The following is a 112,877-nucleotide window of genomic DNA, read 5'->3' as shown; positions in this document are numbered from 1 at the left end:
CTGGGCCACGATGAGCCGTCTGCGGTCGGTCACGTCGCCCAGCGGCACCAGGAAGAAGAGTCCCAGCCCGTATCCGACTTGCGTGAGGGTCACCACGCTGCCGACAAGCGCCGGGCTCATGGCCAGGTCGTGGCCCATGGTCACCAACAGCGGCTGGGAGAAGTAGACGTTGGCCACCGCGGCCCCGCAGGCGACGGCGAACAGTATGACGACGCCACGGGACAGGACGAATGAGGAACGTCCCCCGCTCGGAGCCTCGGTCTGTTGTGTCACAGCCTCACCATTGCCAGGCATCAGCACTCCTCCGGATATCTGGTTTCAACTTGCTACCAGCACAGACGGTAGCTTTCTTGGTAGCATGTTGCAACCAATATGAGAGTGAGGGACGCCATGGTGACCAGGACGCGCTTCGACGACAGTGAATGTCCCGTCGCCCGGTCGGTGGACGCGATCGGCGACTGGTGGTCCCTGCTGATCGTGCGGGACGCCTTCGACGGAAGCCGGCGCTTCGGGGAGTTCCAACGCAGCCTCGGAGTGGCGAAGAACATCCTCACCACGCGTCTGCGCACCCTGGTCGCCGGCGGCGTCCTCGAATCCGTCCCTGCCTCCGACGGCAGCGCCTACCGCGAGTACGTACTGACCCCGAAGGGCCAGGCGCTCTTCCCCGTCATCGTGGCACTGCGACAGTGGGGCGAACAGCACTTCTTCGCCCCCGACGAACCACACTCACAGCTGGTCGACCGCCGCCAGGGACATCGCCTCCGCCCACTGGAAGTGCGCTCTGCGGACGGGCGGCGACTGAACCCCGACGACACCACCGTCCACAAGATCCCCACCCACTGATCCGAGCCGAACGCCCGAGGGCTTTGCACGGTGGCATCTGCCGGCACGGTGATACGCCCGTACTCGGCTGGAGTCCTGAGTGTCCCGTTCGACGGCACATCGCGCGGCGACGTCGTGCTCCAGCCGTCGCGCCGGCTGCTGGAGGTCGCCTGTGCCCGGGCGAATGAGATCGCTCTGCTCACGGTGTGGGGAGGGTGCCGCGCAGTGGGGTGTCTCCTGCTGTGCCTGTCACGGACGCCGGGGTGCGGGGAGTGAGGGTGTTCCAGGTGACGTCGATCGTGACGCCGGAGCCGGAGCCGGATCCGGAGCCGGAGCCGGATCCGGAGTCGGAGCCGGTGGTGGCGGCAGTGTCGGTGTCGGAGTCGCTGTCGGGCGTGATTCTCAGGTGTGCGGTGACGGTGCCGTTGGCGCGGTCCCATGTTGCGGTGCCGTTGACGGTGGCGTCGGTCACCCAGCGGATGTCGGTGAGGGTGAGGTGCGCTTGGGGAGCGCCGGTCACGGTCAAGGTGCCGCCGCGTAGTCCGGTGTCGCGGTCGTGGGTCAGGTAGCCGCTTCGGACGATCGCGTCGCCGACGGCCGATGCGCCGACGGAGGCCGCGCGCAGAGCGTCTGAGCGGGCCTGGTTGCCGGGCGCGGGGGTTGCGGGGGTGGTGTCGGCGAGGCGGGTGGGGTAGTCGGCGAGGGTGGGGATGGCGGGGGTGTGCCGGGTGCAAGAAACGTCCAGGTGCTTCAAGGCGGCCGGGTTGCGCAGGAATTGGCGGTAGAGGGACTGTCCGCACGCTTCCGGTCCCGGCCGGGTCCGTTCGGGCATGGCGGTGATGTGGGTGACGTTGGGCACGGTGATGAACCGGGCGGAGCGCCCGAGTTGGGCCGCGACGCGTCGGCCGCCGACGGTGGGGGTGAGGGAGTCGAGATCGCCGCCGAGGACGAGGGCCGGTAGGGTCGGGGGCACCAGGGGCGGGTGGGTCGTGATCGGGGTGTGCGTACGTTGGGGGGCCGGCCAGTTGAGGCAGCCGTCGTAGGCGTTGGTGTAGGCGTTGACGGTCGTCCACTCGGCAGCGGTGAACGGAGCGAAGGTGCCGGTGGGTTGGGCGGCGATCCGGCTCCGGAGTTGGCGGGCGCGCTCGGTGCTCGGGCTGGTCATGGTGAACAGCTGCGGATAGTCGGTGCAGGCCACGGCGAAGTACAGGGCGCTGGAGAAGTCCGGGGGCGGCGCGTTGGTGCCGTCGTGGGCGGTGGTCTGTTCGGCCAGGCGGAGCAGCGGGGCGCTGTCGCCCCCGGTGAGAAGTGCGTGGGCCGCGGCTTGCAGGCTCCGGTAGATCCCCGGGTCGGATCCCGCGTCGTTGACCAGGTCGACCAGGGTGGTCACGGTGACTGTTACGGCGGTGGGCTCTCCGTCGAGGCCGGTGGTGGTGCCGGTGAGCGGTGCGGTGCGCAGGCGGGCGGCCAGGGCGGAGACGAGGGTCCACGCGTCGGTGGAGGTGTGGGCGGCGCACTGCGGCGAACGTCGGCAAACAGCGGCGAAGGCGTCGCGGGCGGAGGTGACTCCGCTGGTGTACCAGGGGTCCAGGCCGAGGACTTCGTAGGTGGCGTCCAGGGTGAGAGAACGGAGCAGGGACGGGTGCCGTGCGGCGAAGACCTGGGCGAACCAACTGCCGTAGGAGTCGCCGTAGAGGTCGACGCCGGAAACGCCGAGTCGGGCGAGGACATCGGCGAGGTCCTGAGCGGAGTCGGCGGACCCGAAGAGTTCGGAGGCGTGGATCCAACTGCCGTCGGGGCGCTTCCAGGTGTGATCGAGCAGGTCGCCGCAGGCGCCGACGGTCCGCGCGAAGTCGGGCCCTGAGGGCTGGTCCGCGTAGTGCTCCAGGTCGGGGCAGGTGAGGGCCTGTGAGCGGCCCGTTCCGCGCAGGTCGAACAGCAGCAGGTTCCGGCTGCCCCGAAGCGGCCCGAGCATCTCCAGATAGGCACTGCGGGAGTGGCGCGTCGCCCAGCCGGGACCGCCGTCGACCACGACCGCGGTGCCCTGGGGCCGTCCGGTGGCCGGTACCCACTCGAAGCCGATGTCGATGGTCGGGCTGTCGGGGGCCCGGCGGTCCAGCGGGAGTGCGGCGGTTCCGCACCAGCCGCTCGGGGGTTGTTCGCACGGGGTGAGTTGAAGGGAGCCGAGGCGGAGTCCGGGGCTCGTTCCACCGGTGGTGGCATGAGACGGCGGGGCGAGCATCGCTCCGAGGAGGGCGAGGGCGGCCGCCAGGACGGCGACGGCAAGGAGACCGTGGTGGGGCGGTGTCCGGCGGATCACGGTGGAACGTTGGTAGGCAGGGCGGTTGGTGGCATCGGCGGCAACGGTCATGTGGATCCTCTGGGGCGGCCTCGGTACGGCTACGAGTCGGCGCTGCACGCAGTGCCGGCTGGTCGAGCGCATCCCCCGGCTCATCTATGCCCGACGCGGCGGCATCAACTCGCACTGGAGGAAGCCGGTGTGAGGAGCGACGGAATGTCGACCGTGTGCCCGCCGGGCTCGGGCGATCGTGCCCCGGCATTCGCGAAGTAGCCGTCCAGCGAGGCTCGTTGAGAGAATGCGTTGCGTGGGTACGCACCTGCTGCCCACGACTCCCCTCTGTCGAGTCCGGCAGCAGCGGCCGAACGCCGGGGCGGGGGAGCGGTCTTGAGCTGGAGCCCGGCCGCTTCTCGCGCGCCGGGTGGAGCGGGGTGGCCGATTGGTGCGTGCCTGCCGTGCCTGCGCGTCACGTTGGTGCCCTGGTCGGCCTTCCCCGTGGCGACAGGGAAGGCCGGCAGGTCCGACGGAGTTGATGGTCGAAGTGGCCGTGCGTGTGGCTTGTTGCTATTGGGGTGTGATGGTGGTGAGCCAGTTGTTGATGGTGGTGACGTCCGCCCACTGCGGGAACAGTTGCTCGATCAGCATGTGGTGTATGCGCGGGTCGGTGTCGAGACAGCCGTCGGAGAGGACGGTGAGGTTGAAGTCGAGGTCGTTGGCTTGGCACAGGGTGTAGAGCACTACCGCGCTGGTGGCGATGCCGGTGAGTACGAGGCTGTCGATTCCGCGTGCTCTGAGGACCATGTCGAGGTCGCTGCCGGAGAAGGCGCTTGCTCGTTTCTTGGTGACCACGATGTCGCCGGGCTGGGGTGCCACGTCGGGGTGGATCTCGGTGCCTGGGGCGCCTTCGACATAGAGGCCGGCCTGTGCGATGGCGGCGAGGGCTCTGTTGTGCGTGCCGACTTCAGGGAAGCCGGGGCGCAAGGCGATGACCACGTAGATCACGGGGATGTTCGCGGCCCGGGCTCCGTCGATTGCCGTGCGCAGGCGTGGCAGATAGCCGGAGCCGTCGTCGGCGATGTCGACGATGGCCTGTTGGACGTCCATCACGAGAAGGGCGGTGCTCATGTCGCCTCCAGGAACGAAGTTGATTGGGCGTGGGAACGGATGAGGTCTTCCGCGCTCGTTATTCAGCCTGCCTGCCTGCCTGCCTGCCTGCCCGGCCTCGGGCGCGGCAGCGGACGTGTGCAGCACCGTGGATCCGCATGGCCGGCCCGACGCGTGGCCGGCCCTCCGCGTGCCCCGTCCGAGCGCAGCGGCTCGATCCGCGCCCACGCGCATCAGTTGACGGCATGCCCAGACCATCGATCGACCGATCCCAGCGAAGCCGCCTACGGCGTTGGCAGGCTCCATTCCCCCGAATGGCCGGGCGGGAGCGCCAGGTCGCGTCGGACAGCCGCGTAATACCCCTCCCGCGCGGCGCGCTGCTGCACAAGCATGGCCGACCAGGTCTCGGGGTTGTGGGTCCCGTCTCGCAGGAACCGTTCCATGTCCATGACCGTGACGACCCATTCCCGTGCCTTCGTTACCACGTCGGGGCTGCCGAGCATGAGTAGCGCCTCTCCGGCGGGATCGCGGGCATCGGTCGCGTTGGTCAGATGAGGAGCGGCCTCCTCGGGCGACAAGGGGTGCGGATGAGGATCGTTGCCCAGGTGGGCCGCAACCCGATATGTCAGGGTGACGGTCTGTTTGAGCACCCTCGCGTATTCAGCGTAGACCGCCAGCCGGCGCTCCTCCCAACGAGCTGTCTGCTCACGCCGGAAGCGGGCTTGATCGCCACGAGTGACTGCCAAGTACGAGCCGATGGCACCGATGATGACCCCGACCAGTGCGGGAAGCTGTTGTATGAACGCGGACATGATCCCAAGCTACCGGCCCGTAGTCGCGACAGTGCACCGTCCCCGGGCGAGTGCCCGATCGCTGCCAGCCCCCGGCTCCCGCGGCCACCCCGCCCGCACCATAGGGCCGTTGCCACGCTCGACCAGCTCCGCAACCACCCGCTCACCGTCCCACGGCCCTACGACCCATGCCGTCCCGCACGGCGTCAGGTGACCCGCGTGGGACGGATCCATAAGTTACTGGTCGGTTGGAGTGCCAGAAAACCGCAGGTGGCACCCAGAAAGCCAGTGGAGACCGAGCAGCGCCGCACGGAGCAGTTGGTCCGTCATGACAGCGAGACCGGTGCACGGCCACACGTCACCGGGGTGGACCTGACCGCGGGGCGGGCCGTCATCAGGCGCCACCAGACCTCTCACGAGGGACGTCAACGGCCTTGTGAGGAACGGAGATCGAGGATCCCGTCGACCTCGGCCTGCGGTCGGCGGCGTCCCCGTCCGAGTGCAGGAGCGCACCCTCGACGACGCGCCGACCACCGCGGACGTCAGCCGTTGCTGAGTGCGTCGGTGAAGGCGAACGGCGATTGGGCGACGCCGCTGCACACCGGCGAGGAAGCCGGCCTCATGACGCGCGCGGGGTCCATGCCGCCATCGGCCAACGCCTGGGCCTTCGCAGCCGTGCTGCACGCCTGGTCGCGGCTGACGGACCAGTAGGACATCCGGCCGACCCCGTTGCTCGCCGCCCAGCTCGCCACCGAAGCGGCGTCGGCCAGGCTGAAGGTGGAGCCGTCGTCGTTCACGCCGATCATCGGGGTGATGCCGAGGTTGGCGTAGGTGTAGCCGGAGTCCACGGACTGCATCTGCGCCAGGGTGGCCTTGCCCGCGCTGATCGCGGCCGCGCCCATGTCGGTGCCGGTCCCCTGCCCGTAGTCCATCGTCATGATGTTGACGTTGTCCAGCTTCACACCGGCCGCCTTGGCGGCCTTGAGCACGTTGACCCCGTCGGCGGTCAGGCCGGTGGGCATCACCGGCAGCGTCACCGAGGCGGTCAGCCCGGAGTTGCTCGCCTTGAGGTCCTTGATCGCGGTCATCTGCCGGGCCACGCCCGCGGTGTCCGCGACGGCCGCGCCCTCGATGTCGAAGTCCAGGGAGTTGGTGCCGTAGGCGGTGAGTTCCTTCTGGTAGCCCGCGTCGATCTGGCTCTGGTCGGTGCAGGTGAAGGCCAGTGGTTCACCACTTGCTCCGCCGGAGGAGATGATCACGTCGGCACCCTCGGCCTTGGCCTTGGCGATCTCCGGGTCGACGTTCGAGTCGTTGCCGACGGGGAGCGTGTCGCCCCAGATGTTGTTGCAACCGGCGCCGATGGTGAAAGCGGCGGTGTAGGTCTTCACGCCATGGCTGGTGATGGCCGCATCGAGCTGGCCCTCGGCGGAGTTGCTCATGTCCACGAACGGGGCGAACTGTCCCGCGTCAAGGTGGGCCGCCGGGCGGATCGCCTGCACGTGTGTGGTGTCTGCGCTGGCGGCGGTGATTCCGAGGGTGGACAACGCTCCGGCGGCTGCCGCCGCCAGGGCTATGCGGGGGGATTTCCTCATCAGGTGTCCGGTCCTTCCGTGGGGGAGGAAGAAAAAGCATGACCGTTCACCGACACAAGCTGGACTAGACCAAGGCTGCCGTCAAGAGTCCTGTAGGCCGCAACCACCCCACCTTTACAACGGCTTGGGGCGTTCCTGAAGCCAAGGTTGCCGTTGGCACGGAGAGCGAGGTGTCCTCCGCGATCCGCACGGCGGAGGCCGGCACCGATGATCGTGACGGGAGGGTGCATCGGGTCCTTCGCCGGAGAACCGGGGGCCGAAGTCCGGCGCACCGCGACCGGCGATGGGGGCGCCCTCTGCGGATCCCCGCCCAACTCGACGAGTTCGCGGATCACGCCCGAGCCGGCCAGGTCGAGGGCTGCGCCGACGTGGCCGAGCGGGCGTACCGACGAGCCGACGCCCCCGGACGCACCACTGGCCAGCAGCGTCCGCCCGGACCGCACGCCGACCTGACGGATGATGCACAGCGCGGTCTCCACCACGGAGGGGGACCGGCCGCCCCTTCACACGTCAGGCCCACAGGCATGCGGGCCCAGTGCGACCCCGATGCCCATCCGGCCAGGCGGCCGGGCCGTCCGCGGCGCGGCCTTTCAACTGCCCTCGGCTGCCGCGTCAACCGTGACCCTGCTCGATGTCCAGATGGATCGGGCCCCGAAGAACGGGGCTGGGCCGGTACGGCGGCGGGTCGGCGACCAGCCTGGGGCGGTCGAGCCGGCGTACCAACTCGCTCAGCGCGATCTGGGTTTCCCGCCGGGCCAGCGGGCCGCCGAAACACAGGTGGATGCCGCTGCCGAACCCCAGGTGCTGGTTGTCATGCCGGTCCGGGTCGAAGCGGTCCGGATCGTGGAAGCGCTTCGGATCGCGGCTGCCCGAGGCCAGCATGAGCATGATCTGCGAGCCCTGGGGGATGACGGTGTCGGCGACGGTGACATCGCTGTACGCCACCCGCCAGGGAATGATGTGCACGGGGGGCTCGTAGCGCAGCAGTTCCTCGACCAGCGGCACGACGAGGTCCGGTTCGTCGCGCAGTCGCTGCAGCACCTGCGGGTGGCGCAGCAACGTCAGCATGCCGTTGGCGATGAGGTTGACGACGGTCTCATGGCCGGCGACGAGGAGCAGTCTGGCGGTGGCGACGATCTCGGCGTCGGCCATCCGACCGTCGGGCCCGTCGTCGTTGGCCAGCCGTGACAACAGGCCGTCTCCCGGCCGGCCGTGGCACTGTTCCACCAACTCAGCGAGGCACTGGCGCAAGTCCTTGCGGGCCTGTACGCCCTTGTCCAGTTTCTCCTTCGGGTCGGTCTCGGGGTTGTAGTCGATCGAGTTCATGATGTCGTTCACCCAGAGGTGGAACCTCGGCTCGTCCTCGCGTGGCACGCCGAGCAGGCGACAGGTCACGTTGACGGGGAGCGGGAAGGCGAAATCGTCGACGATGTCGATCTGCTCCCTGCCCGCCACATCGTCGATCAGGCTGCCGACGGCGGCGGTCAGGAAGCCTTCAAGCCCGGTCACCAGCCCAGGGGTGTGCGGGGGGCCGAAGTGACGCGTCGCCATACGCCGCAGGCGATCGTGCTCGGGCGCGTCCATGTGGATGAACGTCGACGTGGCCCCTTCCTCGGGTGGAGGCGGCGGACGCGACAGATTGCCCAGGTCGGAACTCAGATGCGGGTCGTTCAGTACGTCCGTGATCTCGCGATAGGTGCTGATGACGTAGCTGCCGTCCTCCTGCCGAGCCACCGGCGTCTTGCGCAACTCGGCATACAGCGGGTAGGGGTCGGCCCGGGCGGAGTAGTCGAAGATCCGTTGCAGCGTGCCGGGCGTCCCGGTCGTGGTCGTCCGGGCTTCCTCCGGCCGATGCCGGTGCACGGCCGTGACGCGGCGCTCACCCGGGTCATGGTCTGCGACGACCACCGTGGCGCCCTGCGCGAGCAGGGCGGGGCCGGGGAAGTCGACGGGCACCGGTTTCCTGTCTTCCGGCTGGTCCGGCGTCGGGCAGGGGGGCGGGAAAGGTGCGGCCGTCTCGATCAACCGTCGGTAGTGGTCAAGCCACTTACCGTTGTTGAAGCTCACGGCGGCCGTGACGCGGCCCCGATAGCCGTATGCGGTGACGAAACGGTGGTCGTCCGGCGATCCCTGGGTGACGACCACCTCGTCGGCGAAGGTCGGCACGCCGACGGACTTGATGTTGACGCCGAACTGGATCGACCAGAACAGCGGGATGGACAGGTGGGGCCGGCGATCCGCCCGGGCACTGACCATGTTGTGTGCCGCGACCTCTGCCTGCTCCACGGCGTTGGCCCAGTGCTCCAGCGAGATGAGCCGGTCTTCGTAGAGGGGGTTCGGGCAACGTGCCACGTCTCCCGCGGCGAAGACGTCGTCGGTGACGCGGCCGTTGAGGTCGAGGGCGCGGCAGTCCGTGTCACAGGTGATTCCCCATGCGCCCGCCGCCAGTCCCGACTCCCGCAGCCACTCGGTGTTGCGGATGCTTCCGAGTGCCACGACCGCCACATCGGCGTCGACCGTACTGCCGTCGTCGAAGTGAGCACGGCGAAACCGTCCCTGCGCGTCGCCCTCCAGCCGGGCGACCTCGACACCGCACCGCAGGTCGACACCGTGAGCGCGCTGCATGTCGGCCGCAACCTCGCCGATCATGGCGCCGAGCGCCCCGACCAGCGGGGCCGGCGCGAGTTCGGCGACGGTCACCGGGATGTCCCGCTCGCGGCAGACGGAGGCGATCTCGGAGCCGGTGAATCCCGCACCGATGACCAGCACACGGGAGGGCCCGGCGGCGAGGGCCCGCTGCAGGCTCTCGGCATGCTCGCGGGTACGTACGACGAACACCCCGTCCAGGGCCGCCTCGGACTCGACGAACCACGGCCGGGCCCGTACCCCGGTGGAGATCAGCACCCGGTCGAAGGGAACCTCGCGTCCGTCGGCGAGACGCACGTGGTGCGTCGCGAGGTCCAGCCCGCTGGCGGGCACGCCCAGCAGCCATTCCGCATCGATGTCACGACGGCGGGGCAAAGCGGTGCCCCCGGCCGGCACCCACCCGGTCAGTACCTGCTTGGACAGGGGAGGCCGGTCGTAGGGCTCGCCCAACTCGTCACCGATCATGGTCAACGATCCGGTGAAGCCCTCGTCCCGCAGAGCCTCCGCGGCCCGCAGCCCCGCCAGCGAAGCCCCGACGACCACGATGCGGCCATCGCGCTTGAACGCACGCAGGTCGTCGGCACTGGTCATGACGGGGACGCCTCCGCCGGTCCGTGCCGCGCCTCCAACTGGTCGACCAGGATCGCCTGGACCGGACAGGCCGCCGCGGCGCGTAGCACCTGGTCGCGCTGGGCGTCGTCGGGGTTCGGGGCGTACATGAGCGCTTCCTCACCGTGCATCCGGAACGCCTCCGGAGCCAGGAACGCGCACTGCGCATACCCCACACATCGGGAGAGATCAACGACGACTTTCACCCCGACCTCCACAGGGAGTGGGAGCTGCAGACCCTCAAGCCAGCGCCACTCCGGCGCGCAACGAGGGAGGATCCGGCCGCTGCCCACCCCCTGCGAAGTGCGAGGGGGTGCACCGCGCTCGCCGGGTCCCCATGGCAAGAATTGATGATCGCGGCTAAGGCGATCGGCGCCTGACCAGGGACGTATCCCTGGTTGCGGCTGCATTGTGGTTACGCGAGCGGCGCTCTTTCGGATCGCCGTTTCGACGGAAATCGTGGGGCACGGTGCGCCGGAAAACCGTCACAAAATCAGCGTAACAGCGGCACCGATACCGGCGAGTCCGATGGCCCGGGAGGCGAATGCCTGACGTCCAACGAACTCCTTGAAGCGGTGACGGTGACTGGCGGCAGCCTCATGCCCTTCGCGTGCCCACACGGCAGGACCCGGGCACGGGCGCTTGACCGGGCCATGGAGACCCCGTCGATCGCGTGGGCAGGCTCCGACGACGGGATCCCGACGGAGCGCGGTGGGCAACGCCTGCCTCGGCGTGCCTGTCGGCCTCGCGCACACAGCAGCGTTCAAATATGGGCATGGCATCGTCCTGGACCGGTAATCGGGTACGCCTGCGCGCTGTCGAGCCCGAAGACTGGACGGCATTCGTGCGTTTCGCCGACGATGACGAGCCGCGAGGGGGCCGGCTGGATCTGCCGCGGTCCGCCGAGAGCTACCGTGCCTGGGCGAAGGAGCAGGCCGTTGCCGAGGGCGATGACGACCGCTTCCGGTTGGCGGTCGAAGCGACGGTCACGGGAGAGCTGGTCGGTACAGTCGGCTCACATCGCACCGGCCGTCGCTCAGGCTGGTTCGAGTTCGACATCACCATCGGCGCCGGCCACCGGCGCAAGGGCTACGCGACGGAAGCCGTGGTGCTGCTGCTGCGCTTCATGTTCGCCGAGCGGCGCTACCACAAGTGCCTGGCGGCGGTCTTGGCCCACAACGAGGCATCGCTGGCGCTCTTTCGTGGGCTCGGCTTCACGGAGGAGGGGCGCTTGCGGCAACACGTTTTCTTCGCCGGCAGGCACCACGACCTCGTCATGATGGGCATGCTCGTCAACGAGTTCGACCGGCGACACACGATGAGCGGACCATGAGCCGGTGATCCGAGCGCGTGTGGAGCGGCACTCTGACTTGATCGACGTTCGTTGTTCGCGGGTGGACGCGCCCTGCGAGGCGGCCTCCAACCGACAGGAGGACTGTCCTCAGCCGCGCAAGGTGGCACGCAGGTGCAGGCCGGCGGTGGCGAGACCTTCGAAGGTGGTGACCCGGTAGCCGGGCTCCGCGCCGGGCGGCTCGCTCAAGTGGTAGCGGCGGGCGGTCTGCGCGGTCATGAGTGTGAGCATGGCCATGGCCAGGGCGGCTCCCTCGCAGCCGTGCGGCCCGGTACCGAAGCCGAGGAAGACCCCGGGTTTCGCCGGCGAGCCCGAATCGTCGAGCCAGCGTTCGGGCCGGAACCGGTCCGGCTCGGGGTGTTCCCGTGCGTCGCGGTGGGCGGTGTAGGGGCAGACGAGCACGGTGGACCCGGCGTCGATGGTGAAGTCGGCGAGCTGGGTCTGTCGCGGGGCGCGCCGGGTGAGCAGCCAGCTCGGGGGGTGCAGTCGGAGCACCTCGCGTACCAGCGCCTGGGTGTATTGCAGGTTGTCGAGGTGGGTGCTGGTCGTCGTGGCCGGGTCGGCGGGCAGCAGGGCGGCTTCGGCCGCGACGCGGTCCGCGGCCTGGGCGTATCGGGCCAGGTGGAGCAGGACCCATCCGGCTGCCCGGGAGGGCGTCTCGAAAGTCGCGACGGTGATTCCGGGGAGGGTGTCGAGGACGGCTTCTTCCGACAGTGGGCCGTAGCGGGCGGAGGGCCGGAGCATCTGTCCCAGCACGTCGTCACCGAGCCGGCCCGATGAACGGCGTCGGCGGACGATGGGACGCAGAGCGTTGGTGAAGGCGACTTGCCGCCGTGTGCGGAACCGCCGTGCCGGTGTGGGGACCCAGCGCGGCCACACCCAGCGCGAGGGGCGTACGAGGACCTCCCGGGCCACGAAGAGCTGCCAGGCGAAGGGCAGCAGGACGGGAGCGTCTTCGGAGAAGAGGTAGCGCACGCCGATCTCTGCCAGGACGGGCCGCACCAGGGGCAGAATCTCGACGTCCCGGTCCGTGGGCCACTGTTCGACAAAACGAGCGGTCCCGGGCGCGATCTCACCGATCCGGGCCGCAACCGCCTGCGGACGCAGTCCGCGCATACGGGCGGCGCGAGCGTGCGCACGCTCCTCGGGCGTCGGCGCTCCGCCGGCCCGCTGCAACGGGGGGAAGAGGGGCGAGGACGGCTTGGGAAAGTCCTGCGCGCGGTGCAGGACCGCTTCACACACCCCGGCCGTAGCGGCTACGTAGACACCCGGCTCCAGCTGCCAGACGTCCCCGCACTCGTCGGCGCCACGGCGCGCCAGTGCCAGCCGGTCGCGGCTCCAGGCCGCGAAGCTGCCTCCGGGCAACCGCGGCGGCTCGTTCACTGGGCCCATGGCATTGCCCCTGACTTCTCGTACCAGTCAGGCCGATATCGTCGGCAGCGCGGCCAGGAGCCGGCGGGAGCCTGTGGCGCCCGCCGACCGTGTGGTCACACCCTGTCGTCGCCGGTGTGCGTGCCCCAGTCGTGGGCACCGTACGCACCGTAGTTGCGGGTGAAGGACAACTTGGCGAGCAGCTTGGCGATCATGAGGCACTCCTCTCGCTTGCCTTCAGCGCCATGTGCCGGACGTGCAATTCTCGACCCATAGCACATATAGCCTATTTTAGGGTATTGGCCGCATGCACGGATATAAGGCACGTGCTTGCGGGCCGGGCCCGCAGCCGGCTCAAGACCGGCGGCACCAGCGCCCCGAAGGAACGGAACGGCTTTCGCGCGAACCGGTCACCTCGCACCTCGGGAAGGCGGCGGGTTGGCGAGCCGTGACCACTGCCGATAGGGGCCGACGACGGCACCGATCCGACGTCGTCCGCCTACAGGCCGGGCAGCCGGAAGTACCACAACGCCGCCGAGTACCAGGCCAGGGCGATCACCGTGACCAGCGTGCCACCGGCGAGCGGGAGCGCCCAGCCCGGCCAGCGGCGGTGGCGCACCACGACCACCTTGGCGACGAAGGCCCCGTAGAGAAAACAGCCGGCGAGCGAGTGCAGCGCCTGGCGCGGCCCGGTCAGGCTGACGCCGTAGGCGAGGATGCATTGCCGGGCGATCGGGATGGAGAACAGGAAAGCGAACACACCGATCAGGCGGTGCACGGTGCCCACTCGGTGCGGCGCGGCGCGCAGGCCGGGCAGCCGGCCGTACATCCACAGCGCGAGGACCAACTGGATCAGAGCCAGTCCCAACAGGGCGCTGCCCAGCTGGGACTTGAGCAGGATGACGGCGGGGCCGTGCGTCCCGAAGAAGCTGCGCCGATGCTGCGGGGTGTGTACCAGGCCGAACCAGAACAGGGCGGCGGTCACCGACAGGGGCAGCAGCAGCCACAACAGCCCCAGGAGCTGCCGGGATTCGGCGCGGAGGGTGAGGCGTGGCACGTGATCAGCCGCCCCCGCCGTCGGCCTTGTCGCTCTGAGGAGCGCCGGCCCGAGTGGACGCGGAGCGCGGCGAGCCGGTGATCAGAAAGCCGCCGAGCGCGGTCACGGCACCGACGGCCTCGGCGATCGCGCTGGCGGTCTTGTCCGGCCACCAGACCGGCTCGTACATGTTCGGCAGCGGACCGAGCGGGCCCACGTTCACATACCGATAGAGCAGCACGGCGCCCAGGGCGGAGACGGACACCAGGAAGGCCAACGCCCACACCGGCCGCCGGCGACCGAAGAGCAGGACCAGCAGCGCGACCAGGGACGCCACGGCGGCTTCGAGACGGAACAGCGTTCCCTGGGTGATCTGCTGCCCGACCCGGTCAAAGGCAGCGGCGAGGCCGGCGTGCACGTAGGCGTTCACGGCCAGTGCGGCGGCGGTTACGACTTGGAGGAACACGCGCACGACCGTGCGCCGGCTGATGGCGGTGCGGTGCGGGCGGCCGCTGGGTCCGGGAGCCATCGCTACTGACCCGTCGCAGTCGCGGTCGCGGCGGCGCTGCCGGGGGCCGGTGACGCCGGGCCGTTCCCGCCGACCTGGAGGTGGGTGTCCATGCCGAGTTCCCGGTGTTTGCCGATGGGGCACCACAGCTCGTAGCTGCCGGCCTTGAGGGTGACGGTGAGCCGAGCCTGGCCGCCGGGCGGGACGGTCGAGGTGTGCGCATCGGACACGCCGGGCCCCGCAACGGTCAGTGCGTGTGCGATGGCGCCGGCGTTGTCCACGACGAACGTGACGGTCCCCGCGGCCGCCTGGGCCGGCGAGAGGGCCAGTGAATACTCCTTCATCGTGACGGTGATCGTCCTGGCCGGCTTCGCGCTCGCGCTCGGACTCCCGGTCGGGGCCGGGGTCGAACCGTTGGAGCACGCAGTGGCGGCGGTCAGCGCGATGAGCGCCAGGAACTTCACTCCGTCACGGGCGGGGCGCGGAGATCCGAAGCAGTGCACGGCCATGTTTGGCGGGCCTCCCTTCCGCGACGAGACTGGCCCACGTTCCTGGCCGCGCCAACGCCGACACTCTCCGCGGGCGGGCCATCACCCGATCGGGCCGCCGCGGCCATCATCAGCGGTGAAAGGGCCGCAGCCCGAACCGCGGCCGGTGACCGACTGTCCCGCGCAGGCGAAAGTTCCTACGCACGTATGCCGGCCGGTCGACGTCCGCCGTCAGGTGCACGAGGCCCTTTGCGGATGCGGCCTAGTGCTCCGCCTTCGCCCACGGTTTGACTCCGAGCTTTCCGGTGGTTCCCAGGTCGAGGTCCGGGGTTACCGTGACCGGTGCGGCGCCGGTCTTCGCCCGGACCCGCACCGAGGGCACGTTCACCGGCGTACCGGACCCGGTGGTGTTGCGCCAGACCAGGCCGGCAGTCGCCGACTCGCCGGGTTTGAGCGTGACGGGCCGGGGCTGCTCGTCGGGCCCGGCGCTGGTGGTGATCTCGCCGCTGCCGTGGAGGATCTTGATGCCGTGGACGGGCCGGAGGTCGCCGTCCAGGAGTTCCAGCAGCGGGTAGCCCTCAAGGGTGTAGTCGCGTGTGCCGCAGTTGTCCAGGTGCAGGCCCACGACGCGCAGTCCCATGGCTGCGTCGCCCTGGTCGGCACTGACGCGGACTCCGGAGGCGGGGCATGTGCCCGGCTCGGCCGGCGCCTCACTCGCGGGGACCTTGGTCACTTTGAGGACCTTGGCCTGTGTCACTCGCGGCGCAGCGGACGGCAGTTCTCCGGCCCGGACGATGCCGCGCACGGTCTTGCCGGGGCCGACCTCGCGCACGATCACGGTCTGATGGGTCACCGCCCCACCATCACCACCCATGAAGGTGAACACGACCGAGTAGGTCAGCGTCTCGGCGCCTTCATTGGTCACTTCGTAGGAGGCAGAGACCCCTGAGCCAGTGGCGAGGCTGTCGGCGGAGACGGAAGTGCTGCGGGTGGGCGGGGCGGAGGGCGACGGGAGGGTCAGTGAGGTGATCCGCACGCCGTCCTTGCCCGGATCGTCGACCTGCGTGCGGGATGGCGGCGCGGCCGCGCGGGCGCCGGTGCTCCCGGCACCCGCACGCTCCGTCCCACAGGCCGTCAGGAGCAGGGCGGTCGCGGCGAGAGCCGAGATGAGGGAAACAGGTCGTCGCATTCGACCACCCCACCAAGGCATGGACTGCGCGCACGTGATGGAGGCCATAATTCCGGTCACAGGGGTGTCACAAAGCCGGGCTGCTGCGGCCATATGGGGTGAATGCGGCGATGCCGATGGCGCCGTCGTCGCCCAGAACCGAGCGCTCGGCGAGTTGCGTGACGATCTGCTCCGGGGTGTCCGACCGGCCTGGGCCGCGGTGTCCGCAGGCGCCGGCGCGCAGCCACGGAAGCCAGAATGAGCGCCCGCAGGCCGACGTCGGCGGGCCTGGCACCAAGTGCCGCGCCAGCTCAGCAAAACGCCCCGCCTTCGCGTTCACGAAGACGGGGAGTTGTGCACCGGAGAAGGTGTACGCATGGCCATCCTGGACGCATACGATGCGTTCGGCATCTTGACGTGCATGGCCTGTAGGCCGTTTGGTCGAGTGCCTGGATGGAGCGGGGCCGGCGAACCCATGCTTTTCCATCGGCTTCCCTGCTCACGCAGCGGGTGGGCTGCGCCGAGCCGGCCTCACGGGAGAACGCGCCCAGGCCACTCTCGCTTTGGACGATCGCGCGGTGGAGGAGGCCCGCCGTGCCTGGTGCGGCCGGGGCACCGCCAGGCGATAGTTGACCGTCACCAGTACCACACCGTCGCGGGCGAAGGCGGTGCCGTCGTAGCGCGTGGAGCGGGTGGAACCGCCAGGAATCCGCCGCCGTGCACGAAGACCTTGACCGGGTTGCCGCGGTCAGAAGGCTGTATGGGCGAACCAGCGGTCGAGTGCGGTGGCCTCTCCCGAGACCTCGAAGGCGGTCTCCTGGTAGGACCTGCGTCCGTAGAGCAGCAGCAGGAGGTCCGCTGCCTTCCCTCGTACAGCGGCCTGTGGTTCGGTCGGCGGGACATGGGTTCCTGTCTGCGGCAGCAGGCGGAAGCCGTCCGGATCCAGTCGCACCTGCCACTCCTTTTCCGCTTCACCGGTGGGACCGGTGCACCGGAAGGCGATGGTCTCGCCGTTGCCGCGCAGTTTCGCCACGGCCGGGGCGAAACTGCCCGCGTAGGGCAGATTGACCAGGAATTCGTCCACCCCGTCCGCCGCCAGCGCGGGGTCGATCTCCGACTCCCGACCGACGGCGTGTTCCGCGTCCACCCGGTGCACCAGCGTTTCGAACAGCATCCGGCGGGCCCAGAACCGCGCGTGCTGGTCCTCACCCCAGGCCCACATCGCCGCCTGGGGGTCGACGGCCCGCAGCACGCCAACCACTTCGGGTACGCCCGCGGCCAGCCAGTCGGGATATTCCTCCACGCGATGCGGCAGCCCCAGCTCCACGTCACGGCTGGACGGAGGTTCCTGCACCATCCGGGTCAGCAGTGCGCAGAACCAGCGTTGCACCGCTCCCACGTGCCGGGTGAGCTCGGCCAGTGTCCAGTCCGGGCAGGAAGGCACGGCGGTCGCGGGATCCGCGCCCCTGACCACCTGGACGAAATGCAGCGTTTCCCGCTCGATCGCCTGTTGGTAGATGCCGTACGGCAGAGGATGCCCCGCCCGGCCTGTCGTCTCCATCGCCTGCCACCTTCTCTGTCTTTCTGTCTTCTCTGTCCGCAGCACGGTCTCGTCGTCAACAGTGTGAAGGTTGGAGCGCGCTCGAAGGCAAATCCGACAGCGCAGGGCGCGTGCTCATCACCCAGGCTGCCGATGCGTGATGGAAAGCCACGCCTGCCTGGTGGCTGCCCGTGCGGCCGAGCGTGAGCTGATCGCGTCTTGAACCAACAGGGGACCGGCCGACTGTCAGCACAAGCAGCGAGCGCCGCGCCACTGCCGCCGGTGAGCGGTCCGCAGTCCGCAGCTTGGTGCCGACGTCGAAATCAGTGGGGCCAAGTGGCGCACGGCGACACATATAAGTCCGTTTCCGTCGTGGCCACTTGACGGCACGTCGCCGAATCGGCAGGGTGCGCCGGACTGAGGTGAGAGTGCTCTCATTCCGGGTACGACTGCACCGAACTCCTCACCCCCCACCACATCGAGGAGCAATACGACATGGGCCTGAAGAAGAAGACGGTGTTCTGCGCCGCGAGTGCTGTGATCGTCACTGCGTACGCCCTCGCCCTCCCCGCGGCCTCCGGAAGAGCAGTGACTGCTCCTGCGCGGCAGGTCGCTGCCTTCGAGCAAGTCTGGCGTGCGGATTTCGACGGTGCCGCCGGATCGTCTCCCTCCGTCGACGACTGGATCGTCGACACCGGTACCGGATACCCGGGAGGCCCGCCCCACTGGGGCACGGGTGAGCGTCAGACGTACACCGACCGTCCGGAGAACCTCCAGCTCGACGGCGCGGGCCATCTCAAGATCACCGCGCAACGGGACGGCGCCACCTGGACCTCGGGTCGGATCGAGACCCGGCGTACCGACTTCGCGGCCCCCGCCGGGGGCAAGCTCCGGATCGAGGCGAGCATCCGGGTGCCTGATGTCTCCGGTGGCTCCGCGCTCGGGTACTGGCCGGCCTTCTGGACGCTCGGCGCCGACTACCGAGGCAACTACCAGAACTGGCCGGGCATCGGTGAGTTCGACATCATGGAGAACGTCAACGGCCTCAACAAGGTCTGGGGAACGCTGCACTGCGGCGTCAACCCCGGTGGGCCGTGCAACGAGACCCAGGGCAAGAGCAGTTCCCGCGACTGCCCGGGCAGTGCCTGCCAGGCCGGTTTCCACACCTATGCACTGGAGCTCGACCGCACCGACCCGGCCAACGAAGCACTGCACTGGTACGTCGACGGGCAGCAGTTCCACACCGTCAACGCCTCCGAGACGGACGCCGACACCTGGGCGAAAGCCACCCACCACGGACACTTCCTGCTGCTGAACCTCGCCATGGGCGGGGCGTTCCCGGACGGCGTGGCAGGATCACCCACCCCCACCGACGCCACCAGTCCCGGCGGCTCGATGCTCGTCGACCACGTCGCCGTCTCCGTGCAGCCGCCTGCCGCCGGCAGCGGACCGGTTGTCCCCACCGCCAGGCATGTCCGGCAAGCAGCCACCCCGTAATCCCTCGTGGGAGATTGCCAACAGGGTTCCTGGGAGCACAGGTCCGGCCGGCGCTGCGGCAGTCGTTCGCAGACGGTGCACAGGGCGAGGTGTGCCAGGGGTGCGCACAGGCGGAAGTACTTGCCGTGGCCGAAGGCGAGGTGGGGGTTGGGAGCGCGGGGCGCCTGTCGAAGCGTTCCGGGTGTTCCGGGTCGGCGAATTTCTCCTTGCGCGTCAGCAGCGCACCCGACGTCCGGCGCCGCGCAGGTGCGATGGCGACCTGCCCGGCCAGCTTTCCACAGCGGGGCTGGTGCTTGTTCCCGTCGGCGGGACGCACCCTAGGAGAGAACGTTCACGTTCGGGTTGTCGAGGTTGTTCCGAGCCACCAGGCAGGCGACGTTCTGCAAAGGATCACTGGTGCCCACCATGGAACCTGGCTCGCTGGGCGCACCCGACGTGGTGCAGTCGCGGGACAGCGGCAGTTCACCCCCGCCACAGTGGTTGAGCGGAGTGTCCGCCGGAGCAGCCGCCACCAGTCCGTCCACGGTCCCGCTCCCGTGACTGGTGTCCGCGTTGGCACGTGAGGCTGCGTGATGGTTGGCGCAGTCGTTGTCGAACGATGGCGACAGGATGACGCCGACGCCGCCGGCGAAGGCGGGCGTGCCAGTTGCGAGGCTGGCGGCGAGTGCTGCTGTGGTGAGCCCAACGGCTGCGAAAGTCCTACGAGTGGTCACATCCGGTCAACGAGGCGCAGGCCGTTGCGGATCCGCTGCGTCGCCCGTATGGGCGCAGCCCGAGCACCAGGACCTGCGGATTCCAGTCGCCGGCGCCGTGGCAGCAATGACGGCTCTGCCCACCACGTTCGACGAACTGGACAGCTGTCAGAAGCAGAACATGGATGAATCAGAACATGAACGAAACATAAACAAGAATGGCGCGGGATGGCCGGTGGCAACTACGGGCTCTTCGCCACCGGCGTGGCAGGCGAACCCAGAGCCGCCAACGCCCCACGCCTGCCGTAACGACGAGATCCATGTCATCTCTCAATGGAACGTCGAGCGGAATGGGTAAATGTATTCGACTTTCCCGGTTCGAAGGCTGACAAGTGCACCTTCGGTCACCGCCGGGAGCGCGATTCCAGGAGTGAGCCGGCTGATGGGGCCCGCACTCCGGCGGATGAGCGCCGGTTCGTCGGACGTGTCTTCGCCGTCGTATGCCTCGTCGTGGTGCAGGCGGGTGTTGAGGTCGGTGATCCGCTCCAGGGCTCAGGCAGCCGTGGCACCCGCGGCATCCTCGGCATCTGGGTCGGCGATGAGTTGGGAGTGTCGTGAACGCAAGCTCTTCAACGAGTCCTGGGCGATCCGGGCGAGGGTGACTGGGCAGAGAAGGTTTTCCAGCGGCGGGTCCTCGTCCTGCCGGCGGGTGCGTTCGTAGCGGGCGCGTCCGCCGGGGGAGGAGAGCTGGATGCCGAGTTCGGCGAGATCCGGCGCCCAACGGGGTGGCTCGGTGTGCTGGGTGTGCCCACACGTCGCGTCCGCGTAGTGGGGCAGCGTTTTCTCCAGGGCGTTGATGAGTTCCTTGAGGACGGATGGTGCTTCGCACATGTCGGACGCGGCGTAGGCCGCTACGGCGTGGACGGCCAAGAGGCATTCGGGCCGGTCTTGCGACGTGGCGACGGCGAGGTCCAGCGCCGGGGCGTCATGGGCGCAGGGGTGGTGGTGCAGTGCGCTGTCGGCGGCGTGCAGTGCGGCGACGGCTTCGGGCTTGCCGGTGTCGTCGATCGCGTAGCCGAGGTAGGGAGCCATGAGCACCAGACCGAGCGTCCAGGCGTAGGCCGTCTGGCCGGCCGGGTCGGCGGCCAGGCGTGCGGCACAGTCAAGGACGCTCTGGTCGTACTCGTCGTTGGAGAGTGTGTCGTAGTCCTCGCGGATCGCTTCCCAAGTGTGGGCAAACTCATCCAAGTTGTTGATGCTCATGACGCAACCCTACGGACATTCGTCCGGGCCACCGGCCCGTACCGGCCGAGTGCCTGGTGCGGACCGGCTCGACCACGTCCGGGGCCACGGCCGTACCTCATACCTCAAGGCCGTCGACTGCACCCTTTGCCGGGCCCTGACCGGGATCCTTCCAGCTGCCAAACAGGCAGCTATTCACTGCCTATTCTTGCGCCAGAAGCTGCCTAGTATCGTGTAGTTTTGGGGTATGAGCGAGGGTCGGCTGGATGGTGTTGAGGCGTTGCTGGAAGAGGCTCGGCTGATGGCGTGGATGCCGTCTCCTGCTGAGCGGCTGCGCCTTCGTGAGGCGGCGGGGTTGTCGCGGGCTCAGGTGGCGGCCGCGGTCGGGGTGGGCCGGCAGACGGTTGCCAACTGGGAGTCGGGCGAGACGGATCCGCAGCCGCCGGGGCGGGGGAGGTACCTGAAGCTGCTGAAGGGCCTCGCCGAAATCCACCCCGCCCCTGCGCCCGCGGCCCCTGCCCCTGTCGCCGAGAGTGGTACACCGTACGCTCCCGCCGAACCGACCACCCCACAGGCACTTCCCTCTGCCGCAGAGCTGCCGGCGACCGCCTTCCGCCCGGACGGGCTGGTGGTCCAGGGCGCGCCGGAACCGTGTATCCGCTGTGGTGTGGTGACGCCGTTCAAGGCCACCGACGGCCGCTCTTTGCACCCCGGTGCGATGTGCCAACCTTCCCTCGTGACGCCGTCGGCTGCCATCGCCCCGCCAGTCACGCAAGCTCCGGCACCGGCCGCACCCGCACATCCCTCCCCGGTTCTCTCCCCGGTTCCTGCGCGGGTGCCGTCGCGGCCGCAGCGTCGGGCCCAGTCCTCCGCCCGTGCCCAGGCCGAGACCAACACCCTGATCACCGGCGCCGTGCACGAGGAGCTGGAGCGCGCCGAGGGCGATGCGGATGCCGCGTTGCAGGCGTTGGTCAAGCGTGCGATCCCGGACGTGATGCGGCTGTTCGAGGAGACCCGGGCGACCGCCCGCTACCAGTACACGGCGTATCCATCGTTGCCGGACATCTTGCACAAGCCCTCGAAGCGGGAGCCGGACCAGATCTGGGAGGCCCGCCCCAACTTCCACCATCCCCACTACTCCCTCAAGGCCCCCGGCGACATCCGCGTCACCGCCCTCGATGCGAACGCCGCCTACCTTTCCGCCTTGAAGTGCTGGCTGCCCATCGGGAAGTTGGAGCACCACCTCGGCGATGACGGCGTCGATGCGAAGCGTTCCGGTGTCCACCTGATCACCCCCGCACCGTGGCACCACCCGCACCTGCCCGACCCCCTCGGCGACCGCGAAGAACCCGGCGCGCTGTGGATCACCGATGCCACCTTGCGCCTGCTGCTGCGCCTGTCGGGCCCGAAGTACGGTCTGATCGACGCGCCGACGGTGCACGAGTCGTGGACGTCGGGCGCGACGGAGAACTTCCTCGACGCCCTGCGCAAGGTCCTGGCCGCAGCCCGCGACACGGCCCTGGCCCAGGACGACTCGATCACCGAGGGGTATGTGAAGGCGATGTACTCGAAGTTCATCTCGACGATGGGGGAGTCGATCCACAATCGCGAGATCCAGCGGCCGGACTGGATGCACATCATCCACAGTCAGGCGTACGCCAACCTGTGGGGCAAGGCGTACAAGGCCCACCAGGCCGGTCTGGAGGTCATCGCCATGATGGGTACCGACGAACTGCACGTGGCCGGCGATTGGCGGCAGGTCTTCGCCGAGGGCCGCGGCCTGGCCCAGATGAAGATCAAGCGCGGTGACGCCAAAGCCTCCGGCGAATACACCGTCGGCCAGGTGGCCCGGTAATGGCGCTCGACTCGCGGTGGCGCAGGATCGGCCACTACGGTGCCCGGGCCCTGCCCGGCTGGGTCTGCACCGCCGAAGGCATCGACCGGATGGTGACCGGCATCGAATCCCCGGTCACCTCCGAGCGTGGCCTGTCCGCCCGCCTGCGCTACCTGACCGCCTCCGACGCCGGCTACGAGGCGATGGACCGCGCCGGCATCCACGTCCGCCCCCGCACCCTCATGGCCTGGTTGGCCGAGGAACGCACGCCGAGCAAGGCCAACCTCGCGCGCCTGGACGTGGCGTACTGGGACCTGCGGCGCCGCAACGTCGTCGCCGACCTCAAACGGCGCCTCACCAACCGTGGCCGCGGCACCCGCGTCGAGATCGACCCCGCCGACCAGTCACAGGTCGACCCCCGCCACCGCCGGGACGTCGAGACCCGCTCGATCAACGTCCGCGGCCTGATCTGGGACCGGGCCGTCGATGCGTGGATCGCGCACGACGCCCGTGAACTCGAAGCGATCTGGGACGAGATCATCCAAGGCGGCCTCGGTACCGACTGGGACGCCTACACCTACGTCTCCTCCGTCGGCTGGGCCGCCTGACCACCGCTGCAAGGTCTCCTGTCGCTGTGTCGAACAGGAGCATCGTGGTACCCGGCGGCCCGGCGGTAGGCGATGGGCGGTGAGTGCGACCAGGCCCACGGCTGTCAGGGCACGGTGATGACGATCTTGCCGCGTGCGTGGCCGGTGGCGCTGACGTCGTGAGCTGTGGCGGCCTCCTTCAGCGGGAACACGGCGTGCAGCGGGACGGCCAGGCGGCCGTGGTCGGCGAGGTCGGCCGCCAGTGGCAGTCCTGCCCAGCCCGGCGACTCTCCTGCTTCGGAGCGGGAGTACCGCACCCCGTGTCGGTCGGCGTCGAAGTCTGCGATGGTCACCACGCGGTGTGGGTCGCCGGCGAGGGCCACCGGTTCGGCAAGAGAGCCCTTACCGGCCGCGTCCAGAACCACATCGATGCCATGCGGAGCCAGGGGGGCAAGGCGATCGGCCAACCCCGCCCCGTAGGTGACCGGTACGACGCCGAGCTGGTCGAGGAAGCCGTGGTTGCCTTCGCTCGCGGTGCCGATCACGGTGAGGCCACGGGCCTGGGCGAGTTGCGCGGTGAGGGTGCCGACGCCTCCTCGAAAGACCATGACCGAGGCTTGGGTGCCCATGCCTCCAGCACGGCGTACTGGGCCGCGGCGCCTCCCTGATCCACGAAGGGGACGAGGCCGAAGACTGCATCTCCCACGGCGGTGCCGGTCACCCCCTCTCCCACCTCGTCGACGATTCCCGCGGCATCCATGCCGGGGATATGGGGGAAGTCCACGGTGGCGATGTCCCGCAGCATCTCTGAACGCAGGTACCAGTCAGCTGGGGTGACGCCGCTGGCACGCACCGCGATGCGGACCTGACCTGGCCCCGCGTGCGGCTCTTCGACCTCCTCCATGCAGAGGACCTCGGAACCGCCGTAGCGGTGGTATTGCACGGCAAACACAGGCAACCATCTATAGATGGCAAGTCGTTCAGCGGGAGAGCTTGCAGTCGCTCACCTCTGCGGCACTGTCAGATTCCCGGTTGTTCTCGGTTGTTCTCGGTCGGTGAAGAAGTTGATCGTTTCTTGGGGGGTGGGGTCGTTGGCGACTGCGGCGGCGGCCGCGGCACCGCGGGGGAACAGCGCTCGCTCGTACGCGGTGAGGGCGGTTTCGATGTCGTCGGGGTGTGCGGCGAGGGTCTTGCCGAGTTCGGCGCCGTCCTGCATGGCGAGGTTGGCGCCTTCGCCGTTGGGGGTTGAGAGGTGGGCGGCGTCGCCGAGCAGGGTCACTCCCGGCACCCGGTCCCAGCGGTGCCCGACCGGCAGGGCATGGAGGGGGCGCAGGACCGGCGCGGTCCCGCCGGCGGTGATCAGGGCGGTGAGTTCCGGTGCCCAGCCGTCGTACTCCTGCGCGATGCGCGCGGCGGCTGCGCCGGCATCGGTGAAATCGATGGTGGCGAACCAGTCCTGCGGCTTGGCCAGTGTGATGTAGGCGTGGAGGGCCCCGCCCCTCTCCCGGTGCGCCACGAGCCACTTCCCGTTCCCGTCCGGGTCGAGCGCGACGAGCGTCCCGTCGCCGACCGCTTTCGCGGTGGCCGGGTGTCGGGTGTCGGCGTGGTGCAGGTAGGTCTCGACGAAGGACCGGCCGACGTATTCGGGTGTGGCGTCGGAGAGCAGCGGTCGCACCCGTGACCACGCGCCGTCCGCGCCGACCAGCAGGCTCGTCACGACGGCGGTGCCGCCCGCGAAGGTCACCTCGTGCCGGCCCTTGGCGAGGGCGCGGACGCCGGTGGCCTTGTGGCCCCATCGGACGGTGTCGGCGGGGCGTGCGTCCAGCAGGATCTGTCGCAGTTCGCCGCGCTGTACCTCGGGGCCGGTGCCCGTGCCGTCGTCGGCCTTGTCGAACAGGACGGTGCCGTGGCGGTCGAGGAGCCGTGTCGCTTGGCGTCCCTCCAGGATGAGGTTGCGGAACTCGTCCATCAGGTCCGCTGCCTTGAGGGCGGGTTGGCCGCTGTCGTGGTGGATGTCGAGCATCCCGCCCTGCGAACGCGCCGTCGGGGAGGGGTCCGCCTCGTAGACCGTGACCGGGATGCGGTGGAGGTGCAGGACGCGGGCCAGGACGAGGCCGCCGAGTCCGGCGCCGATGATCGTGACGGGAGTGTGCATGGGGCTCCTTGGGTGTCGGACACCTGCCGGGCGGGCCCAGGCGGATCCGCTCGAAGGAAGGCAGCCCGGCGGGCCGTGCCACCAGGCAGGGAACCGCTCAGACGACTACGACCCGGCGCCCGCGCGTGTGACCGGCCTGGCTGTCGATGTGTGCCGCCGCGGCCTCGGTGAGCGGGTACGTCTTCTCGACCGGGATGTGGAGTTGTCCTCGCGAGATGAGGTCGGTGGCCTCGGCGAGGGCTTCCGGCACGTTCCCGGTCACGCCGGAGTACCGGGCGCCGAGCTCCGGTGCGCCGAGATCGGCGATGGAGATCACCTTTTGCGGGTCCCCGGTCAGTTCCAGGAGTTCGCGGATCACGCCCGAGCCGGCCAGGTCGAGAGCCGCGTCGACGTGGCCGAGCCGGCGCACCCGCTCGACCCAGCCCTCGCCGTACGTCGCGGGGAGGGCGCCCAGGCTGCGCAGGTAGTCCTGGTTCGCGGCGCCGGCGGTGCCGATCACCGTGATGCCTCGGTCGCGGGCGATCTGCAGCACCGCCGAGCCGACTCCGCCGGACGCGCCGCTGACCAGCAGTGTCTGCCCGGGCCGCACGTCGACTTGGCGGATGATGCGCAGCGCGGTCTCCACCACGGAGGGGTACCCGGCCGCCTCCTCGAACGTCAGGCCCACAGGCATGCGGGCCCAGGCCGACAGCACGGCGAACTCGGCATAGGTGCCCGAGCCCCGCCCGAAGACGCGGTCGCCGACCGCGACCCCGTCGACGCCCTCGCCGACCTCGTCCACGACCCCGGAGGCGTCCTGCCCGACTCCGGCAGGCAACGCGATCGGGCGGACGTTTCGGAACTGGCCTTCACGGATCCTCCAGTCCACGGGGTTCACACCCGCCGCCCGCACGGCGACGCGTATCTGGCCGGGGCCCGCGTGGGGCTCCTCGGCGTCTATGAGTTGCAGAACGTCCGGACCGCCGAACTCGGCGAAGCTCACCCTCTTCATGCAGCGACCGTAACACTAACGGTTATTCTTTAGGAACTGTTATTCCTTTGGATTTGGTAGTGTCAGTGGCATGACCGTGCCGACCGGACGCCGTGAACGCAAGAAGGCCGCGACCCGCCAGAAGATCGCCGACACCGCCCTGCGGCTCTTCCTGGAACGCGGATACGACGCGGTGGGCATCCGCGATGTGGCCGCCGAGGCCGACGTGGCCGTCACCACGCTCTTCTCCCACTTCGCCTCCAAGGAGGCCCTGGTCTTCGAGCAGGACGACAACTTCGAACAACGCCTCACCCAGGCGGTCACCAACCGGGCACCGCACGAACCACTCATCCCCGCACTGCGCCACGAGATCCAGGCCATGGTCCGGCACTGCACGGCGGACGGCACCGCCCCGATCTACCGGATGATCGACGAGTCACGTGCCCTGCGGGAGTACGAGGAGTCGATGCGGCTGCGCCATGCGGAGTCGCTGGCCACGGCCCTCGTCGCCGATCCCGACCTGTCACAGAGCGCAACGGCCTGCCGGACGATCGCGAGGTTCGTGATCGTCGCCTTCTCGCTGGCCCGCGAGGCGCCCGACCCGCAGGCTGCCGTGGACGAGATCTTCCAGATGATCGAGGCGGCCTGGGAAGTCGCCTGACGAACTGTCAGCAGTCCCAGAGACGCGGTTGGTTGCGGCCGAGGGCGCCTGAAAAGCGTCGTCCACCGCGACGGCACACGAAGCCCGCGTCGCCGAGGCGGACCACGGCCAAGCAGGCGACGGCAAACCCCTCGAACTCGCTGTTGGCAGCGGAAGTGCCGCCGTGGACGCGTTGTCGGCCGGGGCTGCGCACCGACGACGTGGTACAGGTCCGGCTCCGGTGTTCCTCTTGGACGACCGCTTGCCGACAACGGATGGCCACCGCCCGATTCGGATAAGGCCGAGCGCCCACGCGCCCTACGGTTTCGAAGAAATCGGCGCACTGGAGGCGTACATGGACAACTATCGCGGTGCGCGGACGGCCGTGATCGTGGGGGCGGGCGTGGCTGGTCTGACAGCGGCCACGGCACTGGCACACGACGGATGGCAGGTGGAGATCGCCGAGGTCGGCCCGCTGGAGGCGACTTCTACAGGAGGGCTGTGCCTGACCGGTCCTTCGCTGCGCGCCCTGGACGAGCTGGGTCTTGCCGACGCATGTCTGGCCGAGGGCTACGGCATGAGCACGATCACGCACGTGGACGTGAACGGCGAGCCCGCGGGCGAGGTCCGGTTGCCGCGACTGATCGGCGCGCGGCGGCCGGCGATGGTCGGTATCGCGCGCCCCGTACTGCACCGCATCCTGTACACGGAAGCCGGGCGGTGCGGCGTGGTGGTGCGCCACGGGGTGACCGTTGCCGCGGTGGACCAGGAGGGGGAGCTGGTCCGCGTGCGGTTGTCGGACGGGACGGTTCGGCAGGTCGCGCTGCTGGTGGGCGCGGACGGGATCCGTTCGTCGGCGCGGGACCTGCTGGGGCTTGAGACGTCGCTCGACTTTCACGGGCAGATGGTCTGGCGGGCTCTGGTGCCCCGCCCGCTGTGGGCCACCGGGATCCATCAGTTCGCCGGGAAGGCCGACACGGCCGGCCTCGTGCCCCTTTCGGCCAGGCAGGCGTACGTGTTCCTGACGGAGAACGGAGTGGAGCGGAGCGTCCTGCCCGATGCCGAACTCGCACCGCGCCTGCAGCAACTGCTGGAGGCATTCCCCGGCCGGGTGGAGGAGATCCGCTCCCTGGTATCCGTGTCGGAACCGGTGGTGCGCCGTCCGGTGCTGACGGCGCACCTGGAGGGCGCCTGGAACCGGGGCAACGGCGTGGTGATCGGTGACGCCGCGCATGCGCCCGCACCGCAGATGGCCAGTGGCGCTGCCCTGGCCGTCGAGGACGGGCTCGTCTTGGCCCGGGAACTCGGGCGGCACGAGTCCGTCGACGCGGGGCTCCAGGCGTTCGTCGGCCGGCGCACGCAGCGGTGCCGAACGCTCGTGGAGACCTCGGTGGCGATCGCCGGCCTGGAGCAGGCGCAGCGCCACCACGAGGCGTATCGGCTGGTCGATTCCTGCCACCGGCTCATGGCCGAGCCCGCGTAACCATCCGGCGCGAAGGGCGTCCCGGGGGCCTGCCGTTCGCGCGACGGACAAGGAGAGCCATGTTCCCCGGCCGGCCACGTGGGCGAGGGGCCCGTGCTGCCCACCGTCCTGGACTGGCTGACCGAACGGCCGAACCGACCCGTGCGACTCAAGGAGTGCACCATGAGGAACCGCAGTCTGATCACCCACCTGCGGCACATCGATATCGCCATGCCGAACTTCGCCGAGCAGCGCCGGTTCTACACCGAGCTATGGGGGCTGACGGAGACCGCCGGTGACACCGGCGTCTCGTTCCTGGCGGCCAAAGGCTCCCCGGAACAGTACGTGGTACGGCTGCGCGAGGACGCCCACAAGCGCACCGACCTCATCGCCTTCGGTGCCGCCGGCGCCGACGACGTCGACACCCTGACCACGCAACTGACCTCGCAGGGCGTGCAGTTGGTTCACGAACCGAAAACGCTGGACACGCCCGGAGGCGGCTACGCGGTGCGCTTCTTCGACAACGAGGGCCGCGTGGTCGAGGTCTCCGCCGAGGTCTCCGCCCGCCGGCACCGCAAGGTCGAAGCCCGCGAGCCGGTCCCCGTGCGCCTCTCCCATGTACTGATGAACTCTCCCACACCAAAAGCCACGGTGGCCTGGTACATCACGCACCTGGGGTTCCGCCTCTCGGACACCATGACTCTGGGCGACCGCGGCGAGATCATGTGGTTTCTGCGGTGCAACACCTTTCACCACAGCTTCGGCATCGTGCGCGGGCCGCACGCGGCCTTCCACCACGCCTCCTTCGAGATGCGCGGAATCGACGAGTTCATGCGCGGCACGGGCCGGATGCAGCGCCTGGGCATCGAGCGGCTGTGGGGACCGGGGCGTCACCGCGCCGGTGACAACTCCTTCAGCTACTTCCTCGACCGGGCCGGCAACACCGTCGAATACACCACCGAGCTGGAGATCCTGGACGAGGACACCTGGCACCCTCACCTCTTCGACCTGCGCGATCCCACCAACGCGGACCAGTGGGGCACGGCCAACGAGATGGACGAGTTCATCGCCGCCAAGTCCCACAACGATGTCGACCCGGGGCTGTTCACGGCCCCACCGATGTGAGCGCAGAGCCCCGTGAAACCCCTGCGCACCCATCTCGTCGGCAGCCCGCAGCAGCAGGCCGCGGCGTACAGCTCGATGACGACCTCCGCGGTCATCCCGAGGGCTGTGCGCCCGCGACGGCGCCCGCCGACCGCCATGGCTGACAATGGACCCCAGGGAGGTAACCCCACCATCATGCCGACGCCGCTGCGCAACCACCTCATCACCAGGTCCCAGAACCCCGTTGACCTGCTCAACGCCGCCACCTGTCTGTTCGGCGGTTCGATCGCCGCATCGCCCCTGGACGAGCTGCGTGGCGGCCGTCACGAACTGCGCGGCGTGGCTGCACATGACTTCGCGGTCGGCTACTTCGTCTCGCCACTCGATGTGCGCGTCGCCCCGGCCGGGGGCGGTAACCACGGCTCCTACTTCGTCAACATCGGTGTCTCCGGCGCCATCTCGGCATTGCGTGGTGGATTGCGGGTGACCCTCGACCAGGCGACGGGGGGAGTCGCCAACCCCGGAGACACCCAGGAACTGCGGCCCCTGCCCGGCCGCAGGACGCGGTTCCTGGGCCTGCGGATCGACGCTGCCTTGGTTCATCAGGAATTCGCGGCACTGACTGGGCATCTGCCGGTGTCCGCTGTGCGCTTCGATTTCGCTCTCGATGTGGCCAACTCCAAGGGACAGGCGGTGCGGTTGCTGCTCTGTTCCCTCCTGGAGCTGTTGGACTCGCAGGACCCTCTGTTCCAGCGCGTAGAGTTGCAGCGCAGCCAGTTGCGCTGTCTGGTCACCGCCCTGCTGCTGGCTCAGCCGCACTCGCACACCGGCGAGTTGCGCGACGGTCCGCAACTGGGTCTTCCGCGCTCGTTGCGGGCAGCTCTCGCGTTCATCGAGGCGAATATCGCCGAGCGCATCAGCCTTGGCGACATCGCCGATGCTGCAGGTTGCAGCCCGCGGACCCTCAGTTCGGCATTCCGCAGTCGGCTCGGCCTTTCGCCCATGTCGTACGTCCGTAACCTGCGGTTGGACCGGATCCGTGAGGACATCCTCGCCTCCACTGACCCCGTCGGCACGATCGCTTACCGATGGGGCGTCTGGCACCTTGGCCGCTTCGCTGGCGAGTACCGCGCCCGCTTCGCGGAACTACCCTCCGACACCGCAGCCCGCAGATAACCGGAGAATTTCCCGGCACTGAGCCCGAACGAGTGGGAAGCTGCGCCGCTGGTCGGCAAACTCATCCTCACCGCGCTCAAGTCGGAGCCCGAACCCGAACCCGCACCCGTGGAGCGCCTTTGCCAGTCGCTGGCTGCGCTCGCGTATCGCAGGGTTCTGGAGCAGGGGGAATCTACAGCGCAGCTGCGCACCATGCTTGTGGGCTTCGCGTCGCAGACCCCCGATAACCAGCAGGCTGCCCGCCATATTGCAGTATTGCCCACGGAACAGCCGCGGCCGGTGCTGCGGGTGTGTCTTAGCCTCGATTCACCGATCAATGGCCGGTCCAGAGCCCGGACATGAGAACGCGGATGCTCTCTGACCTGGGATGATGGTTCTTCCTACAGTCCCAAGTCCACAGATCGAGAGAACATCCGCGAGATGCAATCTTCCCATGCCGCTTCGGCGGTCTGTGCCGTGTTCGACGATCGGAATCTGGTCGCGGACGCTGGTCTGGTCCCGGTGATGCGTCTTGCCGAGCGGGGACGGCTTTCACAGCTGGTCCGCGCCACGGTACGGATCGACGGCGCGGACAACAGCGGTGGGGCGAACCCGGTTGCGAAGGTGACCTCGCTGGTGGCGGCGATGTGCGCGGGAGCGGACAGCATCGAGGACGCGGACCGGCTGCGGCACGGCGCCATACCGGCGGCGTTCTCGGGGATCCGTGCTCCTTCGACACTGGGCACGTTCCTGCGCTCCTTCACCCACGGCCATGCTCTGCAACTCCACGCGGTGCACCGGAAGTTCCTGCGGAACCTGGCCTTGCACACCCCGCTGCTGCCCGGCGCCGACCAAGTCGCCTTCATCGACGTCGACTCCACCCATAAGCGCGTATTCGGCCCCGCCAAGCAGGGCGCCCAGGTCGGCCGGTTCAAAGGGATACGTACCCTGCACCCGTTGCTGGCCACGATCTGCACCCCGACAGCGCGGCCGGTGATCGCCGCGGTCCGACTGCGGCAGGGCAAGGCGGCCGACTCCCGCGGCGCCGAGCGGCTGGTCACCGAGGCCCTGGCCACCGCTGGCGAGGCCGGCTGCACCGGCATCCGCATCCTGCGGGCCGATTCGCAGTTCTACAACGCCGATGTGGTCGCTGCCTGCCGCCGGGCCGGCGCCCACTTCTCCCTGGCCTGCGGCATGAACCCGTCCATCAAACGGGCCGTCGCCACCATCCCCGACGATGCCTGGCAGCCGATCCGCTATCCCAGGGCCGTCGTCGATCCCGACACCGGCGAGCTGATCTCGGACGCGGAAGTCGCCGAGATCGGCGCCTACACCGCCTTCACCGGCCGGAAGAAAGCCGAGCACGTCACCGCCCGACTGATCGTGCGGCGCGTGCGTGACCTGGCCAAACCTGCCACCGTCGGCGAGCAGGGCGAGCTGTTCCCCACCTGGCGCTACCACCCGTTCTTCACCGACAGCCCCTTCGAAACCCTCCAGGCCGAACAGCAGCACCGCCACCACGCGGTCATCGAGCAGGTCATCGCCGACGGCAAGGCCGGCCCCTCGCGCACCTGCCCTCCGGACACTTCAACGCCAACGCCGCCTGGCTGACCCTGTGGGCCCTCACCCACAACCTGCTACGAAGCGCCGGAGCACTGGCCTCCGTCTTCCACAGCAAGGCCACCACCGCCACCCTCCGCGCACACCTGATTCACGTTCCCGCCCGCCTGGCACGGTCAGCCCGACGCCTGACGCTGCACCTGCCCGAACAGTGGCGCTGGCGCGACGCGTTCACCGAACTTTTCACTGCCGCCCATGCGCCCCCAACAGCGTGACCGACCCTGTTCATCCGCCCGCGAAGGCCCGACCGAAACCCATGTGGAAAAGCTGGGCAGACCAGCGGGTACCGCATGCCCTCCGACCAGCCACCTCCCCGAGAACACAGAAATGATCACGTCAGAACCGGGCCGGTGAATCGAGGCTTAGAGGTCCTAACAAAGGCGTTGGACGTGTCTGTAGGTGATGAGACATGTAGCGAGTCCGAGGAAGGCTTCATGGATGTCGTCCCGGCGCTCCCATCGGATGCGCAGGCGACGGAAGCCGTGCAGCCAGGCGATGGTTCGTTCGACGACATATCGGAAGACGCCCAGGCCGGAGCCGTGTGGCTCGCCTCGCCGCGCGATCACGGGACGGATGCCGCGCTGCCACAGCAGACGCCGGTACTTGTCGTGGTCGTAGCCACGGTCGGCGAGCAGTGCGTCGGGCCGGTGACGGGGCCGGCCGACAACCCCGGCGACAGGGGGGATCTTGTCGAGCAGAGGCAGGAGCTGGGTGACGTCGTTGCGGTTGCCGCCGGTCAGCGACACCGCGAGCGGGATGCCTTGGGCGTCGGTGACGACGTGGTGCTTGCTGCCCGGCCGTGCGCGATCGACCGGACTGGGACCGCTTTGGGCCCCTACGGGCCGCCCGCACATGGGAAGAGTCGATCACCGCCCGGGACCAGTCCAGCTTCTTCGCCGACCGCAGCTTCTTCAACAGCAGCACATGCAGCTGGTCCCACACCCCGGCGGCATTCCAGGCGGCCAGCCGCCGCCAGCAGGTCATACCCGAACCAAAGCCCAGCTCCTGCGGCAGGTACTCCCACTGGATGCCGGTGTGCAGCACGAACAGGATCCCGCACAACGCCTGCCGGTCCGGCACCCTCGGCCGCCCCTCAACCAGCTTCGGCCCCGGCTTGGGCAGCAACGGCTCGACCAACGCCCACAGTTCATCCGACACGATCCACGGCCGCGACTGACGTTTCCCCACGACCAGACCAACGAGCAAATAGGCCAGCAGTCACATGATCAACCACTTCTGTTAGGACCTCTTAGCCCTTCGGGTTCTTCGCTCGTGTGGGTCCTATTACGTCGAGTGCCTCGCTGGTGGGTGCCGGTGGTAGTGCGCTTTGGGTTGGGGGAGGGCTGTCGTGGGCTATGACTTTTTTTGGCGTGGCCAGATGGTGTAGGACCAGGACCAGAGGGTGTCGATGATCCAGATGGTGAGCCAGACGCGGCTGATCCAGAGCATGGGTCCGCGGTGTTCGTCGGGTACGGCACCGTTGGTGATTTTCCATACCAGCCAGTTGGCTTTGAGGGCCCACAGGACGACGTTGGCCACGAGGAACGCGGCGGTGTGGATCAACCAGTCGCGTCGTTCTTTGCGGGCGTGTTCTTGTGGTGTGAGGGTCGGCTTCTGTGACGCCGTTTCTGGTTCTTGCTTCCCCAGGTCCACCATGGGCTTGCGCTCCTGTTCCTCTTCTTTTTCTTTGCGATTGTTTTCGATGGTGAGGGCGTCGGTGGGTGGGTGTGCCGAGCTGCTGGTGTCCGGCAGGATTCCGGGTGCGCCGGGGGGTTGGGCTCCGGCGGGTTTTGGCTGTTTGGGCAGTGTCAGGGTGCGGATTGCGTAGGGCACTGTGATGGCTCCGAGTGTGGCGGCGCCGGCTGCTAGGGAGCAGGCGGCGAACCATCCCAGTTCTTGGTAGGCCACGCCCATCAGGCCGGGCCCGGCGACGACGCCGCAGAGTCGTGCGCTTTCGTAGAGTCCCATTCCGCGGCCGATGCGTTCGCGGTCGACGGCGGCGACGGTGGCTTGTTCCACGGGGAGTTGTGCGGCGAAGCAGGCGGCGGCCACGGCCCATAGAGCAGCGATCGTCACGGGGTTGGCCGTCAGGCCCAGTCCGAGGGCGAACAGTGCGCTGGCGGCGAAGGAGATGACCATGGTCGGGGTGCGGCCCAGTCGGTCTGTGACGCGATGAGCGTGTTGCGGCAGGAGGATGAAGACCACGAAACCGGGTGCGAAGACCATGGCGATTTCGCTGGGGGAGAGTCCTAGGTCGCCTTGTAGGCGGAGTAGGAGGAGCATCCATAGGCCGGCTTCTCCCGTGGACGTCACTGCCGAGACCACCATCAGGGGCAGCAACCGCATCCGTGCCGCGCCGGGCCGGCGCACACCACCGCCCCCGCCCTCGACCCCGTCGTTGGTGGTGCTGGCTGTGGCTCCGGTTGTGGTGTGTGGGTTGCCGGAGTTTGTCAGGAGCGCGAGCGCGGCTCCTGTGCAAGCTGCGCAGCCCAGCCAGAACAGGATGGGGTAGCCGCCGCGCTCCAGCAGGGAGAACGCCACCAGGTAGCCGACGAAGGCGCCTTGTCCTTCTGCTGAGAGGAGTTTGCCGTAGGCGCTGGTGTGGTTCTCGGTCCGTTGCCCGGTCCAGGAGCGTAGGCCGACCCAGAACAGCGCGCCGCCGGCTCCGCCTACGGCGGAGGCGGCGAAGGCCAGAGGCAGGGTGTGAGCCATGGCGTATCCCGCGAACGACACGGCGTACAGCAGTGCACCTGCCGCGGCTACCCGTCGCTGGTCGAAGCGGTCGGACAGTTCCCCCGCCAAGGGGCGTACGAGCAGGGACAGTACTGCTTCGACGGCGATCAGTGCGCCGACCGCCGATGCGCCTGCTTTGAGTGTGGAGCCGGCCCATAGCGGAAGCAGGAAGTCGAGTACTTCTGCGGGGGCGCTGGCGAACATGGCGGCCGATAACACCCGCCGTCCTGCTGGGTCGTTGAGCGAGTCCGTGGGGCCGCTCATGCCTGGATCGCCTTCTTCCGCGGGGTCGGCCGGCCTGGGAAGGGGGCGCGGGTGTTCCGGTGCGGTGTGTTGCCTTGCCTGGCGGAAGTGTTGGCGATGGGGCTCATGTTGCTTCCCTGCTGTAGCTCTGGCGTACCGTGCGTTGCGTGAATGTCGGGCTGGGGCAGGTGGACAGACAGGCCGTGGCTCAAGGTGCCGGGTTTGTCTCATGGCCGTCCGCCCGAGGCTGTAGACGCATTCCGTGCGTCACCAGTTGAGGGGCTTGTCGTAATGTCCGGCACTGTTCGGTGTCGGTCTGGTAGCCGGTGGCGAGGGGACGGGCCAGAGGGGTTGTGCGGCGGGAATCGAGTGCGGTGGGAGTCGGTGAACGCCGCGCGGCCGCTCGGTGGTGTGGCCGGTTTTCGTCATCGTAGAGCTGACCTTGCGAGGGGCATGAGAGGGCCGGTCAGTGCGGATGGTGGTCCGTGGGTGGGCTGGCTTGTGCGAGTGGTGGTTCGTGCGGGTCGGCCGCCGTCGGCGAAGCCCTGCGCGCGGCACGCCTGCCCGCGGTCCCGCACGACGCCCTGGTCGTGCTGGTCGGCCAGGCCCCCCTGCCGGCCGACGAGCCCGCCACCCCGCTCGACGCCGAGGAGCGCGAGTTCCTCGGCCCCGGCCCCCTCGGCGTACTGCGACCCGGCAAATCCGTCCACCTCACACACGCCTGCGCCTCGGCGCTGTTCGCGATCGCCTTCGCCCGGGAGGCACTGCGCGAGGGCGCCGCACCTGTGGCCGTCGTCGCGGGCGCCACCGCCTTGAACCACTACGAGTACGCCAGCATGGACGTGGTACGCGCCGTCGACCGCGCCGCCGCCCGCCCCTTCGACAAGGAGCGCGCGGGCATCTCGCTCGGCGAGGGCGGCGGCGCCGTGATACTGGAGTCCGCACAGCGCGCCCGCGCCCGAGGGCTCGCGGCAGACCTCGTCGTCGCCGGATGCGGCACCCGCGTCGCGGCGGCCAAGTCCGTCGCCTCGGACGAGACATCGGTCGCCGACTGCCTCCGCGAGGCCATGTCGGACGCCGGGGCGGACCACCTCGATCACGTGCACGCCCACGCCACCGGAACCCCCCAGGGAGACACCGCGGAACTGCGCGCCATCGAGGCGGTCGCGGCACAGGCGTCTTTGCGCGACGTGCCCGTCAGCTCCCACAAGGGCGCCATCGGACACCTGCTGCACATCTCCGGTGCCGTCGGCCTGGCGGCGGCGTCCCAGAGCCTGCGCACCGGCATCATCCCGCCCACCGCGGGCCTGGTCACCCCCGAAGCCACCCACCGGGTACGGCTGCCCCTGGTATCGGAACACGCCTCGCCCCTCACGGTGGTGGCGGTCAACAGCTTCGGCTTCGGGGGAAACAACGCCTCGGTCGTCCTGCGCACAGGCGCCAGCTCGCGCCCATAAAGCCAAGGCAGCCACGACAGGAGCCAGACGACGGCGACCAGGGCCTGGCAGGGGGGCCTACCCGGCCCGCATTGCGCAAGGGCCAAGCCCCCTCCACGAGATCCAGGCCACTGGCGACGTCCCGCCCCCGCCGGCAGCCGGTCAGCGCTCCCAGTACTTCGCCACCGCCTGTGCGTAGGCCACGCGATGGTCGAGCCCCTCGCCGCCGACACGGAACCGGCCACGGGCCGACTCGGTCAGAGCCGCCCGGCCCAGGGGCATGCCCGGCCGCTTCCAGGCGGTCCGCAGCGGGGCGGTGGCCGCGCCTGCGGGGGAGTCGGACAGCGCCAGGGCAACCAGGTACAGCAGGGTCAACGGCAACAGCACCAGACACAGGAGCAGCGAGGGTACTGTCCCCTCCCGCCCGCGCAGCACGGTGCCGTCGGGCAGGAGGATCTCGTATGCGGGACGCCACCGCTTCTTCCGCGGTGGCAGCCGCAGTTCGGCCAGCCGCTCGTGGTCCGGTGTGAGCACGGCGAGGCGACCGCCGTCCGTGCGGACGATCACCGCCAGCGGCGAGGCGCCGGCACGGTCGGCGGCGAGGGTGAAGCGCGGCTTGTATCCCTGGGGGAGGGGGCGGCCGTCCGGGGCGCCGCGAAGCACGTGGACGGCGGCTGAACCCCGGGGACGCAGTTCATAGCGCTTGGCGTCGGGGTGACGGGTGAAGACCAGTGTCATGGCGTCCTGCCTCGTTGCGTCGTTACCAGGTGCCATCGCCGATGGCAGAGTTCAACAGGCGAGAAGGTCATCCGCTGCATCCATGCTCCGGCCTACCCGAACACCGCACGCACATCGCCGGCCGCCGGCGTCTTCGGCGGCTCGTCCGCCTGCTCGGCGGGGCGGACGACCAAGGACTCCCCGATCTGCCGCAGGATGCCTGTGTACCGGGGCAGGTCGGCAAAACACGGTGTCGTCAGAGCGAGCACGATCAGCCAGCCTCGGACCGGAGCCGGGACGTACAACTCGACCTGGGCGAACTCCAGTGCCGGCAGGACGGCCTCGCCCTCCGTCTCGGTGGCGTGCAGAGAAAGCACTGCCGGGCCGCAGGGCAGATCCACCCGGGCGACGTTGCGGTGCTCCTCGAAGGAGAGTGTCTCCTGGAACGAGGCGGCGACGACTTCCGGGGCCTCCGGCTCCACGGCCTGCGCCCGTACGAGCAGATGAGCGGTGCTCGCGGCGCCGTCCTCCGTCTCGTAGAGGGCGACCGCTGCGTGCAGGACGTCGTCGGCGGTCAGGGCCGTGGTGAGGTCGGAGTAGACGATCGCGGTGGTCTCCCGCTGGAACTCCGTACCCCCCGGCCAGATTCTCTCCGCCAGCTCCCACAGGGCAGCGTCGAGGACGTCCGGGGGAAGGTGCAGCGGCAGATCGTGGAAACCTTCCGGAGTGTCCACGGTGATCGACACGCTTTGCGGGGACAGGGACATCACAGCCTCCCCGCAGCCGGCGCACCGGTATCGGTGAGCTGAGTGTGCGTATCGATGGCGATGCCTGGCAACTGCTGGGCCACCTGCGGGCCTTTGGACCACCAGGACAGCGGGTCGATGGAGCCGTCGGCCCGCATGGCACCGCGCAGCGACGTCTTGACCGCATCGGGCGTCAGGCCGCTGTCGAGGACCTTGGTCAGGCCCTTGCTGATCCCCGCCTCCTTGATGCTCGCGCCCGCAACGTCCTGGACGTGACTGTTCCAGGCCAGCTTCATGCGGTTGCCGAACCCCGTGGTGGAAAACGCCTTGCTGCCGCCCACGTATTCCTTCCCCATCCCGAAAAGGGACTTCCCCTCCAGGGCCTGACCGGTGAAACCGGCCTCACGCAGGGCACGGATCTTGTTCACCTTGTCGATCGAGGCGACGGTGCGGCCCTCCACCTGCACCAGCTTCATGGGCACTTTGGCCCCCTTCATCGCGACCGCGCCGAACTTCCCGAACGGGATCACCCCGATCCCGTCGCCCACCAGGTCCATGACCCCCACATCGGCTCCGCCGAGTTTCGCTGCCCCGTGCGTGGCGAGGGCACCGAGGGAAGCCCCTGCGCTGGCCAGGGCCAGGGCGCCGGAGAGAGGCGGGCACCACATGGTCAGGAGCGAGGCGACCCCCAGGATGCTGGAGGCGATCGAGAGCCAGTCGCCGATCTCCTTCAACAGGTCGGCGTGCTTGGCACACCACTCCTGAATGCTGTGTCCCATGCGGGTGAAGAAGTCGCCCAGGCTCTCCCAGAACCCTGGGTCCGGCGCGTTCTCCGTGGCGCGTCGGATGCGATCGGCGATGCCACGGGCCTCGTCCTGATGATGACCGAGGAGCTCCTCGGCCTTCTTGACGATGCCCTCCAGCTCCTCGGTGGCCGAATCCAGGCGGCTGCGCGCGGTGTCGAGGGCCGTGTCTGCCTTGTCCAGGCGGTCGCTGGCCGCGTCGATCCTCTTCTGCGCGGCGTCCAAGGCAGCCTGGTCGGTGTAGTAGGTGCCGGCAAGGCGCAGGTCCGGGTTGGCGGCAGCCTCGTTGTAAGCCTGCACCGCGCGCTCGTTCTCGGTCTTCCGCGTGGCCACCGTCTGCTTGGCCGAGGCGGCTTCCGACTCGTACTGGCGCCCCTTGCTCTGGTACGAGGAGAGCGCGGAATGCCACGAGCGCAGCTGCGTGACGGCATCACGCATGGCATCGCGACTGTCGCTCACGTACTTCGGCAGGTCGCCGACGTTCTCCGCAAACGCGCTCGCCGCCTCGCCCTGCCACTGACCATCGCCCTTGCCGATGCGGGACAGAACGGCATGGGCAGAGTCCAGAGAGCGCTTGGCGGCATCGAGCTTGCCGGTGACGGCATCGACGGAGCCCAGGTCGCCGGGCGCCGGATTGAAGCCGAGAGCAGGGAAGTCCCGCGTGGTCGTGAAATCACCCATCGGAGGTCAAGGAGAAGGACGGTTTGGCGGAGTGCGCGCTGCTCGGTGCCTACTTGGCGCCTACTTGGTGTTCTTCGCGAAGGCGTCGCGCAGCGTGTGTTCCAGCGACTCGTAGTTCTGCTTGACCTGCTTGAGCTTCTCTTCGATGGCCTGGGTGCCGTCCGCGATCTTCTTGATGGCGTTGTCCCAGCTGTCGTGGAACTCGTCGCAGGCGTTGTCCAGCGCCTCCGCTCCCATCGACTTCGGGCCGGTGTCCTTCAGCGCACCCAGTGCCTTGCGCATGTTGTCCTGGCTGTCGTGCAGATCCTTCAGCAGACGTCCGAGACCGTCTGCCTCGACCTTGAAATAGCCGCCCATGTGCCCCCCTGGTGATGTCTGCGCTTCGGCACGACCACCCTCGTACATTACCCTTCCTTGCCCGGTGCTTTACCATCGCCTGGGTGTTGACGGGACGAATCGCGGGCCACGTCCCACCCCACCCCCAACCTCACCAGCACACACGCGTGAGCCGCGGAACATGCGCCCCTGCCCCGAACCCTGCGGATCGGGAAGCCACACCGCACCCCACAGGTACCTCCAGCGCGCACGAGCCCGTCTGATCGGGCGCCAGACACAGAGGTCCAACAGACCGCGGACGACAGGCGCCTGACACCGGCACCCACCCGCACCGAACGCGCCGCACCGAGAGCGCCCAGGAACGGCTCGACGACGTCGCCCTGCCGACCCGGCCCGGTGCGCCCTGAAGATCCACGGCCTTCTACGCTGCCTCACACCGACCGCGGAGATCGAGACGTGTGCGACGGAGCACACGTTCCGGTTCCTTCGCACCCCACCAGACGACGGGAAGTGCAGGATGAACGACGTCCACGAAATCGCCGGGGTCCCCATGAGGTGGGTAGGACCACTGAGAATTTCGGGAAATGTCGCAACCACCGAGACCGAAGTCCCGCTCGCCACCTACGAGTCACCGCTGTGGCCCTCCGTGGGCCGCGGCGCCAAAATCTCCCGACAGACCGAGCGCGGCATCGTCGCCACCCTCGTCGACGAACGGATGACCCGCTCGGTGCTCCTCGAAGCCGAAGACGCGCCGACCGCATACGCGGCCACGCGCTGGCTCGACATGCACTTCGAGGACCTGGCCAAGGTCGTGCGCACCTGCAGCAGGTTCGCCGAACTGGTCGGCATCCGGCACGAGATCACGGCCAACTTGTTGTTCATCCGGTTCGAGTTCAGCACCGGCGACGCGTCCGGCCACAACATGGCGACGCTCGCGGCCGACGCGCTCTTGAGTCACCTCCTGCACAACATTGCCGGAGTCTCCTACGGATCGATTTCCGGTAACTACTGCACCGACAAGAAAGCGACCGCCATCAACGGAATCCTGGGCCGTGGAAAGAACGTAGTAACCGAACTGCTCGTGCCGCGCGCTGTGGTTACCGACATGCTGCACACAACGGCCGCCAAGATAGCCGAGCTGAACGTGCGCAAGAATCTGATCGGAACACTGCTCGCCGGCGGAATCCGCTCGGCGAACTCCCACTATGCGAACATGCTGCTCGCTTTCTACCTGGCGACCGGCCAGGACGCCGCCAATATCGTCGAAGGCTCACAGGGCGTGACCGTGGCCGAAGACCGAGAGGGCGACCTGTACTTCTCGTGCACATTGCCGAACCTGATCGTGGGCACCGTCGGCAACGGCAAGGGCCTGGATTTCGTCGAGGCCAACCTGACGCGGCTCGGCTGCCGGGCCGAGCGCGAACCGGGAGAGAACGCACGCCGACTCGCCGTCATCGCGGCCGCCACGGTGCTGTGCGGCGAACTCTCGACCCTGGCGGCGCTGACGAACCCGGGCGAGCTCATGCGCGCACACCTCCACCTGGAACGCGAGAACAACGTCAGCCACAGCGGAGCGGCGTGAGATCCGGTTGCGACGCCACCGGGATGTTCGGCTTCGCCTGTCATCCGCACACGGTCAACTCCGCGCCGCCCAAGGAGCCTTCGTCCAAGGAGCCTTCGGACCGGGCGCTTTCGCCCAAGGCGCTTATGACCAAGGTGCCTTCGACTCATCGAGCACGGTGACATCGCTCCGCATCCTGCGGTGACGTGAGACCGGATCCGCCGGTGACGCTTTCGTCGAACCTCCTTCGCGCCTGCCGCACGCGTATCGGAGTCGACGTCCCCTCCGCCGGCGACGCCCTCTCCCGGGCGGTCACGCGGGTGTGGTCGAGGCGAAGGTCCGGTCCGCCACGACCACACCCAGCGCCCTGCGCGCACTGCCCCCGATCGCGCTCGAAAGCCGCCATGGCCATACGCGTGCCCGCGCCACAGCGCCCCACGAAGCACATCATCAAGCACTTGATTACTCATATTCTTGAGTATCCTGAGCGGCGTCCCCCACGGACAAGCGGAAGCAGGCGCAACAAGAGGGAGGCGAGGCAATGGCCTTGCGTCACGCAGTCCTGGCGGCGTTGCTCGACGAAGAACTGAGCGGATACCAGCTGGCCAAGTCGTTCGACCTGGGTGTGGCGAACTTCTGGTACGCCCAACCACAGCAGCTGTACACCGAGTTGACCAGACTGGAGAAGGACGCCCTGATCACCGGTCGCGAGGTGGTCCAGGACACGCGCCCCAACAAACGCCTGTTCCGGGTCACCGACGCCGGCCTGGCGGAACTGGAGCGCTTCACGGCCACCGCCACCAAACCCTCCTTCATCCGCGACGACCTGGCCGTCAAGGTGCAGGCAGCCGACCATGTCGACACCGACACGCTGATCGCGCAGCTGACCGAGCGTGCCGCCTTCGCCCGGGCCAAGACCGACCTGTTCAGCCGACTGCTGCACACCATGCGCGGCGAGCGCACCGAAGCGGAGTTCCTGCGCCACGGCGCACGCATCGGCCCTTACTTGACCTGTCTGCGCGGCCTGGCTTTCGAACAGGGCAACCACGACTGGTGCGAACACACCATCGCGATCCTGCGGGACAGGCAGGCGACCCATGCCAGGCACTGACCCGCCGTACGCCCGCTACGTCGCCCTGGGCGACAGCCAGACCGAGGGCCTGGGCGACGGCGACGACACGGTCGGCCTGCGCGGCTGGGCCGACCGACTCGCCGAAGCGCTCGCACAGCACAACTGCGCCCTGCAGTACGCCAACCTGGCCGTACGCGGCCGACTCGCCGGACAGGTACGCGCCGAGCAGCTCGCCCCGGCCCTTGCCCTGCGCCCCGACCTGGCCACGGAGGTCGCCGGGGTCAACGACCTGCTGCGGCCACGGTTCGATGCCGACGAGGTCGCCGAACACCTGGAGGCGATGTTCGCCGCACTCACCGCCCAGGGCGCCCGCGTGGCCACCCTCACCTTCCCCGACGTCGCACGCATCACCCCGCTCGCCCGACCGCTCAGCTCCCGCGTCACGGCCCTCAACGAACGCATCCGCCAGGCGGCCCGTCGCCACGGGGTCACCGTCGCCGAGACCAGCCACCACCCCGTGGTCACCGACCCCCGCCTGTGGAGCCCGGACCGGCTCCACGCCAGTCCTGAAGGCCACCGGCGGATCGCCGCGGCCGTCGCCCATGCCCTGGCCCTGCCCAACAGCGACGACACCTGGACCCACCCCCTGCCACCTGCGAAGACGGCTGCTGCCGTCGGGTGGCGCGCGGCCGCGCAGGAACTGCGCTGGGCCACCTCCTTCCTCGGCCCCTGGCTGGGCAGACGCCTGCGCGGCCGATCCACCGGCGAGGGCCACACCGCCAAACGCCCGCACCTCCTTCCCGTCCAGACACCCACCAGCCCCCGCCACGGCGAAGAGCCCAGCTGAGCAGACTGCCTGGACCAGCCCGGCCGGCCGTCTGGAGGCGACAGGCGGCCTCGGCCTGGGCCGGGTCTATTCCGGGGGTTCACTCAGGCGTACGGCGAGGGCGGCGATGTCGTCGTCGAGGCGTCCTTTGCAGTAGTGGAGGAGGTCGCGGTGGAGAGCTGTGAGCAGCTCACGGGGCGGTGTCGGGGGCTGCCGGCGCATCCAGGCCGCCAGCGGGAAGAATTCGCCGTCGCGGGCGCGGGCTTCGGTGACTCCGTCGGTGTAGAGGAGCAGCAGGTCGCCGGGGGAGAAGTCGAAGGTGTCGATGGTGTAGTGATCGCCGATGAGTCCTGCGAGGTTGAGTAGGGGTGAGGGGGTGGTGGGTTCGAGGGTGCGTAGTTTCCCGTGGTTGAGGAGCAAGGGTGGGGGGTGTCCGCAGTTGAGGATCTCGATCCGTCCGCCCTCGTGTGGCATTTCGGCGAGGAGGGCGGTGGCGAAGCGCTCCATCGGCCCCTCGGGAGGGAAGGCGGCGTTGTAGCGGGTGCTGCTGGCGTCCAGCCGGCGCGCCACGTTGACCATGTCGGCCTCGCCGTAGGCTGCCTCTCGGAAGGAGTTGACGATCGCGGCGGCTGCTCCGACTGCGGGTAGGCCCTTGCCTCGTACGTCGCCGATGAGCAGCCTGACGCCGTATGGGGTGTCGATCACTTCGTAGAAGTCTCCGCCGATGCGGGCTTCTGCCGCGGCTGCCAGGTATAGGGAGTCGATTTCGACGCTTCCGAAGCGGCGTGGCATCGGGCTGAGTACTACCTGTTGTGCTGCGTCGGCGACCAGTCGTAGCTGGAAGAGGGTTCGCTCGCGTTGGAGTCGGATGTGGCTTCCGTATGCGGCGGCGACGGTGACGGCGATGATGCCTGCGGCTGTCCACCATGTTCCCAGGCCGGGGAAGACGATGCTCAGGCCGATCATCAAGAAGAGGCAGACGGTCCCCAGGAGGACGGTGGGGAGTACTGGCCACATGGCGGCGGCGAGGGCCGGTGCGGCGGGTAGGAGGCGGCTGAAGGCCATTTCGGGGGGAGTGGTGTATGCCAGGCTGGCGATGACGACGGTCAGGACGACCGGCGAGAGTCGCACAAGCCTCCACCGGCCGCCTCGAAGGAGCCGCCGCCGTCCAGACTCGATCACACGCCACAGAATATCTACACAAAGAGAACAAATCGCTCTGGTGGGTCGGAGTCGGCCACCTGTTATCGGCCGGCCTGGGTGAGATGCGGCACCACGATCCCGGCCTCGGCAGCGACTTCACCGGCCAGCGCGCCCGAACAGAGTCGGCCCGAGTGCACAGCGCACCGGCGCGGCGCGGGCGGGGCCGAGGGCGTTGAGCACCAGTTGGCGGACGTCCACCGTAGGAGTTGCCGAACGGCAGGGGTCCGCTCCTGGGCATGGACTGCCGCCCACGCCTACCCCGCCTCTCCTCCGATTGGCCGTTAGGGCCGCCTGCCACGAAGGACTTCGCCCAGTTGCCGACTGCCGCACCAAAGCGCTGACGGCTCATCGGCGCGGCGGTGCGGCGGTGCGGCGGTTCCGAACGGCCACCGACTGAGCCGCCGCGCCGGGGGCGGATCGCCACCTGTTGTCCCTGGCCGGGTGCCGGCCGTCGCGCGGGCCCGCGCGGCTCACCCAGGCCAAGGCGAACGCGGCGGGACCAGGTGCCGCCGCGCTCCCTTGGATCGGCCAGTTAGCTGGGTGTTAGTGGAGCGTCAGCCTGGTGATAGTGGCCCTGGCCAGAGTGGGTGTCGTACGCAGGAGAGACCGACACCGACTTCCCCGGGGGGAGTCCGAAATGAGCTCCAGCACCACTGCCACTGCCACTGCCCGCATCGTTCGTCGCCGTACCTTGCGTGTTGCGGGCGCGGCCTTGACCGTGGCTGCCGCGTTTTCCTTGACGGCCTGTTCCGGTTCGGACGGCGCCGCGTCCAAGCCGGGGGGCAGTCGGGCGGGGGTGTGGCTGCCGAGGCCAGTGGTGCGGGTTCTTCGGCCGGAGCGCAGGGTGCCGATGCTCCGGCGGGGAACGCGAAGTCGGGCTCTGGCGAGGGCACCTCCTCCCACGCCCGTTCCGGCGGCACTTCCTCCCACGCCGGTTCCGGTGGTACTGCCTCGTCCCGTGCTGGTTCCGGAGGCGGTTCGGGGAAGGGCAAGTTCTGCCGTACGAGCGACCTGGTGATGGAGGCCGTGGACAGCTCGCCCGACCAGAAGGTGGGCGAGGTGACCGTTCAGATGACGAACAAGGGTGGCGGGACCTGCTCGGCGACGGGCTTCGCGGGCGTCGACCTGAAGGACGCCGATGGCACCTCCGCTCCTGTCCACCGTGGTGGTGAGCAGCCGCGCATCACGGATCTGAAGCCTGGTGACACTGCCACTTTCAGCATCTCCTACGCGGTCGACTTCAGTGGTGACAGTCTTGCGTCGCCGACCAACATCATCGTGACGCCGCCGAACGAGACCCACAGCGTGTCCTTGAAGTGGCCCGCGGAGGCGCTGAAGCTGGCCGGCCCCTACGACGAGAAGATCAAGGTCCACCCGGTCGGCATCGCCAACTGACCACCGCGAAGACGCCTGACTGAGGGTTCGGTCCGCTGGTTCCCGTCCGCGGCTGGTCCGAGGCTGGCCTGCGGTCCGCCGCGGCCCAGCTGCGCAGTGGGGCTTCGTCCGTCCCGGTCTCTGCTTGAGCATGCGGAAGGCATGCTCGATGTCGAAGTCGTCGACCGTGGACGGCATCCCCTTGACCGGTCCGGATCTCACGGTACGAGGTTCAGTAGGAGGGCGATCGTGCCGAACGCCCCCAAGAGAAAGTTCGTGCCGGCGTGCATCCCGATCGACACCCGCAGATCCTTCTTCCGCCAGACGGACCAGGGCCCCGGGAGAAAGAAGATCACCCTGGACAGGAACCCCCACGGCGTCCACAGGTGGTAAAGCGAGAACAGCACCGTGCTGACCACCGGTGCCCACCGGCCCGTCCGGGACAGACGGGCCATCAGAAAGCCACGGAAGTAGAGCTCCTCGATGACCGGGAAGGCCAGCCCGGTCATCGGAATGCACGCCGCCAGCGCGACAACCATGACTGAGTGCGGGTATCCGGCGAGGACGTCGGTGGGTCCACCGCCCGCACCCTCGAACGGAACCCACCGAAACAGCAACCGGTAGAAGAAGTTGTCCATGGGCATGAGCACGGTCGACACCACCAGGAACCAAAGGATCAGGGGGATGACGAGGGCGACGAGATTCCGGCGCGGCAGTGGCTTGTCCAGGTAGTGCACCACGCCACGCAGCGAGAACCTGCCGTTGCGCCGGCGGCCCAGCCACAGCAGTAGGCCGAGCTCGAACGGCACGAGAGCCAGGAGCATGGCGACCGCCCAGCCCAGGAACGGCGGATAGCCGATGGACGTGACCAGCGGTTCGGCGATGAGCAGGTAGACGGCGACGATCAGGGCTCCGGGGGCAAGGTGCAGCGCGATGGACAGCGGCAGACGGTGGCGGTCGGCCAGCAACCGCTCGACGATTCGACTCGGTCGAGCACCTGCTGTAGTGGACATGGGCTTCCGTGTGGGTTCCATGCAGGGGACGATCGTCCGGTCCGCGGACATGGCGCTGACATGGCACTGACATGGCACTGGCGCGGCGCTGGAATGGTGCGAATGCGGCGCCGATGTGGCACGGGCCGGCGGGTCGCGTCAGGGTCTGCTCCGCCGTCAGGTCGGTCCGGGCCCGGTCCCAGGGGTGGCCCGCAGGTACCGGCACCGCCCGCAGTGGCACCCTCACGGCCGGTCGAACCCATGGCGCTCCGCGCGCCTGCGCCGACGCAAGCAACGGTGAGCGCGGCGGGGCGCGGCGCCCCCCCGGCATCCGATGTGCGACCTCTCCGTCCACCGCGCTGGCATCGTCATTGCGCGTGTACGGCGGTGTGCGGTGCGCCGAGCGCCGTTCGCTTTCCGTAGCGGAAAGCGGCGTCTTGCCATGTTGGAAACACACGGCTAGTGTTTCCAACATGGAAACCGACGAGGTCATCCGCCCCACCCCACAGCAGGCCCGCGCCACCCTGGCCGAACTCGAACGCGTCCAGGCATCCACCGCCGCCCTGTCCGCCACCCCCTGGCCACGCTGGTTCGCCACCGTTCTGACGCTCTACATCGCCGCCATCCCGCCGGTCTACGGAGGCATGACGACAAGCCCCCAGTGGCTGCTGCCGAAACCCGCCTGGAGCATCATCATGGTGCTCGCCACCGCGGGGTACCTGGCACTGTTCGCCTTCGCCACCGCCACCTGGCGCAAGAAGACCGGTGTCGCGCTGCGCCTGGACGTCCTGCCCAAACGCGCCACGCTGCCGCTCGCGATCGGGTTGCCCGCCCTGCTGATCGGAGCAGTGGCCGCCTTCCGCGGCACCGGACAGCCCGCATGGCTGTTCGCCGCCTCCGGCATCGGCGCCGCGGTCTCCATCGCCTTCCACCGCGCCTTTGTCCGCCTGCACCGGAAAACCGCATGAAGGCCGACGCGCGTAGCGGCACCGGCGAGCCCATGGACGGCTTCGACACCACCATCCACGCCCCGAACCGACTGCGCATCTGCGCTCTGCTCGACACCGCAGGCGAAGCCGAGTTCGCAGTGGTGCAAGAGCAACTCGATGTGTCCGCATCGGTGTTGAGCAAGCACGTCACCGTGCTGATGGAGGCCGGCTACGTCGAGCAGCGCAAGGCCGTGCGCAACACCCGTCAACGCGTGTGGCTGCGCCTGACCCCCGAGGGGCGACAGGCATACCAGGCGCACCTCGCCGCCTTGCGCGCCATCGTCGGGCCCTGACGGGAACCGCAGTGTGAGCAAGCCGGACGAAGCACGACGACGCCTGGGACGAGCACCATGATGCCGAGACCACCTCGATGATCAACGCGCCCGCGAGCCCCGGTCGCCGGCCCGCGAACCGGTAGGCATTGACACCCCGAGAGGGTGGCCGAGTGCGAACCGACAACACCTGCACACGAGTTTGGGCAGCACTCGAAGCTCTGCAGAAAACGAACAGTCCGTGACTTCGGGCAGCGCGGGCCCCTGCCGAGTGAGCTGGCAGGGGCCCGCGGTGTAGAGAACCGAGGAGAGCCGAGGAGAGAGCCGGGGCCTGTCCTCGGCGAGCGGCGTCCTGGCCGGCAGCAGCTACCGTCTGCTGCCGGCCTGACGGCCCGGCTCTACTTCAGATGCCGGCCGAAGAACCGGTCCCCGTCTTCCACCTCGAACCACGGGGTACCGGTGTGCCCGCCCAGATTGGCGTGCAGCGTCTTCTCCTTGGTGCCGAAGGCGTCGAACAGGTCCAGGGCCCGCTGTCGGGGGTTCCCTTCGTCGTCCCACTGCAGCAGGAACAGCAGCGGAATGGTGACCTGCCGGGCCTCCTCGCGCTGGGCGTGGGGCACGTAACCCCCGGCGAAGAAACCGGCGGCCGCGATGCGCGGCTCGAGCACCGCCAGCCGAATGCCGAGGGCGGTCCACCCCGAGTACCCGACCGGGCCGTCGATCCCGGGCAGCGCAAGGAGGGCCTCCAGGGCGGCCTGCCATTCCGGGACCGCCTTTGCGACCAGCGAGCCGACCAGCGACTCGAAGATCTCGTCGACCGGCTCGCCGGCCTGCATGGCCCGGCGGAGGTCGGCGCGAGCCTGCTCGTCGGCGGCGTAACGGGGCCGGTCACCGCACCCGGCGGCGTCGATGGTGGCCACCGTGTAGCCGTACGCCGCGGTGTGCCGGGCCCGGGCCACCAGCCGGGATTGCTTCCTGGGCAGGCCGTTGTTGTGGGCCATCAGGATCAGCGGGGCCGGTGCGGCGGATTCAGGCGTCCACAGGGTGCCGGGGATCTCGCCGAGGGTGAATTCGCGCTCGAGGACGCCGTCGTCGAGGCGCTGTTCAGAAGTGAAGTCAATGGCCATGGTCATGCCTTTCGGGAGTGCTGTTGAACGGCGCTCCCGGACGACCTATCGCCCGACCGTGACCCCGGAGGAGAGCACCCACGTCAATACGTTCACGGGTACCACCTCCTCGTTCTCTCGCACGGCCTCCGGAAACGTAGCAGCGGTCGCCGTGGTCCGCCAAACGGTTTTTGCGCGGGCCCCGTGGCCCGATGCCACGCAGCCGGAACACTACGCAGAGCATCCTGGAGCCTCATCACGGCCTCCAGAGGCGAAGCCCTGCGGCGCGGCGGGCGCGCTGGGGTGCTGGGGTGCTGTCGTGTCCCATGGACATCGAACACGATGCGCCGCCGGCACCTCCCCTCCCGCGTGCCGGTGCCGTCGGCTCGCGGACGCAGACAACCGACAGCACCATCCCACCCTCTCCTCCTGTGACCAACCACATGGGGGAGACCATGAACTGGACCAGACTGGTGGGACTTGCCGCGGCCGGTCTCGCGCTGTGCGGCTGCGCCCATACGGCAAACGCGAGCGGGCCGACGCAGAACCCGGGTGCGTCCACCCACAGCACGCACCAGACTGCGAACAAGCCCGCAGGCAACCGCGACAGCGCACCGACCCGCACACCCTTCACGCCCGCGTTGGAGCTGACAGGCAATCTCGACGCCCGCCCCGGGCAACTGGTCGGCATCCGGCTCGACTTCCTCACCCGCGCCCAGGGCCGTGACGCGGTGACGGCCCACTCGCCGGCGTTCAACGAGCCCGTACCGCTGCGATGGCAGGACGACGACTCCTACAGCGCCACGCATCCGCTGGCGATGACGGACAAGCCCGGCTGGTACCCGCTCAACGTCTCCGTCGCAGGCCACACCGTCGCCCACGACAGGATCCACGTCCTGCCTTCCAAGCGCCCTTCCTTCACCGTCACCTTCGCATCGGAGGTGGCGCGGCCCGGGGAACTGCTGTGGCTGAACTTCGACGACCTGTACCCCGGTGAGCGGGGCACCGACTTCACCGTGCGATCCACGGCCCTGCATCAGCCCGTTCGACTCGTCCACGACGAACGGTACGACTTCTCCAACCCCCGAGCATTCTCGGCCAGCACGGAGCTCGCACCCGTCCTCGCCGACGGCACGTACACCTTCACGCTGTACGGCCCGCACGGCCACCGCATCGCCCAGAAGCCTGTCACGATCCGCGCATCCCGCCCCGGCGACGCCGACTACCTCGGCAAGGCACACGGCCCCGACCTCTACGACCCGACCCTCGGCTACGCCGATGCCCCCCACCGGCACGACTTCACCGTCGGCCCCGCAGGGCGGGTCGCGGTCATGTGGCACGACGCGGTCCCGGACCCGGGCGAGGAGACGCGGCTGACCGCCATGTCCCCGGCGTTCACGCAGGTACTCCGCCTCCACCGCGACGACAGCAAGTCCGCCGACGGCGATGACCCGCGTTACCTCAACACGGCCACCATCCGAACCGGCCTCAAACCGGGCCGCTACCCCGTGACGATCGTCGCCCACCACCACCGCGTCATAAAGGTCGGCTACGTGACAGTGACGACGCGGCAGACGCACTGAGCTCGGTCTTCCTCCTCCGGCATCACATGCGCCTCGAACAGGTCAGCGGCCGATTCGCAATGACCTCGTGCCGGCCGGGAGACGCGCCCTGGCGAAATGGCGTCGGCGTGGGGCGGAGGGAACACCATGCCTGTGAGGATGGTTGCACCAGGGTATGAAGGCTATTGGCGTCTACGAGTTCGGCGGTCCGGAAGTCCTGCGTGTCCTGGAGTTGCCCGAACCACAGGTGGGCCCAGGCGAGGTCCGCATCCGGGTGCACGCGGCCGCCGTGAATCCGACCGACGTCCTGCTGCGGCGCGGCGGCCACGCCGTGCGCATGCCCGACCGGAAACCCCCGTTCGTGCCTGGCATGGATGCCGCCGGAGTCATCGACCAGCTCGGACCCGGGACCGACGCCCGCCTCGCCATGGGCCAACCGGTGGTCGCCATGGTGCTGTTCACCAGCGCGCACGGCGGAGCCTACGCCGAGCACGTCGTCGTGCCCGCCGCCTCGGTGGTGCCGGCCCCCGAGGGGGTGGACTTCCCCGCGGCATCCACCCTGCTCATGAACGCCATGACCGCGCGCCTTGCCTTGGACGCGCTGGCCGTGCCGCCTGGCGGGACCATCGCCGTGACCGGTGCGGCCGGTGCCGTCGGGGGGTACGCGGTCGAGCTGGCCAAGGCCGACCGACTGACCGTCATCGCGGACGCCGCCCCGCACGATGCCCACCGAGTACGAGGATTCGGCGCCGACCACGTCGTCGAACGCGGCCCCGAGGTCGCCGCCCGCATCCGAGCGCTGGCGCCCGAAGGCGTTGCCGGCCTCGTGGACGGTTCCATGCAGACCACCGAGATCATGCCCGCCGTCGCCGACGGCGGGAGCCTGGCCGAGCTGCGCGGCTGGCCCGGCCCGGCCGAACGCGGCATCCGCGTGTGCCCGGTGATGGTGACGGACGGCCTCACCGACACCGAGCGGCTGGACACGCTGCGCCGCCAGGCAGAGGAGGGCGTCCTGACGCTGCATGTCGCCGACGTGCTCCCCGCCGAACAGGCAGCCAAGGCCCACCGCCTCTTGGAGGCCGGCGGCCTACGCGGCCGATTGGTCCTGGACTTCTCCTGGTAGGCCGTGTCCGCAAAGCCCCGTGTGCCGGACGTCGCCCGGCACACACTCTCGCCGCACCGACCGACGACCCCATTACCCCATCAGTGCCTCAGTAGCTCAGTACCTCAGTACGGGGGCCGGCCCGGCACGCCGATCGCCCTGCCTTCCGCCGTGGGCCCGCCGCCCGCCGACAGACACCGTTCCGGCCGCCGCCCGGGTGGCGGGACGCGTCGGGCGGCGTGATTGGTGCGAGTCCGTGCTCCTGCCCTCGGGCCCCTGCGATCGCCCCTCCACCAGCCCACACCCCGGGCGCCGGTTCTGCCGTCCACCGTTGCCGAACCGCCGCAGCCGGCTCGCCGCGACGATCATCACCCGGCTCCGCGACCTTTCTCCAAGAGCCATCAGCAGCGGCCTAGCTGAAGACGGCCGCCAGTACGGCCAGCGCCACAAATGGTTCGAGCAGGGGGCAGTTGGGACGGGCTGTGCGCAGCCGCCCGAACCGCCGAGGAGAACCGTACGTTCCGAGCGGAGCCAGGATCGCTCGGCCATCATCTCGGCCGCATCGCCGCGGGCGAGGAACGTTACCCATGGTTCGTGGCCTTGCCGGCCGAGGCGTTCGATGCGCGCAGCCTCGCCGGACTGGACGGCATCCAGCGCATCGAGAACTGATGCCGGGCGCGCCCCGTAGGCGGCGCAAAGGGCGTTGAGGCGGCTTCGCAGGGTGTGCTCCCCGGCAACGGGTGCTCTTCGCTGCTGCTCGACGGGACGCAGCGGCACGGCGTACCAGGCCAGCTGCGCGAGGTCGTCGAGGGCATGGTCGGGCGCTGCGAAGTCCCAGTCGATGAAGCCGGCCAGTCGGTCGCCGTGCCAGATGGAGTTCCACGGGCCCAGGTCGCCGTGCCGAATGATCAGGCCGGGCCTCCACCCGCCCTCATGGCCCTGCCACCGTGCGTCGGCCGGCGGCTGGAAGTCCCGAACAGCGTCGTGGTAGTCGCGCAGCCAGGACCCCAGTTCGCTGATCCCGCCGGTCGACCGCAGAGGCGACGGCCAGGGGGAGAACGCCGGTTCGCCGTGCAGCAGCGACAGCACCTCATCGGTGCCGTTGGTGCCGAGGGCGCGCGGAGCCCGAGTGAAGCCCACCGATTCCAGGTGGGTCAACAAGGCGTGCACCGCAGGCGTCCACTCGCCGACCGGCCGGCGGATCGTCTCGCCGATCCGCCGCACCGTGGTCACGCTGCCCTTGTCAGTGGCACCGTCCTCGATCATCGAGCCAGCGTAGCCCGCGGTCCGGACGGTCGGGCTAATGGCTGGCTGGCGCGGGCTCGGGGACGTGCAGGTGGTGGCTCAGCGAGGAAGGCGTGACTGTCGTCCTCGGCCATGCACGCGGTCCGTCTTGCATGGGGTGCCGACCGTCGGGGGCTGGCCCAGGTGGCCGTGGCACAGGTGCTCTCGGCTGTTGGGTTCCGGCGGTCGGAGGGGACAGACGAACCGGCCGAGGACGTCGGCCGGCAGACTGCTCCGCTGTCATCTGTCGTGTGGCCGCCACACGGCTGCCGGTCCGGCTCGGCTGTGCCGCCGGGTGCCTGGTCGGTCGTCCGGTTCTTCTGCCTGGTGGGCAGCCTGCACTGGTGGTGCGCTGTCGGGCCGCTCGCCGCGGGCATGCCGCCCGTTGTGCCGTCCAACGGAGTGCCGCCGCTGCGCGGCCCCGGTCGGACGGTGCGCTGCCACGAGACTCTGCCCAGGCTGTCGGCCGGCCGCCCCGCTCACCGTCAGGGCGCCGCCCGGCCGCGGTCGTTGATCTGGGGTGATCGTCCTCAGGCGCTGGCGGAGCTGCGGTCGGTCTGCCGCCACATGGTCATCCTGTGAGCTGTGAGCTGTGAGCTGTGAGCTGTGAGCTGTGAGCTGTGAGCGGTGGCGAGGCGTGTTCCTGTCGTGGTGTCGACGGCAGCGGCATCCGGTCGGCCCCACGATGCCGGCGCTTCGTATGCTTGCAGTGCGGGGAACCGGAAGCTGACCACCTTCGGAGGCGAACGACCATGTCGGAACAGCGTGTTGTCCTGGTGACGGGCGGAGGAACAGGAATCGGGGCCGCAACCGCCCGGCTGCTGCGCACCGCCGGGCATCAGGTCGTGATCTCCGGGCGGCGGCCCGAGCCACTGCGCCGGGTGGCCGAGGAGACCGGAGCACTGGCCCACCCCTCCGACGCCGCCGACCCCCAGGCCGTGCGCGAGCTCGTCGAGACGACGGTTGCGGCCTACGGCAGACTCGACGGTGTGGTGCTCAACGCCGGAATCGGGCGGGGCGGCGCGGTCGGCGACACCGCGGTCGAGGACTGGGAAGCGCTGATACGGACCAATCTCACCGGCCCGTTCCTGCTGCTGCGTGCCGCGCTGCCGCATCTGCTGGAGACCCGCGGTGCGGTGGTCGCGGTCGCCTCGGTCGCCGCGCTCCGCAACAGCGTCGGCAACGCCGCCTATGCGACCTCCAAGGCGGGTCTGCTCCACCTGTGCCGCTCCTTCGCCGTCGACTACGGGCCGCAGGGGCTGCGGGCCAACACGGTGTGCCCGGGCTGGGTGCGTACCGAGATGGCCGACCAGCGGATGGCGCGGTTCGCGGCGGAGGCGGGGCTGGCGGGCGGTACCGAAGCGGCATACGAGGAGGCGAACCGGCTGACTCCCGCCCGGCGGCCGGGTGATCCGCAGGAGGTCGCCGAGGCGATCGACTGGCTGCTGTCGCCCGCCGCGTCCTACGTCAACGGGGCCGTTCTCACCGTCGACGGCGGGGTGACCCAGGTCGGCGTCGGCGGTGCCGCCTTCGACTACCGGATCGAGGCGCGCACCCCGCGCCCGTAGCGGACTCCCGACGGGAGGCCGAGCCAGGACGGCATCCAGCGCCAGCCATGCTCGTCGCCGGGGATTTCCATGCCCGCGGCGCGAGCAAGGCGGCGGCCGACCTCAGCCCACCCAGGCCCATCCCCACAGGGCGTACTGCCTCCGGCCGGTCGGTTGGAAGCAGACCGGGTGCCTGGCAGAGCCATCACACTCGCCGTCCGGCATCCGAGTGCACGAGCCGGCCCCGGACGCTGCGCCACGGGGAAAGGGGAGCGCCGGGGCCGGTGAGCTGCGCCCGGCCTAACGCCTCTCTGTGATGGCCTCCTCCACTTCCTCGCGGACCTCTCTCGCGGAATAGCGCGCGGCCGTCCCGTACGGGGCGAGCAGCCCGTCGGCGAGTGAGGGATCGTCCTCCAGCAGTTCGGCTACCAGCACGGTGCTTCCCGGCGGCACTTCCGCCGCCAGCATCTCCAGCGCCGCGTTGGCTGCGGTCGCCTCGCGCGCGTCATGGGCACCGCCGATCAGCCCGCCCGCGCCGAAGCCGATCATGACGCCGAGCGGGCCGCCGAGGATGCCCAGGAGCCCGCCGATCAGGCCGCCGACGGCGAAGGCCCGGGCGGTGCCGGTGCTGTCGACGGCGTCGGGGAAGTCGAGGACGCCGTCGGCGTCGCGCGCGACGACCGCCGCCTCGCGCAATTTCACCTCGCCGGTGGAGTGCGCCCGCCGCAGCGCGTCGAGCGCCTGGTGGCCGGCCTGCGGGTCGTCGACGTTCAGGAAAAGGATGTTGTCGTTCATGATGTCCACTGTTGGCGCTCCCGGCCCTTGGCGCACCCCAGCGGAGCCTGCCATGCCGAGTGGGCCGGTGCGTCGCGCCCTGTCAGCGGCGGACCAGCGAGGACGACTCCGGCGCCAACTCTGACCGACTGGACGCGGCCTTCCAGTGGCACCAGGGGAGTCGCGCCCCCGAGCGTTGCCCGCATGCGTGGCATGGCATGGCATCCATCTGACGTGGGACCAGCACGACGGGTGGCGCCTCACCCATGGGCTCGGCGGATGGCCCCCGGCCCGATCTGTATCGGCGGCGACCCATGGGCTACCCAGGCACCCAGGCCGCCGTAGAGCGCTGGGAGACGTCCCCAGCCTGCCCTCTTCGTCGTGTGCCTTCGAGGAACGGTCACCGCGACCGCTCCTCGAACTGACTGCGCAGGTTGGAAACAGGATGGGCCGTAGGCAAATTCTGAGAACGGCCGCGGGGCCGACAGCCCTGAAAATGTTGATGGGAAGTAGGAACAGGGCGACGCCCTGCCGCGCTCTGGGCTCCGGGTCCCTGGACCGCCGGGTTTCGCCCATGAGCGATGATCCCCTCATGGACAGAGCGGTTGATCTCGACGAGGCGGCTGCGGTTCTGGCTGGGCAGACATCCGCGGCGAAGGCGCACAGATGTATGTCGACCGCGACCTGCGAACGGCCGACGAGGATGCCGATGCAGTCGATGCTCTTCGGCCCCACTCCTTTCACCGTGCGCAGCGCGGCGCGATTGGCCTGGTGGTCGAGCCACGCATGCCGATCATCACGGGTGTCGACGCCGTTGGTAGCCAGCACGTTGGCGATGGCGTGGGCCGTTGCAACCTTCGGTGAGTTATGGAAGTTCATGGCCACGGCAAGGTTTTCTACGGCAAGCCGTTCCTGGAAACCGCGGACCGTTGCCGCATCGGGCCAGTCCGCTTGAAGCCGGAGCAGCCGTGCTCGGAGGGTCGCCTCCTACTTGCGGCGGGCGTGGAAGCTGGCGTCGCAGATGACAGCGCCCCAGCGGCTTCAAGACGGTGGGCCCTCACTGACGAGGGAGATCTTTCATGGCGTCCTCGCAGCCGCGTACCCAGGCATCGAGGTGTTCCCGCGCGACGCCCTGGGTGAACTTCTCCTGGCGGGAGGCGAGACGGCAGTCGATGCTGGCAGTCCAGCCAGAGCGAGTGAAGGCGGAGGCGGGTGGCGTCTGTTCTGTGCGGGTACCGTCCGTGGGCGTGGTGGGCGTGGTGGGCGTGGCGGGGAAAATGCGCGTGGTGTGTGCCTTGGCGGTGAGTCCTCGTCGCATGGTGGCGAGCCACTGGTATCCCTGCCGGTACTCCGCGGCCCCAACAGCGCCGGTGCCGAAGAACGTGTCTTCCAGGATCGTTACGGTGAGTGCCACGGCAGTGATCGCCGCGGCCGTGCAGATCAGTGCCGTGCGCATCCTGCGCGTCATGGTCGATCCCCCCTTGGCAGCCGGGAAACGATACCCCCGGCGCCGAGTTGTCTCTGGCTGATGGCCCGATGACCGCCACCGGCCCTCCCTCCTGAAACTCCAGCCCGGCCCTGCGGGCCGTGAACAGCCGAGGCCCTCTACACCTGCTCACTGACTGCGTATCGACCACGCGACCCATCGGACACCCATCGGACGCACCCTGTCCTCGCAGGGGGCCTCTCCGGCACCACCCGTTGGTAAGTACGCTTGGCACACGTGAAGCAATACAACCAGCGCGGCACCGATGCGCACACCTATACCGTCCTCGCCTTGACCCTGATCGGCACCGCCATCGGCGGCCTTACCTTCAGCGCCGTCTCAGAGTGGCAAGGAAAACTCCTCGCACTGATCATCTTGATCGGTTGGGGACTCGGCGTCCGATGGTGGAGCCGCACCCGGCCCCACCACACCAGCGACACCAACTAACCTCGCGACGCGGCGGGAACACGGGCGCGGGCGACGTCACTTCAGTGCCGAATCCGCCGCCACCCTCAGGATCGACCGTAGCTGCGCAATGATGTCCAGCCGGTTCTGCACGAACTGCGGATCCGTGATCTTTCCGGTCGCCGGATCGGTGTTGCCTGCGCCGAACTGGAGCACCGGTGTGTGCACGTGCCCGCCTGGCAGCGTGTCGTGCAGGCCCAGCCGGTCGCGCAGCAGGGTCGCGCGGTAGGCGATCTCATTGGAGAGGTAGTTGCCGCCGCCGCCCTCACGCGCCGTGGAGCCCGGCGTGGGGCCGTCGGGGCGTACGACGGGTTCGGTGCTCCCGGTCGGGATCTCGGTGACCTCGGTGTGGTCGTAGCCCGGGAACCGGCCGGTGCGCGCGGTCACCATCGCCTTGTAGGGGAGGGTAGTTGTCGTCCACTGCGGCTGTGTGGCCGGGGCGGCGACCGGGATGGTCCCAGTGCTGCTGATGTTGTCGTTGTCGGGGTACCCGCCGCGCCAGGCCCCGTTCGTCCGCTCGACGTCGAAGCGGCCCACCCGGCCCTGGCTCACCGTCGTGTACAGGTCGACCTTCGGCAGGTACGGCGCCAGCGTCCGCTCCACCGTTCCCTCCGCGAAGTCCTGCCAGCGCACCGGGAACGTGACGGCCTCGATGCGGGCCGGACCGGAGTCGGTCTGGATCACCGTTCCGTCGAGAGCGAGCGCGACGGCCCCGGACGGGTTGGAGATCCTGATGTCCCGGTCCAGCGTGAACGGGTCGAAGCCGGTGACGAGAATCCGCTTGATGCCCGTGGCGCGCGACGGGTAGCGGATGTCGCTCTGGCCCCGCGAGGTCCGCTCCAACTCTTCCAACAGGGTGGAACGTTGCGCGTCACTGAGCCCGAAACCCGGCTCCCATCTGCGCACGTCCCGCGTCATCCCGAGCCGCGCCCAGTACAGCGGCCGGTCGTCGTCCCGACCGAGGTCGCCGCCCGCGGGGCCCCGTCCCTGCGCCCGGCCGACGGCGCGCCGCCACAGTGCCGTACCGTCCCGCACGACGATGCCGCGGGCCTGCTTAAAGGAGTGCGTCCGGGCCAGGTCGCGGACGAAGTCGGGGGCTACGGAGTCGAATCCGGAGCGTCGCAGTATCTCCTGCGGTACCGCCTTGTCGAGGCGCTGTTCCTCGACGGTCGGGGTCGGGGCGCCCTGAGCGGCCCGGGCCGTCGCCGTGGTCGCGGGTACCGCCAGACCCGCCAGCAGGGCCATTCCGAGGAATCCGCGCCGAACACGTAGGGAATTCAAGGGGCTTGGGGTCCTTCCGTCGCTGTGGGGGCGTACGCGTACTGCCGGACCGCTGCAGTATCGCGTGACGGAAGTGGTCTACGCCATGGGTGAGGCTCAGGGGCCTCGAACTCATACTGCAACCAGGGACTGTGTGAGGGTGTGATCAATCACGGGTTTTGCTCCCGCACGGGCGGAATCTGGTAGGACGTTGCGTGTGACGCGCAGGCAACTCACCGATGACAGCGGAAGTTGATCGAGTCGTACCTGTCGACAGATGAGTACGGCCGTACCCCGAGCGACTGCCGGACCAGTTCGAGGGGGTGATCGGGCGGGGTTGGGTCGCGCAGATCCGCTGGGGGGCGGCGGCAGGAACCGCGCCCCGGCGAAGGGCGGCTGATCAGCGCGGTGTTCCGGAACTACGAGTCCAGGTCCGGCCAGCCGCTGCTGCACGGCCACGCCGTCGTATCGATTACCGCTAGCGGTGCGGCTCAGCGGTCGTGGCCCTTGATCTGTGCGGCGGCGCGGTGCAACTCGGCAAGAACCGTGCGGACGGCCTTTCGGGCGGTGCGCTCGGGCCGGTGGAGGACGTCGATGTCGCGTCGGGCGTGTACTCCGGTCAGCGGCCTGAGGACGACGTCGGGGTGCGGCTGAGCGGTCCAGCGGGGCATCAGCGCGAGGCCGCCGCCGGCGGCGACGGCCACGGCGACTACCGCGAATTCGTTGATGCGGTGGACGATGTCGAGTCGGCGGTTGGCGACGCTGGCGATGGCCTCGATGGTGGACATCAACGGGAAGCCGTCGTGCACCGTGATCCACGGCTGGTCCGCCACGTCCCGCGGCGTGAGCAGCGGCTTGGACGCCAGCGGATGGCCGGCCGGCAGGGCGACGTCGAGGGGTTCGCGCAGCAGCGTGGTGGAGGTCACGGTGCGTGGCCAGGGCGGACTGTGGTCGAGGCGGTGGGCGAGCACGAGATCGTAGTGACGGGTGAGGGCGGGGAAGCGGTCCTGGGCGACGTCCTCGTCGGCGAGCGCCGGGCGGGGGCGTCCGGGGCTGACGAGGCTGCGCAGCAGGAGTGGAAAGAACGCGGACGCTGCGCTGTGGAACGCGGCCACCGACACGTCGCCGTCGGGTTGTTCGGCGAAGTCGGTGATCGTGTGCCGGGCCTGGGCCAGGGCGGTCTCGACCTTGATGGCCGCCGCGGCCAGGGCCTGCCCGGCGTCGGTCAGCACCACCCGGCGTCCGGCGCGCTCGGTGAGCGGGACGGGGATCGAGCGTTGCAGCAACCGCAGTTGCTGCGAGATCGCGGAAGGCGTCACATGCAGTGCCTCGGCGACGGCGCTGACGCTGCCCAGGTCTCCCAGTTCGCGCAGGATGCGCAGCTGCCGTTCATCCATCCTGACAGTGTAGTGCTGCTACACCTCATATTTAGAAGTTGGTTATAGCCTTCAACGTACTGGTGGGGCAGCGTGGGGGCATGCATGTTGCCCGCCGCACCGATGCGGTACTTCTCCTGGTCGCGCTGGTCTGGGGTTCCAGCTATCTCGCGGCCAAGACGGCCACCGACGCACTCCCGGTCCTGGCGGTCCTGTTCGCCCGGTATGCGATCTCCGCGCTCGCGTGTGGAGCCCTGGTCGCCTCCCGCCGCCAAAGGCGCCACTGGACCCGCGCGGAGGTCCGCGCCGGGTTGCTGCTGGGAGTCACCCAGGCGACCGTGCTCGTGCTGGAGACCTACGGGGTGGCGCACACCAGCGCCGCGAACGCCGGGCTCATCATCAGCCTGACCATCGTGCTGACACCGCTGCTGGACCGCACCGGCAGTCGGCGGCTGCCGTGGACGTTCTTCCTCGCCGCCGGACTCTGCGTGGTGGCCGTCGGGCTGCTCACTTCCAGTACCGGGCTGCACGCACCACGGCTCGGAGACGTGCTGATGCTCGCTGCCGCAGTCGTCCGGGCCGGGCACGTCGCTCTCGTCGGACGGCTCACCGTGGGCCGTCCCATGGACCCGCTGCACCTGACGACCGTTCAGACCATCGTGGGCTCGTCACTGTTCCTGCCGCTCGCTTTCACCCACCTGCCTGACCTGGCCCACAGCAGTGCCACCACCTGGACCCAACTGATCTATCTCGCCCTGTTCTGCAGCGTGTTCGCCTTCCTCGCCCAGACCTGGGCCGTGCAAGGCACCTCCGCCAGCCGGGCCAGCTTGTTGCTGGGCACCGAACCGATCTGGGCTGTCGCCATCGGGATCAGCGTCGGCGGCGAACGGCTCACCCTCTGGGCGACACTCGGCGCCGTGCTCATGATCGCCGGAACCTACTGGGGCCAGGCCATCGAACGCACCCACCGCACCACCACGGCAAGAACCGAGAAAGAAGACGATGCGTGCCCGACAATGACACCCACCAGCGCCTGATCACCCTCTACGCGCGCTTCCCTCGGAGGCGGTGTACGGAGGCAACGGCCCAACGGCCACGGAGGCGAACAACAGGTGTCATGCCGCCGCGCCCACCCATACCTCCCCTCCCTTGCTCACCCCGAACCCCGGCCCCCGAACGCCGCTCTCGCGCTCGCACGTCTTTGACCAGCGCGTTTCCATGATAATTCTAAGCAACTGCTGCGCACTTCGGATATGTCGCAGCCTTGCACCGGAAAGCTCGTCAAGGGGGCCATCACATGAACACGCAGGCATCCAAGTCACCGGACCCGGCACGGAAGTTCCGGGCCCTCGCCCCGATGGCGCTCGACCTGGTCATCCCCATCGCAGGCTTCTACGTACTGCACCAGCTGGCCGGCTTCAGCCAGGTCTGGGCGCTGACCCTCGCCGGCGCGGCGGGTGGCGTGTGGACGCTGATCCACACCATTCAGCGGCGCAAACTCGACGTCATCGGCCTGCTCGTCGTCCTGGAGATGGCGCTGACGGTCGCTTTGCTGTTCATATCCGACGATCCGCGGCTGATCGCCGCCAAGCCGTCCTTCTACACCCTGCTCGCTGCCGTCTACCTGCTCCTTACCTGTGTCGCCGGGCGGCCCCTGGTCTATGTGGCGGCCACCCCCATGGCCACCGACGGCGACCCCGACCGCGCCGTCGCCTATGAGCAGGCGTGGGAGCGCTCCCAGCCGTTCCGCGCTCGTGAGCGCATGGTGACGGCGGCGTTCGGGCTGGCCGCACTGGTCGACGCCGTGCTGCGCGTGATCGTCGTCTACAGCTTCGACGTCGACAAGTTCAACGAGTCGTTCCTGCTGTCCCAGCTGCCGGGCATCGTGCTGATCGTCGCCGTGCTGCTGTTCACCAAGTCCCAGATCAAGGTGCTGCACGGGCTCGTCGACGAGGTTCACGACCAACTGGCCGCCGAAGGCGTCATCGGCCCGCGCCCCGACGCCGGCCAGCACACCGCCCCGGCGCTGAACGAGGCCACACGATGAGCATGCGTGCCGCCGTGCTCGGCCCGCCGCTGCGGCCGACTGCGCCGCTGGCGCCGGCGCATCCGTCCCAACATCGCGATCAACACCGTTCGGGCACGGGTTACTTGCCACGTGGCCGGAGGTTCACTGGGACAGCAGACCGAACGACTGGGGCCGCCGAGCAAATCGCCTCGATCGGCTGAGAACGGTCTGTCCAGGTGACCCTGTCGATGACGAGGAGCAGCGTCTCTCGAGCCGTTCGGGAGGCGCGGATGAACGTCAGTGGGCTGCAACATCGATGAGTTCGACCTCTGTCGCACTGCCTGAGGCGTAGCGGTCGCTCGGACGCAGGACCGCACGCGCTCTCTTACGGCGCCGGGGACCGGAAACGGGGCATCAGCCACCGCGCCGGTCCCCGAACCAGGTCTCAGATGCCGAACAGTCGCTCAGCGTTGGTGTGCGCGACTTTGTGACGATCCTCGGGGCTGAGCGGAGCGGTTTCCAGGAACGCGGCGTGCTGGGCAGGGTCCCCGAAGGGGTAGTCCGTGGCGAACATCAACCGATCGGCCCCGAACACCGTCAACGCACACTGCAGCGGGGCCACGGTGGTGTACCCGCTGATCGTGAGGTGGACGTGGGAGCGCACCGTGTCGGCGACGGACTCGTGCCCCGGTCGCAGTCGGCTGAGGACCGAGTCGGCGCGCAGCAGGGAGAACGGCAGATTCTCCCCCATGTGTCCGACAACGACCTGCAGGAGCGGATGCCGGTCGAACACCCCGCCCAGCACCATGCGCAGCACATGCATGCCGGTCTCGACATGCCAGCCCCACCCCGCGGTCGTCAACAACGCCGCGGCCGCCGGGTCGAGGCCCGCTCCATAGGCATCGGCGACGGCAGCCGGCGGATATGTCGGGTGCAGGTACACCGGAACCCCGAGCTCCTCCGCTGCCGCCAGGACCGGGGCGAACTCGGCGCCGTCGAGGAACCGGCCACCGGTGTGGCCGTTGATGATGAGTCCGCAGAACCCCAGGTCGCGCACCGCGCGGAAGGCTTCAGCCGCAGCGGCCTCGGGGTCGGGCATGGGCAGACTCGCCAGCGCACGGAATCGCCCCGGGTACTGACGGACCGCCTCGGCCGCACGGTCGTTGAGCGCCCGCGCCAGGTCGGCAGAACGCGCCGGAGCTACCTCCTGAGCGGCCGGAGCCACCACCGACAGCACCTGGACGTCGATGCCGGCCGCATCCATCACCGCTACCCGCCCGGCACCGAGATCGGCCAGCGGGTCCACCGCCGCGGGCGGCAGCCCCTGGGCGGCCATCACCTCTCTCACGTGCTCGGACGGCAGGAAGTGCTCTTCAACAGCGATCAGTCGCATGCGTCTCTCATCTCACACGTCTCGGAACAGCCCGACGGATCTGACACCTCGACAGGGGGCAGTGGCGCGCTCACGGGACTCGACCACGATCGCTCCTGCCGACCTTCGCGGCCGTCCGCTCCCAGAGCGGGCGGCCGTCGTCGTCCGCACCCACCAACCGGCACGTCCGGACAACTACACGACGCATCACCCCAGCACCCTCGGGTATCAGCGACCCAGTACCGCTCGCGTCAGCTTGGCCTGGGCGCGCAGCGCGTACGGTCCGATCCAAAGGCCCAGCAGGAGCCACACCACGCCGAGTCCGGCCGCCCAGTTCGCCGAGCGGGCGCTCTCCAGCCGGATGAAGCCGTACCAGCTGTTGTCCCAGGTGGAGACCCACGGGTCCCACAGGACCGGCATCAGGACACCGAAGAGGCCCAACGCGAACAGCAGGAGGGGGACAACCGCGAGGAACCAGCTGGCAACGAGGGAGACCTGGGCCCAGGCCCAGTCCCGCCAGGTCGAGCGCCGGCTCAGCACCCTCAGTGCCCCCTTCACCAGCCCAGGGACACCGGGAGTTTCGGCGGCCCCATCCAGCGCACCAGGGTGCCGCTCCCACGAGCCGGCTCCCTTGCTCGGGCCAACGCCGTACCACCGCTGGCCCAGGCGGAGCTGGCAGTCGGCCAACCCTCGCAGCGCCTTCGCCACCAAGGGGACCAGTGCGAACCCGACCCAGATGAACAGCGTGGTGATCGCGGTGATCAGCAGCCAGGAGACCACAGCCGCCGTCCATCCCAGGAGCATCAGCACCAGTCCGCGCCACGGCGCGAGCAGCCCGCCGATCAGCCCCCCGCCCCGCTGCGCCCGCCGGGCCTGCGTGCCGTCATCGTGCTCGGCCTGCCCGGGCGCTCCTGGCCGCGTGGCCGCCCCCACAGTCCCATCCGGCATGCTGTGGCCCCTGCCTTTCCGTCGTCTGCAAGAACGGGAGGTCAGAACCCGTTCTTTGATCATTCTCGCAGGTGGCAGGGGCCGGAGCACTGGGGCTATCCCCCGTATCCGCCTGTGACGTGCCGCAAGTCGCGCTGGCGGTTGTCGACTGGCTCGGGCTACGGCTCATCGACAGGGATGCGTTTCTTCCTTGAGCGACCTGGTGCTGCCCCTCCAGCCCCGCGAGCGACCGAGGACCCCCAACCACATCACCCTGCGTATCCGCGGGTGACTCGGCTCAGTCCCAGTCCCAGTCGCATCGGCCGCAGCGCCGCGCTCTGGACAGCTGCGTCGACCGTCTCCACACTCCCGACGGTCGTTCCCTGCCCACTCGACCCCGACCGCCAACACCGTGCCGAGCAACTCCAGAGCCGGATGGCCCAGGCACAGCAGGCTGCCGAGCGTGCCCGTCGAGCTGCCGGCCGTGCGACGCAGGCCGCCGAAGACGCCCTTGGCCGTGCCGGCGTCGCCGACCGAGCCGTACCGGGGGCCTCGGCAACTTCGCAAGCCTTCACCCAGGACGTGATCGCGCCGCAGCAACAGGCTGTCCTTGAAGCCGAGGCCGCTGTGCGGGAGCTGGCCGCGCGGCCGGAACGGAACGCCGAGCACCTTCGGGAACTTGCCGAACTCATCGACCTACGGGACGAACTGCCGCACCTGGAAAGGGACAAGGAGGCCGCCGAGGCTGCCTAACACCGCCGCACGGCAGGACACCGACCAGGCGGTGAAACAGAGCACTGACCGGTGGTCCAACCACCTGCTCCGGCGGATGCAGGCATGCGACCCGGAGATCACCACCGTCTCCATCAGCCCAGAAGACTCCTCCGTCCCCCTCAACGGCAGCCCATTCGATGCCGGGGCCGTCGCAGGGCACGGCATGACCCGCACCAACGTCAGCACTTGGCTGGCACTACGCGCCACCGCGCGGGAAGTGTCCGCTATGCCCGTGCCCCAGTTCCTGATCGTCGACAGCCCCTTCACGGGCCTGGGCAGCAGCACCGAGGACCAGCGGACCGGGACAGCTCTGCTCAACAGCCTCACCGACCTGGCCACCTCGGAGCAACCGGCGGGCACGGAAGGACTGGTCATCATCGCCTGCACCGAACTGCACGGCACTCCTGGGCCGGTCGTTCGCGAAATCCGCACCAGCTTGGCAGACGGCGCCGTCCCCGGCCTGCAACCGCGACAGTCCACCACTACGTAAGAGCTGCGAGGACGGATGCCGGATGCCTTGATGCGGGGCCAGCGTCCACCAGACGGGGATTGCGTGGCCAGCGACCGCACCCCGGTCCTCTGACTCGAGGGCGCCGGCTCCTTCCCGACGGCAGTCGAGCGCCGCTTCAGTACCAGTTTCTGATCCGGGACCGGTGACGAGCTGGTGGACGACTCATCGAGCCGACACGATCGATGGCGTGGTGGATCCAGATGATCGATTTCAAGGGGTTGAGTGGTCGTAGCCGGTCAGTGCGCGCATGACCGGCTGGCCGCGCATGAAGCCGGCTCCCCTCATCAGACCCCTCGGAATCGACCGTCTAGGCTGGCGCAATGACTGATGAGCAGGAGCGGGTGCAGCCGTCGGGAGTGTGGGCCACGGCGGTGGGGGTGGCCCGGGTGCGGGCGCTGGAGACCGAGCGGGAGAACGCGCTGTTCCGCGACCCACTGGCACAGGCATTCGCCACCGCCGGCGGCCTGTGGCCCTCCTCGCCGCCGCCCGATGACGAGGCCGCACGACGCCGCCGGCTGGCTGTGTCGTTCTCCATCGTCATCAGGACGAAGTTCCTCGACGACGTGTTGCAGCAGGCATCCGCGTCCGGGGTCCGGCAGGTCGTGCTGCTCGGCGCCGGCATGGACAGCCGGGCCTTCCGGATGGACTGGCCCGAGGGCACCCGGCTGTTCGAGGTCGACACCGCCGCGCCACTGGACTTCAAGGCAGCGGTGCTGCGCCAGGAGCGTGCCGTCGCACGCTGCGAGCGAATCACCGTCGCGGTGGATCTGCGTGAGGACTGGCCAGGCGCGCTGGCCGCCGCAGGGCACGACCCGGCGGTGCCGACCGTGTGGATCGCCGAAGGACTGCTGATCTATCTGCCCGAGGACGCGGTGGAGCTGCTGCTGGACCGGATCAGCGCGCAGTCGGCGGCAGGCAGTCGGATGGGGCTGACGTTGGGCTCGCGCGGCGTGATCGAGCGCTTCGGGGCGGACGCCGTGCCGGGATCGGCGGCGTCCATGTGGGTCTCGGAGATGCCCGACGACCCGGTGGGCTGGCTGGACGGGCACGGCTGGGAGGCCGAAAGCCACACCCTGCGCGAGCGCGCTGCCGCCTACGGCCGCCCGATCGACACCCCGCCGCAGCGTGAGGAGCGGCCCGGCGCACTGATCTCGGCGGTCCGTCGGTAGAGCGTCTCCCGGTCCCCTAGATGACCGATTCCAAGGGGGTCTGATGAGGGGAGCCAGGTTCATGCGCGGCCAGCCGGTCATGCGCGCACTGACCGCCTACGAGCACTGAACCCCTTGGAATCGCTCATCTAGAGGCTGACGACGAATCGACGCGCTGGACGACGCATCCCTGCGAAACCTTCCGGACGCACCACCAGGGAGTGCCCGACAGGCCATGTGGCCGACCGGGAGGTCTGAGCAGACGGACAACGCCTTGCTCCTGGGCACGAACCGTGTCCCGTTGCCCCCGTAGGCGGAGCACAGATGCTGGCGTCACCGCTGCGCCGGAGCCACCGGCTCCGGGGCCATCGGCCCGTGCTCTCGCCGGTCCTTCTCACACTTGGACGCCCACCCACACCACGGTGGTGTTTCCGGGCACCCCGGAGTAGTTGTCGCAAAGGTCGTCGAGGTACTTGGTGTGCGGGGTCGGGACGTCGGGGTTCTCCTTCCACTGGTAGGCGCCGTTATCCACTCCGTTGACGCGGCAGACGGTGACGACGTCGGTGATGTAGACGTCCTTCTCGGACTGGAAGCAGTGTTCGCCGTCGTTGTTCCAGACCTGGATGGCGGGTTGGCCTCCGCAGGCGATGCGTCCGTGTTCGACGGCCATGGCGCTGCCGGTGGTCAGCCCGGCTGCGAGCACGGTGGCCGCCGCGATCGTGAGGAGCTTCAACTTGGATGATGCCATTGGGCGTTCCCCGTTTCTCGTTTTCAGCGCCGTCGGATGAGGCGGACGCCGACGCACTGTCTAGCAACGGGCCGGGCGGGCACTGCGCGATTTCACCATGCCTTGACAAGCGGAGTTGGCGGTGGTTTCTGTCGGGGCGGGCCGGCGAAGTCCGGGCGGTCGCACGACCCGTCCGAACCTTGCGGCTGTTACGGTCGCTGGTTGTGACCGATTTGCTTCCGGAATTCCCTGGGGGTCTCGTCGGCGACGACATGTATCAGATTGCTCCGCGTCTCGGCTCTATGCTCCCCGCGTGGATCGACGCCGTCCAGCGACCCGGCCTTACCGACTTCGCACTCGACCTGCTTGGCGAGCGTTCCCTGGAAGGGATGGTGAAGAGGGTCGTTCGCCGCGCTACAGGTGAGTCGGTCGCCCCGGCCGCTGAAGACGACGAGGACGAGTAGGTGATGGCGATGCCCCCGATTTTCCCCCGGGCCTGCTCGATTCTTCCCTCGGCTGAGCGGTGAATGACGAGGTCCGGGCCGCGCCCCGGACCGCCTTGGCTTAGAGGTCCTAACAAAGGCGTTGGACGTGTCTGTAGGTGATGAGACATGTAGCGAGCCCGAGGAAGGCTTCATGGATGTCGTCCCGTCGCTCCCATCGGATGCGCAGGCGTCGGAAGCCGTGCAGCCAGGCGATCGTTCGTTCGACGACATATCGGAAGATGCCCAGGCCGGAGCCGTGTGGCTCGCCTCGCCGCGCGATCACGGGACGGATGCCGCGCTGCCACAGCAGACGCCGGTACTTGTCGTGGTCGTAGCCACGGTCGGCGAACAGTGCGTCGGGCCGGTGCCGGGGTCGGCCGACAACCCCGGCGACAGGGGGGATCTTGTCGAGCAGGGGCAGGAGTTGGGTGACGTCGTTACGGTTGCCGCCGGTCAGCGACACCGCGAGCGGGATGCCTTGGGCGTCGGTGACGACGTGGTGCTTGCTGCCCGGCCGAGCGCGATCGACCGGACTGGGACCGCTTTGGGCCCCTACGGGCCGCCCGCACATGGGAAGAGTCGATCACCGCCCGGGACCAGTCCAGCTTCTTCGCCGACCGCAGCTTCTTCAACAGCAGCACATGCAGCTGGTCCCACACCCCGGCGGCATTCCAGGCGGCCAGCCGCCGCCAGCAGGTCATACCCGAACCAAAGCCCAGCTCCTGCGGCAGGTACTCCCACTGGATGCCGGTGTGCAGCACGAACAGGATCCCGCACAACGCCTGCCGGTCCGGCACCCTCGGCCGCCCCTCAACCAGCTTCGGCCCCGGCTTGGGCAGCAACGGCTCGACCAACGCCCACAGTTCATCCGACACGATCCACGGCCGCGACTGACGTTTCCCCACGACCAGACCAACGAGCAAATAGGCCAGCAGTCACATGATCAACCACTTCTGTTAGGACCTCTTAGAGGTCCTAACAAAGGCGTTGGACGTGTCTGTAGGTGATGAGACATGTAGCGAGTCCGAGGAAGGCTTCATGGATGTCGTCCCGTCGCTCCCATCGGATGCGCAGGCGACGGAAGCCGTGCAGCCAGGCGATGGTTCGTTCGACGACATATCGGAAGACGCCCAGGCCGGAGCCGTGTGGCTCGCCTCGCCGCGCGATCACGGGACGGATGCCGCGCTGCCACAGCAGACGCCGGTACTTGTCGTGGTCGTAGCCACGGTCGGCGAGCAGTGCGTCGGGCCGGTGACGGGGCCGGCCGACAACCCCGGCGACAGGGGGGATCTTGTCGAGCAGAGGCAGGAGCTGGGTGACGTCGTTGCGGTTGCCGCCGGTCAGCGACACCGCGAGCGGGATGCCTTGGGCGTCGGTGACGACGTGGTGCTTGCTGCCCGGCCGTGCGCGATCGACCGGACTGGGACCGCTTTTGGGCCCCTACGGGCCGCCCGCACATGGGAAGAGTCGATCACCGCCCTGGACCAGTCCAGCTTCTTCGCCGACCGCAGCTTCTTCAACAGCAGCACATGCAGCTGGTCCCACACCCCGGCGGCATTCCAGGCGGCCAGCCGCCGCCAGCAGGTCATACCCGAACCAAAGCCCAGCTCCTGCGGCAGGTACTCCCACTGGATGCCGGTGTGCAGCACGAACAGGATCCCGCACAACGCCTGCCGGTCCGGCACCCTCGGCCGCCCCTCAACCAGCTTCGGCCCCGGCTTGGGCAGCAACGGCTCGACCAACGCCCACAGTTCATCCGACACGATCCACGGCCGCGACTGACGTTTCCCCACGACCAGACCAACGAGCAAATAGGCCAGCAGTCACATGATCAACCACTTCTGTTAGGACCTCTTAGCCCGGCGTGTCCATCAGGGCGGTGACATAGGCATCCAGCCGCTTCTCCACGGCTCGTGTCGTCAGTTCTGTCCTGCCTGCCTCCCGCCATGGCTGCGCCACCTGCTGCACTTCTTCTGAGCACGCCAAGCCGTCCCGCACCTGCCAGTACAGTCGCTCGGTCGCGGCCTTTGCGAGTATCCCGCCGGCCTCCTCATACGCCTCGGCGAACCGCAGACCCCACGCCGGGCCGTGCAGCAACGCGAGGTTGGTGGAGCAGTGCGCTACATCGAGATCCGGCGGGCCCCAGGAGGTCGCGGCCCAGTCGACGACGCCGGTGATCCGGGCGCCTGCCGGATTTGAGGGCGGTACGTCGAGCAGCACGTTGCCGGGTTGGAAGTCCCGGTGCACGAACCGTCCTTCATAGGGCGGCGCGGGCCTGCGGATCATGTCGATCGCCGCGGCCCATGCCGCCGCGTCGGCGCCCTTGGGGACTACGACGGTGTCGGGGGTCGTCAACGCTACATACTCCCGGGGCCGCAAATGGGGTCTCCCCTGCTCGAGCGAAGCCGAGAGCTTGGGGAAGGGCCGCAACGCGTGGATCGCCACGAGTTGACGGGCCAGCAGAGGAACGCGCGTCTCCACTCCCTCATCGTCGAGGACCGTTCGTCCCGTCAGATGTGTCATCAGGAGCGACGGATACTCGCACTGCGCGGCGGTCGGATCAACCGCGACCAGTCCAGGAGCCGGCACGCCGGTCCCCGTCAGCAGCATCAGGGCGTCGGCCTCCCGGTTCAGCCAGTCCTCGGCGTGCCCCACGTAGAACGGGTCGACGAAGCTCCGCAGCACCAGGTCACGGGTGCCTCCGTCCCGCGTGCCGATGGTCAGTCGCCGCATTTCGGCAGTGATGCCCCCGTGCAGCGCCTCGGCTCTGATGATCCGTTCGCCGACCTCCAGGTGCCGACTCACCCAAGCCAGGGTCAACGGTCGGACAGCCGCCGCGTCATCGTGGTTGGTCACCATGTCACCTCATTATCCGGACGGCGGCGCGCGAAAGTTCTCTTGGAGGCGATGGCCGTGCTGCTCGGTCAGACTCCCACTCGACCTGTCGGAATCAGCTGTTGCCGCCGACGTCCGACGCTACGCCAACCAGCTGCCGCCTCCCGGAGCTCTCGGCCGACGGGATTGTCAGTGGCGGGTGCGAGGATGTGGTCCATGACGGTCATGGGGCGGGGTGCGGCGGATTGCCCGGGGCTGCAGCGTCGTGCTGACGTAGAAGGACGGCCGGGCACAGCAGGGGAGTTGGGGAACAGGCCGAGTGCTGCAAGGCATTGCGGACGGCACCATGGGCGCACGGAACCGCTTCCCTGGTACCCGCGCCACCCATTGGCTGCTTGCCGTCTCGATTCCGGTCTTGGTGGCGCTCCATCTCCTTGGCGGTGCCCTGTGGGTGATCGACGGGATGCAGCTGCCCGGGATACTGCTCAGCATCGCCAGCGGGGTGGGGCTGATGAAGGTGGTGTGGGTGCTGGCCACTCCGTTGGTGCGGCCGCTGGCATGCCCGTTGATGCTCGTACCGCTGCTCGCGGTTCCGTTGCTCGCCTACAACTCGGTGGGAGCGGTCGTCCTGCAGGAACGGGGCGTGACGCACTCCGGGGGCGTCACCGCGGTCACGCCGTGGCGGGGAAAGGTCACGGAGTACCTCTGTACGGTCCGTGAGGACGGTCCGGACGAGATAGCGGACACCGTCTTCTGCGAGCACGACGACCGGCCCGGTGAGCGGGCGCGCGTGGTCCGGGACCCGAGGGCGTTGGTCCGCCCCCAGCTCGCCGAATCGGTGGCGGACGATCAGTTCCAGGCGGTGCTCGCCGCGGCTGGCAGTATCTTCCTCCTGGTCGTCGCGGTATCGGCGACGGCGCTGGGCGCCGCTGTGCGACCGAAGTTGGTCCGTGCCTGGCAAAAATCCGGTGGGGAGCCCACGGACGAGCCCAGGTCCGGCCCGGCTGGTGCGGTACGGTGACCGACCCGCCCGGCTCCCGTCTGGACGCCGCCCCGCCCGCCCAGGTGCGGGAGGGGACGACCAGACCTTGCAGCGCGCCACCTCGGACCGCGCCCGGCTGTGCCGTGTGCTGACCGCAGGCATTGCCGCGACGGTGCTCCTCGCCGGAACCAGTGGGGGCGCCGCCGCACCACCAGCCTCGCTGGTCCCCGCGCGGCTGGCCGCCGTGGTGGACTTCAGCGCGCGCAGTGGTCGTAACGCCGCCGCGCAGGGTCACCGGGTCGTGGCCATCGAGCCGACGCCGGAACTGAGCCGGCCGGGGGAGCGGATCGCGCGAGCCAGGGCGTCCGGTGGCTCGACGACGCGCTGCCCGCACTGGCCGCGCTGCTCGGACTGACCGCGCGAGCTTGGGGACCGCGACCGGTGCTTCGCCCCGGGCTTCGACCTGGTCCTGCTCACCGCTGTGTGGGCCTGCCGCTGAACACCCACATCGACCAGCCGTGGCTGTACAGCCCCGGCACCGCCGGCTACACCGACTATCCGGCATGGCAGGGACATCAGGCGGTCGCGCGCGGCAAACCAATCCTGACGACGTGGGCCAACATTGATGCTCGCTCAGGCCAACTCAACCGCTCATGGGCGAACCCGGACACTAAGAGGTCCTAACAAAGGCGTCGGACGTGTCGGTAGGTGATGAGACATGTAGCGAGCCCGAGGAAGGCTTCATGGATGCCGTCCCGGCGCTCCCACCGGATGCGCAGGCGTCGGAAGCCGTGCAGCCAGGCGATCGTTCGTTCGACGACATACCGGAAGATGCCCAGGCCGGAGCCGTGTGGCTCGCCTCGCCGCGCGATCACGGGACGGATGCCGCGCTGCCACAGCAGGCGCCGGTACTTGTCGTGGTCGTAGCCACGGTCGGCGAACAGTGCGTCGGGCCGGTGCCGGGGTCGGCCGACAACCCCGGCGACAGGGGGGATCTTGTCGAGCAGGGGCAGGAGTTGGGTGACGTCGTTACGGTTGCCGCCGGTCAGCGACACCGCGAGCGGGATGCCTTGGGCGTCGGTGACGACGTGGTGCTTGCTGCCCGGCCGAGCGCGATCGACCGGACTGGGACCGCTTTTGGGCCCCTGCGGGCCGCCCGCACATGGGAGGAGTCGATCACCGCCCGGGACCAGTCCAACTTCTTCGCCGACCGCAACTTCTTCAGCAGCAGCACATGCAGTTGGTCCCACACCCCGGCCTGGTTCCAGGCGGCCAGCCGCCGCCAACAGGTCATGCCCGAACCGAAGCCCAGCTCCTGCGGCAGGTACTCCCACTGGATGCCGGTGTGCAGCACGAACAGGATCCCGCACAACGCCTGCCGGTCCGGCACCCTCGGCCGTCCCTCGACCAGCTTCGACCCCGGCTTGGGCAGCAACGGCTCGACCAACGCCCACAGTTCATCCGACACGATCCACGGCCGCGACTGACGCTTCCCCACGACCAGACCAACGAGTGGACAAGCCAGCAGTCACATGATCAACCACTTCTGTTAGGACTTCTAAGGAGCCATCCGTATACCGAGCGACAAGACTGCCGGGGCGAACGAAGGTGCTGATGGGTGGAACTGGGCAGGGGCAGCCGGCAGGTATGAGCGCCGCCAGCACCGCCTACTGGTAGGCGGGCGGTGTTGATCGGGTCGGGCTGTGGTTCTCACGCGGCGCAGAACTCGTTGCCTTCTGGGTCTTGCATGATCCACCAGTGGCCGGCCGGCCCGTTGTTCACCTCTCGGATGCGGTTCGCGCCCAGGGCCTCCAGCCGTGTCACCAGGGCGTCGAGGCCGTCGGATTCGCTGTGGACGTCGAGGTGCAGGCGGTTCTTGCCGGTCTTGCTTTCGGGGACGTCCTGGAAGAGCAGGCGTCGCCCTCGGCCGACGCCGCTGACGGGGTCGAACGGGTCCTCGGGATGGCGGATGGCCGCGTAGCCGCGGAAGGTTTTGCGGCCGCGGTGCTCGGCGACTGCTTCCTTGCCGAGGTGGCCGGCGGCCAGCAGCTGCTCGATGAGGACGCTGGGGTCCTCCACCTCGTACTCCAGGGCTGCGGCCCAGAAGTCCGCGAGGGCGGTTGCGTTCGTGCTGTCGATGACCAGTTTCCAGTTCAAAGCCATGTAACCGGTTATATTGGTTACATGGACTCCGACGCAAACCGAGGGCTCGTACTGCGCTCCCACACCGGCGCCGCCTACCGGTTCGACCCCGGCGCCCTGTGCCTGGAACTGCTCCCCACCGGAGGCCCTGGCCCCTTCAGTCGGTACGAAGTACTCCACGAGCCTGCCGACCTGGCCACATGGGCCGGGCGATCACGCCTCACCCCGACCCCCGACCTACGGATCACCGACGGCGAGGTGGCCGACGCGCGCCGACTGCGCAACGCCCTGTTCCGGGCAGCCACCGCCCGCACCCGCAACCAACCGCCCACGCCCGGCGATCTCGACGTGATCAACGATGCGGCCGCCCATGCACCACTGGCACCCGCCATCAGGGCGGACGGAACGCGACACTGGGCCGGCACCGGCAACGGCACCCAGCTGCTCGCCACCGTCGCGCGCGATGCCGTAGACCTCCTCACCGGCCCCTTCGCTCCTCGCATCCGGGTGTGCGCGGCCGAGGACTGCCACCTGATCTACGTCGACACCTCGCGCCCCGGCCGCCGCCGCTGGTGCTCCATGGAGCACTGCGGCAACCGTCACAAAGTCCGCGCCCTACGCACCCGCCGCTTCGAGGAAGGATGACCACGGTGCCCACCGGACTCACCAAGGACGCCGGCCGGCAGATCGGTCTCTCCCGCACCCTGCCGCAGCCCCGTCCGTCGTCTGGGACTTCATCAGTTGCAACTACGCACGGGGGATCTGGGCTGGTTCTGGCGGTTCGGTGCAGAGGCGACGGCCGCCGCGGTCAGGACGTGGAGCCGGGACGGGCAGATTCTCGCAGTGGGGCTGCTGGACGATCCAGGGCTGTTGCGGCTGACGATCGCGCCAGATGCTCAGCGGGACGAGGGCCTGGCGCAGCAGCTGGTTAGAGACGTGACCGAGCCGGAGCGCGGCGTGTTGTCCGGGGGAAGGCGAGCATCGAGGCGCCGATGGGTGCACTGGTCCGAGATCTGCTGTTCGAGGACGGCTGGAAGGCCGGTGAGCCGTGGACACCGCTGCGCCGCGGCCTGGTGGAGTCGGTGAAGGGTCCGGGCACGCGGATCGAGGTGGTCGGGCCGGAGAAGGCGCACGTGCGGACCGCTGTACAGCGGGCATCGTTCGATGGGTCGAGGTTCACGAATGACCGTTGGTACGCGATGGCCGCCGGATTGCCGTACGCCGACGCCCGGTGTCTGGTTGCGTACGACGACCAGGGCAACGCGGTGGCGGCGGTGACGGTGTGGTCGGCCGGTCCGGGTAGGCCCGGGTTACTCGAACCGATGGGCGTGCACCGGGAACATCGCGTTCACGGTCACGGTTACGGCAAGGCGATCACCGCGGCCGCGGTGTCCGCACTCCAGGAGCTGGGCGCGTCGAGCGCGATCGTCTGCACCCCGAGCTCTAATGCCGGCGCCATCGCCACCTACAGGTCAGCAGGCATTGAGCAACACCCCGAGGCCCGGGACCAATACCGGACGTCGTCCCCGCACCCGAGGCGGTAGCTCGTTGTACGCGGGCTGGAGTTGGGTCCGTGCGGCGCTGAAGTCGATCCGGGCCGCGCGCCCCGACGGCGCCCCGATCTACGTAGTCCTCGACAACCTTTCCGCGCACAAGGAAGCCAAGATCCGGAACTGGGCGAAGAAGAGCAAAGCCGAGCTGTGCTTCACCTCGACCAACGCCTCCTGGGCGAACCCGATCGAGGCCCACTTCAGCCCGCTGCGGTAGTTCACCATCGCCAACTCCGAGCACCCCAACACACCGTGCGGACCCGAGCCTTGCACCGCTACCTGCGCTGGGGCAACGCCAATGCCCGCCCCCCCGACGTCCTCGCTGCCCAACGCCGCGAACGTGCCCGCATCCGCATTCGCATCCGCATCCGCATCCGCAGCGAGAAAGGCATCCGCTGGGGCGGGCGCGCACTGGCTGCCGCGGCCTGACCATCGCGCCGAATGCCCCGGTCACAGCTCAGCGTTAGCCGTGATCCTTCCCATCAAGCGGGTGGAATCCGGCGGGCAGGGACCTCGAAGACGAGTTCGGGACCGTCCTCTTCGTCCCACTGCTCTCCGACCTCAACGAAGCCGAAGTCCGAGATCGTGGCCAGGGATGCCACGTTGTTGGGGCTGATCGTCGCCCGGACGGTCGTGACTGCGGGTTCTGCTGCTGCCCGGCGAAGCAACTCGATCAGCGTGGATCGGGCATATCCTTGGCGACGGAAGTCGGGAGCGACGGAGTAGCCGATCTCGACCATGCCGACCTCATCGGGCGGTCCGTGGAACCCGGCATGTCCGACGACGAGACCCTTGTCGCCGACGACCGCTTGCCGCACCATCCACCGCGCATGGCTGGGATCGGCGGCCATCTGGTCAAGCCGGAACTGCCACAGCCACCGTGCTCTGTCGGTCACGAAGTACTCGATCAGCGATACCCCGGCCATCCTGCTGGCTTCGGACAGGTCTCCATCCAGCAAAGCGGACATCGCCCCGCCAGACAGCTCGACAAAACGGACACGTTTCGGGCTCCGCGTGAGCGGTCTCCGCTGATCGGCTTCATCTGTCACCTGCGGATGCTCGCCGACCAGCCTAAAGGTGTCCAGCGATTTCGAAGCGGTCCGGCAAACCAGCCCGCGACATCACCCACCACCCGACCCCGGTGAACCTTCTCGGTCACAGCACTAGTAGTGCTTGGTCAGGTTGGTGCGGGTGTGGGTATGTCGCGGTGGCAGGTGGGGCAGGCGCCGGCCCAGGTTGCGAGGAGTGTCTGCATGTCGCGGATGACTGTGTAGAGGCTCAGGCCGGCGCCGTGTCTTTTGGGGATGTGGCCAGTCGTTGCAGGGTGCAGAAGGCGTGGGCTGCGGAGACGAGGGTGACGTGGTGGTGCCAGCCGTTCCAAGTGCGGCCCTCGAAGTGGGCCAGGCCCAGGGCCTGCTTCATCTCGCGGTAGTCGTGCTCGATCCTCCAGCGGAGCTTGGCCAGCCTCACCAGGGTGGTCAGCGGGAAGTCGGCGGGTAGGTCGGACAACCAGAACTGCACCGGCTCCGGCTCGGTGGTGGGCCATTCGGCCAGCAGCCAGCACTCCGGCAGCTCCGGCCCTTCGGTGGCCTGGCGAATCTCGCGTCCGGCGGGCCGGATCCGCAGGGCCACGAACCGTGAGTACATCCGTTTGAGGCCCAAGCGGCCCCGTCCGGGCCGGGAGCCCTCCCGCCACGACACCGGCCGCGCCGCCTTCCGGCCCACTGCGATCACCAGTTCTTTGACCGACCTGGGCTTGTCCGGGTACTTCGCCACCGGGGGACGTCCGTTCCCCTGGTAGGCCGGTGTCACCGGCACGGCATCGCCCAGGTGAGCCGACAGCGTGGTGGAGATCCCCACGACATAGTTCAGTCCGCGATCGTTAAGGCCGAGCCGGAACGCCGCGCAGTCGCCGTATCCGGCATCCGCGATGGCCAGCGGCACCTCGATTCCCCACGAGCGGGTCTCATCGAGCATGTCCAAGGCCAACTGCCACTTCTCCACATGCCCGACGTCGGCGGGGATGCCGCAGGCGCTACGCCGCGCAGTCTTGTCCGAGTCGGCCTTCGGCGAGGCGGGATCCCAGGTCTCGGGCAGGAACAGCCGCCAGTCCACGGCAGCGGAGGCGTGGTCGGACGCCAGGTGCAGCGAGACCCCGACCTGGCAGTTGGTGACCTTGCCTGCCGTGCCGGTGTACTGCGAAGACACGCATGCCGAGGCAGTCCCGTCTTTGAGGAATCCGGTGTCGTCGAAGATCGCAGCGGTCGGCCGGATGGCGGTTTCCATCTTCCAGGCGAGCTTGGCTCGGACATGGGACGGATCCCACGGGCTTGTGGTGATGAAGTGGGCCAGCGCCTGCCGATTGCCGTCGGCCCCAAGCCGGGCGGCCATGGGCTCCACCGACTTGCGTTTGCCGTCGGTCAGCAATCCCCGCAGGTAGACCTGCCCCCACCAACGCTGCCCATCCCTCGCGAAAGGCTCGAACACCTCAGCCGCGAATTCTTCCAACTCGCCACGAACAGCAGCGATTTCATCTGGCGTCACACTCCATCAACGCACGCAGCGCCAGAAGGACACGCACCACCAAGATCAACCTGACCAAGCACTACTAGCATCCGCGCAGGTCAGGCGCCGACGTTGATGTCGACGGCGCTGTTGCCTTGGTTCGCCGGGCGGTTCTGGCGCCAGTACCAGGAGCTCGTCCGGGCGGGTTGGGAACGGGCCGAGCGGTTGGAGCATGAACAGCGGCTCCTCGTCGAGCAGGCGAGGTCCCGGGAGCGTGCCCGGATCGCCCAGGACATGCACGACGTCCTTGGACACGACCTGAGTCTCATCGCCCTGTCGGCGGGGGCCCTCAAGCTCGCGCCCGGCCTGGAGGAGGCCCAGCGGGTCGTGGCGGGTGAGATCCGTGCGCGGGCGGCGGCGTCGGTGGAACGGCTCGGCGAGGTGATCGGCATCCTGCGGGAGGAGGTGGACGATGAGCCGTCCCGGGCGTCCGACACAGGCATTCCCCGCCTGGTCGCGGACGCCTCGGCCGCCGGCCTTGTCGTCGATCTGCGGATCGACCATGACGACGCGCCCCGTACCGAAGGGATCACGGGCGTGCGCACCGACGCCTCCACGCCGCCGGCGACGGGCAACGCCATCAGCACCTGCGCGACCCCGGCGACGGGTGCTGCCGCCGGCTCCACTCGTACGGGCACCACCCCCTCCCACAACGCTCCGCCGGCCGCTGCGCGGGCGGCCCACCGGGTCGTCCAGGAGGCCCTGACCAACGCCGCGGCCGGCTTCGCGCTGGCTGAGTGGCTGCGGGCGTGGCTGCGGATCGCAGTTGCATGCCCGACTGCTCGCCTTGCGCCTGGCCGTGTTCCCGCCCGCCGCCGGCACGGCGGGCGCGGACGCCGCAGCCACCGGCGGTGTTGCAGGAGTGGGGGAGTGGTGGGGCCGGGTGGTCGATGCCGCGGTGCGGCTGTTGGCCGGCTGTCCGTCCGTCGGCGGAGGGAGCCCGGCCGGTCGTCTGGTGTTGCGGGACTGTTCGCCCGAGCTCACCGGTGGCCTTGAGCAGCGGGCGGGCGGCGCTCGGCTCCGCGTCGTCCCCGGCCGAGGTGGACCAGGTCCTGCCCAGCGGCGCCGATCGCGTCGAGGGCATCGTGGAGCCGCTCGTGTCCTGGCTGAGGATGTGGGGCTGGTCCCCGGCCTTGTCCGCGTTGCTGCTCATCGGGCTTCGGCCCGCGGCTCGCCGCGGTGTGCTGCCTGTGGCCGGACGGGTCGGCTGATCCGTGCGCCGCCGGCTGCCTGGTGCTGCTCCAGCGCACTGTCGCGCTGGAGGGGTTCAGGCGGAGCTGGTTGTCGTGGCCGGCTCGCTCGGGGCCGCCGTCGCGTTCGCCGTCGCGGAGGACGCTGGCACTGACGGCTACGCGATTGTGCTGCACTGCCTGGTGAGGCCGACCTGGCCGTCTGGAGCACCGGCGACGTCGCTGACGTGCTCGTGCTCGCTGCCTTCGCCGGGTGGAGCGCGGTGCGTTCTATCTCGTCGCCGCGACCGCCGCGCGCCGCCCGCGGCGATTCGCCCTCCGGGCTGGTCCGGCTTCGGTGGTACTGGCCACCTTCGCGCTGCGCTGCGCTCTGCCCGCTCTGCCGGCCGCTCCTGGCCGTTCCCGCCGCCTGCTGTCTCGGTGGCCTACGTCTGTGTAGGCCAGTCCTCGGGTGCCTGCCAGCCTCACGGCCCTGTCGCGGCCGGGGCACCGGCCGGACTGGTGCCGACCAGCCCGGGTAGTTGACCGAGCCATGGCTCGAGCGGCCGGGCCGGGTTCAGCAGTCGAAGCGGTGGGTGTAGGGGGTGTGGGGGCAGATGCGGCAGACGAAGAAGTACATTCCGCCGAGGTCGCCCAGGTCCATGCCGTGTCCGAACGTATCGAGGACGGCGGGGTCCGCTTCGGCTTGCCAGGAGGGGACCGCGGCTTCGTCCTGGCGGGGGTCCCGGTCGTCCAGGGGAAGCCAGCGACCGGTGCCCGGTTCGGTTGCGGTGATGCTGAGCAGGTGTTCCATGCGGGTGCCGCAGTCTGTGCAGTCGGGCCAGTTGGGCGGCTGGGTCCATCCGGGATAGCCGCCGACTTTGCTCTGCTGCGTGGTGGCCACCTCGAAGTAGTCGTAGCCCCGTTCCTCCTTCAGGTCCTCGAACCGCTGGCCGAGCAGCTCGCCGAGTCCCTCCGGCAGGTCCCAGTTCGGGTATTCCACTGCCGGTGTGGGGAGAGCGTGCACGGGCGGGGCAGGAACTCCTCGTCCGCGGTGTGCGGGCGGGGCGGTTCCCTGACAGCGGCGCGGGCAGCAGTCAGCGCTGTGCTGCGCCAGGTCAGCCGGGGGTTGGCGGCAGACGCGTCGTCCTCGTGAATGAGCGGGCACCACAGGATCTGCAACAGGTCGGTGCCGGCGGGAAGACGAGGCCGGGCACGTCTCGCGCGTAGAGCTGGACCACCGGGACCATCGCGACCGGCTCGGGCCCGACGGGCGCGCTGAGCGGCTTGTAGTGGTCCGGTGCGGCGCACATCGGCCAAGGCTCGTCCGCCGGCCACAGCAGTGGCCCGCCCAGGGAGCTGTCCCCTGGGCCCGGCTGCCCGGCCCGGGGGTAGAGGAGGGTGACCTCGCGGGCCGTACCCGTCAACTCCGGAAAGACCGCCTCGACCTCGAAGGGGATCGGCGCCAGCGGCCGGGGCCGGGTGGGCCGGCCCTGAACGGTGCGGTGTTGAGGATGCCTTGACGGCACGGGACCTCCTGCTGCTCGTGACGGTGCGTCACCGACTCTAGGCCCTGCCTTGACAGTCGACGCCCCAGGCCCGGCGCCTCTCCCTGGCCCCAGGCATGGACCTGCACCTGCACCAGTTTGAGTGCTGCCTCACTGAAGGTGCTCACACGGGCTGATGCGGAAGGACGACAGGTACAGACGCATCCGCGGACGCCAGCGGGTCGGCCGGAGCTATGCCGCGATCGGGGAGTCGTCCAGGCCGATGGCTGACGACGGCAGTCGGCAGGGTCGGTAGGTCGGACCGACACATTGGGTCGCCGTGACCGATGCCCGGGGCGGCGACCGTGCCCTAGGTTCGGACCGTCCTCGTCGGTCGCCGCCCGCGCCCCGACGGCCAACCAGCGACAACCGAAAGGCGGCCCATGCGCCGGCTCACCTACTACATCGGCTGCAGCCTCGACGGCTTCATCGCCGGACCGGACGGGGAGACCGACTCCTCCGGCTTCGACGGTGACCTGAAGGACGCGATCCTCACCGAGTACCCCGAGACGATTCCCGGCCACGCCCGTGAGGCACTGGGTCTGGCCGACGTGCCCAACAAGGTCTTCGACACGATCCTGATGGGCCGCGCCACCTACGATCTCGCCCTGCGGATCGGCGTCACCAGCCCCTACCCGCACCTGCGGCAGTACGTCTTCTCCTCCACCCTGCCCCGGACCGACCCCGAGGTGGAGGTGGTGTCGGGGGACCCGGTGGAGCTCGTCCGCGACCTCAAGCGGCAGCCGGGCGCGGGCATCTGGCTGTGCGGCGGGGCGAGCCTGGCCGGGCAATTGCTGGGCGAGATCGACGAACTGGTGGTCAAGCGCTACCCGGTGGTGTTCGGCAGCGGCATCCCGCTGTTCCGCGCCCCCTTCGCCCCCGCCGACTGGCTGCTCCGCGACTCCCGGGTCTTCCTCACCGGCGCCACCTTGACCAGCTACGTCCGACGCTAGGAGCACCGATGCTGTTTCGACCCACGACCGCGGCCGAGGTCGACCGCGTCGCCGCGGTGACGGTCCCCGAACCCGTCGGCTGGATCGACGCCGACCGTTACCGGGATGAGCTCGGGCAGGGAATGTACCGACCGGAGTGGACCTGGGTCGCCGAGGACGGCGACGGCCGGCTGCTGGCCCGCGCCCTGTGGTGGGGCCGGGCGGACAGCGCCCACCCGGTTGCTCTGGACTGCCTGCACGTCGACCCCGGGGCCGGCGACCGGGCCCGGGTGGCGGCCCGGCTGCTCACCGCCGGGCTGCAGGCGTTCGCCGCCGCGGGCGCGCCGAAGCCGCCGCTGTACATCCTGAGGCTGCCGGTCGGTTGGCACGACGACCCGGCGGCCGCGGACGCGGTGGCCTGGCGCCGGACCGCCGCGCGGGCCGCTGGCCTCAGCCACGAGGTGGAGCGGCTGCAGCTGCAGTGGACCAGCGGCGATCCGCTGCCGGGAGGCGAGGGCCGGCTCACCTTCGCCCCGGCCTCCGACGAGGAGTTCCTCGGGATGTTCCGGCGGATCGCGATCGGCAGCCTGGACGACGAGACCCGCCGGAACGTCGCCGCGATGGGCGTCGAGGCGGCCGCCCGAGAGGAGTTGGAGTTCTACCTTGGTTGCCCGGGCGAGCGGGAGTGGTGGCGGCTGGCGTACGGCCCCGACGGGCGGCTCGCCGGACTGGCGATCCCCTCCGCGACGCCTTACGCCCGCAACGTCGGATTCCTCGGCGTGCTGCCCGAGTTCCGCGGCCGCGGCTATGTGGACGACCTGCTCGCCGAGGTCACCCGGAGTCATGCAGGGGCCGGCGCCGAGCTGATCACCGCCACCACCGACACCGGGAACGCACCGATGGCGGCGGCCTTCGCGCGAGCCGGCTACCGGACCACGCAGATCCGGATGATCTGGTCGGCGCCGGTGGCCGATCAGGAGCGAGCGCCGTAGCCGCACCGGCCGCCGGCCGGCCGCCGCCGGCCGTGGGCCGTGGGCTGTTGGCTTGGCCGTGTCGTGTGGCTGCCGGGTGGTCGTGCGCCGAACGCTGTTGCTGTTCGGTTGTCTGGGTGCCGGTGGCCGGTGGCCGGTGGCCGGTGGCCGGTGTGTGGTCGTGGATCGTTGGTGTATGTGCTTGGTTCGGCGCGGTCTCACGGCGGCCGTCGCCTTGCCGGGGCCCGGCGGGCGTTTACGCCGGCCACGTCGATTACATCGGTCTTTCATGCCGGTCGTTCAGGATGGCGGTGGGCTATCCACCAGCAAGAGGGGAACGACAGGTGATTGGGAAGATGAGCAAGATCAGGGCATTACCGGGCTTCGTAGCGGCCTTGGCGCTTACCGGCTCCCTGGGTGCCGCCGCGGCCACCGCGGGCACCGCACATGCCGCCGCGCCTTCCGATCATGCTCAGCAGGCCAAACGCATCTACAACGGCATGCAGATCGCGTTCCCTCCGAACTCGACCGATCTCTTCTGCACCATCGGGGCTGTGGGGACCGACGACCACCAGCGCAAGATAGCCATTTCGGCCGGCCACTGCATCCGGGACACGTCGGGGAAGTACGCCGACCACGAGATCCCGGACGACATCATCCCCGTCGTCGACCGCAACGACACGAAGTACGGTCCGATCGGCTATGTCCGCTACTTCAAGGACCCCGAGGGTTCGCAGACCGGCCATGCCACCAAGGACTACATGGTCATCGAGTTGCTGCCGCAGGTGACGCTCTCCTCCCAGGGGCCGCATCTCAAGCAGACCGGAGTGCTGAAGTACCCCCAAGGGCCGGTCAGCCCGAACGCGATGAAGCCCGCGCTCGACACCGAGCGCCTGCTGACGACCGGCAACAACGAGATCATCACGTCGGGGCAGACAGGGACGTGGTACGGCACCGTCATGAACAACGACAACGGCATCTACCGGGCTCCGGCCGTGAACAAGGCGGGTGACTCGGGCGGCCCGGTGATCTGGCATGTTCCGGGAACCGATCTCCCGTCCCAGGCCAACAAGTTCCAGGCGGCCGGCCCCTGGGCCGGAATCACCAAGGCGATCACCCTGCAGTTGCCGCCCTTCAACTACACCAGCTCGGCGAACATCCTCGCCGACCTGCGCGCCCGCGAGGCCGCCGTCCCCCAGCACGACATCTACGGTGCGGGTTTCGAGGTGACCCCAACCCGTAATGGCCGTATCGTCCCGAGGAGCCCCCACGAGCCCTATGGGAGGGGCTCCTCGACGCCGGGGACGAAGGCCCCCCGGCCGCTGCCTCGAAGCTACTGTTCGAGGACTACGACGTTCTCGGCCTGTGGCCCTTTCGCCCCTTGTACCAGGTCGTATTCGACTCTGTCGTTGTCCATGAGGGACTTGAAGCCGTGTGACTGAATTGCGGAGAAGTGCACGAAGACGTCTGGTCCGCCGTCGTCCTGGGCGATGAATCCAAATCCCTTGTCCGCGTTGAACCACTTCACGGTTCCTGTAGCCATTGCATTTCCCTCACGCTCAGTGTCCACTGTTCGACCTATGTTCCCCTGGCCGGGCCGCTACGAATCCTGTGGTCTCTTCGGGTGCGCCGATGGTGCTCTGACCAAACTTCGAACTTGAGGTTGTCGTCTCCCGCCGCCGGTCCGTTGCCGCGCCTCGTCGTCCGTCCGGGCGTCGAGGATCAGGGGCGGGAGATCGGCGCCATGAGCGACTGCGCCGTGCTGTCAGTGGCGGCTGACAGGATGTCGGGCATGACGGTCAAGGACGTGACACGCCACGATGTTGCCGAAGAGGGGATGGAGGGCGCCCTCCAGTGCGGGGTTCGCCGGGCTATCGAGCACTGGTCGGACATGCGACATGGCGGGCGTCCCTTGCGGCAGGGCTGAGGGAGAGGGGGGCGACCTCCTCGATCTCGCCGCCGCCCGCACCCTGGAAGATCCCTCCTTGGACACGCCGATGTCGCGCAAGGCCCTGCTCGCCGCAGCGGAGTGCGCCCTTGGAGAACTGAGCCTTGGCTGCTTCCCCGACGGCGACTGGGACGTCCTCCTCCCACTCGTCGGCGAGCAGGACGCGGATCGGGCCGGTGCTGGTCGGCGCCGTGGTCGTCGGGGCATTGCTCATCGGGGCTGGGCCTTTCCGGGGCGGAAGGGGATGGGGAAGGAGGGTCGGCGGGCGCCTCGGTCGCCTGCGAGCGGCAGCTCGGCCGCCAGGTGCCAGCCGCCGCCGGGGCGGGGCCCGGCGGTCAGCGATCCGCCCAGCGATCCGCCGAGCGCGGCCACCCGCTCGGCCAGGCCGGGCAGCCCCAGCCCACCGGCCCGGTCGCCGCGTTGCTGTGGCCGTCCGGCCGGGGCGCCGTTGCTGACGTCGACGGTGAGCGCGGACGCCGACCGGTCCAGCGTCACGGTCACGTCGGCGTCTGGCGCATGGCGACGCACGTTGGTCAGCGCCTCCACCACGATCCGGTACGCCGTGCCGGAGACCTCGCGGGCGACGTGGTCGAGCAGGCCTGGGGCGAGGGCGAGTTCGGTCCGACCCGCGCTCGACTCGCAAAAGCGCCGCACCAGTTCGGGCACCTCGTCCAGGCCCTTGACCGATTGCCGGGGGGCGCCGTCCTGCTGGTCGTGGAGCATGTGCACGGTGCGGTCCATCGCGGCCAGAGCCCGGAGCCCGGCCTCTTCGACCCGCCGCAACGCGTCGAGCGCGACACCCGGATCGTCCGACCCGAGGAACTGCCCGGTCTGCGCCTGCGCGACCATCTCGCTGACGTCGTGGGCGACGAAGTCATGCAGGTCCCGAGCCAGGTCCAGGCGCTGCCGCCGCCGGGCCTCGGCCACCGAGCTGACCCGCCGGGCGTCCAGCACCCGCAGGTACACCCCGCCCGCCGCCGCGCCGGTCGCCAACAGCGACCACAAGACGCAGGCGCCGACGATGCCGCGGACCGAGCCGGTGCTCCAGGCGCGCAGCACCCACAGGGTCACCGCGAGGTGGGCCAGCGTTCCGGCCGCGATCGCCTGCGGCGGCGGGGCGTGGCGCGCGGTCGGCACCAGCACGGCGGCCAGGGCGACGGCTTCCAGCGTGCCGATCGTGCCCGGCCCGGGGCCGGCCGCTCCGGACGGATGAGCGACCGTCACGCCGAGCGACACCGCGGCGGCGGCTCCGGTCACCCAGGCGATCAGCGGACGCGACCGCGACCGGCCCGCGAAGACGAGCAGCGCCGCCGCGCCGGACAGGACGGCCGGGACCATGATGATCAACACAACCCCGACGGTACGCGTGCGGGCACCGTGCGCGCCTGTGCCTTTCGGCATATCCGCGACCGACCCGCCCGCGATCTCGATGCCTAACGGCATATGTCCGCGCAGGTGGGGGCCTGACCAGGCTTGAGGCATGACAGCGACCCAGTCGGCCCGACCGACCACCGCCCCCACGTCCGAGCGCACGAAGCGGGGCGCCGCGAAGCCGAAGCCGAAGTACGTGCCCGGCACCCCCCGTTGGGCCCAGCTCGCCGCGCACGCGGTCCCACTGGTGGTGCTGCCCTCCAGCATCTGGCGGCTGCTCATGACCGCCGGAGCGGCCGGGGTCGACCACTCCGCGAACCCGGGCTACCGCTCCCAGCTCAGCGACTACCTCTACGTCCTCCTCCTGTCCGCGGTCTGCGAGGGGCTCGCGCTGCTGACCCTCGGACTGGTCAAGCCCTGGGGCGCTGATGGCCTGGCCGGTGTTGGTCGGCGCCGTCACCCACGCCTACTACCGCCGCCGCGCCACCACGCAAGGGCGCTGAGATGAGCGAGCTGACGCCCGGTGGTCCTGTCCCGTCGTCCTGTCCGCCGGGCATGCCACGGCCTGATCACAGCCCCCACCTTCCGCAGGGTGGCGCCGCGGCGTTTCAGCACCGATCTCGACGAGGGCGCGCCCCAGTTGCGGGCCGAGGAGGCGGATTTCCCCTTCTCGGTGAGCGCCACCGATGTCGAGGAGTTCATTCTCACGCCCGCTGCCGGCGGCGACGAGATCCTGTGGCACCTTGAGATCGACTGGCTGTGTGCCGGACGCCAGGGCACCACGGTCGTCGACGACCATGGGCAGCCCTTCGCGCTCTACCCACGCCCCGGCCCCCGCCTCGGCTGCTACTACGAACACGCTTACGGCTGCCCGGCCCCGCGGCTTGCCCTGGAGTCCACTGGGGGCACCGTGCTCGTCGGCTGTTTCAAGGGATCGCCCCGCGGGCGGATCAAGCCCGACAACGGCGGCGCGATCCTGGACTTCACCTGCCCCAACGACAGCAGGGCGGGGGAGTACTACCGGGGCCGGTTCGTCAACTACACGGTGGAGTTGATCCACGGCGACCCTCGGAACCCTCGGGAAGCGTTTCTGGGGTCGCCAGCGTCCAACCCGCTTTGAGAACGCGTACCTGCCCCCGCTGGTCTCGTATCTCAACGTGTTCCTCGCCGGCGCCACCGCTGGGTCGGGGCCTTCCCGGCGCCAGGTCCCGGGTCCCGGCACAGGGTGTTTGCCGGCGCGGACGTCCATCCCGCCGTTGGCCAGCTAAGTGGTCGGTTCCGTAAGTCCTTCGGGGGTTGACGCCTGAGGCCCTCTCGTGCGCGGTGCCGGGTCAGACGTGGGGTCGGGGGCAGAGGCCGCGGGCGCAGTCCAGGGTGCCTTCGGGGTTTGCCGGTGGGTAGGCGGCGGTGTCCTCGTCATGGCTGCTGGCTCTGGCTCTGGCTGCTGGCGGTTCTGCTGTGCGTGACCTTTCATGACTGCCCTTCAGGAGCCGCACCCCGGCAAAACAGATGCTCCGGACTGCAGGGCGACGTAATGTGTGATCCCGACTGCTGCCTATTACCTGGCCGTTGGTGCGGCCACAGCTTCGGGAGGGCTTGATGGTTGCGGACATAGTCAGGACGTGGGTGGCGGGCTGGGCCGTGTCCCGGCGGACGCCCCGCCTGTCGAGAAGCCCTGGGGGTTCTATGTCGAGGTGGCCGGCAACCTCGATGAAGTGGGACGCCATGTCCTGCCCGAGGCCGAGGAGTCGTTGGTCCGCAGTGCCGCGGCCTCGGTGTCCGTGCCGCGGACGTGGATGAAGACGCCCGCGGAGCCGGAGGAGATCGGGTCCTGGCTGCCCCAGGGGTGGGCCTGGGAGGAGAGCGGCCATCTGATGGCCGTTGACCTGATGGCCACGAACCCGGTCGCGCCCCAGGGGTACACCGCGACCGTGGAGACCATGGGAGCCGTCACCTACGCTCGGGTGCTGGATGCTGCGGGCGAGCAGGCGGCCCAGGGGCAGATGGCATCCCTCGGGGAGGCCGTGGTCGTGGACCGGGTGATCACCGAGGAGGCCCATCGGCGGCGCGGGCTGGGCGGCTTCGTGATGCGTACGCTTGCCGACCGTGCCCTGGAGGAGGGCGCGGTCCTTGGCGTTCTCGGCGCGACCGATGCCGGGCGTGCGCTGTACGAGACGCTGGGCTGGAAGAAGCACACGACGCTGGCGGAGTGCGTCTACCGGCCCTGAATCCGGAGCATCGGCCGTACGCGGGGGTCGAATCCCAAGACGCCAACAGCCCCGGACGCTCGCCGCTGCGGCCTTGACGCAGCTGCGGTCAGGGGCGTCTGTCCCCACCCGGTGCTCATGGCATGGGATGCCGTGCCCCGCCACGATGTCTGGGTTCCGCCTCCGCGGCGGGCGGGGCAGGCTGTGGCTTGCCAGTGATCACTTCGGCTGGTCGGTTGGCCTGCCATGCTCGTCCGCACTGCCTGTCCGATAGCCCCAAGTGCCGCTGAACGCCCTGTGGTTGAAGAGGAGGGCCTGCGGCCGTAAGAGCGAGCACCGGCTGCGGGTGCGTGCGCAGGTCGTGCTGCACGCCGCGCGCGGACGCTCCACCGCGCGTATCGCCCGGGAGAGGGGCTGCACCTGGACACCGTGCGCCGCTGGCGTGGCCGGTTTGCTCAGGCGGGTCTGCCCGGGCTCAAGGGCCGCAGGCGCTGCGGTCGTCCCGCTTCGTTCGCGCCGTTGCAGGCCACCGAGGTCAAGGCGCTGGCCTGCCGGCTGCCTGCCGAGACGGAGTGCCGATCTCCCGTTGGTCGTGTCCGGAACTGGCCTGCGAGGCCATTGCCTGTCAGATCGTGACCGCGGTGTCGCCCTCCACCGTGCGACGCTGGCTGATCGAGGCCGTGCTCAAGCCCTGGCAGCACCGCTCCTGGATCTTCCTCACCGATTCCGACTTCCGCGCCAAGGCCGCCCGGGTGCTGGACCTGTGCGCCCGCACCTGGCAGGGGCAACCCCTCGGCGAGGACGAGTACGTGATCAGCGCGGACGAGAGGACCTCCGTCCAGTGACTGCCGGGCAGCTCGCCGAGGTGCGCAGGCGCGTGCTGGAGAGCGCGTCGCGCCGCGGGCTGTCCGTGGAGTGTGCCGAGACGGTCGCTGATGCGTTGGTGGCCAGGCTGGCGCTCACGTCGGTGGGTGTGGCTGTGGAAAGACGGGAGGATCCGGCTGGCGGCAGCCCCTCGGGCGGAAGGTGGGGGGCATGGCCGCTGACGGATCTCTTCGGGCGTGGTGGGACGAGCGGGTGCTACCGGCCGGCACGACTATGCGTTGCGTGCTGCTGGTCGTCCTGCTGCTGGCACGTGGCGTCCTTTGGTGCCGGTGGCGTTCACCACCGCTGGGTTCAACGAGGGCAGCAGATGCTTGAGTGCGGCCGGTGTCGGCACGGGTGAGGTGCCCCCTGATGACGTTTTCCACGCAGCGCGCACGGGGTGACGTCGTCTCCGCAGCGCGGCATACCTCGCACGGCAACCGCCCGGGCACTGGTCGGCGCCCGCGCCCTGGCGTGGCTCGTGACCAACACCTCGTGCGTGCCGCCGCTGGTCCTCGTTCAACCGCCGCACCTCGCCCCGTCACCGCCGGGCGGCGAGACATTCGCGTTTCCCTCACATACCTGCCACAACCGTGCCACGATGCGCCAATCAGCACGCATCCAAGGGGGAACCATGCGCACGCGCGCCACCACCGCGATACTCGTCGCACTGCTTCCCGTCGCACTCACCGCATGCAGCGGCACCGACAGCGGCAAGACGCCGAAGAAGCCACCCGTACTCACCACGCCGACCAACCACGCGCCCTCGGCCACCGCCGATCCTGCCCGCGCCGACCTCGAAAAGGCCGTCCGCGCCTACACCGCTGCCTATTTCAAACCGGACGTGACCGCCGCGTACAGCATGATCTCGACGCGTTGCAAAGAGCGGATTTCTCAGGCGTCTCTCGCCGCAAGCCTCGATCGCGCACACGGTATGGCTGTGACCCTCGGGGACGAGGCGAGCGCCGATCGCACCGTCAAGCGCTTTCACATCGACAAGCTCACCGACGACTTGGCTTCAGTCTCGTACGGCGTCGGCGACCCGCGGTACGACCAGCACGACCAGCCGTGGACGCGCGAGGGCGAGCACTGGCGCTACGACTCCTGTTGACGACCGGCCGGCCGGTCGGCCCTGCACGCGCGGGGGTTGTTCCACCTCGCGGTAGAACTCAAGGTGCAGCTCGATGTCGTCCTCACGCCCGCGGGGCTCTTCTTCCTTGCGGCCTGCGGCCTGCGGCCTGCGGCCTGCGGCCTGCGGCCTGCGATGTGGTGGTTCCTGGGGGCGGTTCTTGTGGTGGCCCGCCGGGTCTGATGGTTGGTCCATCGTCCCCGTGCCCGCGTGGGTGGCTCAGACGAGACCGGACGTGAGGAACATCGGTACAGCCGTTGGCGCTGAGAACGATCGTGGTCCGATCGGCGTGAGCGCGCTGACCCGGTTCTCGTACTCTCGACGGGCCTTGCGCTGGGCCGGATCCGCCGGGACGCCCTGGCCTCCGTCGCGCTCCGACCCTGCGCCGCAAGGGTCGGGTCGTCAGCGGCAACTCGTAGGCCGGTAGTGCGGTGAAGAGGCTTAACGAACCGCTGTTCAACAGGCGGCAGAGCACCGCCGGCAGGGCGCCCCACACCGTGCGCCGAGGCCTTCGAGGCCGCGACCCGGTTGGCGGGTGGCTTCCGGCCGCCGCGGTGTACGCCGCGGCGGCGTCGGCGGTCGCCTGCGTGGGCACGCGATGCTGGTACCGACATGCCGAGAACGAGACTTGATGGACCTTGCCATCGCGCCCCATTCCCATCGGCGGTGCTGTCAGCGGTCGTCGTGCAGGTCCTGGTGCATCTGAGGCTGGTCGTCCTTGTCGTGAGTGAGGGCGTAGAGCTCCACCTGGTTGAACGCCTTCGAGGCCACGCCGAGGATCTCGTCGTACGGATTGACGCCGACGACCTTCTTCGCGCTGCCGCCGCCGAGCCCGCCGACCGTGCTGCTGAAGAGGTTGTGCATGGCGGCGGCGGGCTTGGCCACCAGGTCCACGGCGCTCTTCGGGATGCCGGCCATGTCCGCGTACGTGTCCGTGAAGGCTGCGCGGACCATGGCGAGGAACGGCTCGTAGAACGGCGGCGGGACCATCTGCTCCCTGTGGAACTTCAAGGCCTGCTGCGTCATGACGGTGCAGTCCTCACTCGCCCTCCACTCGTTCTCCCGCTCGGCGCTCCAGATCCGCTCGACCAGGTCGACGTCCTTGGGGATCAGCCACTTCTCGGGAGTGCCGAGGTAGTGGTTGATGTAGTGCCAGGCCGCCACGAACCCCTGCGCGTCCTCCTTGGCCACGTGGACGCCGAGGTTCCTCATCGCCTGGAGGATCTGCACGCTGAAGACGCAGATGGCGCCAGTGGTGTACTTCTGCGAGACCGGCTCGCCCCACCTGACGTAGTCCCACTGCCCGCTCTTCTTGTGCAACTGGCGGACGGAGGCATGGACCAGCCGCACCTTGGTGACGGTCGCCGCCAGGGTGCCGTTGCGCAGGGCGTCCTTGTCACCCATGCCGATGAACAGTCGCGAGGACTGCGACAGCCGCCGGCCCGGACCGTCCGCACCGCCCAGACGCCCGGTCGAACGCAGGGTGAAGGCGCCGGTCGGGGACAGGTACGTGCCGATCAGCCCGACGGTGCCCTGCAACATGGAAGCCACCCCGTGGTGGTGGGCGAAAAAGCCCTCCGCCGCCTCGACATCGGCCTCGCACCAGCCCGGCGGCTCCTGGGAGGCGTCATGCAGGAACTGCGCCAGCCGCTCGGGCAGGCCGGACAGCTCCTCCATGGGCATGTGCGGCTTGAGCGTCCCGATGGTGCGGAAGAGACCGTTGACGCCGTCGACTTCGCGGTTGTCGATGAGGTCGGACACCAGCGCGTCCGCGGCCGGATCACCCTCCTGGTTCGCGGCCTCAAGCTCGGCATGCACGGTCTCCGCAGTCAAAGCCACAGCGTTGCTCCTCTGTCTTCGTGGTCACGGGGTGTTTCACGGCAGGCCAAAGCGCCCTGCGCTGACTTCGGTAGGCGACGACACAGCCGACAGGAGACCCGCCGCGCCCACCGAGAATCTTCCTCGATACTCTGCGTGGCGCCTTGGTCACGAAAGGGTGAGGTAGGCGCATGCGGGGGCGCAACGAGGGCGCACGGCAAGCAATCACTGCTGCTCACCTGGCACGAAACACAGGGCGCTCCATGACGTCCAGTCACCTCACCGTGGAGCGCGGCAGGAGACGAGCGGTGCCCGCGCCCCAGTACGCCCACTCCAGCACGTACTCCTCACGGGCCGCCCCGCGACGGCGAACCCGCGGCCGGGCGCCCTTGCTCTTCACCGGGGCCCGGCGGCCGGCGACGTCGACTCCTCGATGCTGACCTCCAACACCTCATCGAGGCGAGCGCACATCTCGTAGAGCATCCGCCACAGCATCTTCTCTCGAAGATGCACCTCCCGGCGGGCGATCAGCCGGTCGATCGCCTCGGCGGGTGGAGGAAGATCCCGGCATGGACAACTGCGACAGTCATCAGAGCGTGCAATCGCCGCGGTTACGGCCCGGGGATCGGGTGCGGATCGTCTCTCCAGCCAGTCCACCCAGCCGCGAGGAGTCGCCCGTGGCGTCGAGCTACTGACGTCATGGGGGCTTCGGGTCGAGTTGGGCGAGCACGTCTTCGACCAATGGGGGTATATGGCCGGCCGAGATGAGGATCGCGTCTTCGACCTGAACTCCGCGTTCGGTGACCCGGCAGTCCGCGCGGTGATCGCCACCCGGGGCGGCAAAGGCGCCTACCGCATCGTCGACGACCTGGACATCGACGCCCTGCGGCGCGACCCCAAACCCTTGGTCGGCTTCAGCGACATCACCCACCTCCACCTTGCCCTGTGGGCGCGATGCGGTCTGGCCTCGCTGCATGGCCCGTTCGTCAACTGGAGCGACGAATGGTCCGGGCCGGCGTCGGCCGAAGCCCTTCGCCGCGCGCTGATGACGACCGACCCTGTCATCATCCACCGGGACACCAGCCAGGCCAGCGCGGCGGTCACCGTCGAGGGCACCGCGACCGGTGTCTTGGTCGGCGGCAACCTCGACGCGATCCGCACCGAGGCCGGAGCCGGTCTGCCGAGCCTTGAGGGGGCGATCCTCTTTCTCGAACACCAAAGAGGCACAGGACTGGGAGAGGTCGACCGCGCACTGACCCAGCTGACCCGTACCGGGGCCCTGGAGGGGCTGTGCGGTGTCGCACTCGGCCAGTTCCTCGGCTTCGACCAGGATGCCGATGATCCAACCCTGGGGGGATGGGGCATCGCCGACGTACTGCGCGACCGGCTGACGCGCCTGGGTGTCCCCGTTCTCGGCGGACTCCCTGCCGGACACGGCCTCCACCCTCCGACCATCCCGCTTGGCACTCAGGCCACGATCGACACCGCCGAAGGAACCTTGACGGTTCAGCCGGCCGTCGCCTGACCGTCGACCGCCTTACCCAGCGTGCAAGGCCCACGCAGCGGAGATTGATCGGCCGTCAATCACCGTGTGTGGTCGCCGGGGCGTATCGGCTCCAGGTGCCGCCGGCCTCGGTGACCAAGCCGGTGGCGCTCTTGTCGTGATAGCCGAGTGCCTTCGCGATGACGGGAGTGGGGCCTGCAGGCGAGCTGGCGGATCGCGGAGGCCCTGCCGCGCTGCGGCGGCACGCCGATCTCACGCAAATGAACGTGGAGGCGGACCGGGTTCATCGGCGATCCGGGCTGGCGGCCGGGGAAGAGCCACTGTGAGCTTCTGCCGCTGGCGTAGGGCAGATGCTGGCGGGACAGGATGTATGCCCGCGTCAGGTCCGCAACGGGCTCGGGGTGAGTAGTCGTCAAGACCTGTGGAGGTGCGTGGTCAGCTGATCGTCAGCTGCCATCTGATCTCTCCGTCGTGCCACTGGTCGGTGGGAGTGAGGCCGGCTGCAGTGGCGACGGCGGCGGATGTCTTGTGGTCCGGGTGGATGTGGGCGACGACCCTGTGCACCGGGTGTTTCCGGAGCCAGGCGACGAGTCCTTGGGTGGCTTCGGTGGCGATGCCGCGCTGCTGCCAGGGGTCCCTACCACCCAGGCGATCTCCGCAGCGGTCCCACGATCGTCGGCGGTGACCGTCGCCTGGACATAGCCGGTCAGGCAGGCCGTGTCGCGGAGCTGGATCACCCAGTTGCACCAGGATTCGCCAGGGCGGGGTGAGCCGGCCACCCAACGTTCGTAGCGGGCGCGAAGGTCCTGGGCGGTGTCCGGGGTGCCGCCGATGAAGGTATGCAGGCCGGGATCGGACAGCACCACGGCCATCTCGTCGGCGTGCTCGACCTGCAGGGGAAGTAAGGCCAGCCGGTCGGTGTGGATGGTTTCGGACTTGAGGGTGATCACGCTGCCTCCTGGTGGGGACGTCCGACGAGTATGCCGCGCTCGAAGCGGGCGCCGGCCCGGACCAGGCGACGAGGTGGGGCCCATGCACCGCCCGCCAGCGGGTCCGCGCGGACCCGACCAGCTTGAACACCATGACCAGACCCGCGACCCTGCTGCCCGCTCCCTTGGCGACCTTGGTGACCTTGGTCCGCAGGCGGACGGTGGCGAAGCCGACTCGATGGGATTGGTGGTCCGCAGATGGATCCAGTGCGGTGCGGGCAAGTCGTAGAAGGCCAGCAGCTCGTCCTGGCTGTCGGTGATCTTCGCGACGCCTTGGGGAACTTCGTCCCGTAGAGCTTCGCGAACACCGTGATGGCCTGCTCGGCGTGCTCGCGGTCCTCCACCCGGAAGTAGCCCTGGCCGACCTGGACCAGGCAGCCCCGAGCAAGGGCCGGGACGTCCGGCTTGAGGACCGGAATCCGGCCCACGCTGCACGCTCGCTCATCAGCACGGCGCACAGGCTGGTGGTGAAGCCCTCCATACCGGAGCCGGCGCCGGAGATGTGCGTGAAGGCGTCGGCCATGCCGGTCAGTTCGGCGACCTCCAGCAGCAGTTCGGGGAAGTGGACCCTGGACAGCATGCCGTCGACCAGCTGACGGAAGGCGGCATGAGCTCGGGCTCGTCGGCCTTGCCGAGCTTGGCCAGCTTCAGCTTCCCGCCCACGACCTCCAGCGCGCTGCCGCCCGGCAGCCCGGCGGCGACCTGGACGTACGCGGCGAGCAGGGCGGAGGCGAGTTCGGCGAGGTGCCCGGCCGGTTCGCTCCCCAGACCGAACGCGGTGAGCCCCTTCGGCTCGGCAGCCGTCCACTTCTCCCCGGCCGGCAGCCTGGCCCGGGGGTCGCCCCAGCGATCGCCGTCCTTGGCGTACACCTCCCGCCGGCACAGGGAACGGTGCAGGTGCTCCAGGCGCCACCGTGCCGGACCGCCTCGTCGAGGCCGACCGGGCCGCCTGGACCGCCGACGTCTCCCGGGTCCTCGGGGCTCTCGCTCGGCCGGAGCTCGGCGTGTTCCCTCTCGCTGTCGCGGCGACCGCCGCACGTCGCCCCGACGCGTTCCCGGCGGGCCCGGCCCCGGCGGTGCTGGCCCTGGCGGTGCTCGCAGCCCTCGTGCTGCGCAGCACGGTTGCGGGCTGGGTCGCGCCCGGCGTTGCCGTCGCTGGGGGCCGCCGTCGCCGTGACGCTCGTGTGCCGCTGTTGGTCGCCGGATCCTGCCGCCGCCCGCCATGCGTCGGCCGCGGCTGTGCCGCCGGGCAGTCGCGCATTGAACACTGCCGCTGTTCGGTCGCCTGGGCGGACTCGTCCGCCGCCGAGTACTTCTTCCGCCCTGTCCGGCCGCAACCTGGCTGACATCCTGAACGAGCAAGCCGAGCACCTGCTGCTGGCCGACGAGCAGGCCGGCGAGCGGCCGGCCGCCCGGTTCCTCGAAAGGGCGGGCCTACTGCGGGAGTCGGCGTGCACCGTCCATGGCGCCGCCGGCGACCCGTTCCGGTGGCGCCGCGCGGCCCGGGGTGCTCTTGCGGCCCTGCTGCGCTGCGACATCGAGGCCGCCGCGCCCGCCTCACCCTCCGAAGAGGGCTGCGCCTGCTTGCCACCTGGGCCGCCGGCGCTCCCGCGGCACGGAAAGCCCACCGACCGACGCCGGATGAGACGGAGCCGGCCACAGCCGCGCAGGTGAAGCACCTGACCACGCTCGCGGAGAACATCGGCAAGGAGCGGTTTGTCTTCGTTCACGTTCAGCAGCAGCGTTTGTCGATAGAGTTTCAACAGCAGTTGACGATCAGCGCGCTCGCAGATGTTCACGGGAACTGACGGCACTGTTGTTCACGGGAACTGACGGCACTGTCGCCAGTGAGGACGTCAGCGCCGATCACTGGGGCGACCAGCGCCTCCGGGGAGTCAGGCACGATAATCTCGGGCCGTGCCCGAGACATCAGTAGCGCAGTTCTATGACGAACTGGCCGACGACTACCACCTGATCTACGCAGACTGGGACACGAGCATCCGTCGACAGGGGGACGCCCTGGACGCACTGATCGGCCAGGATCGCGCGGCGGTGCTCGACTGTTCCTGCGGCATCGGCACGCAGGCCATCGGCCTGGCGCTGCGCGGGCACCGCGTCACCGGGACCGACCTCAGCCCCGCGCCGCCGCCCGCGCTGCCCGTGAGGCCGCCCGCCGCAGCCTAAGCCTGCGCACGGCCGCCGCCGACATGCGACACCTCCCGTTTCCCGATGGCCAGTTCGACACCGTCGTCTGCGCCGACAACTCGCTGCCTCACCTGCTGACAGAGCAGGATGTGCACGCCGCCCTGGCCGAGATGCGCCGCGTGCTGCGTCCCGACGGCCACCTGCTGATCAGCACACGCCCCTACGACGACCTGCTGCGCGACCGCCCGGCTTCGACGCCTCCACAAGTCCACCGGATCACCGACTGCGCCGACAGCGGGGAACGAACCGTCACCTTCCAGCTCTGGCACTGGCACGACGACGGCGAACACTACGACTTGGAGCACTTCCAACTCCTTCCGGCAGGCGGAGAATGGCGCGTCAAAGTCCGCCGAACCACCTACTGGGCACTCGGCCAGGACCGGCTGGCAAGCCTCGCAGCCGAGGCCGGGTTTGCCGACACCAGGTGGCGGATGCCGCAGGAGACAGGCTTCTTCCAACCACTGCTCGTCGCCCGCGCCGGCGAGTAGGCGATCCCACCGCCCGGCGTAGGGCGGCAGGTGTCAGCCGGCCTTGGCGGGTTCTTCGGCCCGAGCCCGGGTGCTGGCGAGGCAAGAGGAGTCAGTGCCGGTCTCGATGATCGTGCCGCTGAAGGCAAGCCGGTCGACGATGGCCACGCAGGTACGGGGTCCGTGAACGTTTTGGTCCAGCGTGCGCCGTGCGGCGCTTCGTTGTATCCCCGACGCAGTCGGGATGAACTTGGAGGGAGGTTCTTGGGTCGCCGGGCTTACTTGAGCGCGAAAGCGTGAGGGGACAGCAGCATGCTCGGAAAGCGGTGCCCGTCTGGAGGCGTCCAGGGCGGGGTGCCGCAAGACCCGCGCGATATGGCTAAGGCTTGATTGCTTGAAGTCCAATTCCCAGTGGTGCGAGAGACACCCGCCGAAACGACGCCTGAATTCGACGTCCCGCTATGCCCTGGTCGCGGTTGGAGGCCGGGGCAACCTCCATGGTAGGGAACGCCTCTCAGCGAGAGAGGCCAAGGGAATGAGTGGGCGGCCTACGTCGTGCTCGATACGTACAACGAAGACGTACCTCGTCGACAAACACGGCACGGACGCCATCCTCGCTGCAGTCAACCAACTCACCGACGAAGCCCAAGCCCATGTGACCGTCTCGACTGCGCACAAGGTCAAAGGCAGGGAATGGCCGAGTGTGAGAATCGCCGATGACTTCCAATCCCCACCCGGCAGCGACCAACAGGACGACTTCGGAGACCCCATTCCCCGACCCATCGACGATGCCGAAGCCCGCCTCGCCTACGTCGCGGTGACCCGGACGCGCACCCGCCTCGACATCGGCGGTCTCGCCTGGATCGATCAACATGCCGGTGGGATGCAGACAACGGCCGCATCGCCGTTGCCCTGAACAACTCTCAAGAGACGATCCGGTATCACATCGGCCGCATGGAGGTCTTACCAGATCCCAGGGATTCGGCTTCAACTGGCAGTCCAGCTGATGATGGAGGAGATGGGGTCTCCCCGGTGATCCTGACAGATGGAACGGTTTCGATGGTTCCACTTGTTCCGCCGATACGGCGGGTGGGTGCCGGGACAAGGGGCGTGTCCGGGAGTCGGTACTCCACGAGCGTCGCGGCGACCACCGGCAGCAAGCCGCCGGAGCGGGTCCCAATCGGCGCCTGGTGTGCTCCTGGTCACGCTGGCACACGTGCGGCTGAGCTACCGCACGCTGCTCTGGCAACGCTGTACGGGGCGGACCGCTCCGCCGTCTCCGGAGCAATCCGCAAGATCCGCCCACTACACGCCGCTAACGGCTACGCCGTCCCAACCGTCCAGGTGTGCGGCTGCGCATGCTGGAGGACCTGTCCGCCGATGCCGACGCCGAGGGCGTGGAACTGAGTGGAGCACACCAATGCCGAGTTCAAGCAGTGGGGGCCACGGTGACGTTCACCGGCCGCCGCGAGGCCTACGCCGAGACCCACCCCCATCTCGCGATCGCCGGCCTGATCTCCGACGGCTTCGCCCGGCGGGCGACCCGCCGAAAGAACATCATCGAAGAGGTGCTCACTCGTCAGGCGTCCTGCTGGGTTCCCCGCGAATTGTCATATTCAGCACGGAACTTATTTTCGTTCCTCTCTCCTGGAAGTCCGGTCTTGCCGCGGCAATCCTGACGGACCTTCACCAGGCGTGGCCAGATTTCGCATCACACATTCTCTGTCATGCATCTACCGTCAACAGCACTGCCATTCCTTGCGCCTTGTGGGATTTCCACCGCACAAGAACATTGTCATGCCCCCATGGGCTGAAGTCGGGTGCGTGCTCGCTCCACGTCAGACCAGTGGCGCGCGCACCGCCCGTGGTCGCCGCGACCTATTCGACCAGGGTGCCACTTGTGCCACATCCGGCTGACCTTCTCTTCCAGGCCGCGACGTGAACTGCCGTAGGCCGGACTGATGACACGTCGGGTGCCGTTCGGGAAGTCGAGCCGGACGTTTACGGGGCAGTGGTGACCGCAGGGCGAAAGGGGGCCCAGGAACCTTGTGGTGCGTCGTGGGGCAAGGCCGGGGTTGGCGTGAGGGTGACAGTGGTGGCGTAGTGCTCGGTGCCGTCCTGGGTCAGGGTGACGGCTACGCGATCGCGGCCCAAGGGGTCTGAGGGGAGTGGGTGGGCCTCGACCCAGCAGGGAGTGTCGTATTCCACGTAGCGGGAGAACGTGTTCTCCATCGCCATCGCCGTCATGGGACGCGTGGGAGTCAGAGCCTGGGCGGCCTGGCGGGCGGCTTCCAGGAGGAGGATCCCGGGGGCGTGATCGAGGGGGTGGTCGAAGAGTATGGGGTGGGCGGTGTCGATCCTCAGCCCCCAGCGGAGAGGATCGTCGCTGGGGGAGAGGACGATGTCGCCCCGGGTGCGGCGGCCGATGTCCCGCGGGGCGATGGGGCAGGAGTGTGCGGGAGTTGGGGCGGCGAGCGCGGCGTCGCTGCGGCCAGCCCGCAGTCGACGGTAGACGGCAGGAGGCTGCACGGTGAAGCGGGTGTCGGCCGTTGCCAGTGGCACGTCATGGCGGACGACGGTGACAGCCAGGGACAGGGCAGCCAGCCGGGTGCCGCGGCGCACCGTTTCCCGGCATTCGACGTGCAAGTTCAGTGGGCCGGACCGGTCGGTGATCTGCGTGGCGTGGGAGGCCAGTTCGTAGCGGTAGTGTTCCCACAACAGGTGGTGGTCGAACGGCACGTCGTAGGCCGTGTGGCAGAGCAGTGGGAACATCTGACGGATGGTCTCGGTAAGCAGCAGTGGATCAACGGGGCTGTGGCCCGTCGTGTAGAAGCTGTGTGTCATGGGCCAATGGGCAGAGATAATAAAGGCGTTGGCACGTATGCGCTGCCAGTCGGTGAGTAAGACCTCGGCGGAATTTGTCTTGTGGACTAATTTCTTCGGAACGAAGGTGGCGGAGCGCGGCGCAGGGTCGGCGCGGACAGCGTTGCGGTGCATGCGGAACTCCCAGGTACCGATGACACGGTGCGAGATGTGCTGAATCGTGCGGATGTGCCTTCTGCGTGGTAGCGCCTTCCTGGGCAACTCTCTTGAGGTGCGGATGGGGTGGCGCGTGGAAGCGGGAAGCTCAATAATCGCCAAGTAGGATAAAGAGCGTTCTCTTTTCTGTCGAGGGGTGTCGAGGGATCAAGGGATGAGACACGTGACACAGGAACGGGCCCTGCGTACCCGTGAGAAACTCTTTCGGGCGGGGGCGGAAGTGTTCGACGAGTTCGGGTACTCCGGCGCGGGCATCAACAAGATCCTGGAGCGGGCCGGGGTTACGACCAGTGCGCTGTACTTCCACTTCGAGTCGAAGGAGGGGCTGGCCAAGGCTGTGATGAACGCTCAGCCACAGGCCATTGAAGGCATGCTCCACTCGGAGGGGCTGCAACGGCTGGTGGACATCACGCTGGTCTGGGCGCAGCGTCTGCAGACCGATCCGGTGCTGCGAGCGGGGGTGCGGCTGTCGGTGGAGCAGGGCGCTTTTGGTGTCCGGGATGCCACCGCCTACCTCAGCTGGCGCGGCATCATGGAGGGTTGCCTTCGGGAGGCCGAACGCAACGGTGAACTGCGGTGCGATCTCGACCTGGAGGAAGTGGCCGAGTTCGTGGTGGGAGCATGTACGGGAGTCCAGCTTTACGCACAGCTAGTGAGTGGCCGTCAGGATCTCCCCAAGCGGACGGTCAGGATGTGGGAACTACTGTTGCCGGGAGTTGCCGTGCCGGAAGCGGCGGCCCGTATGGACTTGGATCCGATGCGGGGAATTTCGGCATGAGGGCCGATGCGGTGGTTTCTCCTCCTTCTTGATGCCCACTCATCTGGTTTCCGTGGCCGTACGGGGTGTGCGGAAGAAGGCGTCTGGCCGGCTGGAGAGCCGGACAGCGGTGGTGGCAGCCGGAGCTGTCAGGCCAGGAGTCGGGAGATGAGGAACAGGCTGAGATGACTTATGAGCATGGGTTGTTGACCGACAGGGTTGTCATGATTACGGGCGCTTCCAGCGGGATTGGCGCCGCCGCGGCACGGCTGTTCGCGGCCGAGGGAGCCGCGGTGGTGCTGATGGCGCGCCGGGAGGAGCGGCTGCGTATGTTGGCCGGGGAGATCGAGGCACGAGGCGGCCGTGCGGCGGTGGCGGCCGGGAGTGTGACCTGTGAGGACGACGTCGAGAAGGCCGTTGCGACGGCGGTGGAGTGCTTCGGCCACCTGGACGGCGCGTTCAACAACGCAGGCTGGGCCGAGGCGGGAAGACTCCTGCACGAGACGGACAACGAGGTCTTCGACCGCGTTATGGACGTGAATGTACGAGGGGTGTGGAACTGCCTGCGTCATCAGCTTCCGGCCATGCTCGCCTGCGGCCGTGACGCAGCAGTGGTCAACACCTCCAGTGTGGCGGGCCGCCAGGCCACCGGCGCGGGCTCCCCGTACGTCGCCGCCAAGCACGCGGTGCTGGGGCTGACCAGAGCGGCGGCGGCCGAGTACGGCGAGCGCGGGATCCGGGTCAACGCCTTGATGGTGGGCAGTACGCGCACCGAGCTGATGGACGAAGTCCTGGCGGACGCCCCGGCGTTGGAGGCCGCCTTCGTTGCGCGCTCGAGCCAGAAGCGTATGGCCGACCCCGTGGAGATCGCGCAGGCAGCGGTGTGGCTGTGCAGCGACCGGGCGTCTTTCGTGACCGGTGCGGCGGTACCGGTGGACGGCGGTTGGACCGCCGCGTAGAGCACCGCCCGGTACATCGCGCACGCCCTTGTGCGGTGTGGGGGAAGCATCGAAGCTGCCGGCGGGCTCGCGGGTGCGCAGGGCCGGGAAAACGGTCGGATCCGTGTGGGTGTACAGGGCCGCGGCGTGGGGTGGGCAGGTGGAAGGGAGCTGCCGTACGGCTGGAAACGGGCAACCCGTCAAAGTCGCTCGCAAGTACGGCAGGTGAGGCCGCTGTCGATCGCTGTTCTGACTAGTGTCTGATGCCCATCGATACGGCGGTGTGGGCCGGAATATCCAGGATCAGCTGTCCGGCGTCATCATGCTAAGGAGTGGGGATGCCCCCGAGCAGCTCAGGTGCCCGTGAGCGGTCGGTAGATGCGGCTCTGCGTGCCGTCTGGGTGGAGAAACACCGCGAGGGCCTTCCCAGCGGGGCTGCCTGCCGTTGTCGGGGCCGTTGGCCGGGGGTGCGATGAGGCAGGAGAGGGCAGCGCGCACCCGGGCGGCTCTCGTCCGTGCGGCCGCCACGGAGTTCGTCCGGCACGGGTACGCGGGTACATCGCTCAAGCAAGTCTGCGAGGCCGCCGGCGGAACGATGGGGGCGCTCACGTTCCACTTTCCGGCCAAACGGGCGCTGGCCGACGAAGTGTGCGGCCAGGCAGCGGTGCTGACGGAGGCGGCGTTGCTGCGCGTTCGGACAGAGGCGCAGAGCGCGTTGCAGGCGGTCATCGACGCCTCGCACGCACTGGCCGGTCTGCTCACTGCGCAGGAAGTCGTGCTCGCAGCCGCGCGGCTGGCGCGCGAGGGAACGTCCCCGCGCAGGGACTGGCAGGCGTTATGGACCTCGGTACTGAGGGAACTCCTCGACCGGGCCTGGGACGAGGGCATGCTGGCCGTCGAACCGGCACCGGCGGCAGGACTGGTCCAGTGCCTCATGGCAGGTATTGAAGTACATGTGCAGACCGCTGCCTGCCCGGGCAGGCAGCAGCGGCAGGTGGGGGAACAGCTCGCCGCTGCCTGGGCACTGATACTCCCGGCTTGGCGCGCGCCCCGCACCACACCTATCTGCATCCGGCGGGAACCTCCCGCTGATCGCATCGGAGCGCGAGCGTGCAGGGCTGGACCCACACGGTCCCGGCGGTGGCCGAAATATAGCCGCCGCAAAAAAATAAAGAGAACGTTCTGTACTCTTTGTGGTCCCGGAAGGCGCCGAGGAGGTCGGATGCCGGTGCAAGGAGTGCAGGAGCGCCCGGAGTTGGCCCCGGAAGTCTCGATTGGCGGGTTTGCGGAAGAGGTGTTCAAGAGCCTGCCGCGCGTGGATCAGCGCCGATGGGCGGCTGCCTACCTGCGAGGACTGCTGGTGATGCCGGGGCGCAAGGTGCCGCAGCATTTGGCGGTGACAGTGCCGGACCCGCACACCGCCACCCACTCCCTGCGACGTTTCGTCAATTCCAGTCCGTGGGACTGGAGCGCCCCTCGCGAGGCCCTGGCCTGTATGGCCGCCGAGGCCCTGCCCGTACAGGCGTGGACGATCGGGGCGGCGGTCATACCCAAACGCGGCAGTCATTCGGTGGGTGTGCACCGCCGTTTCGACGCCGACGCAGGGCGGGTCCGCAACTGCCAGATGGGAGTGGGGCTCTTTCTGGCCTCCCATGCGTGGAGCCTCCCCGTCGACTGGCAGATCGCGATCGATCGGGTCTGGTCCGGCGACGCCGAACGCCGCCGCCGCTCTCGTTTGCCGCACGGGGTCGTCGAGCAGCCGCTGTGGGCCTACGCACTCGAATTGATCGACCGGCTCGCTGCTGCGCGTCCGGCGGACCGGACGCCCGTGGTGGCGGGGCGTGCGACCCCGCTGATGTCACGCAGCTTGCCGCCGCCCTCACCCGGCGAGGCATGGACTTCCTCATTCAAGTGTCTCCGGGGCAGCCCGTGGTGCCACTGTCCGGGCCCGACTCCGGTCCGCTCGGCGCCGAGCAGTGCCTGCGCCGTCACGGTAGGCGGTATCCATTCCCCGCCGTGGCATCGAGCCAGCCGCCGGCGCCGCGTTCGGCACTCGGATCGACCTTGGTGCGGCTGCCATCGGGGAGGCATGGAGTCGCCCGTGCCCGTAGCGTCTACCGGCTGTGGTGGCAGCAGGGGAAGAGCGAGCGCGCGACGAACCGTCTGTGGTTCACCAGTCTCACGGGAGCCGGGCCGGGTGAGTGCCTGTCGCTGCTTCGTCATCTGTCCGCGACCCGTGCCGCGGTACGGAGGTTGAGCGAGGACTTCGGACTGCGGGACTTCGAAGGGCGTTCCTACCCCGGGTGGCACCACCACATGACCTTGGTTTCGGCGGCCTACGCCTACAGGTGTCTGGCGGGTGCCACGCGGCGTGCGGAGCCCGCCTGACCGTGTGCCGCAAGACGCCGGACCAATAGAAAACAGAACGATCTCTTTGCTACCGTGGGAGGCGCACTGGGGCGCTTGAGGCCGTGATGGCCGCTGTTCGTGTGTCTGACACACCGGACGGAGGAGGGACAGTGAGGCACGGGGGACTGCGGGGGCCGCTTATGCGCCATGGCCAGGATCTCGGTGCAGCACTAGGCCTTCGGTCGGGAGCGCGGAGGGTACGGAATTCCGCCCATGACGTTGTTGCCTTCCGGATGTTCATCAGATGGCGGAGAAAGCACTGGCCGGTTTTCGGCCGGGGCGGAGCAGGCTGTCGTTTCGGGCGCGGCCGCAAAGCGTGAGCCGCCGCATTCGGGCAGAGATTCCGGTGCGCCGTCGCTGACCAGATCCTTCTGGAATGAGTGAATCTGGCATCTGAATGTCGCGAGGGGAGCAGAGATTCATGGGAATGAGTGAACCCGGCCAAGAAAGATCCGGCCAGAGAAAATTCAACTCCATCGTGTACGGGGGTATCTGGCAATGAGCGCAATGAACGTTGAGTCACTGCAATTTGAGGGTGCCCGCACGGCGTGTAGGGCGGCCACAGGTCCGTCGAGGCATCCGGGGTCTTCTGCGGTGGCCACTGTGCCGATCACGCTGCTGTTACCCGCCGACTCGCCACGACTGTCGGGCGAGAACATGGAACACGCCCGCGCCCTCGCGGCCTCGGAAAAGGAGTTTCCGCCGATTGTCGTGCACCGTTCGACGATGCGGGTTATCGACGGAATGCACCGACTGAGGGTGGCGCTGATACGGGGCTGTTCGGAGATCGCGGTCCGCTTCTTCGAGGGTTCCGAGGCTGATGCCTTCGTGCTGGCCGTGGAGTCGAACGTCGGGCACGGACTGCCGCTGACGCTGACCGAGCGGACGGCTGCCGCCGCGCGCATCGTCCTCACCCACCCCCAGTGGTCGGACCGCGCCATCGCTTCGACGACCGGCCTGTCGGCCACCACCGTCGGTGCGTTACGGCGCCGCGAGGGGGTGGGGAGTGTCGCGCCCACCGCTCGTATCGGACGGGACGGCAAGGTCCGCCCGCTGAGCACTGAGGAAGGACGCAGGGCGGCGGGGAAGCTGATCACCGAATCGCCCGACGCGCCACTGCGGGAGATAGCGAAGAAGGCCGGGATCTCACCGGGGACCGTGCGGGACGTGCGCGAGCGGCTGCAAAGAGGAGGACCCGGTGCCTGCCACGCGCCGATCGTCGAAGCCCGGGAAGCGGGCACGACTGACGGGCGTGGCGCAGGATCGGCTGGAAGGACGGGGCCAGGTGCACCCCTCTGAACAGTCGCGGTCGCAGCTGGCGGACGGCCCATCCATGCCCACCCCAGGAGGGGCCCTTGAGGAGTTGACCCAGGCGAATCTGGACGTGCTCTTCCGGAATCTGTGCAGGGACCCCTCACTGAGGCATACGGAGATGGGGCGTTTGCTGCTGCGGATGCTCGACATGCAATTGGCGGGTGCTCGGTGCTGGAACGGAATCGCCCAGGCCATTCCGGCGCACCGCACGGAGATGGTGTCTGCCGCGGCCGCTCAATGTGCCCGAGCCTGGGAGGCGTTCGCATCGGAACTGGCATTGCGACGGATTGCTTGAGCAAGTGTGAGGAACGCCCTGGGCGATGCGGGGAAGGTCTCGTCCGGGGCCGATTGCGATATCTGCTTGATCCTTAGGGTGTCACGTGGTCCTGATCGACATCAGGGACAACGTCCAGGCGAAGACCTTGAGTTGCTATAGCGCAGGCCCCTAGGGCCTGTCGTCAAACTCCCGCCTGCCTCGCGACGCCTGGCACGCACGCTCTCTGCGTTGTCGGGCTCATCCCGGTACGCCCGGTACCGGGATGACCCTCCGCCTTGAGATCGCACGCACCAGACGCCGCGAGGCCCGCCCTCCGGGCGAACGACGGGAGTTTGACGACAGCCCCTAGAGCCATCCGGGGCCTGCGCCAGCCTGACCCGTTGCAGAGAAGGGGCGCGGCACCCCCAAGCGATCGTGCCCAGGCACAGGCCCTGGCCCGCTTTGCCGGCGTCGCTCGCCGCCCGTGTCATCCTGACTGCTTGTGAAGGCCCTGAGCCCGGTCGCCGTCGCCGGGCAGTGGGTCGACTTCTGCTCTCGTTGCTGGCTCCTCGCGCGGGGATCTCCTTGGCTCGGGCAGGAGCGGTTGCGTCGGTAGGTACGAGCAGAGCAGCGTGAGGAGTCCGCTGACCTGCCGTTCTACATCGGACGAACTCTCATGTGAGTGCCTGCCGAGGAACTGCCAGATGCTCATCGTCGTTCATCCGGGGACTTCCTGCCACCTCGACTGTCGCGACAAAGAGATGTACCGGCACACCAAGTTCGACCGGATGATCCCCTCGTTCGACGTCGTGCGGGCCCGGCGGTTGCCAGGCCCGCACGACGCATGGAAGCCATCCCATCCGTGCGTGACGGGGGACACACATGGATGGGATGGCTGTCTTGGGGCCGGCGTCAGCCGGCCGGGTCACACCTGGCCAGAGGGGCGGGCTCGCCACAACATGACAACCGCTGCCAGCCCTGCCGCGCAGGGAGTAGACCGGCAATGCCCAGCAGGGGGACAGGGCCGCATACCCGGTGCTGTCCTTGATGAGGAGATTGAACAGCGCAAGGACGAGCCCGAGGGCGAAGACGACGCTCGCGACAACGGGCACCGACCGCTTCCCCTTCTTCGCCGACCGCAGTGTCCACAGCCACGCCAGGATGCCAACAGCGCCGTTGACGACGAGGTAAATCACCATGGTCTGTTGGTAATTGCTCACCTTCTCGGCGCCGAGTTTAGGATACGCCACGCTGATGTAGTCCGTGTAATCGTCGGTGGCTAACGCGATGAACACGGGGACGAGAATGGTCGTGATCGCCGTGAGCGCCATGCCGGTGTACATGGTTGCGACCGCCTGGCGTGCTTGGGGCGGGACTGACTGCGGTGCTGTGGCTGTGGTCACGAATCCTCCTTGGTAGGTGCGTTATCCGGCATGTTGCTTACCCTCTCGCGCGTTGACCGTTGAGGGATCAGGGAGAACCCTTAGGTATTCCCTGAACCGCTGGGGAGGGATCCCCTAGGGGCATGAAATCGGCCAATTTCAAGAGGGTGTTTACGAGTGTGCATGGCCTGCAGTGTCTGAGGCATTGAGAGATCGTTCCCCCGTCGGCTGCGTGATCGTTTCCCGGATGGTGGGTTAGCCGGGGCCTGGGGCCTGCGGCTATCTCCAGTTTGGATTCGATCGCTTTCACTTGGGCGGTGAAATATTCGGCCCAGTCGCTTTTGGGGAAGAGGCGGAGGTGCGGGCCGAGGGTGTCGGAGAGCATCCGGCGGAACTGGGCGAGCGGCATTGTCACGTTGAGCCGGCCCATGAGATGACGCGAGTCGGCTGCGCCGCCGGCATCCGCGGCCCGGGGACACGTGGCACCTGGACGAGGCCTTCGTCCGGATCAGCGGCAAGCTCCACTGCCTGGGGCGCGTGGCCGGCCAGGACGGGAACGTCCTCGGCGTTCTCGTGACCGCCAAGCGAGACGCCAGGGCCGCCCAGTGGTTCTTCCGCCGCCTCCTCAGGGATCTTCAGTACGTGCCGCGCGTGGCGGTCGCAGACAAGCTCCGCTCCTCAATCCCTGTCCGCCTTCTCCGATATCTCACCCCGCTTCCGGCTCCGCCGCCACCTGCTCACCGCCCCCGCCTGCCGACGAGCAATGAGCGGCGCTCCACCCCCTGGACGCAGGCTGCCGGCCGCACCCCGGCGACCGCCTGACGACGGCACCCGCCACGCCATCCTGGCCCCAGTACGCCTCAACTCACGCTAGTCAACCGTAAGTTGACACGCCCCGGGTGAACCCACGCTCGACCGGGGCGCCCTCATGGCCGCCAATGCCTTGTCGGAAGCTTCTGACCGTGCCTCAGGGTCCGGTTCCGGGCGGCCTTGTAGCCGGTGATCAACGCCGGGTCGGCATCAGGGTCGCCGTCGTCGAGGCCGACGAATTCCAGGTCGGCCATGGCCTGGAGGCCAGCCGTCCGCAGTTTGGCCGTGAGCTGGTCGTAGCGGCAGACGGTGATCTCCGAGGTGCGTCCGGACCGGGTCGCCGAGACCAACAGCAGACGACCCCGGTCGTCGGTGAGCGCGATCACGAACAGGCCATGGCACTTGTTCTTGCTGGAGTAGTTCTTCCGGTTCTCCTTGCCGGGTCTGCGCCGAGTACGGATGACCGAGCCGTCCAGCAGTACGGCTCCGCCGCCCTTTCGGGCGATCTTCTTCAGGGCGCGGTCCAGGCGTGGGGCGCGGGCGGCCAGCAGGCTGACGACTTCCCGAACCCACCGGGTCACGGTGGTGCGGTGTATGCCGTTGCCGCCGGCCAGATCGCCGGGCCGCTGATCACAGCGCAGTACGGCCAGCACGAGTCCGGCGATCTTCCCCTGGCCGCGGATCGGATTGGCCACGTAGTTGAGGGTGACGCTCGACAGCGGCAGGCGGCGGTATAGACAAGGCCGTCAGGGTCCTCGACGGTGCTCTTCACAGCAAACTCAACTTCCGCTGAGAGGACTCCGGTTACGCCGCATTTCCGCACGGTCACGGCCGCGCGGTGAACCGCCCGTCGCCCCGCTCGTGCAGCCAGCCGCGGTCGGCGAGCTTGGTCATCTTCGCCCGCACCAGCTCCTCCCCCTCGGCCTGGACCTCCTGCAACGTCTTGGCCAACTCCTCTGCAAGCGCGTCCAGTTCACTTCGGCGAGCCGCGATCCGCTCCAGCTCTTGCATACCCACACCCTCCCCGGACATCCCGCCGTACCGGCCCGGCCACGGATCGTAAGAGCGGCAAGGTCCACGGCGCAGCAGAACCCGACAACGGCTCCGGCCGACATGTCAGACGATCTTCAGCGTGGACACCCGCCCGCGACCAGCACGAGTAACCCACTCGACCCTCACACCAGACCCGCAACCTGCAACTTCACGATGCACACCGCTCACTGCTGGTCCTGTCGCCTGGTCATCCTTGAAGTCCTTCGTCGAGCTGCTCTGCCTTGGCAAGGAGGAGTGCCGCGATCTCGCTGTCGGACAGCGCCTCCAGATCGCTCTCCTCGTTCCGGACGAGGGGTTCGGTGGGGGGATGGGACCGTGGCGCTGCGGGCCTCACGCCGGCCCCGGGCGCGGTCACAGACCCGGTCGCCGGGCCGGCTTCCAGCGCGATCTCCATGCGTTCGGCGAGGAACGGCACCAGCGCCTCGATGGTCGGATACCGCCAGCCGACCGTGGCCGGGAGCTTGATACGCAGCGACGTCTGCAACCGCGCACGCAGCTCCAGCGTCCGCATGGAGTCGAATCCCAGGCCGGCCAGCGGCGCCGCCGCATCGATGGGCGCACCCTGCGCCTCCAGCACCTCGGCAGCCAGCTGTGTGACATGCGTGACGAGCAGATGCCGGCGCCGACGGCCTGGCTCGACCTCCAGCAGCCGGCGGCGGATCTCGTCCCCGTCCGCGCCGGCGGTGCTCGTGGGGGCGGCGCCACCGCACCGTGCGGTGGCCGTGCGGCACCACACGAAGAAGTCCAACCGCATTTCAGCAGCAGCCTGTTGCAGCTGCCAGGCTGCCGAGGTCAGCAGCCCGGACCGGCCCTCCGGGGAGCCGGCGACGTGCACGACCCCCGCCAGCGGCGGCATGAAATCCGCCACTTGGTCCAGTACGGCGGCCACATCCTGGGGCGTGCCCGCATCGGCGGCCAGCACTTCGACCTGGACGCGTCGGGAGCGCAGCTCCTCCCACGCGGCGTCGTCGCCGTCCGCCACGCTGTGACCCACGAGTGCCAGGTGCCGGGCGCCTTCGTCGGCCAGCCGGCGGGCGGCGGAAAGGCCCGAAGCGCCAGGCTCGCCGGCGATGAGGTAGGTGCCGGCGGCACTGACGGGAGTGTTGCCGGGCACCAGCGTGACCGTCTCGTCGCCGCGCGCCGTGAGCACCAGCTTTCCGACGTGCCGAGCCTGTGCCATGCGGGCGAAGGCCGCCCCCGCCTCGGCGTAGGGAAAGGACGTGACCGGAAGTGCCTCGAACTGCCCGCTTGCGAAGCCGTGTTGCACCACCTCGAACAGCTCGTCGACGATCCGTGGCTGTTCCCACAGTGTCTTTTCCAGGTCGACGGCGAACAGTGAGCGGTTGTCTTTGAAGAACCCCAGCCCGATGGGGCTGTCGTCGTAGATGTCCCGCTTGCCGATCTCGACGAACCGCCCGCCCGGAGCCAGCAGTCCCAGGCTGTGCACCAGCGCCTGGCCGGTGACGGAGTTGAGCACCACATCGACGCCGTAGCCGCCGGTCAGGCGGCGGATCCCGGCGGCGAAGTCCAGGGACCGCGAGTCCAACACATGATCGGGGCTGACGCCCAGTTCGTGCAGCATCCGCCGCTTCTCCTCGGTGCCGGCCGTCGCGAAGACCTCCGCACCGCGCCGCCGTGCAACCATCAGTGCGGCCAGGCCCACTCCGCCGGTGGCGGAGTGGATCAGCACCTTCTCAGCCTCGCGCAGCCGGGCGAGGTACTCCAGCCCGTACACCGCGGTGAGGAAGGCCACAGGGGTGGCGGCCGCCTGCTGGTCGGTCAGGCCCACCGGCCGTGACGTCACCAGGTGTGCCTCGGTCGTGGCGTACGCCGCCAGACCCGAGGTCACCACCGCCATGACCGGGTCCCCGACGTGGCGGCCCTCAACCCTTCGCCCACCGCGGTGACGCGGCCTGCGCACTCGATACCGAGCGGAACCGACCCGTGGGCACCGGGGTAGGCACCCATGGCCTTGAGCACATCGCTGAAGTTCAGCCCGGCCGCGGTGACCTCGATCTCGACTTGCCCGGGGCCGGGAGGAGTGCGCCGCCACACCGTCGACTCCAGGCTGTCCAGGATTCCGGGCCGCAGCGCCAGGACGCGGTGATTCCCATCCCGCCCGGCGTCGAACGGACGGCGCCGGACTGCCATTTCAGCCAAACCGGAAGCGCGGTGCGGGACGAGGGCCGGCGTGCGACGACCTCCACCACGCAGCACCACGTGCTCCTCGCCGCGGTCGCAGGTGCGCAGCAGCGCGTCGAGGAGACGGGCGGCCTCGTCATCGGCGGGCAGCGGGTCCAGATCGATGAGCGCGGGGAGCGGGGCAGCATGCTCGGCCGCAGCCGCCCCGGCGAGCGCCCACAAGGGGGTCGGGGCGCCCGGGGAGGGCGAGTCCTGTCCCACCACCCGTTGCGCACCACGGGTCAGCAGCGCCAGCCGGGGCGCGCCGTCCATCCCCTCCCGGGCTAGCGCCCGGATGAGGTCAAGTGCCGAGGAGGCACCCGGCAACGGGTGCTGACCTGGCGGGAGCCGGCGGGGCGCGTCAGAGCTGAGCGGGACGTCGTCCAGGCCCCAGGCGTGCACCACGCCCGCACAGGGCTCCGTCTCCTGGCTGCGCAGCTCCTCGAAGAGAGCGGCGAGGTCCTCGCACCGCAGCGGGTCGATCTCGAAGCGGGCGGCGTCCAGCCGCCGGTAGCACTGCCCGGCTCGTACTGTGACACAACGACTGGAACGGGCGGCCAGTTCACCGGCCAGCGCGTCACCCACTCCGGTGCGGTCGGCGAACAGCAGCCACCACCCGGAGCCCGCCGCACGCCTCGTGCCGGTGTCGTCAGCCTCCTGCCAGTGCACCTCGTGCAGGCGCTCGGCGACATCGCCTTCCCTGCCCGCCTCGGGCCGGTTCGGCTGCACACCGGGCACACCGGTCGCCGGGGTGGTGTTCACCTCAGCGGCCGTACGGTCCGCGGGCTGGGGGGCGTAGCGTCGGCGCTCCCACGGGTAGGCCGGAAGATCGATCACGACGCGGGGAAGCTCCACGGGCGCGGCACCGTCGAGGCCCCCTGCGGGATCATGCTCCTGCACCAGCACCGCGTCCGTGGTCTCGCCGGCTGCAAGCGCCTTGAGCGCGTTGAGTGCCAGCTCGCGGTCCGGGGCACTCACCTGGGCGCGCCACTTGTGCCGGGCGCGCCCGGAGGTGACGGAGTACGCGAACGCCGGATAGCTGTCCGCGGGCAGTTCGGCCAGGCGGTGGTGCAGCCGCGCCGCCAGATCACGTACGGCTTCCGGTGTCTTGGCCGACAGCTCGAACCCCTCCACCGGCGTGGTACCGGCCTGTGCCGCCGGCCCGGTGTCCTCGGCCGGGCCGAGGATGAGATGGGCGTTGGTGCCGCCCATGCTGAAGGCGCTGACCGCGACATGGCGGCCGCGCGCATCCCGCGGCCAGGGGGTGAGCTCGGTCGGCACGGTCACGCCGGTGCCGTCGAGGTCGATGAGCGGGTTGAGGGTGGAGAAGTGCGCCAGTGGCGGCACAGCGCCGTGCCGCAA

The 112,877-nt window shown here is 69.0% G+C and carries 102 protein-coding genes and 17 pseudogenes (1 of these 119 cut by a window edge); 56 read left to right on the top strand and 63 right to left on the bottom strand.

Going from position 1 to position 112,877, the window contains the following annotated elements; all coding sequences use genetic code 11:
- Window positions 1-294: the start of an MFS transporter gene (locus MOV08_RS00930; RefSeq protein WP_275305770.1), read on the bottom strand. The gene continues 972 nt to the left of window position 1, outside the view; only the first 294 of its 1,266 coding nucleotides appear in the window; it begins with the start codon at window positions 292-294; its stop codon lies off the left edge, out of view.
- Between the two features lie 96 nt (window positions 295-390).
- Between MOV08_RS00930 and MOV08_RS00925 the strand changes: the two genes are divergently transcribed.
- On the top strand, window positions 391-843 hold the full coding sequence (locus MOV08_RS00925) for a winged helix-turn-helix transcriptional regulator (RefSeq protein ID WP_039628701.1): 453 nt from the start codon (window positions 391-393) through the stop codon (window positions 841-843).
- A 178-nt stretch (window positions 844-1,021) separates the two neighbouring features.
- Here the strand turns inward: MOV08_RS00925 and MOV08_RS00920 are convergent, their stop codons facing one another.
- From MOV08_RS00920 to MOV08_RS00910, 3 genes are all read right to left on the bottom strand, one after another.
- On the bottom strand, window positions 1,022-3,193 hold the full coding sequence (locus MOV08_RS00920; protein WP_275305769.1) for an alpha/beta hydrolase: 2,172 nt from the start codon (window positions 3,191-3,193) through the stop codon (window positions 1,022-1,024).
- 492 nt (window positions 3,194-3,685) lie between these two features.
- Window positions 3,686-4,246 (bottom strand): cysteine hydrolase family protein, encoded by a 561-nt coding sequence (locus tag MOV08_RS00915; protein ID WP_039628697.1) that lies wholly within the window; start codon window positions 4,244-4,246, stop codon window positions 3,686-3,688.
- A gap of 263 nt (window positions 4,247-4,509) precedes the next feature.
- Entirely contained in the window at window positions 4,510-5,037 is a 528-nt protein-coding gene (locus tag MOV08_RS00910; protein ID WP_039628695.1) for a hypothetical protein, read from the bottom strand.
- Window positions 5,038-5,226: 189 nt separating this feature from the next.
- Here MOV08_RS00910 and MOV08_RS43990 point away from each other — a divergent pair.
- A pseudogene (locus MOV08_RS43990) lies at window positions 5,227-5,400 on the top strand (hypothetical protein); the annotation flags it as partial.
- A gap of 158 nt (window positions 5,401-5,558) precedes the next feature.
- Here the strand turns inward: MOV08_RS43990 and MOV08_RS00905 are convergent.
- The 6 genes and pseudogenes from MOV08_RS00905 to MOV08_RS00885 form a co-directional block, all read right to left on the bottom strand.
- Window positions 5,559-6,608 carry a chitinase gene (locus MOV08_RS00905; protein WP_275305768.1) on the bottom strand — a complete coding sequence of 350 codons (1,050 nt, stop codon included), beginning with the start codon at window positions 6,606-6,608 and terminating at the stop codon, window positions 5,559-5,561.
- Between the two features lie 240 nt (window positions 6,609-6,848).
- Window positions 6,849-6,994, bottom strand: a pseudogene (locus tag MOV08_RS43985) (NADP-dependent oxidoreductase); the annotation flags it as partial.
- A 3-nt stretch (window positions 6,995-6,997) separates the two neighbouring features.
- A pseudogene (locus MOV08_RS43980) lies at window positions 6,998-7,143 on the bottom strand (NADP-dependent oxidoreductase); the annotation flags it as partial.
- 77 nt (window positions 7,144-7,220) lie between these two features.
- Window positions 7,221-8,342 (bottom strand): cytochrome P450, encoded by a 1,122-nt coding sequence (locus MOV08_RS00895; RefSeq protein WP_338057374.1) that lies wholly within the window; start codon window positions 8,340-8,342, stop codon window positions 7,221-7,223.
- A 126-nt stretch (window positions 8,343-8,468) separates the two neighbouring features.
- A pseudogene (locus MOV08_RS00890) lies at window positions 8,469-9,845 on the bottom strand (NAD(P)/FAD-dependent oxidoreductase); the annotation flags it as partial.
- Window positions 9,842-10,069, bottom strand: a complete 228-nt coding sequence (locus tag MOV08_RS00885) for a ferredoxin (protein ID WP_275305767.1) — start codon at window positions 10,067-10,069, stop codon at window positions 9,842-9,844. The pseudogene MOV08_RS00890 and the gene MOV08_RS00885, both read right to left, overlap by 4 nt.
- Before the next feature lie 569 nt (window positions 10,070-10,638).
- Between MOV08_RS00885 and MOV08_RS00880 the strand changes: the two genes are divergently transcribed.
- Window positions 10,639-11,196, top strand: a complete 558-nt coding sequence (locus MOV08_RS00880; protein WP_275305766.1) for a GNAT family N-acetyltransferase — start codon at window positions 10,639-10,641, stop codon at window positions 11,194-11,196.
- A gap of 108 nt (window positions 11,197-11,304) precedes the next feature.
- Here the strand turns inward: MOV08_RS00880 and MOV08_RS00875 are convergent, their stop codons facing one another.
- From MOV08_RS00875 to MOV08_RS00840, 8 genes and pseudogenes are all read right to left on the bottom strand, one after another.
- Window positions 11,305-12,597: a cytochrome P450 gene (locus MOV08_RS00875; protein ID WP_275305765.1), complete on the bottom strand. Its 1,293-nt coding sequence runs from the start codon at window positions 12,595-12,597 to the stop codon at window positions 11,305-11,307.
- Between the two features lie 487 nt (window positions 12,598-13,084).
- Window positions 13,085-13,642 (bottom strand): DUF6529 family protein, encoded by a 558-nt coding sequence (locus tag MOV08_RS00870; RefSeq protein ID WP_275305764.1) that lies wholly within the window; start codon window positions 13,640-13,642, stop codon window positions 13,085-13,087.
- Between the two features lie 4 nt (window positions 13,643-13,646).
- Window positions 13,647-14,087, bottom strand: a complete 441-nt coding sequence (locus MOV08_RS00865) for a hypothetical protein (RefSeq protein WP_275305763.1) — start codon at window positions 14,085-14,087, stop codon at window positions 13,647-13,649.
- Window positions 14,088-14,152: 65 nt separating this feature from the next.
- Window positions 14,153-14,638, bottom strand: coding sequence for a cupredoxin domain-containing protein (locus MOV08_RS00860; RefSeq protein ID WP_275305762.1), 486 nt, complete (start codon window positions 14,636-14,638; stop codon window positions 14,153-14,155).
- A gap of 241 nt (window positions 14,639-14,879) precedes the next feature.
- Window positions 14,880-15,806, bottom strand: coding sequence for a DUF4232 domain-containing protein (locus MOV08_RS00855; protein WP_275305761.1), 927 nt, complete (start codon window positions 15,804-15,806; stop codon window positions 14,880-14,882).
- A gap of 67 nt (window positions 15,807-15,873) precedes the next feature.
- Window positions 15,874-16,272: a hypothetical protein gene (locus MOV08_RS00850; protein ID WP_275312056.1), complete on the bottom strand. Its 399-nt coding sequence runs from the start codon at window positions 16,270-16,272 to the stop codon at window positions 15,874-15,876.
- Window positions 16,273-16,398: 126 nt separating this feature from the next.
- Window positions 16,399-16,523: pseudogene (locus MOV08_RS43975) on the bottom strand (carboxylesterase family protein); the annotation flags it as partial.
- A 10-nt stretch (window positions 16,524-16,533) separates the two neighbouring features.
- Window positions 16,534-17,346, bottom strand: a complete 813-nt coding sequence (locus tag MOV08_RS00840; protein WP_275305760.1) for a maleylpyruvate isomerase family mycothiol-dependent enzyme — start codon at window positions 17,344-17,346, stop codon at window positions 16,534-16,536.
- A gap of 474 nt (window positions 17,347-17,820) precedes the next feature.
- Between MOV08_RS00840 and MOV08_RS00835 the strand changes: the two genes are divergently transcribed.
- A complete protein-coding gene (locus MOV08_RS00835) occupies window positions 17,821-18,822 on the top strand; it encodes a glycoside hydrolase family 16 protein (protein ID WP_275305759.1) in 1,002 nt (333 codons plus the stop codon).
- 317 nt (window positions 18,823-19,139) lie between these two features.
- Here the strand turns inward: MOV08_RS00835 and MOV08_RS00830 are convergent, their stop codons facing one another.
- Window positions 19,140-19,346: a hypothetical protein gene (locus tag MOV08_RS00830; RefSeq protein WP_159030727.1), complete on the bottom strand. Its 207-nt coding sequence runs from the start codon at window positions 19,344-19,346 to the stop codon at window positions 19,140-19,142.
- A gap of 720 nt (window positions 19,347-20,066) precedes the next feature.
- Window positions 20,067-20,777, bottom strand: coding sequence for a hypothetical protein (locus tag MOV08_RS00825; protein ID WP_275305758.1), 711 nt, complete (start codon window positions 20,775-20,777; stop codon window positions 20,067-20,069).
- Window positions 20,778-21,003: 226 nt separating this feature from the next.
- Here MOV08_RS00825 and MOV08_RS43970 point away from each other — a divergent pair.
- From MOV08_RS43970 to MOV08_RS00815, 3 genes and pseudogenes are all read left to right on the top strand, one after another.
- Window positions 21,004-21,150 (top strand): annotated as a pseudogene (locus MOV08_RS43970) (hypothetical protein); the annotation flags it as partial.
- Window positions 21,151-21,591: 441 nt separating this feature from the next.
- Entirely contained in the window at window positions 21,592-22,611 is a 1,020-nt protein-coding gene (locus MOV08_RS43965; protein WP_420834333.1) for a hypothetical protein, read from the top strand.
- A complete protein-coding gene (locus MOV08_RS00815) occupies window positions 22,611-23,198 on the top strand; it encodes a hypothetical protein (RefSeq protein ID WP_039628683.1) in 588 nt (195 codons plus the stop codon). Before MOV08_RS43965 ends, MOV08_RS00815 begins: the two co-directional genes overlap by 1 nt.
- Before the next feature lie 104 nt (window positions 23,199-23,302).
- Here MOV08_RS00815 and MOV08_RS00810 read toward each other — a convergent pair.
- The 3 genes and pseudogenes from MOV08_RS00810 to MOV08_RS00800 form a co-directional block, all read right to left on the bottom strand.
- A pseudogene (locus MOV08_RS00810) lies at window positions 23,303-24,129 on the bottom strand (NADP-dependent oxidoreductase).
- 51 nt (window positions 24,130-24,180) lie between these two features.
- The gene (locus tag MOV08_RS00805; protein WP_275305756.1) at window positions 24,181-25,332 is read right to left on the bottom strand and encodes an FAD-dependent oxidoreductase; all 1,152 of its coding nucleotides are present in this window, start codon (window positions 25,330-25,332) and stop codon (window positions 24,181-24,183) included.
- Between the two features lie 97 nt (window positions 25,333-25,429).
- Window positions 25,430-26,323, bottom strand: a complete 894-nt coding sequence (locus MOV08_RS00800) for an NADP-dependent oxidoreductase (protein WP_275305755.1) — start codon at window positions 26,321-26,323, stop codon at window positions 25,430-25,432.
- Window positions 26,324-26,393: 70 nt separating this feature from the next.
- Between MOV08_RS00800 and MOV08_RS00795 the strand changes: the two genes are divergently transcribed.
- The 5 genes and pseudogenes from MOV08_RS00795 (at window position 26,394) to MOV08_RS00775 (ending at window position 32,498) form a co-directional block, all read left to right on the top strand.
- Window positions 26,394-26,963: a TetR/AcrR family transcriptional regulator gene (locus MOV08_RS00795; RefSeq protein ID WP_275305754.1), complete on the top strand. Its 570-nt coding sequence runs from the start codon at window positions 26,394-26,396 to the stop codon at window positions 26,961-26,963.
- 163 nt (window positions 26,964-27,126) lie between these two features.
- The gene (locus tag MOV08_RS00790; protein WP_275305753.1) at window positions 27,127-28,425 is read left to right on the top strand and encodes an FAD-dependent monooxygenase; all 1,299 of its coding nucleotides are present in this window, start codon (window positions 27,127-27,129) and stop codon (window positions 28,423-28,425) included.
- 162 nt (window positions 28,426-28,587) lie between these two features.
- Window positions 28,588-29,529, top strand: coding sequence for a VOC family protein (locus tag MOV08_RS00785; RefSeq protein WP_275305752.1), 942 nt, complete (start codon window positions 28,588-28,590; stop codon window positions 29,527-29,529).
- Between the two features lie 174 nt (window positions 29,530-29,703).
- Complete coding sequence (locus MOV08_RS00780; RefSeq protein ID WP_275305751.1) at window positions 29,704-30,684, top strand: helix-turn-helix transcriptional regulator; 981 nt, start codon at window positions 29,704-29,706, stop codon at window positions 30,682-30,684.
- A gap of 420 nt (window positions 30,685-31,104) precedes the next feature.
- Window positions 31,105-32,498: pseudogene (locus MOV08_RS00775) on the top strand (IS1380 family transposase).
- Between the two features lie 156 nt (window positions 32,499-32,654).
- On the opposite strand, the gene MOV08_RS00770 reads toward MOV08_RS00775, so the two are convergent.
- Together MOV08_RS00770 and MOV08_RS00765 are read right to left on the bottom strand one after the other, a co-directional pair.
- Window positions 32,655-33,471, bottom strand: a protein-coding gene (locus tag MOV08_RS00770) for an IS5 family transposase (protein ID WP_420834112.1) whose coding sequence is annotated in 2 segments (ribosomal slippage) — window positions 32,655-33,111 and window positions 33,110-33,471 — 819 coding nt in all. Because the reading frame shifts where the segments join, the coding sequence is not laid out codon by codon here.
- A gap of 165 nt (window positions 33,472-33,636) precedes the next feature.
- A complete protein-coding gene (locus MOV08_RS00765) occupies window positions 33,637-35,280 on the bottom strand; it encodes an MFS transporter (protein ID WP_275305750.1) in 1,644 nt (547 codons plus the stop codon).
- 464 nt (window positions 35,281-35,744) lie between these two features.
- Between MOV08_RS00765 and MOV08_RS00760 the strand changes: the two genes are divergently transcribed.
- The gene (locus MOV08_RS00760) at window positions 35,745-36,716 is read left to right on the top strand and encodes a beta-ketoacyl synthase N-terminal-like domain-containing protein (RefSeq protein WP_275305749.1); all 972 of its coding nucleotides are present in this window, start codon (window positions 35,745-35,747) and stop codon (window positions 36,714-36,716) included.
- Window positions 36,717-36,857: 141 nt separating this feature from the next.
- Here the strand turns inward: MOV08_RS00760 and MOV08_RS00755 are convergent, their stop codons facing one another.
- The 4 genes from MOV08_RS00755 to MOV08_RS00740 all read right to left on the bottom strand — a co-directional run bounded on the left by MOV08_RS00755 (window position 36,858) and on the right by MOV08_RS00740 (window position 39,999).
- Window positions 36,858-37,433, bottom strand: a complete 576-nt coding sequence (locus tag MOV08_RS00755) for a hypothetical protein (RefSeq protein WP_275305748.1) — start codon at window positions 37,431-37,433, stop codon at window positions 36,858-36,860.
- A gap of 92 nt (window positions 37,434-37,525) precedes the next feature.
- Window positions 37,526-38,179, bottom strand: coding sequence for a hypothetical protein (locus tag MOV08_RS00750; RefSeq protein WP_275305747.1), 654 nt, complete (start codon window positions 38,177-38,179; stop codon window positions 37,526-37,528).
- Window positions 38,179-39,642 carry a putative T7SS-secreted protein gene (locus tag MOV08_RS00745; RefSeq protein ID WP_275305746.1) on the bottom strand — a complete coding sequence of 488 codons (1,464 nt, stop codon included), beginning with the start codon at window positions 39,640-39,642 and terminating at the stop codon, window positions 38,179-38,181. The genes MOV08_RS00750 and MOV08_RS00745 overlap by 1 nt, the downstream gene beginning before the upstream one ends.
- Window positions 39,643-39,702: 60 nt before the next feature.
- Window positions 39,703-39,999: a hypothetical protein gene (locus MOV08_RS00740; protein ID WP_275305745.1), complete on the bottom strand. Its 297-nt coding sequence runs from the start codon at window positions 39,997-39,999 to the stop codon at window positions 39,703-39,705.
- A gap of 496 nt (window positions 40,000-40,495) precedes the next feature.
- Here MOV08_RS00740 and MOV08_RS00735 point away from each other — a divergent pair, with 496 nt between their 5' ends.
- The 3 genes from MOV08_RS00735 (at window position 40,496) to MOV08_RS00725 (ending at window position 43,458) form a co-directional block, all read left to right on the top strand.
- The gene (locus MOV08_RS00735) at window positions 40,496-41,560 is read left to right on the top strand and encodes a hydroxymethylglutaryl-CoA reductase (RefSeq protein ID WP_275305744.1); all 1,065 of its coding nucleotides are present in this window, start codon (window positions 40,496-40,498) and stop codon (window positions 41,558-41,560) included.
- Window positions 41,561-42,080: 520 nt separating this feature from the next.
- Window positions 42,081-42,650 (top strand): PadR family transcriptional regulator, encoded by a 570-nt coding sequence (locus MOV08_RS00730; RefSeq protein ID WP_275305743.1) that lies wholly within the window; start codon window positions 42,081-42,083, stop codon window positions 42,648-42,650.
- Complete coding sequence (locus MOV08_RS00725; RefSeq protein WP_275305742.1) at window positions 42,637-43,458, top strand: SGNH/GDSL hydrolase family protein; 822 nt, start codon at window positions 42,637-42,639, stop codon at window positions 43,456-43,458. The genes MOV08_RS00730 and MOV08_RS00725 overlap by 14 nt, the downstream gene beginning before the upstream one ends.
- A 66-nt stretch (window positions 43,459-43,524) precedes the next feature.
- On the opposite strand, the gene MOV08_RS00720 is transcribed toward MOV08_RS00725, so the two are convergent.
- A complete protein-coding gene (locus MOV08_RS00720; protein ID WP_275305741.1) occupies window positions 43,525-44,568 on the bottom strand; it encodes a PP2C family protein-serine/threonine phosphatase in 1,044 nt (347 codons plus the stop codon).
- A 1,089-nt stretch (window positions 44,569-45,657) separates the two neighbouring features.
- Here MOV08_RS00720 and MOV08_RS00715 point away from each other — a divergent pair.
- Complete coding sequence (locus MOV08_RS00715; protein WP_275311670.1) at window positions 45,658-46,035, top strand: DUF4232 domain-containing protein; 378 nt, start codon at window positions 45,658-45,660, stop codon at window positions 46,033-46,035.
- Between the two features lie 197 nt (window positions 46,036-46,232).
- Here the strand turns inward: MOV08_RS00715 and MOV08_RS00710 are convergent, their stop codons facing one another.
- A complete protein-coding gene (locus MOV08_RS00710) occupies window positions 46,233-47,027 on the bottom strand; it encodes a CPBP family intramembrane glutamic endopeptidase (protein WP_275305740.1) in 795 nt (264 codons plus the stop codon).
- A 452-nt stretch (window positions 47,028-47,479) separates the two neighbouring features.
- On the opposite strand from MOV08_RS00710, the gene MOV08_RS00705 reads away from it, so the two are divergent.
- Window positions 47,480-47,974 carry a hypothetical protein gene (locus MOV08_RS00705; RefSeq protein WP_275305739.1) on the top strand — a complete coding sequence of 165 codons (495 nt, stop codon included), beginning with the start codon at window positions 47,480-47,482 and terminating at the stop codon, window positions 47,972-47,974.
- Window positions 47,971-48,288, top strand: coding sequence for a transcriptional regulator (locus MOV08_RS00700; protein WP_275305738.1), 318 nt, complete (start codon window positions 47,971-47,973; stop codon window positions 48,286-48,288). The genes MOV08_RS00705 and MOV08_RS00700 overlap by 4 nt, the downstream gene beginning before the upstream one ends.
- A gap of 377 nt (window positions 48,289-48,665) precedes the next feature.
- Here MOV08_RS00700 and MOV08_RS00695 read toward each other — a convergent pair whose 3' ends face one another.
- Window positions 48,666-49,388: a dienelactone hydrolase family protein gene (locus tag MOV08_RS00695; protein ID WP_275311669.1), complete on the bottom strand. Its 723-nt coding sequence runs from the start codon at window positions 49,386-49,388 to the stop codon at window positions 48,666-48,668.
- 440 nt (window positions 49,389-49,828) lie between these two features.
- Here MOV08_RS00695 and MOV08_RS00690 point away from each other — a divergent pair, with 440 nt between their 5' ends.
- Together MOV08_RS00690 and MOV08_RS00685 are read left to right on the top strand one after the other, a co-directional pair.
- The gene (locus MOV08_RS00690) at window positions 49,829-50,956 is read left to right on the top strand and encodes a hypothetical protein (protein ID WP_275305737.1); all 1,128 of its coding nucleotides are present in this window, start codon (window positions 49,829-49,831) and stop codon (window positions 50,954-50,956) included.
- A gap of 154 nt (window positions 50,957-51,110) precedes the next feature.
- The gene (locus MOV08_RS00685) at window positions 51,111-52,058 is read left to right on the top strand and encodes an NADP-dependent oxidoreductase (protein WP_275305736.1); all 948 of its coding nucleotides are present in this window, start codon (window positions 51,111-51,113) and stop codon (window positions 52,056-52,058) included.
- 96 nt (window positions 52,059-52,154) lie between these two features.
- On the opposite strand, the gene MOV08_RS00680 is transcribed toward MOV08_RS00685, so the two are convergent.
- Window positions 52,155-53,303 (bottom strand): phosphotransferase, encoded by a 1,149-nt coding sequence (locus tag MOV08_RS00680; RefSeq protein WP_275305735.1) that lies wholly within the window; start codon window positions 53,301-53,303, stop codon window positions 52,155-52,157.
- 770 nt (window positions 53,304-54,073) lie between these two features.
- Between MOV08_RS00680 and MOV08_RS00675 the strand changes: the two genes are divergently transcribed.
- Window positions 54,074-54,889: an SDR family NAD(P)-dependent oxidoreductase gene (locus MOV08_RS00675; protein ID WP_275305734.1), complete on the top strand. Its 816-nt coding sequence runs from the start codon at window positions 54,074-54,076 to the stop codon at window positions 54,887-54,889.
- 279 nt (window positions 54,890-55,168) lie between these two features.
- Here the strand turns inward: MOV08_RS00675 and MOV08_RS00670 are convergent, their stop codons facing one another.
- On the bottom strand, window positions 55,169-55,663 hold the full coding sequence (locus MOV08_RS00670) for a DUF1269 domain-containing protein (protein WP_275305733.1): 495 nt from the start codon (window positions 55,661-55,663) through the stop codon (window positions 55,169-55,171).
- Between the two features lie 645 nt (window positions 55,664-56,308).
- On the opposite strand from MOV08_RS00670, the gene MOV08_RS00665 reads away from it, so the two are divergent.
- Window positions 56,309-56,506, top strand: coding sequence for a hypothetical protein (locus MOV08_RS00665; RefSeq protein WP_159031012.1), 198 nt, complete (start codon window positions 56,309-56,311; stop codon window positions 56,504-56,506).
- A gap of 193 nt (window positions 56,507-56,699) precedes the next feature.
- Here the strand turns inward: MOV08_RS00665 and MOV08_RS00660 are convergent, their stop codons facing one another.
- Window positions 56,700-57,110, bottom strand: a complete 411-nt coding sequence (locus tag MOV08_RS00660; RefSeq protein ID WP_275305732.1) for a hypothetical protein — start codon at window positions 57,108-57,110, stop codon at window positions 56,700-56,702.
- Window positions 57,111-57,365: 255 nt separating this feature from the next.
- Between MOV08_RS00660 and MOV08_RS00655 the strand changes: the two genes are divergently transcribed.
- On the top strand, window positions 57,366-57,575 hold the full coding sequence (locus MOV08_RS00655) for a hypothetical protein (RefSeq protein ID WP_275305731.1): 210 nt from the start codon (window positions 57,366-57,368) through the stop codon (window positions 57,573-57,575).
- A 36-nt stretch (window positions 57,576-57,611) separates the two neighbouring features.
- On the opposite strand, the gene MOV08_RS00650 is transcribed toward MOV08_RS00655, so the two are convergent.
- Both MOV08_RS00650 and MOV08_RS00645 read right to left on the bottom strand, forming a co-directional pair.
- Entirely contained in the window at window positions 57,612-58,874 is a 1,263-nt protein-coding gene (locus tag MOV08_RS00650) for a pyroglutamyl-peptidase I (protein ID WP_476718399.1), read from the bottom strand.
- A gap of 470 nt (window positions 58,875-59,344) precedes the next feature.
- Window positions 59,345-60,250, bottom strand: coding sequence for a LysR family transcriptional regulator (locus MOV08_RS00645; RefSeq protein WP_275305729.1), 906 nt, complete (start codon window positions 60,248-60,250; stop codon window positions 59,345-59,347).
- Window positions 60,251-60,330: 80 nt separating this feature from the next.
- On the opposite strand from MOV08_RS00645, the gene MOV08_RS00640 reads away from it, so the two are divergent.
- A complete protein-coding gene (locus tag MOV08_RS00640) occupies window positions 60,331-61,266 on the top strand; it encodes a DMT family transporter (protein ID WP_275305728.1) in 936 nt (311 codons plus the stop codon).
- Between the two features lie 260 nt (window positions 61,267-61,526).
- Window positions 61,527-62,276: a VC0807 family protein gene (locus MOV08_RS00635; protein ID WP_275305727.1), complete on the top strand. Its 750-nt coding sequence runs from the start codon at window positions 61,527-61,529 to the stop codon at window positions 62,274-62,276.
- A gap of 406 nt (window positions 62,277-62,682) precedes the next feature.
- Here the strand turns inward: MOV08_RS00635 and MOV08_RS00630 are convergent, their stop codons facing one another.
- Window positions 62,683-63,630, bottom strand: a complete 948-nt coding sequence (locus tag MOV08_RS00630) for an amidohydrolase family protein (RefSeq protein WP_039639730.1) — start codon at window positions 63,628-63,630, stop codon at window positions 62,683-62,685.
- Between the two features lie 207 nt (window positions 63,631-63,837).
- Complete coding sequence (locus tag MOV08_RS00625) at window positions 63,838-64,557, bottom strand: sensor domain-containing protein (RefSeq protein ID WP_275305726.1); 720 nt, start codon at window positions 64,555-64,557, stop codon at window positions 63,838-63,840.
- 414 nt (window positions 64,558-64,971) lie between these two features.
- On the opposite strand from MOV08_RS00625, the gene MOV08_RS00620 reads away from it, so the two are divergent.
- The 3 genes from MOV08_RS00620 (at window position 64,972) to MOV08_RS00610 (ending at window position 66,990) form a co-directional block, all read left to right on the top strand.
- A complete protein-coding gene (locus MOV08_RS00620; RefSeq protein ID WP_275305725.1) occupies window positions 64,972-65,289 on the top strand; it encodes a hypothetical protein in 318 nt (105 codons plus the stop codon).
- 31 nt (window positions 65,290-65,320) lie between these two features.
- A complete protein-coding gene (locus tag MOV08_RS00615) occupies window positions 65,321-65,800 on the top strand; it encodes a hypothetical protein (protein WP_275305724.1) in 480 nt (159 codons plus the stop codon).
- A gap of 341 nt (window positions 65,801-66,141) precedes the next feature.
- Complete coding sequence (locus MOV08_RS00610) at window positions 66,142-66,990, top strand: class I SAM-dependent methyltransferase (RefSeq protein ID WP_275305723.1); 849 nt, start codon at window positions 66,142-66,144, stop codon at window positions 66,988-66,990.
- A 373-nt stretch (window positions 66,991-67,363) separates the two neighbouring features.
- Here the strand turns inward: MOV08_RS00610 and MOV08_RS00605 are convergent, their stop codons facing one another.
- The gene (locus tag MOV08_RS00605; protein WP_159031015.1) at window positions 67,364-67,717 is read right to left on the bottom strand and encodes a hypothetical protein; all 354 of its coding nucleotides are present in this window, start codon (window positions 67,715-67,717) and stop codon (window positions 67,364-67,366) included.
- Window positions 67,718-67,920: 203 nt separating this feature from the next.
- Between MOV08_RS00605 and MOV08_RS00600 the strand changes: the two genes are divergently transcribed.
- Complete coding sequence (locus MOV08_RS00600; protein ID WP_275305722.1) at window positions 67,921-68,160, top strand: hypothetical protein; 240 nt, start codon at window positions 67,921-67,923, stop codon at window positions 68,158-68,160.
- 109 nt (window positions 68,161-68,269) lie between these two features.
- On the opposite strand, the gene MOV08_RS00595 is transcribed toward MOV08_RS00600, so the two are convergent.
- The 3 genes from MOV08_RS00595 to MOV08_RS00585 form a co-directional block, all read right to left on the bottom strand.
- Window positions 68,270-69,086 (bottom strand): IS5 family transposase gene (locus MOV08_RS00595; RefSeq protein WP_420834111.1). Its coding sequence is split into 2 segments (ribosomal slippage): window positions 68,270-68,726 and window positions 68,725-69,086, totalling 819 coding nucleotides; the frame shifts between segments, so codons are not numbered across the junction.
- 70 nt (window positions 69,087-69,156) lie between these two features.
- A protein-coding gene (locus MOV08_RS00590; RefSeq protein ID WP_420834110.1) for an IS5 family transposase occupies window positions 69,157-69,974 on the bottom strand; the annotation gives its coding sequence in 2 pieces (ribosomal slippage) (window positions 69,157-69,623 and window positions 69,623-69,974; 819 coding nt in all).
- A gap of 61 nt (window positions 69,975-70,035) precedes the next feature.
- A complete protein-coding gene (locus MOV08_RS00585; protein ID WP_275305721.1) occupies window positions 70,036-71,040 on the bottom strand; it encodes a phosphotransferase family protein in 1,005 nt (334 codons plus the stop codon).
- Between the two features lie 295 nt (window positions 71,041-71,335).
- Between MOV08_RS00585 and MOV08_RS00580 the strand changes: the two genes are divergently transcribed.
- Window positions 71,336-72,037: a hypothetical protein gene (locus MOV08_RS00580; RefSeq protein WP_275305720.1), complete on the top strand. Its 702-nt coding sequence runs from the start codon at window positions 71,336-71,338 to the stop codon at window positions 72,035-72,037.
- Window positions 72,038-72,104: 67 nt separating this feature from the next.
- The gene (locus MOV08_RS00575; protein ID WP_275305719.1) at window positions 72,105-72,413 is read left to right on the top strand and encodes a hypothetical protein; all 309 of its coding nucleotides are present in this window, start codon (window positions 72,105-72,107) and stop codon (window positions 72,411-72,413) included.
- 265 nt (window positions 72,414-72,678) lie between these two features.
- Here the strand turns inward: MOV08_RS00575 and MOV08_RS00570 are convergent.
- Both MOV08_RS00570 and MOV08_RS00565 read right to left on the bottom strand, forming a co-directional pair.
- A protein-coding gene (locus tag MOV08_RS00570) for an IS5 family transposase (RefSeq protein ID WP_420834109.1) occupies window positions 72,679-73,496 on the bottom strand; the annotation gives its coding sequence in 2 pieces (ribosomal slippage) (window positions 72,679-73,145 and window positions 73,145-73,496; 819 coding nt in all).
- A gap of 212 nt (window positions 73,497-73,708) precedes the next feature.
- The gene (locus MOV08_RS00565) at window positions 73,709-74,161 is read right to left on the bottom strand and encodes a VOC family protein (RefSeq protein WP_039639744.1); all 453 of its coding nucleotides are present in this window, start codon (window positions 74,159-74,161) and stop codon (window positions 73,709-73,711) included.
- Window positions 74,162-74,182: 21 nt separating this feature from the next.
- On the opposite strand from MOV08_RS00565, the gene MOV08_RS00560 reads away from it, so the two are divergent.
- The 3 genes and pseudogenes from MOV08_RS00560 to MOV08_RS00550 form a co-directional block, all read left to right on the top strand.
- Window positions 74,183-74,785, top strand: a complete 603-nt coding sequence (locus MOV08_RS00560; RefSeq protein WP_275305718.1) for a CGNR zinc finger domain-containing protein — start codon at window positions 74,183-74,185, stop codon at window positions 74,783-74,785.
- A gap of 96 nt (window positions 74,786-74,881) precedes the next feature.
- Window positions 74,882-75,684: pseudogene (locus MOV08_RS00555) on the top strand (GNAT family N-acetyltransferase); the annotation flags it as partial.
- 31 nt (window positions 75,685-75,715) lie between these two features.
- Window positions 75,716-76,119: pseudogene (locus MOV08_RS00550) on the top strand (transposase); the annotation flags it as partial.
- Window positions 76,120-76,172: 53 nt separating this feature from the next.
- Here the strand turns inward: MOV08_RS00550 and MOV08_RS00545 are convergent.
- Window positions 76,173-76,658, bottom strand: coding sequence for a GNAT family N-acetyltransferase (locus tag MOV08_RS00545; RefSeq protein WP_275311665.1), 486 nt, complete (start codon window positions 76,656-76,658; stop codon window positions 76,173-76,175).
- 310 nt (window positions 76,659-76,968) lie between these two features.
- Window positions 76,969-78,234: an IS701 family transposase gene (locus MOV08_RS00540; RefSeq protein ID WP_275305717.1), complete on the bottom strand. Its 1,266-nt coding sequence runs from the start codon at window positions 78,232-78,234 to the stop codon at window positions 76,969-76,971.
- Window positions 78,235-78,330: 96 nt separating this feature from the next.
- Between MOV08_RS00540 and MOV08_RS43960 the strand changes: the two genes are divergently transcribed.
- On the top strand, window positions 78,331-79,251 hold the full coding sequence (locus MOV08_RS43960) for a sensor histidine kinase (protein WP_420834108.1): 921 nt from the start codon (window positions 78,331-78,333) through the stop codon (window positions 79,249-79,251).
- Window positions 79,248-79,466 carry a hypothetical protein gene (locus MOV08_RS00530; protein ID WP_275305716.1) on the top strand — a complete coding sequence of 73 codons (219 nt, stop codon included), beginning with the start codon at window positions 79,248-79,250 and terminating at the stop codon, window positions 79,464-79,466. Before MOV08_RS43960 ends, MOV08_RS00530 begins: the two co-directional genes overlap by 4 nt.
- Window positions 79,467-80,001: 535 nt before the next feature.
- On the opposite strand, the gene MOV08_RS00525 is transcribed toward MOV08_RS00530, so the two are convergent.
- Together MOV08_RS00525 and MOV08_RS00520 are read right to left on the bottom strand one after the other, a co-directional pair.
- Window positions 80,002-80,451, bottom strand: coding sequence for a hypothetical protein (locus tag MOV08_RS00525; protein ID WP_275305715.1), 450 nt, complete (start codon window positions 80,449-80,451; stop codon window positions 80,002-80,004).
- Between the two features lie 91 nt (window positions 80,452-80,542).
- On the bottom strand, window positions 80,543-80,953 hold the full coding sequence (locus MOV08_RS00520; protein ID WP_275305714.1) for a hypothetical protein: 411 nt from the start codon (window positions 80,951-80,953) through the stop codon (window positions 80,543-80,545).
- 401 nt (window positions 80,954-81,354) lie between these two features.
- Between MOV08_RS00520 and MOV08_RS00515 the strand changes: the two genes are divergently transcribed.
- On the top strand, window positions 81,355-81,924 hold the full coding sequence (locus MOV08_RS00515) for a dihydrofolate reductase family protein (protein ID WP_275305713.1): 570 nt from the start codon (window positions 81,355-81,357) through the stop codon (window positions 81,922-81,924).
- Window positions 81,925-81,932: 8 nt separating this feature from the next.
- On the top strand, window positions 81,933-82,895 hold the full coding sequence (locus MOV08_RS00510; RefSeq protein ID WP_275305712.1) for a GNAT family N-acetyltransferase: 963 nt from the start codon (window positions 81,933-81,935) through the stop codon (window positions 82,893-82,895).
- Between the two features lie 1,312 nt (window positions 82,896-84,207).
- Here the strand turns inward: MOV08_RS00510 and MOV08_RS00505 are convergent.
- From MOV08_RS00505 to MOV08_RS00495, 3 genes are all read right to left on the bottom strand, one after another.
- Window positions 84,208-84,417, bottom strand: a complete 210-nt coding sequence (locus MOV08_RS00505; RefSeq protein WP_039628554.1) for a cold-shock protein — start codon at window positions 84,415-84,417, stop codon at window positions 84,208-84,210.
- Window positions 84,418-84,745: 328 nt separating this feature from the next.
- Window positions 84,746-85,036, bottom strand: coding sequence for a hypothetical protein (locus MOV08_RS00500; RefSeq protein ID WP_159030715.1), 291 nt, complete (start codon window positions 85,034-85,036; stop codon window positions 84,746-84,748).
- Window positions 85,033-86,172 carry a sensor histidine kinase gene (locus tag MOV08_RS00495; protein ID WP_275305711.1) on the bottom strand — a complete coding sequence of 380 codons (1,140 nt, stop codon included), beginning with the start codon at window positions 86,170-86,172 and terminating at the stop codon, window positions 85,033-85,035. Before MOV08_RS00495 ends, MOV08_RS00500 begins: the two co-directional genes overlap by 4 nt.
- 130 nt (window positions 86,173-86,302) lie before the next feature.
- Between MOV08_RS00495 and MOV08_RS00490 the strand changes: the two genes are divergently transcribed.
- From MOV08_RS00490 to MOV08_RS00470, 6 genes are all read left to right on the top strand, one after another.
- Window positions 86,303-86,701: a hypothetical protein gene (locus tag MOV08_RS00490; protein ID WP_275305710.1), complete on the top strand. Its 399-nt coding sequence runs from the start codon at window positions 86,303-86,305 to the stop codon at window positions 86,699-86,701.
- A gap of 84 nt (window positions 86,702-86,785) precedes the next feature.
- Window positions 86,786-87,313 (top strand): hypothetical protein, encoded by a 528-nt coding sequence (locus MOV08_RS00485; RefSeq protein ID WP_275305709.1) that lies wholly within the window; start codon window positions 86,786-86,788, stop codon window positions 87,311-87,313.
- Window positions 87,314-87,815: 502 nt separating this feature from the next.
- Window positions 87,816-88,421, top strand: a complete 606-nt coding sequence (locus MOV08_RS00480; RefSeq protein WP_275305708.1) for a GNAT family N-acetyltransferase — start codon at window positions 87,816-87,818, stop codon at window positions 88,419-88,421.
- 408 nt (window positions 88,422-88,829) lie between these two features.
- A complete protein-coding gene (locus MOV08_RS43730) occupies window positions 88,830-89,036 on the top strand; it encodes a helix-turn-helix domain-containing protein (protein WP_338057119.1) in 207 nt (68 codons plus the stop codon).
- Window positions 89,037-89,041: 5 nt separating this feature from the next.
- The gene (locus tag MOV08_RS00475; protein WP_275305707.1) at window positions 89,042-89,245 is read left to right on the top strand and encodes a hypothetical protein; all 204 of its coding nucleotides are present in this window, start codon (window positions 89,042-89,044) and stop codon (window positions 89,243-89,245) included.
- A 653-nt stretch (window positions 89,246-89,898) separates the two neighbouring features.
- Window positions 89,899-90,375, top strand: coding sequence for a hypothetical protein (locus MOV08_RS00470; RefSeq protein ID WP_039628545.1), 477 nt, complete (start codon window positions 89,899-89,901; stop codon window positions 90,373-90,375).
- Between the two features lie 690 nt (window positions 90,376-91,065).
- Here MOV08_RS00470 and MOV08_RS00465 read toward each other — a convergent pair.
- Window positions 91,066-92,232, bottom strand: a complete 1,167-nt coding sequence (locus tag MOV08_RS00465; protein WP_275305706.1) for an oxygenase MpaB family protein — start codon at window positions 92,230-92,232, stop codon at window positions 91,066-91,068.
- A gap of 460 nt (window positions 92,233-92,692) precedes the next feature.
- On the opposite strand from MOV08_RS00465, the gene MOV08_RS00455 reads away from it, so the two are divergent.
- On the top strand, window positions 92,693-93,736 hold the full coding sequence (locus MOV08_RS00455) for a S66 peptidase family protein (protein WP_338057373.1): 1,044 nt from the start codon (window positions 92,693-92,695) through the stop codon (window positions 93,734-93,736).
- A gap of 414 nt (window positions 93,737-94,150) precedes the next feature.
- Here the strand turns inward: MOV08_RS00455 and MOV08_RS00450 are convergent.
- The 3 genes and pseudogenes from MOV08_RS00450 to MOV08_RS00440 all read right to left on the bottom strand — a co-directional run bounded on the left by MOV08_RS00450 (window position 94,151) and on the right by MOV08_RS00440 (window position 95,574).
- Window positions 94,151-94,665, bottom strand: a pseudogene (locus MOV08_RS00450) (GNAT family N-acetyltransferase).
- Window positions 94,662-95,054, bottom strand: a pseudogene (locus MOV08_RS00445) (transposase); the annotation flags it as partial. The pseudogenes MOV08_RS00450 and MOV08_RS00445, both read right to left, overlap by 4 nt.
- Before the next feature lie 178 nt (window positions 95,055-95,232).
- Window positions 95,233-95,574 carry a hypothetical protein gene (locus MOV08_RS00440; RefSeq protein WP_275305705.1) on the bottom strand — a complete coding sequence of 114 codons (342 nt, stop codon included), beginning with the start codon at window positions 95,572-95,574 and terminating at the stop codon, window positions 95,233-95,235.
- A gap of 800 nt (window positions 95,575-96,374) precedes the next feature.
- On the opposite strand from MOV08_RS00440, the gene MOV08_RS00435 reads away from it, so the two are divergent.
- Complete coding sequence (locus MOV08_RS00435) at window positions 96,375-96,512, top strand: hypothetical protein (RefSeq protein ID WP_275305704.1); 138 nt, start codon at window positions 96,375-96,377, stop codon at window positions 96,510-96,512.
- A 109-nt stretch (window positions 96,513-96,621) separates the two neighbouring features.
- Window positions 96,622-97,397: pseudogene (locus tag MOV08_RS00430) on the top strand (class I SAM-dependent methyltransferase).
- A gap of 33 nt (window positions 97,398-97,430) precedes the next feature.
- On the opposite strand, the pseudogene MOV08_RS00425 reads toward MOV08_RS00430, so the two are convergent.
- Window positions 97,431-97,576 (bottom strand): annotated as a pseudogene (locus MOV08_RS00425) (IS21-like element helper ATPase IstB); the annotation flags it as partial.
- A gap of 383 nt (window positions 97,577-97,959) precedes the next feature.
- Between MOV08_RS00425 and MOV08_RS00420 the strand changes: the two are divergent.
- Both MOV08_RS00420 and MOV08_RS00415 read left to right on the top strand, forming a co-directional pair.
- Window positions 97,960-98,292, top strand: a pseudogene (locus MOV08_RS00420) (3'-5' exonuclease); the annotation flags it as partial.
- Between the two features lie 442 nt (window positions 98,293-98,734).
- Window positions 98,735-99,055: a hypothetical protein gene (locus tag MOV08_RS00415; protein WP_275305703.1), complete on the top strand. Its 321-nt coding sequence runs from the start codon at window positions 98,735-98,737 to the stop codon at window positions 99,053-99,055.
- Window positions 99,056-99,377: 322 nt separating this feature from the next.
- Here the strand turns inward: MOV08_RS00415 and MOV08_RS00410 are convergent, their stop codons facing one another.
- Window positions 99,378-100,373 carry a ScbA/BarX family gamma-butyrolactone biosynthesis protein gene (locus MOV08_RS00410; protein ID WP_275305702.1) on the bottom strand — a complete coding sequence of 332 codons (996 nt, stop codon included), beginning with the start codon at window positions 100,371-100,373 and terminating at the stop codon, window positions 99,378-99,380.
- Between the two features lie 196 nt (window positions 100,374-100,569).
- Here MOV08_RS00410 and MOV08_RS00405 point away from each other — a divergent pair, with 196 nt between their 5' ends.
- The 5 genes and pseudogenes from MOV08_RS00405 (at window position 100,570) to MOV08_RS00395 (ending at window position 105,818) form a co-directional block, all read left to right on the top strand.
- Complete coding sequence (locus MOV08_RS00405; protein ID WP_275305701.1) at window positions 100,570-101,193, top strand: ScbR family autoregulator-binding transcription factor; 624 nt, start codon at window positions 100,570-100,572, stop codon at window positions 101,191-101,193.
- A gap of 203 nt (window positions 101,194-101,396) precedes the next feature.
- Window positions 101,397-102,131, top strand: a complete 735-nt coding sequence (locus MOV08_RS00400) for an SDR family NAD(P)-dependent oxidoreductase (RefSeq protein ID WP_039639801.1) — start codon at window positions 101,397-101,399, stop codon at window positions 102,129-102,131.
- A gap of 451 nt (window positions 102,132-102,582) precedes the next feature.
- Window positions 102,583-102,747, top strand: a pseudogene (locus MOV08_RS43955) (TetR family transcriptional regulator); the annotation flags it as partial.
- Between the two features lie 585 nt (window positions 102,748-103,332).
- Window positions 103,333-104,498: pseudogene (locus MOV08_RS43950) on the top strand (IS701 family transposase).
- A 747-nt stretch (window positions 104,499-105,245) separates the two neighbouring features.
- Window positions 105,246-105,818, top strand: a complete 573-nt coding sequence (locus MOV08_RS00395; protein WP_338057118.1) for a hypothetical protein — start codon at window positions 105,246-105,248, stop codon at window positions 105,816-105,818.
- A 945-nt stretch (window positions 105,819-106,763) separates the two neighbouring features.
- Here the strand turns inward: MOV08_RS00395 and MOV08_RS00390 are convergent.
- A complete protein-coding gene (locus MOV08_RS00390) occupies window positions 106,764-107,492 on the bottom strand; it encodes a hypothetical protein (RefSeq protein WP_275305700.1) in 729 nt (242 codons plus the stop codon).
- A gap of 426 nt (window positions 107,493-107,918) precedes the next feature.
- Between MOV08_RS00390 and MOV08_RS00385 the strand changes: the two genes are divergently transcribed.
- Entirely contained in the window at window positions 107,919-108,293 is a 375-nt protein-coding gene (locus tag MOV08_RS00385; protein WP_420834272.1) for a DDE-type integrase/transposase/recombinase, read from the top strand.
- Window positions 108,294-108,397: 104 nt separating this feature from the next.
- Here the strand turns inward: MOV08_RS00385 and MOV08_RS00380 are convergent, their stop codons facing one another.
- From MOV08_RS00380 to MOV08_RS00365, 4 genes are all read right to left on the bottom strand, one after another.
- On the bottom strand, window positions 108,398-108,976 hold the full coding sequence (locus MOV08_RS00380) for a transposase family protein (RefSeq protein WP_275305698.1): 579 nt from the start codon (window positions 108,974-108,976) through the stop codon (window positions 108,398-108,400).
- A 130-nt stretch (window positions 108,977-109,106) separates the two neighbouring features.
- Window positions 109,107-109,292, bottom strand: a complete 186-nt coding sequence (locus tag MOV08_RS00375) for a hypothetical protein (RefSeq protein ID WP_078876150.1) — start codon at window positions 109,290-109,292, stop codon at window positions 109,107-109,109.
- A 229-nt stretch (window positions 109,293-109,521) separates the two neighbouring features.
- On the bottom strand, window positions 109,522-111,192 hold the full coding sequence (locus MOV08_RS00370; RefSeq protein ID WP_275305697.1) for a zinc-binding dehydrogenase: 1,671 nt from the start codon (window positions 111,190-111,192) through the stop codon (window positions 109,522-109,524).
- The gene (locus MOV08_RS00365; protein ID WP_275305696.1) at window positions 111,180-112,877 is read right to left on the bottom strand and encodes a KR prefix domain-containing protein; all 1,698 of its coding nucleotides are present in this window, start codon (window positions 112,875-112,877) and stop codon (window positions 111,180-111,182) included. The genes MOV08_RS00370 and MOV08_RS00365 overlap by 13 nt, the downstream gene beginning before the upstream one ends.

The sequence above is a fragment of the Streptomyces yunnanensis genome, from assembly GCF_029011865.1.
GTDB classification, from domain to species: domain Bacteria; phylum Actinomycetota; class Actinomycetes; order Streptomycetales; family Streptomycetaceae; genus Streptomyces; species Streptomyces yunnanensis.
This window is presented reverse-complemented; position numbering and strand designations above follow the sequence as displayed.

Bases quoted from the DNA above. Each gene is read 5' to 3' on its own strand.
- MOV08_RS00800 (WP_275305755.1), bottom strand. From the start codon at position 26,323: ATGAAGAGGGTGAGCTTCGCCGAGTTCGGCGGTCCGGACGTTCTGCAA.
- MOV08_RS00370 (WP_275305697.1), bottom strand. From the start codon at position 111,192: ATGGCGGTGGTGACCTCGGGTCTGGCGGCGTACGCCACGACCGAGGCA.
- MOV08_RS00750 (WP_275305747.1), bottom strand. From the start codon at position 38,179: ATGTCCCTGTCCCCGCAAAGCGTGTCGATCACCGTGGACACTCCGGAA.
- MOV08_RS00505 (WP_039628554.1), bottom strand. From the start codon at position 84,417: ATGGCTACAGGAACCGTGAAGTGGTTCAACGCGGACAAGGGATTTGGA.
- MOV08_RS00620 (WP_275305725.1), top strand. From the start codon at position 64,972: ATGGCCCAGGCACAGCAGGCTGCCGAGCGTGCCCGTCGAGCTGCCGGC.
- MOV08_RS00685 (WP_275305736.1), top strand. From the start codon at position 51,111: ATGAAGGCTATTGGCGTCTACGAGTTCGGCGGTCCGGAAGTCCTGCGT.
- MOV08_RS00920 (WP_275305769.1), bottom strand. From the start codon at position 3,193: ATGACCGTTGCCGCCGATGCCACCAACCGCCCTGCCTACCAACGTTCC.
- MOV08_RS00765 (WP_275305750.1), bottom strand. From the start codon at position 35,280: ATGAGCGGCCCCACGGACTCGCTCAACGACCCAGCAGGACGGCGGGTG.
- MOV08_RS00745 (WP_275305746.1), bottom strand. From the start codon at position 39,642: ATGGGTGATTTCACGACCACGCGGGACTTCCCTGCTCTCGGCTTCAAT.
- MOV08_RS00795 (WP_275305754.1), top strand. From the start codon at position 26,394: ATGACCGTGCCGACCGGACGCCGTGAACGCAAGAAGGCCGCGACCCGC.
- MOV08_RS00585 (WP_275305721.1), bottom strand. From the start codon at position 71,040: ATGGTGACCAACCACGATGACGCGGCGGCTGTCCGACCGTTGACCCTG.
- MOV08_RS00925 (WP_039628701.1), top strand. From the start codon at position 391: ATGGTGACCAGGACGCGCTTCGACGACAGTGAATGTCCCGTCGCCCGG.
- MOV08_RS00660 (WP_275305732.1), bottom strand. From the start codon at position 57,110: ATGACGCGCAGGATGCGCACGGCACTGATCTGCACGGCCGCGGCGATC.
- MOV08_RS00400 (WP_039639801.1), top strand. From the start codon at position 101,397: ATGATTACGGGCGCTTCCAGCGGGATTGGCGCCGCCGCGGCACGGCTG.
- MOV08_RS00645 (WP_275305729.1), bottom strand. From the start codon at position 60,250: ATGGATGAACGGCAGCTGCGCATCCTGCGCGAACTGGGAGACCTGGGC.
- MOV08_RS00375 (WP_078876150.1), bottom strand. From the start codon at position 109,292: ATGCAAGAGCTGGAGCGGATCGCGGCTCGCCGAAGTGAACTGGACGCG.
- MOV08_RS00670 (WP_275305733.1), bottom strand. From the start codon at position 55,663: ATGAACGACAACATCCTTTTCCTGAACGTCGACGACCCGCAGGCCGGC.
- MOV08_RS43960 (WP_420834108.1), top strand. From the start codon at position 78,331: ATGTCGACGGCGCTGTTGCCTTGGTTCGCCGGGCGGTTCTGGCGCCAG.
- MOV08_RS00715 (WP_275311670.1), top strand. From the start codon at position 45,658: ATGGAGGCCGTGGACAGCTCGCCCGACCAGAAGGTGGGCGAGGTGACC.
- MOV08_RS00840 (WP_275305760.1), bottom strand. From the start codon at position 17,346: ATGGAGACGACAGGCCGGGCGGGGCATCCTCTGCCGTACGGCATCTAC.
- MOV08_RS00880 (WP_275305766.1), top strand. From the start codon at position 10,639: ATGGCATCGTCCTGGACCGGTAATCGGGTACGCCTGCGCGCTGTCGAG.
- MOV08_RS00730 (WP_275305743.1), top strand. From the start codon at position 42,081: ATGGCCTTGCGTCACGCAGTCCTGGCGGCGTTGCTCGACGAAGAACTG.
- MOV08_RS00560 (WP_275305718.1), top strand. From the start codon at position 74,183: ATGGACTCCGACGCAAACCGAGGGCTCGTACTGCGCTCCCACACCGGC.
- MOV08_RS00405 (WP_275305701.1), top strand. From the start codon at position 100,570: ATGAGACACGTGACACAGGAACGGGCCCTGCGTACCCGTGAGAAACTC.
- MOV08_RS00705 (WP_275305739.1), top strand. From the start codon at position 47,480: ATGGAAACCGACGAGGTCATCCGCCCCACCCCACAGCAGGCCCGCGCC.
- MOV08_RS00910 (WP_039628695.1), bottom strand. From the start codon at position 5,037: ATGTCCGCGTTCATACAACAGCTTCCCGCACTGGTCGGGGTCATCATC.
- MOV08_RS00515 (WP_275305713.1), top strand. From the start codon at position 81,355: ATGCGCCGGCTCACCTACTACATCGGCTGCAGCCTCGACGGCTTCATC.
- MOV08_RS00500 (WP_159030715.1), bottom strand. From the start codon at position 85,036: ATGAGCAATGCCCCGACGACCACGGCGCCGACCAGCACCGGCCCGATC.
- MOV08_RS00735 (WP_275305744.1), top strand. From the start codon at position 40,496: ATGAACGACGTCCACGAAATCGCCGGGGTCCCCATGAGGTGGGTAGGA.
- MOV08_RS00490 (WP_275305710.1), top strand. From the start codon at position 86,303: ATGACAGCGACCCAGTCGGCCCGACCGACCACCGCCCCCACGTCCGAG.
- MOV08_RS00395 (WP_338057118.1), top strand. From the start codon at position 105,246: ATGCGGGTTATCGACGGAATGCACCGACTGAGGGTGGCGCTGATACGG.
- MOV08_RS00855 (WP_275305761.1), bottom strand. From the start codon at position 15,806: ATGCGACGACCTGTTTCCCTCATCTCGGCTCTCGCCGCGACCGCCCTG.
- MOV08_RS00755 (WP_275305748.1), bottom strand. From the start codon at position 37,433: ATGACACTGGTCTTCACCCGTCACCCCGACGCCAAGCGCTATGAACTG.
- MOV08_RS00635 (WP_275305727.1), top strand. From the start codon at position 61,527: ATGAACACGCAGGCATCCAAGTCACCGGACCCGGCACGGAAGTTCCGG.
- MOV08_RS00700 (WP_275305738.1), top strand. From the start codon at position 47,971: ATGAAGGCCGACGCGCGTAGCGGCACCGGCGAGCCCATGGACGGCTTC.
- MOV08_RS00565 (WP_039639744.1), bottom strand. From the start codon at position 74,161: ATGGCTTTGAACTGGAAACTGGTCATCGACAGCACGAACGCAACCGCC.
- MOV08_RS00860 (WP_275305762.1), bottom strand. From the start codon at position 14,638: ATGGCCGTGCACTGCTTCGGATCTCCGCGCCCCGCCCGTGACGGAGTG.
- MOV08_RS00915 (WP_039628697.1), bottom strand. From the start codon at position 4,246: ATGAGCACCGCCCTTCTCGTGATGGACGTCCAACAGGCCATCGTCGAC.
- MOV08_RS00625 (WP_275305726.1), bottom strand. From the start codon at position 64,557: ATGCCGGATGGGACTGTGGGGGCGGCCACGCGGCCAGGAGCGCCCGGG.
- MOV08_RS00785 (WP_275305752.1), top strand. From the start codon at position 28,588: ATGAGGAACCGCAGTCTGATCACCCACCTGCGGCACATCGATATCGCC.
- MOV08_RS00545 (WP_275311665.1), bottom strand. From the start codon at position 76,658: ATGTCCGCTTTGCTGGATGGAGACCTGTCCGAAGCCAGCAGGATGGCC.
- MOV08_RS00470 (WP_039628545.1), top strand. From the start codon at position 89,899: ATGCGCACGCGCGCCACCACCGCGATACTCGTCGCACTGCTTCCCGTC.
- MOV08_RS00415 (WP_275305703.1), top strand. From the start codon at position 98,735: ATGCTGGAGGACCTGTCCGCCGATGCCGACGCCGAGGGCGTGGAACTG.
- MOV08_RS00510 (WP_275305712.1), top strand. From the start codon at position 81,933: ATGCTGTTTCGACCCACGACCGCGGCCGAGGTCGACCGCGTCGCCGCG.
- MOV08_RS00690 (WP_275305737.1), top strand. From the start codon at position 49,829: ATGAACTGGACCAGACTGGTGGGACTTGCCGCGGCCGGTCTCGCGCTG.
- MOV08_RS00640 (WP_275305728.1), top strand. From the start codon at position 60,331: ATGCATGTTGCCCGCCGCACCGATGCGGTACTTCTCCTGGTCGCGCTG.
- MOV08_RS00815 (WP_039628683.1), top strand. From the start codon at position 22,611: ATGGCGCTCGACTCGCGGTGGCGCAGGATCGGCCACTACGGTGCCCGG.
- MOV08_RS00805 (WP_275305756.1), bottom strand. From the start codon at position 25,332: ATGCACACTCCCGTCACGATCATCGGCGCCGGACTCGGCGGCCTCGTC.
- MOV08_RS00710 (WP_275305740.1), bottom strand. From the start codon at position 47,027: ATGTCCACTACAGCAGGTGCTCGACCGAGTCGAATCGTCGAGCGGTTG.
- MOV08_RS00835 (WP_275305759.1), top strand. From the start codon at position 17,821: ATGGGCCTGAAGAAGAAGACGGTGTTCTGCGCCGCGAGTGCTGTGATC.
- MOV08_RS00780 (WP_275305751.1), top strand. From the start codon at position 29,704: ATGCCGACGCCGCTGCGCAACCACCTCATCACCAGGTCCCAGAACCCC.
- MOV08_RS00630 (WP_039639730.1), bottom strand. From the start codon at position 63,630: ATGCGACTGATCGCTGTTGAAGAGCACTTCCTGCCGTCCGAGCACGTG.
- MOV08_RS00675 (WP_275305734.1), top strand. From the start codon at position 54,074: ATGTCGGAACAGCGTGTTGTCCTGGTGACGGGCGGAGGAACAGGAATC.
- MOV08_RS00850 (WP_275312056.1), bottom strand. From the start codon at position 16,272: ATGGAAAAGCATGGGTTCGCCGGCCCCGCTCCATCCAGGCACTCGACC.
- MOV08_RS00610 (WP_275305723.1), top strand. From the start codon at position 66,142: ATGACTGATGAGCAGGAGCGGGTGCAGCCGTCGGGAGTGTGGGCCACG.
- MOV08_RS00680 (WP_275305735.1), bottom strand. From the start codon at position 53,303: ATGATCGAGGACGGTGCCACTGACAAGGGCAGCGTGACCACGGTGCGG.
- MOV08_RS00725 (WP_275305742.1), top strand. From the start codon at position 42,637: ATGCCAGGCACTGACCCGCCGTACGCCCGCTACGTCGCCCTGGGCGAC.
- MOV08_RS00605 (WP_159031015.1), bottom strand. From the start codon at position 67,717: ATGGCATCATCCAAGTTGAAGCTCCTCACGATCGCGGCGGCCACCGTG.
- MOV08_RS00825 (WP_275305758.1), bottom strand. From the start codon at position 20,777: ATGAGCATCAACAACTTGGATGAGTTTGCCCACACTTGGGAAGCGATC.
- MOV08_RS00740 (WP_275305745.1), bottom strand. From the start codon at position 39,999: ATGGGCGGCTATTTCAAGGTCGAGGCAGACGGTCTCGGACGTCTGCTG.
- MOV08_RS00665 (WP_159031012.1), top strand. From the start codon at position 56,309: ATGTATGTCGACCGCGACCTGCGAACGGCCGACGAGGATGCCGATGCA.
- MOV08_RS00410 (WP_275305702.1), bottom strand. From the start codon at position 100,373: ATGCACCGCAACGCTGTCCGCGCCGACCCTGCGCCGCGCTCCGCCACC.
- MOV08_RS00905 (WP_275305768.1), bottom strand. From the start codon at position 6,608: ATGAGGAAATCCCCCCGCATAGCCCTGGCGGCGGCAGCCGCCGGAGCG.